We start from the raw sequence: 115,343 nt of genomic DNA on the forward strand, positions 1-115,343 counted from the left end.
GGTCCGCGAGCAGGCGGTGCCGCTGGAGTACGACGTGGAGCAGCTGTCGGACGGAGCCCTGCGGGGCGTGGTGCGGCTGCACCTGCCGGAGAAGCTCGCCCGCACCCTGGTGGAAGAGGAACTGCCGGTGCTCGACCGCTCCCAGCGCTTCAGCGTGGCCCGTGGCCGGCGGGGTGTGCTCCAGGCCCGCTCGCTCCTGGAGCTCCAGGAACTGCTCGACCGACCCTGGATGCCGGACGAAATCGCCGAGGCCACGCGGGAGCGTCGGCCCCAGGTGCAGGACCCGGAGCGTGGGGGCAACCGGGGCCCTCATCATGGCAAGGGCTCAACGTACGGAGGAAGGCGGGGAGGCGGCAGGCGGAGGCGCTGACCTGGTGCACGGGCCCGGGTCGCTCACCACGCGGAGCGGTCCATCCAGGCCTGGAGGGCGCGCACGATGTCCTCCGGCGCGTCTTCCGGCGCATGGTGCCCAGCGCGACGGAGTGGGACGATTTCGAGGGACCGGAGATTGGCTCGCGCCCACTCGATGATGCTCGGAGCGTTGAGCCCCGTGTCGCCGAACGTCAGCAGGAGCACCGGCTTCACGGACGGCTGCGCGAGCCACGCGTCATAGCGTTCGATGACCGCGGCGACGTCGGCGGGCTCACCATCGATTGGAATCTCCCGAGGCCACTGCAGCACCGGGCGTCGCGAAGCCGCGTCTGGATAGGGGGCCTGGTAGACGGCCCGATCCCCCTCCGCGAGGCCACGCTGGACCCCATTCGCGAAGGACTTCTCGAGGAACGCATTCTGTTCGAGCACGAGCTGCTCACCGACCCCTGGGGTGCGCAGGGCGCGGAACAGTTGCTCGCCCTGGGGAGGCCAGTCGCTCCAGTGCATGGGGCGGAGGAACGTCTCGAACACGGCCACGCCCCGCACGCGGTCCGGATGCCGCCGCGCCCAATCCAGGGCCAGCACACCGCCCCAGTCGTAGCCGACGAGCACGACGTCCCGCAGACCGAGCGCGTCGAACCACGCATCGAGGTACCTTGCGTGGTTCTCGAACCGGTACGGGATGTCCGGCTTGCCCGAATCCCCCATGCCGATGAGGTCGGGCGCGAGGCAACGGCCCCGGCCGGCGAGCGGCGGAATGACGTTTCGCCACACGTGTGAGGACGTGGGGTTGCCGTGAAGGAACACGATGGGCGAGCCCGTCCCGGCCTCGCGGTAGGAGATGAACGAATCCAGGACCTGGACCTGATGAACCATGGGCATGGGCGTGCTCCGGGAAGGAAGCGGCGGAGAGGTGTGGCATGCGATGAGCACGCCCGCGACGAGACAGCCGAGCAGTCTGTGCATGCACCCATGATGGGGAAGGGGACACCTCCCTGGTAGTGATGGTTCGTGAGGTCTAGGCTCACCAACCGTGAGCATTTCGATCGCCGCCCTCGACCTCAACCTCCTCCTGGTGCTCCACACCGTCCTCACCGAGCGCAGCGTGGTGCGCGCGGCCGAGCGGCTCCACGTCACTCCCTCCGCCATCAGCAACAGTCTGGCGCGCCTCAGGTCCGTGTTGGGCGACCCGCTGGTCACGCGCAAGGGCCGTGGCATCGTCCCCACTCCCCGCGCGCTCGCGCTGGCTCCCGCCATCGCCCGAGGCCTGCGCGAACTGGAGTCCGGGCTGCAAGAGGCCCCCTTCGAGCCGGTCCGCTGCGCGCGCACCTTCACGCTCGCCGTCGCCGATGCGGGGCAGGTCACATGGGGACCGCGAATCGCCGCCCGGATGGCTGGAGAGATGCCGAACGCGCGCCTCTCCGTGGTCGGCATCGCTTCGCTCGTGGCGCTCGGGGACCTGACCTCGTCGCAGGTCGACCTGCACATTGGCCTCGCCGGACGGGGCGCGGGCCTGCACGTCGAACCGCTGCTGGACGAACGCACCGTCCTCGTGGCCCGCGATGATCACCCTGGACTCACGAAGCGTCTGTCCGCGCGTGCGCTCGGCTCGCTCCGTCACGTGGGCGTGGAGATGGTCCCGGGCAAGGGCTTCCGGGACCTCGTTGGCGCCGCGTACGCACGCGCGGGCATCCGCCGCGAGGTCGCCATGACGGTGCCCTCGTTCCTGACGGCGGCGGCGATCGTGGCCGCGACGGACCTCGTCGCGACGTTGCCGGAGTCACTCGTCGCGGCGCAGGGAGCGCGCCTGGGCGTTCGCTGCGTCAACGCGCCGGTCCCCGCGCACACCGTCAAGATGGCCCTGTGCTGGCACGACCGCACGCATGCGGACCCGGCGGCGCGGTACTTCCGCCAGTTGGTCCGGCGTGCGGTCCTGGACGCGTGAGCATCAGAAGCTGAAGCCCACCCGCAGGATGTCCATGTTGATGTCCACGATGCGCCCGTTCCTGCGCGTATCACCCCACGGCAGGCTGTACTGGCCGCCGAGGTCCAGCTCCTTGCGCTGCTGGTTCCAGCTGTAGCCCACGGCCGCGCCGAACACCGCGGCGAGATAGAAGTTCGTGCGTGCGAACGTCTTCCGGTAGCCCAGGTCCAGGCCCAGGGTGAGCTGGCCTCCCGTCGTGCTCCGATTGGCGGGCTCACCCTTGTCGGCGTCGGGCCGGTCCTTCTCGTTGCTCACCATGCCGCTCAGCTTGGGCTGGAGGAAGAAGCCGTCGCCCCGTGCTCGGGGCCACGGCGTCCAGGCCACGCCCGTGGAGACCGTGAGCGCCCGGCCCGTGCCGCAGTTACCGATGTTATCCGTGCAGCGGCGGCGCGCGTACCGGGGCGTGACTTCAATGACCAGGTCGGTCTGGTCCGACAGCTGGAGGTTCGTGCCGAGAGGGAGCGCCACGTGGAGCGTGCCGCCCACGAGTGGCCCCGTCAGCAGGAGGGAACCCGTCACCAGCGGCGAGATCCAGAGCGCGTGCGCGGGCCGCTCTCCCACGGAGGACCGCGGCTCCGGCGGCTCCACGGCCTGGGCCTGGGTCGCGGTGAGGAGAAGGAGCACCGGAATCAGCATCGCCTTGTTCAACGCATGCCTCCTGCTGCGAGTGGGGACGGACCCTTGCTGGAGCAAGGGTCGTTCCACCCGCGTGGATGAGGCCCGCTCAGAGTGCCTTCGCGCCCGCGCACGACAAGGTTGTCAGAGCTCGCGCCCGCTGATGCCGGACACAGGTGTCACACGTGCCGTTCGGCGATCGCCGCGAGCTGCGCCGTGACGGTGCCCCAGCCTTCGTGGAAGCCCAGGTCATGGTGCATGTTTCTGTCCGCGCTGTTCTTGTGCATCACGTGGGCGCTGTAGTCGGTGCCCTGCGGATGATCCTTCAGCGTGATGATGGCGGTCATGAGCGGCATGCCAGACACGTCCGCGGGCCGCCAGCCAGCGACCATCACGTTCGTGAACACGATGCGCTCGAGCGTGTCGACGGCGAGGAAGCACGCGCTGAGGTGCGGCCCGAAGTCGCTGGTGGCTGTCTCGCTGAAGTGCGTCACCAGCGCGCCGCCGGGCCGCAGGTCCATCTCCAACACCTTGCACCGCGACGGCGCGGGCACCCACCACTGCTCGAAGCTGGCAGGGTCCGTCCAGGCCTTCCAGACGACAGCGCGCGGCGCCTTGATGATGCGCGAGATGCTCAGGTCGAGCTCGGGATTCAGGGCAGGGGACATTCGATTCACTCCTTGGGTGATGCGGCGGTGACGAACTGTTCCAGCCGGTCCGTGCGGGCCTCCCAGAGGGCGCGCTGCGCGGACAGCCACGACTCCACGGCGGCGAAGGGCTTCTTCTCCAGCGCGCACGTCCGCACACGCCCTTCCTTGTGCGTGCGGATGAGCCCGCTGTCCTCCAGGAAGTGGATGTGCTTCATGAAGGACGGCAGGGCCATGTCGAAGGGCTTCGCCAGGTCACTGATGCTGGCGGGGCCCTTTCCCAGACGCGACAGCACAGCCCGACGGGTCGGGTCCGCGAGCGCCTGGAAGATGCCGTTCAGTTGTTCTGGATGCTTTTCCACGAGGCTAAGTAATGCCTTGAGATACTTAGCGCAAGGGCTAAGTAATTCGCCGGGCCAGGGCGCGGTGGCGCCCTTACGGAACTGGGGGAAACGGTGGCTTCTGGAACGTGGGCACGGGCAGCGACACGTTGACGGGGAGGTCCCGCGTGTCCCCTGTCTTCAGGAACGCGATGACCTTCGGAAGGATTTCGGGGTGCTGTTCGAAGACGGGGGCGCGCGTGTGGTGCACGCCCCGGTGGACCAGGAGCGCCCGGCCATTGGGAAAGTACGGCAACAGGCCCAGCGTGTTGTCGATGGGCGTGGAGGTGTCCCAGTCCCCATGGAAGAAGAGCACGGGGGTGGGGTTGGGAGCAGGGAGCCGCAGCGTCGCATCCACTTCCGGAGTGGGCCACGCGTCCGCGGAGGCGATGAGCGCATCGAAGTCCGTCATGCCCAACAGGTCCGTTCCAGAGTCGGTTCGAAGCAGGTGCCCACGCTCGGCGGAGACGCCCAGGCTGCTGTCGATCAACGGGGCGAGGATGCGGACCGGTGAGTCGTCGCCCTGGCGTTCCTGGAGGACCTCCCGCGCCCAGTCGTCGTAGTGGCGGTGATAGAGGGAGAGCACGAAGGCGGGCCAGTCCTCCGGTGGGCGCAGCAACGCGGCCCGGAAGTCCTCCAGGCCCAGCACCACGGTCCGAGGCTTGCCCGCCGCATCCTTCACCTTCACGCGGGTGGGCCCACTCGCCAGACGTGCGTGAACGGCGCGCAGCGCCTGCATGACGCCGCCCCGCGGCAGCCACGGTGCGAGCTCCGGGGCCCGGTCCGCATCCCAGGCAATCCGCTGCAGCACCGCGAAGACGTGCGACGGCATGTCGAAGGCGTTGTCGAGCGGCTCCACACCGGAGAGCCAGGCCCGTGCCACGATCTCCGGGTGGAGCTTCATCACGGCGAAGCTCCACTGCGAGCCGAAGCTCTGTCCGGAGAGGGTGATCTGCGCGTACCCCAGCGCCCGGCGCAGGTCGTTCACGTCCTCGGCGCACTGGACGAGGGTGTAGCCTGCCAGGTCCTTGCCGGGATGGGCGGCCATCGCGTCCCGGGCCAGCTTCACCATCTCCGACGCATCCGCCGCCAGGGTTCGTGGCCGGTCCAGGGGCTGGTGCGGACGGGCCACCAGCAATTCCTCCCCGCGCTTGGAATAGCCGCGCTGGTCCATGACGACCACGTCCCCGGCGGCGGTGAAGGGAAACACGCCGGCCAGCTGCTTCTTCGCGGCGGCGTCCTCGTCCGTGAAGGCGTTGAGGTAGCTGCGTGCGGGGCCGCCCGGAAGGATGAAGATGGGAGGCGCCCCGGTGGGCCGCGCCGCCTTGACCCGAGCGAACCCGACACCGATGAGGCGGCTGTTCGAGACCGCCCGGTTCTCCGGGACGAACAGCGTGCCCAGCTCGTACTGGACCGGCGCTCCTTCGGCTGTCTTCGTGGTGCCGTTTTCCCAGACGATTTCGCCCGCACGGTGAGAATCCGTGCTTGCGGCATGCGCGGGGGTGGTGAGGAGAACGAGGGCGAAAATTCGCGGCAGTCTGAAACGCAAGGGTGGGCGCCTCCCGGGCCGTGCATGTTCCCGGCTTTCCGCCCATCAATCCAGCCTGACAGTCGAGCAAGGGCAGGGCGCTCTGGCATTGCACCCGATCGCTCACCATGTGATAGCCGCGCCCCCCACCCTGGAGGAACGATGCTGAAATGGATTGCCTGGCTGTCGCCGTGTCTGGCCTTGCTGAGCGCGGGATGCATGCCATTGGAGGCGGACGACGTGCGGGAGCCGGAGGCTCAACAGCAAGCGTTGCCGGGCTCGGAGGTCATCGACTTCGCCTCCGCGAGCACGCAGGCGAACACGGACGCGTCGGGCAAGAGCGGCGGCATGGCCGTGCTCAAGACGAACAGCGCGAACTGCACGGTGGGCGCGTACGCGGACTGCTATGCGCAGTACATCGAGTTCAGCCCCAGCTACACGGGCTCTCTGTCCTTCAATCTCTCCAGCCTCACCCAGGCCGCGCCCACCCCGGCCCAGGTCACCCAGCTCAGCCTGCTGACGAAGTTCCAGGGGCCCGGCGTCGCCGCGTCATACTACCAGTGGCAGCTGTACAAGTTCTCCACCTCCAGCTGGGTCAGCATCGCCAACTCGCAGGGGCGCGGTGACTGGGTGTGGACGCCGGCCCTGACGCTCGCGCTCCCCACCACCGAGGTCGCGTCGAACTTCGTGTCGAGCACCGGGGAGATTCGCGCGCGCATCATCAAGGGCGCGGGGACGGACGCGGCGCAGCTGGACAGCCTCCGGCTCCAGGTGGCGTGGGACATCTCCACGACGTGCACCGCGGAAACGGACGCGGCCTTCTGCGCGCGGCAGGGCGCGAGCTGCGGTCAGGTGAGCGGCACCGACAACTGTGGCCAGGCCCGCACGGTCGCGAGCTGTGGCGCCTGCCAGAGCCCGCAGACGTGCGGCGGTGGTGGCACTCCGAACGTCTGTGGTGAGGCTTCCTCCTGCACGGTGGCGGCCTTCCCCAAGGGCACCACGTGGATGTGGGACCTGGAGCACAACGCCATTCCCACCAACCTCAACGCCCAGGTCTACGTCGTGGACCTCTTCAATACGAGCACCGCGAAGATCCAGGAGTACAAGACCGCCGGCAAGAAGGTGGTCTGCTACTTCAGCGCGGGCTCCTATGAGGACTGGCGGGAGGACGCGAACCAGTTCCCGCAGGACACGTACTGCACCCCCGGGGAGAACTGCGCGCAGTCCGTGCACATCATGGGCGACTGGTGCACGGCCGGCGGCGGCTGTGAGTGGTGGCTGGATCACCGCAAGCAGGGAGTGCGGACGGTGATGACGTCGCGCATGCAGCTGGCGAAGAACAAGGGCTGCGACGCGGTGGAGCCGGACAACATCGACGGCTATTCGCACGACGATGAAATCAACTGCACCGACCAGGCCTGCTGGGGCCTGACGGCGGCGAACCAGCTCGACTACAACCGCTGGCTGGCCACCACCGCCCACTCCCTGTGCCTGGGCATCGCGCTCAAGAACGACGTGGACCAGGTTCCCGCGCTCGCGGACTCCTTCGACTTCGCCATCAACGAGGAGTGCCAGCGGTTCAACGAGTGCGGCGCGTACAAGACCTGGTTCACGAACAAGAACAAGGCGGTCTTCAACGCCGAGTACCGCAAGGACTCGAGCGGGGACATCACCAACTGGACGTCGTGCACGGGCACCGGCGCGACCTGTGCCTGCGGTGAGAGCGGCTTCGCCCAGGGGGACATGCGCACCCTGGTCTTCAGCACCGCGTCGGTCCGTTACGACAACCTCCAGTTCACCTGCTGGTAGCGCGGGCGGGCCGGGGCGGTCATCGGGCCCCGGCCCTTCCTGCACTCAGTACGAGACGGTCGCGGTGTAGGCGAAGTGGTCGGAGCCGTACTTCTCCAGGCGCTCGGCGGGACCGGTGCCGATGCCCACGCTGACGTAGATCTGATCAATGGGCACGCCGCTGACGCCCGCGGTGTTCAGGTGGTTCATCCCGGGGATGTCCTGCGACAGCGCGCGGTTGAAGTCTCCCACCAGGACGACAGGCAGCCCCCGGCCGCGCAGCTCCGCGACGACCTCGCGCACCACGGTGTTGTGCGTCCGCCAGCGGTCCTGACGTTCCGGGTGCTCGCCGTTCCAGGCGCCGGAGATGTAGTGGGTGTTGATGAACGCCAGCTTCGCGCCGGTCGCGAGGTTCTTCAGCACGACCCAGTTCACGAAGCGCGACGGCGTCACGTCGGCCTCACCGCCGTGCGTGAGGCGGGAGCCGTCGCCCGTCTTCTCGAACTTGTTCTTGCGCCAGGAGATGGCGATGGAATTGCGCGCGTCCAGCCGGCCGTCACCGGGCCGGAAGTGGGCGTAGGCATCCATCGCATCGAGCTTGGAGTGGCCCTCCGCGGTGTCCACCTCCTGCCAGCCGATGATGTCCGCGAGCGGCCTCGTGTTCGCCTGCCCGTGCCACGTGTTGTGCGTCGCGACCGTGGTCGTCGCGGCGGCGAGCGCCGCCGGTGCTGGCTCCTCGGATGGAGCGGGCACGAGCCCCAGCGACAGCAGCAGGCTGAGGACGGCCGACGACAAGAGCTTGAGCATGGTTCCCTCGGAATGCGCGCCAGGGTCATTCCTGGCGCTTCCGTGGGAAGCTAGCTAAAGCAGTATTCGCTGAAAATACCGTGAAGAATGTTTCCGTCAGCCGAGGACGAAGTCCTTGGGGCGCAGCGGCTCCGGCTGAGGCTCTCCCAGCGACTCCAGCATGTTGATCTCCGCCGTGCGGGACATCGCGAGCAGGGGCAGATCGTTGGGAGCTTCTCCGAAGGGCTCCTCCAGCTCCTCGCTCAGGAGGTCCAGGCCGAAGAACGTGTAGGCGATCATGGCCGTGAGCACCGGCGCGAACCAACCCATCGACTCGGCGAGGCCGAAGGGCAGCAGCAGACAGAAGAGGTAGGCCGTGCGGTGCAGGAGCACCGTGTAGGCGAAGGGCAGGGGCGTGAGGCGGATGCGCTCGCAGGCGGTGAAGATGCTCATCATGGAGTGCACCCGTTCGTTCAAGGCGGCCCAGGTGATGTCGGTGAGCCGGCCCTCACGGAGCAGGCGGGCCAGCTCCAGCTGGTGCTCGCGCAGGAGGGCATTCGGGCGGTTGCCGCTGCCCAGGACGCGCGAACGCTCGGGCTCCTCGAGGTGGCGGCCAATGGCCTCACCGGCGTCTTGCGAGCGGAGGTGCGCGGCGAGCGCGTAGGGGAAGGCGATGGTGCGGTGCACCAGCCTCCGTGCCGCATGCCGTCCCACGTCGGGCAGTTCGGCGCGTCCGTCGTCCAGCAGCGCGATGGTCGCGTGGGTGAAGGCGCGCACCTCGATGATGAGCGCGCCCCACTGCTTCCGTCCCTCCCACCACCGGTCGTAGCAAGCGTTGTTGCGGAAGCCGAGGAAGATGGAGAGCGCGATGCCGAGCAGCGACAGCGGCGCGGGCGAGGTGATGGGAAGCCGGATGTAGCCCTGCTTGAGCGTCAGGACGACCAACGTGGCGAGCGCCGCGACCCCCAACACGTGAGGCAGGACGCGCGGGAGGATGGTGCCGCGCACGACGAACAGGAGCTTGAAGAAGCCAGGGCGAGGACGAACGATCACAGGCGCGTCTCGTGCCCCAAATCCCCGGCTGTCGCAAGCGGTCCGCGCTGTGACGCCGCGAATGACCCTTGTTCATCCCGGGTGCATTGCCGCCCTAGACTGCCTCCCTCCTGGAGGCTGAATGCACCCGAAGAGACTTCACCGGTTCCCCATGTCCACGTTGCGCTCCCTGACCGTGGGGGTCGCGCTGGTGTGCGCCACTGGCTGCTCGGACGATGAGGGCGTGGACGTCCCCAACCCACTGACCAACCCGAAGGACGGTCCCCCGGCCGGCAACCCGAACGCCGAGGCGACGTGCACCGTGCCGGCCGAGGCGGGGCTCGCGGATGTGTCCCGGCCCACCACTGTCGTCGGGACGGGGACGCCGGCGAGCTGTACCTCGGATGCCTTCGTCAATGCCGTGGCGAAGGGTGGGGTCATCACCTTCGACTGCGGCCCGGAGCCTGTCGTCATCACGCTGGACCGGACGGCGAAGGTCTTCAACGACAAGGGGCCGGAGATCGTCATCGACGGCAAGGGGCTGGTGACGCTCAGTGGCGCGGGCAAGCACCGCATCCTCTACATGAACACCTGCGACCAGGCCCAGGTGTGGACGACCTCTCACTGCCAGGACCAGGACCACCCGCGGCTGACGCTCCAGAACCTCACCTTCGTGGACGCCAGCTCCAAGAGTGAGAAGGAGTACGACGGCGGCGGCGCGGTCTGGGTGCGCGGTGGGCGGGTGAAGGTCCTCAACTCCCGCTTCTTCAACAACCTGTGCGCGGACACCGGCCCGGACGTCGGAGGCGCCGCGCTGCGGGTGTTCGACCAGTACGACGACCGGACTGTCTACGTGGTGAACACGACCTTCGGCGGCAAGGAGGGCTACGGCGGGGTCGGCTCCAACGGCGGCGGCATCAGCAGCATTGGCGTGTCGTGGACCCTCATCAACAGCCTCTTCTCCCACAACCGGGCCATCGGAAACGGCGCCAATCCCGCGCAGCCGGGCACGCCCGGCGGTGGCAGCGGCGGGGCCATCTACAACGACGGCAACACGATGACGCTGTCGCTCTGTGGCACGCGAATCGAACACAACGAGGTCAATGCGCACGGCAGCGCCATCTTCTTCGTGACCAATGACCACTCGGGCGACATCCGCATCGACCGTTCGGTCATCCAGAACAACAAGGGCGGCTCCTGGTACGTGACCTATCCGCAGATCTCGAACCACTCGGACACGCCCATCCGGGTGACGAACTCCACCATCGAGTGACGGCCGCCGTGCAGCCAGCGCATCTTCGAGGCATGGCGCCATCTGTTACATTCGGCGCCATGCGTGCATGGCTGTGCTTCGTGGTCCTGTTCTGCGCCCTCGGCACTCCGGCCCTGGGCGTCACGGTGGAAAGGGTGCCCCGGCCCGCCGTGGGCTCCTGGACGGTGGACCTCACTCCGTCGCACGTCCTCAGGCCCGAGGTACGGGCGGAGGTCGACGAGATGGCCCGCTCGCTCAACGACCGCGGGCTGGGCCAGCTCATGGTGGTGATGGTGGACACCACGTCGCCCCAACGCTCGCGTGAATTCGCGATGGAGCTCTTCAACCGCTGGGGCATCGGTCATCCCGGGAGGGACGACGGCGCGCTGCTCTTCATCGCGTACGCGGACCGCAAGGCGGAGATCATCCTTGGAGATGGAGTCGATGAGCCCGACGACCAGGTGGCCAGCGACGTGGTGATGGCGCAGGAGATCGTGCCTGCCTTCAAGCGTGGCGACCCGAACGACGCCGTGCGCGGGGGCGCTCAAGGCCTGAAGGAGCTCATCGAGAACTCGCGGCTCAACAACCCCGTCGCCGTCGCCGACGCCCCGAGCGCCGCCAGTGACGACGTCGAGCTCACGGACTGGGACCGGGAGGCGTTCCTGAGCACTCCGCACATGGAAGTGATCACGGTGGAGGAGTCCTCCTCTTCGCCGAACGTCGGCCTCTTCGCGGGCGCCGCGGGCGTGCTCGGCGCGGCGGGGCTCGCGGGCAGTGCCTGGCTCCGCCGTCGTCCGCGCAAGTGCCGGACGTGCGGCACCACTCGAGTGCGGCTCAGCGAGGCGGAGGATGATGCGCACCTCGACCCGGGCCAGCGGCACGAGGAGAAGCTGGGCTCCGTGGACTACGACGTCTGGTGGTGCGCGCCGTGCGAGGACGCGGCCGTCGAGCGCTATGGCCGGTTCTTCTCTCGCTTCAAGCGCTGCAAGAAGTGCGGCTACGTGACGGGCAAGCAGACCTCGCGGACGCTGCGGAGCGCGACCTACGACCACGGCGGCGAAGTGATGGTGACCGTGCGTTGTGGACACTGCGACCACGTCTCCACCTCGCGCCACAGCACGCCCCGACGCACGCGGTCCTCGTCGTCGAGTTCCTCGAGCTCCTCCCGCTCCTCATCGTCCGGAGGTGGGCGCTCGTCGGGAGGAGGCTCCAGCGGAAGCTGGTAGGACCCCCTGGCCGCTCAGGGCCGCGTCGGCGCCCAGAGGGCGCTGTGGGCCTCCGGCGCGTCCGGGGATTCCTCCGCCGTGTAGAAGTAGGCCGCGACCGTGGCCCGGCCCCGTCCTTCGGGACACGTCAGCGCGGCGGGGTGGCCGTGCCAGTGGGTGTCGCCGTGCGCCATCACGACCAGCCGATCGAGCACCGGCGCAATGCGGGCCTCGCACCGGGAGAGGTCGGCGTTCCACAGCTCCAGGTCGCCGCCCCACTCGGGCTCCCAGCCCGGGTTCAGGTAGTACAAGACCGTGAGCCGGCGTGTGAGCGCACGCATGCGATCGCGGTTGAAGTCCGCGTGGAGCGCCAGATGGCCCCCACGCAGCGTGAGGTGCAGCCCTGCGCCCCGGAAGTGCGGATCCGCGATGAGCCCTTTGATGCCGGTGATCGTCTCCAGGAAGTCGAGGAACGACATGCCCGAGAACTCCGCGAGCAGGTGCCGGAGCGCGCCGTGCACGCCGTCGAAGGCCTTGCGCTGAAGCTGTCCCAGGCGGGCCGCCTGTTCCGGATGATCACGGCGCAGCCAGGGGGCCCCGGTCGCGCCTGGAAAGACGCCGGCCAGCTCCGTCGCCAGCCGCTCTCCCAGGAAGCCGTCGATGACGACGTGCGGATGGGGCCGGGCGGCGCCGTAGGTGTCGCGATGCGCCAACCCGAGCGAACGGAGCGCCGTCCGGCTGAGGAAGAAGCTCGGGCCCAGCAACGGGCCTTCATCGACGGTTGCGACGCTCACGGGATCTCTTCCTCTGGGGGTTGCTGGCCGCCGATGATGCCATGCGCACGAAACGCACGTCTCTTCCTGCCTCACCCGGGGGCGTCGCCTTCGGTCTCGAGGAGTGCCGCGAGGAACAACGCATACGTCAGCTCGGCGACGGGCCGACGCTCCCTCCGGGCCTGGAGGCGCAGCGCCTTGGGCAGGGAGCAGGACTGGCCCCGTTCACCGTCGCGCATCTGGACATAGCCTCGCGGGGAGTAGCCCATCACCTGCCAGCCCATGTGACACAGCGCCCGGCTGAGGTCGTCGGTGAGCTGGTGATGGAGGGCGCGAGCGATGGGGACGGGGCGGAAACGCTCGCTCGACCAGCCTTCCGTGTCCTCGTGCCAGCCGCGTGCGCGCAGGTAGTTCACCTTGCGCGCAAGTGACAGTCCGCCGACGTGGCGCTCGAGCTTCATGGGACCCCTTTGGAGCGGGCGTGGAGCATCGCTCCCATATTCCACACACCCACAGCGTCCCCTACAATCCAAGATTCTCGTTCCACATCGACCGGGACGAAACGCCCCGGAGGCCCGAAGACCATGGCGACGACGACTCGAGTCCCTCAGACGATCGACGCCTACCTGGCGGCCGTATCCGACCCGGCGGCGAAGAAGACCTTGAGCGCCTTGCGCACGCAGCTGCGCAAGCTGCTCCCCAAGGCCACCGAGACCATCAGCTACCAGATGCCCGCCTTCAAGGTGGACGGGAACCTCGTGGTGGGCTTCGCGTTCTTCAAGAACAACTGCGGCTTCTACCCCGGCAGCGGCAGCGTGGTGCCGGCGCTGAAGTCGGAGCTGGAGGGCTACACCACGTCGAAGAGCGGCGTGACCTTTCCTCCGGACGAACCGCTCCCGGCGAAGCTGGTGAAGAATCTGGTGCAGGTGCGGCTCGCGGAGATCGCCACGCGCGCGAAGAAGCCCGCGGCCGCGAAGAAGGCTCCCGCCAAGGGCTTCCAGGTGGGCGTGGTGCGCACGCTGCCCATGAGTGCCCCGGAACTGTGGGAGTGGATCACGACGCAGCCCGAGCGCTGGCTGGGCCCGGGCGCGACGTTGAAGGCCAAGGCGGGAGGCCGGTATGAGGCCCCCAAGCGTCGCGGCGCACCCGGCGTGCGAGGCGAAGTCCGGGTGGTGAAGCCCGGTCAGCGCCTTCGCATGACCTGGGAGACGGACGGCTGGAAGAAGCCGGCGACGTTGCAGCTCACGGTGACGCCGAAGGCGAAGGGTGCCTCCCTCCACGTGCACATGGAGAAGCTTCCAGACGCGGAGGTCCGCGAGGCCATGCGCGAGCGCTGGTCGAAGGTCCTCGCCCGGGTTGCCTAGAGTCCATCAAGGCGGCTCTCCCGCACTTCGTGTGGTTCCCCTCTGGGGAGTAGGCAGACGCGGCAAGCTGCCGGCGGGGCGAATACAGCCTGGGAATGGAAACGCTGTACCTACTTCCTGGGTGTAAGGAGGACCGGGTGGCGCACGGTAGCGCGGCGGGTGTCGTCCTCGGGGTGCGCATGGAGGGCACGGGAGCACGATGTCCCTCCTGCCAGACGCCCAGTACCGCGGTGCATGGCAGCTACGTCCGACGCCCGGCGGACCTGCCCGCCGCAGGACGCGTCGTGCAACTCGAGCTGCGTGTGCGGCGCTTCTGCTGCCGAAACCCGGACTGCTCCCGCCGCACGTTCGCGGAGCGGCCGGTGCGCCTGCTGGCCGCTCAGGCTCGGCGGACACGGCGGCTGGCCACCGCGCAGTGCGCTGTTGCAATCACAGCCGGGGCGGAGGCTGGGGCCAGGCTGCTCAAGCCCCTGGCCATGCCCACCAGTCCCGATACCCTCCTGCGGCTGATTCGTCGCGCTCCGCTGCCTCCGCCCAGCCCTGCTCGCGTCCTGGGCCTCGACGACTGGGCGCTGCGCAAGGGGCGCACCTACGGCTCCATCCTTGTCGACCTGGAAGCGCACCGCGTGCGGGACGTGTTGCCAGACCGCTCGACTCCCACTGTGAGCGCCTGGCTGCACCAGCACCCCGGCGTGGAAGTCATCGCCAGAGACCGGTCGACCGAGTACGCACGAGCGGCGGTGCTGGGCGCTCCAGAGGCACAGCAGGCGGCGGACCGCTTTCACTTGCTGCTTGACTGGACGGCAAATGATGGAGCGCTGGATGACCAGCGCTCACCCCCGCCTTCGAGCGCTACCAGCCGTGTCGAGCGCAGACACTTCTCCTGCACGTCGTCACACCAGCTTCTCGCGAACCCACGCCGAAGCTCGCGCCCGAGGGGAGAGCCGCTCCCGGCGTGTCGCCGCATACGAAGCCGTACGGCGGCGTCACCTGGCCGGGCAGCCTCTGCTGAGAATCAGCCACACACTGGGACTTGCGCGCGGGACGGTACGCAAATACGCAGCCGCCGAAGTCTTCCCCGAGCGCGCGGCGCGCGTGCCCGGACCGAGCATCCTCGACCCTTATCTGGAATACCTGACGCGGCGACACGTCGCGGGGTGTGAGAACGCCCGCGAACTCTGGCGGGAGATTCGGGCCCAGGGTTTCCGTGGCACCTCGAGGCAGGTCCACCGTTGGCTCCAGGTGCGACGGACCGTTCCGCCTCGCTCAGGGGCACGCGGTGACCCCGGCGGCAACTGGTGGTCGAAAGGCACGCGCCCCGATGCTCTCTCCTCCCCGAAGCAGTTGGCATGGTTGGGCGTGAAGAGGCCCTCGGAATTGACCTCCGCTGAGACCGCGACATTGGCGCGCATCGAGCAGGACGAGGAAGCGTCACGTGTCGTCGCATTGACCCGTCGGTTCTGCGAACTCGTGCGCTCGCGGGGCGTTTCACAGCGAGCAAGGCCAACGAGGTCTTGTGGGCCCTTCGAAGCGTGGTTGGACGAGGCTCGTGTGTGCGGGGTACGGGCAGTGGAAACCTTTGCGGAGGGCCTCGAACAGGACGGTGATGCCGTCCGGGCCGCCCTGACCTCTCCCTGGAGCAACGCCCAGGCCGAGGGCCAAATCACGAAGCTCAGGCTTCTCAAACGTCAGATGTATGGCCGCGCCAACTTCGACCTACTGCGTCGTCGAGTGCTGCTCACCGTCTGAACCTACGGTCCACACGAAGTTCGGGAGAGCCACGGAACTGGGCTACTCCCACCTCTCGCCTTGCGAGCTGTATGCCCCGGCCACCGGACAGTGGTCGCTCACCAGCGGCGTATTGACGCCCCGCTCGAACGCCTCGGCCACGCTGCTGCCCCAGGGCAAGGTGCTGGTGGTGGGCGGCCATGGCTACGGCGACCAGGTCCACGGGGAGGCGGAGCTGTTCATGTCATGAGGAGTCCGTCATGGGTTGCCTTGGGCAGACGCGGTGCAATCCCTTGCGGGTGAGCTGGACGCGGAGGGGAGATGCAAATGCTTGCGCCACCTTTATTTCCCGGCGCCCGCTGCGATATGACAGGCGGCGAAAAAGGCTCTCGAAATCCAGGGGGGATGCCGCGTGTCGGATTCATCAGACGACGTGCTGCGCCATGTCGGAAAGGCAGCGCAGGGAGTCCGGGAAGCGGAGACGGCCGCCCGTCAGGTTCGAGCCGGTGAGCCGCCCGTCCAGGCTCTGAAGCCCCTGGAGAATGCCCTGCGGCAGGTGCCAGGGGTTCAGCAGGCGACACAACAGGTCCAGGGCCTCCAGCAGGCCGCGGCCGTGGCGCGGGGGGCCCTGGGCGCCGTGGGCGGGTTGGAGGCCTTGTCCGGGATGGTCCAGGCCCTCGGTGGCCAGGCGCCATTGGACAAGGTGCGCTTCTCCTTCCAATCCAGTGCCGCGCCCGGCGCCGGCTGGCGCGTGGTGGCCCTGCATGCGCGAGAGGGGCTCAGCGAGCTCTACACCTGCGGGGTGGACCTGGCGAACGAGCACCTGAACGCGGATGTGGATGGGCTGCTCGGCGCCTCGGCGGAGGTGCTCATCGCCCATGAGGCGGGCGCGCGCCGCCTGTGCGGCATTGTCCACCAGGTGGAGCATCTGGGCACCCAGGCAGGGCATCTGCTCGCGCGCGCGCACGTGGTGCCCGCGCTCTGGTCGCTGTCGTTGCGCAAGGACCAGCGCATCTTCCAGGGGAAGACCGTCCCGGAGATCCTCGAGGAGGTGCTCATCCAGGCGCTACGGCCCTTCGAGCGGCCCTTCCGGCTGGAGTTCAACCGCGAGTACCTGCCGCGCGAGTACTGCGTGCAGTACCGGGAGTCGGACCTGGACTTCCTCCAGCGCCTTATGGAGGAGGAGGGCATCGTCTTCTACTTCGACCACTCGGGGGAGCAGGAGGAACTGGTCCTCATCGAGGAGAACGAGCAGTCGCCCGCGTGTCAGGCGGTGATGGGGACGCCCATCACGGTTAAGGGCCCGGAGGCGGCGACCGCCTCGGACGAGTGTCTTCGCCACTTCGACTATTCGCAGCAGCTGCGCACCACCAGCACGGTGGTGCGGGACTTCAACTGGACGCACCCGGACTACGATTTGACGCGGGAGTCCCGGAGCAAGGATGAGCTGGGCCGGGAGCGCGAGTCCTACGAGTACCCCGCACCGCTCCTGGGGCCGTATGACGTGGGGGAGAAGAAGTACAAGTACGAGCCGGCCCAGAAGCAGGAGCTGCTGCGCCGTCAGGCCTTCCAGGCCGAGGGCAAGCGGGGCCTGGGCGAGGGCTATGTGACGGGCTTCACGCCGGGGTACATGTTCGAGCTGACGGGACATGGCCACGCCGCGCTGGACGAGTGGTACCTGCTCACCCGGGTGGAGCACCACGGCGACGCGTCCGAGGAGCTGACCCAGGACTCGTTGTCGCTGCGCGCGCCGGGCGAGCGGCGTGAGCGCTATCGCAACACGTTCGAGTGCATCCCGCTGGATGTGCCCTTCAAGCCTGAGCGTCGGCGTCCGCGCGCGAGGATGGCGGGGTTGCAGACGGCGACGGTGGTGGGGCCGTCGAGCGAGGAGATCCACACCGACGAGCACGGCCGCATCAAGGTGCAGTTCCATTGGGACCGGCAGGGGAAGCGGGACGAGAAGAGCTCCTGCTTCCTGCGGGTGGCGCAGGCGTGGGCGGGGCTGGGGTGGGGCTTCTTCTTCCTGCCGCGCATCGGCATGGAGGTGCTGGTGGACTTCCTGGAGGGGGACCCGGACCGGCCGCTGGTGGTGGGCTGCGTCTACAACGGGAAGAACTCGCCCCCATATGCGCTGCCCGAGCACAAGACGCGCAGCACCATCCGCACGTCGAGCTCCAAGGACAGCGACGGGTTCAACGAGCTGCGCTTCGAGGATGCCAAGGACTCCGAGGAGATCTTCCTGCACGCGCAGAAGGACTTCAACGAGGTGGTGTTGCACAACCACACCACGTCGGTGAAGGCGAATCAGACGAACGCGGTGGACGGCTCCCAGACGGAGACGGTGGGCGGTGACCAGTCGATATCGGTGACGGGCAAGCGCACCAAGTCCGTGGACAAGGACGAGACGACCACCGTCAAGGGCAAGCGGACCGAGACGGTGGACAAGGATGAGGACATCACCATCAATGCCACCCGCACGGAGAGGGTCACCGGGAAGGAGACGCTGAGGCTGGATGGCGGGCGGGAGGCGACGGTGAAGACGCAGGAGAAGCTCACCGTCAATGGCAACCGCCAGGAGACCATCAACGGCGATGACGACCTGACCGTCACCGGCTACCGGAAGGACCACGTCACCGGCGTGTACGAGATGAAGGGCGACGCGCAGGTGAAGGCCCTCCAGGGCGAGGTGAGCATCACCCTGGAGGGGAAGATCGACGTCTCGGGTCAGTCGAAGACCATCGAGATCCACAACAGCTCAGGCTCGATGAAGTACGAGGGCTCGAAGATCGACGTGACTGCCAAGAGCGAGCTGAACCTCGTGTGCGGCAACGCGAGCATCTCGCTCAAAAAGGACGGCACCGTCGAAATCACCGGCAGCACCGAGATCACCCTGAGCTCGGGCAGCAGCGTGGTGAAGGTGTCGCCCCAGGGGGTCTCGAGCTCCGGGGCGAAGATCACCTCGTCGGCGGTGGCGATGCACGAAATCTCAGGTGGGGTGGTGAAAATCAACTAGCAGGTCGGGTGTTCCCGGGGGACCAGAGGATGGAATCACTCACCAAGCCACTCGAGAAGGTGATGGAGGCCGCGGAGTTCTTCATGCGGACCTCCTCGCTGCGGCTGCTCTACGTGACGACCACCGATCTGCTTCGCATTCCGGTCCTGGAGCACGTCTTCGCGACGGAGAGCCTGCCGGAGAACTGCTCGGCGTTCCTCTTGCTCGAGGCGCCCACGGAGTCCGCGGACGACGGATGGAGCCTTCGCTCGGACGAACTCCGGATGGATTGGCAGACGCTGCTCGATGAGGCTCCCGGTGGTTTGGAGCCGCTCTGGCCAGAGCAGGCCTCTCGTTCGACGCTCTCACGATTCGGGTTGGAGCTGGGCCGCGCCCTCGCGGGGATGCGGGCCCCGATGACCGGGCTCGTGGTCGTCCTGGCGCCGGTGTGGATCAAGGACGCCGAGCGGTGGCGGCAGGACCTCACCACGCTGCTGGGCGTGAGGCAGCTCGAGCGTGTCCGCTTCATCGTGGTGGAGGTGGACTCCACGCACACGGCCGAGGTCATCGAGAAGCTCGGGGCGCGAGCCGAACGGGTGGACGCGGGCGTCGACCTGGCTGCTCTGCAGGACGAAACGAATGCCAGCCTCGAGGCGCAGCGGACGGCGCCTCCGGGTTCCGCGGGGCCCCGAAGGTCGGGCGCGGCGGGCCCCGGGGTGACACCACCTCCCCGACCGCACAAGGTCGCCGCCGCGAGCGCCGAGGCACTGGCCGCCACCGCGGCGGCACACGGTCTGCCCACGGCGATGCTGGACGTGGATCTGATGCAGAAGCTCAAGGTCCTAGTGCTGACAGCCGCCAGCCACATGCGAGGGGGCGCGACCGCGGAGGCGGTGCGCGTGCAGCGAGAGGCCCGGGACTTCTGCGTGGCGCATGGCCTGCGCCGAGAGGCCGTGGTCAATGAGCTGGTCCTGGCGGGATACGTCCTGCAAGGGGGCAGTCCGGACCGGGCCCTGGAGGTCTATCGGGGGGCGAAGGCGCGGGCGCTGGACGCGGACCTGAACGAGCTGGGAGTGCAGGCGCAGCTCGCCATGGGGTCTTGTCTGCTGCTCCTCAAGAAGACCGACGCCGCCGTGAGTGCCTACTCGGAGGCGGGGCAGCTCGGCGCCCGGACGGGGGCGTCGGTCATGGCGATCGAGGCCTATCGCATGTGCGGCCAGCTCCTGCTCTCTCAAGGACGGAGCAAGGAGGCCGCCACCGCTTTCCAGCGCGCCCTCGGCGTGTCCACTCACGCGGGAGCAGAGGTTCAGCGGGCCTCGACGGCCAAGGAGGCTGCCCAGGCACTCGCGGTGGTCTGTCGCAAGCACGGCCTCCGTCAGCAAGCCGAGTCACTCGAGGCGCAAGCCTTGGTGCTCGAGGCTCTTTCGACGGCGCCGCCGTCGGCTTCGCCGAAGTCGAAGTGAGAGAGGCCGCACGATGCCCATCCAGAGCACTTTCTTCGACCTGGTTCTGGGCCAGGACATCCATCTGGTCGCCATTCCGACCCCCGCCGGGCCGGTTCCGACGCCCATCCCCATGCCCTTCGTGGGGATGGTCTTCGACCCGTTCGGCCTGGCGCTGGGGGCCGCCATTGGCATGGCCACGGGAGGAGGGCCTGGCGTCGTCGCCGTCAATTCGCTTCCCGCCACGAACTGCGGCACGAACGTCACCAACATGCTGACCCTGCCGCACGTCTCGGCGCCCGGCGTGCTGCTGGTGACGGCGGGCAAGCCAGTGGCGGAGGGAGACGCCGAGCTCTACTTCGGATCCAAGGACGTCACGCTGGCCGGGTCGCTGGGGGTGAGGCTCGGGGACATCGCGCTGAGCTGCAGCGACCCGGTCCGTCTTCCGACGAGCGTGGTGCTGGCCGTTCCCAAGGGGATGCCGGTGCTCAATCTCAACCCCATGGTCCCGGACCTGAATGCCATCGCGATGGCGCTCATCATGAAGGGCCTGGGGGCGCTGGCGAGGGCGGGGGCGCGTCTGTTCCGGCGCATCCGCGCGTCGAACTTCATGCGCCGCCTGAGTCAGCGCCTGGGGGGCTGCCATCCACCGGCCAATGCCTCGCGCTGGCGCCAGATGTGGTCTCGAACGGTCCGCTTCGTCACGGGTCACCCGGTCGACGTCGTGACGGGCAATCTTTTCACCGACGTGACGGAGGTCGAGTTGCCGGGCCCGCTCCCGCTGGTGCTGGAGCGGGTCTACGAATCGGCGGGGTCTGCTCAGTCCCGCGCCCTCGGGTTCGGTTGGGCCCACACCCTCGATGAGTCGCTCTGGGCGGAACGCGGTCGAGTCGTCGTGCGGTGTGGGGACGGACGCGAGGTCGAGTTCCTCACGTGGGACCTGCCGACGCGCGTGATGCGGCCGGGGGATGCGTTGGAGCGCGTCATCCACAAGATGACCTTGCGGTGCATCGGGAGGGATCGCTTCGAGGTCGAGCATGCGAACGGACGCATCCACGAATTCGCACCGGTCGAAGGTGATGGAGCCCGCCGCGCGCGGCTGGTGCGCATCCGCTCGCGGGATGGGCACCACCAGATTGGCTTGTCCTATGACCGGCATGGGCGATTGGAGTGGGTCCGGGACAGCGCTGGTCGACTCATCGGCTTCGAGCACGACGGGAATGATCGGCTGACCGCGCTGAAGCTCCCGCTCTCCCGGGAGAAGGGTTGGTACAAGCATCGCGAGTACCGCTATGACGTGCGGGGAGACTTGGTCGAGGTGCGCGACGCGGAGGGGCACGCCTGGCGTTATCAGTATGAGGGCCACCTGCTGGTGCAGGAGACGGACCGGGCGGGGCTGTCCTTCTACTTCCAATACGATGGGCGCGGCTCGCTCTCGCGGTGCATCAGGACGTGGGGAGACGGCGGAATCCACGACCACGAGATCGACTACGACGTCAGGAACAAGAAGACGGTCGTCAGCGACTCGTTGGGCGCCACGACGGTGTATGCCTTCAACCTCCGCAACCAGGTCGAGTCCGTGACGGATGCACACGGAGGGGTGACCCGTCACGACTACGACCCGGACACGGGTGGTGAGACGCTCACCGAGGACCCCTCCGGCGCGAGGACGACGAAGCGCTACGATTCGCGAGGAAACCTCGTCGAGGTCATCAGGCCCGACGGAGGCGCGCTCCGGCTCGAGTACCAAGGAGACCTGCCGGTCCGGGCCCTTGATGCGCGCGGAGGTGAATGGCGTTGGTCCTACAGTCGGGAAGGCCGGCTGGTGGAGTACTCCACGCCTTCGGGCCAGCGCTCCAGGTTTGGGTGGGAGCAGGGGATGCTGAGATGGACCGAGGCGGCGCCCGGGCGCCGTGTCGACATCGACTACGACGCGCAGCGGAACATCGCCGCCGTCCACCTGCCGACGGGCGCGGTGCAGCACTACCAGGCCGACAACCTGGGGCGGCTCGTCCGGGTGAAGAACGTCCGCGAGGGAGTGCTCAGATATCGGCACGACACCGAGGGGCGGGTCGTCGAGGCGCAGAGCGCGACGACGGTGACCCTGCGCATGGTCTACGACGCCGAAGGCAATCTCGTGGAGGTCAAGGACACCACTCGACACGTTCGCATGGGTTATGGCCATTACCATCGAGTGGTCTGGCGGGACGAGGGCGACACGCGCCAGTCCTTCGAGTACGACACGGAGGGTCGGCTGAGCGGGATGGTGAACGAGGCCGGCGAGCGATACGCGTTCATCCTCGATGCGATGGGCCGGGTTCGGGAGGAGGTCGGCTTCGATGGGAGCAGACACGTCTTCCTGCGGGACGCCGCCGGGCGAATCACGAAGACGCTGTCGCCGAACCATCACACTAGCGAGCACCGCTACGACGCCGTCGGGCGACTGGTCGAGGTGACGCACGCGGATGGCACCTTCGCTCGCTATGGCTATGACCTGGGGGGCCTCATGGTCCTCGCCGAGAACGAGTCGACGAAGGTCGAGTTCGAGCGCGACGCCATGGGACGGGTGACGATGGAGCGGGTCGCCGGCCGTGAAGTCCGGTCGACCTACGGACTGGACGGCGCGCGGACCGAGATGACCACCTCGCTCGGCGCGCGTCAGGCCATCGCTCGTGACGCCTCGGGGAGCGTCGAGGCGCTGTTCTTCGGGCACGCCGAGGACTTCGAGGGCGTGGCGGATGTGTGCTTCGCGCGGGATGGGTTCGGTCTTGAGGAGGCGCGGTGCTTCAAGAGCGGCGTTGACGTCGAATGGGAGCGCGACCCGGCGGGCCGGCCGCTGGGCCGAAGGACCGTCCGGCGTGATGGGCCCCCGCGAGCAGGAGGGCCGAAAACGGGGCGAGCGCCGCGAGAGCTTGATGCGCTCACGTATCATTGGCGAGGCGAGGATCAGCTCGCGGAGATCGTCGACGCGAGTCGGGGGGCTCGGGTCCATGACCATGACGCCCGTGGCCGGCTCATTCGCGAGCGTCGCCCCGACGCAGTCGTCGAGCGGGCGATGGACGCGGTCGGCAACGTCTACCGGACCGCTGACCGGGCAGACCGCCACTACGGCAAGGGGGGACGCCTGGAGCAGTCGGGCGCGTACCGGTACACCCACGATGCGGAGGGCAACCAGATCCAGCGTATCGGACCGGATGGCACCTGGTGCTACGAATGGAACGGGCATGGGATGCTCAAGGAGGTCTCGAGGCCAGACCGGACCAAGGTCTCCTTCGAGTATGATCCCCTGGCGCGAAGGACCGCCCGGCGGGTGGTGAGCCCCGAAGGCGTCGTCACGGCGGAGACCACCTTCACCTGGGATGGGCACGTCGTCGTGCACGAGATGGACAGCGGGCAGGGGCTGGTGACGTGGCACTTCGAACCCGACACCTTCCAGCCGATTGCGAAGGAGCAGGGGGGCCGTCGCTGGAACATCGCCTCCGATTTCCTCGGGGTTCCCACGGAGATGTATGACGAAGTCGGCGAGCTCGCGTGGAAGATGCAGCTCGACGTCTTCGGTGTCGCGCGCGTGGAGGTAGGCGAGGCTCGCGACTGCCCCTGGCGTTGGCCGGGGCAATACGAGGATGAGGAGACGGGGCTCTACTACAACCGGTTCCGCATGTTCGACCCCGAGCAGGGCCGGTTTCTGTCCCGAGACCCCATCGGGTTGCTCGGAAACACGAACCTGTTCTCCTATCCCAGCGACCCTGTCACGGGCATGGACCCGCTCGGCTGGATTCCCGCGCCTGCGGGGCTCCCGGATGTGCCGGGCGTCTACATCATCACGAACCAAGCGACGGGCCAGTCGTACGTCGGCAGCGCGGGAATCGGCTCACAGGGGATGGCCACCCGCGTCTCCAGCGTCTCGGGACATCCGAAAGCACAGCAGCTCCTCGGGATGGAGGGCACCGTCGTGCAGTACATGCGCGTCAACATGCCGGAAGGGCTGTCGGCGAGCGAGCGGAACAACATCCTGCGGTACTTCGAAGCCCAGCAGTACCAGCGGCAGGTGGCCGCGGGATTCACGATGCTGAATGGTGACTCCATCCAGGGGGCCAACAAGGTGGCCCATGCGGAAGGCCTCATCGAACGGCACGGCGTGACAGTGAGCAAGCGGCGCGTAACCTGTCGGTAGGAGGAACTGAGCACATGGGGACGTGGGGTTTCGGGAATTTCGAGAACGACACCGCGGGTGAGCATCTGGTCGGCGTCGTCAGGCCGCTGTTGCAGCAGATCGCCGACACCGTGAGGGACGAGGCGCTGATGGCCCCTGACGAGTACGACGGCGTCGCAATGATTTCGAATCTGGAAATCATCGCATGCCTCGCCGAGAGCCTCGGGAAGTCGTCAGAGTCGAAGACCGCGCCGGGGATGGAGTTGCCGCCGCCCGCGACGATAGAGAAGTGGCGGGAAGACTATCTTCGGGTCTGGGATGGCTACATCGACCAGTTGAATCCCAAACCCGATTTCAAGCGGCGTCGACGCAAGGTCATCCAGACGACCTTCGAACGAGTCCTCGCGGCGGCTCAGAGAGAGCACGCCCGATAGCTCGCCCCGACACGCGCCTCACGGTCCCACGTTGCTCTCGATGTGCTTGCGGCGCTTCTCGAGGGCCGTGCGCTCGGTGCCGGGCAGTTCGGGCAGTTCGGGCAGTTGGAGCCAGGCGCAGAGCAGGGCGTACTCGTAGCTCACGTAGTCCTGGGTGCGTTGGTCCAGGGACTGGAGGAGGGCGCGGACCTCGGGCAGCACGTTCCCGCCCGGGACGATGCCCGTCACCGTCACGGCCGAGGACGCTGCGGGCAACCGCGCCACTTGCGATTTCCAGGTGTCGGTGACCGTGAACCCGTCCCCTTTCGATGCGGGGACGGAGCCGGATGCAGGGACGGAGCCGGATGCAGGGACGGAGCCGGATGCAGGGACGGAGCCGGACGCGGGGATGGAGCTCGACGCAGGTGCGGAGCCGGACGCAGGGACGGAGTCGGACGCGGGGACGAAGCCAGACGCGGGTGTCCCGCCCATCCCGGAGCCAGGGGGCACGGGGTGCGGATGCGCGGCGGGCAGTGGTGTGCCCGTGAGCGCTGTCTGGGGGCTGCTGGGGCTCCTCGGCGCGATGGCGGCCCGGCGGCGCTCCATCTCCTGAGCGCCATCCGAGTGGTGCGGACCTGGGATGCCCTGGCCCGTTCCGGCGGGCACCCCGGGTTCACCTACAGGCGGAACTCCTTCTCCAGCAGCTCCGCCGCGCGCGCGGCTCCAGCCTCCGCTCGCAGCTCCTCCCGAAGGGCTGCGAGCCGCGTCGCGACGGCTGGGTCCTCCGTGAGCTGAAGCAGCGCGGAGCGCAACGCATCGGGCGTGGCGTCATCCGTGTCGATCCGCCTCGCGATGCCGAGCGCGACGAGCTGGTCGGCATTGGCGAACTGGTCCGTCGCCTGGGGCACGGCAATCATGGGCACCCCGCAGTACAGGCCCTCCTGCGAGCCTCCCATGCCCGCGTGGGTGATGAACGCATCTGCCTGTTCGAGCACCGCCAGCTGTGGCACCCAGCGGTGGACCTCCACGTTGTCTGGGATTGCTCCCAGATCCTCCAGCACCACGTGCTTGCCGATCTGCAGCACGATGTGCCAGCCGGGAAGCCCACCAAAAGCAGCGAGGCACGCACGGTAGAATCCGGGCTGGCGGGTGAAGGTCGAGCCGAGCGACACCAGCAGCACCTTCCGCGCGCCCGCGGGACGCTGCCACGAGCCCTGTGCCGAGCGATCCCCGAAGCACGGCCCCACGAAGGAGAAGCGCTTTCGGTCCACCCGGTCCGCCTGGGGTTGGAGCGCGCGAGGAATGAGCACCAGCCCGCGCGCAGGCTTCCCGACGAAGAGCATGGCGTCGGTCTCCGCCACGCCGCACTCCTTCAGCCAGGCGGAGTAGCGCTGGTAATGCGCCACGGCGCGCGGCTCGGTGCGCAGCATCTCCACCATCGCGGCCATGTCCTGCTCGTAGCCCTCCCAGGCGACGGAGGAGGGTGAGAGCTGGACCGCGGGAATGCCCCAGTTCTCTCCGAGGATTCGCGCCGTGGAACAGCCGATGTCGTAGAGGAAGAGATCCGGCCGGTCGTGCTCATAGGTCGCGCGCAGCTGCGGAAGCATGGACATGGCGTCATCGAGGAACATGTCCAGCTGTCCCACCAGGTCATCAGGCCAGCGTGTATCCGGTGCTCCTTCGCGGGGGAGCAGGGAGCGGTAGGGGCGAAGCTCGGCGCCCGTGCGGGAGATGGGTTCCGCGAAGGCCGCGTCGTTGGCGTACGTCACCCGGTGGCCTCGGGACACCAGCTCCCGGATGAGCTCCAGGCTCGGGTTGACGTGGCCATGGGCGGGGATGCTGACCATCGCGATGTGGGCACGGCGAGACATGGCTCTCTCCTGACGAAAGTTGGCGAGACGAACCGTCTCGTTTCGACAAGGTCCGCCGGAAGTGGATGAATGTCAAGACGAGACGGTCCGTCTCGTTTGCTGGTAGGCTGGCGGCCGATGGCTGACCCGAAGACCCCGGAACCGTCCCGCCGCAGTGAACGCTCCCGCCAGGCCATCCTCACGGCCGCCGTCGAGCTCGTTGGAGAGGTGGGCTATGCGCGTCTGACGGTCGAGGCGATCGCGGCGCGCGCGGGGGTGGGCAAGCAGACCATCTACCGGTGGTGGCCCTCCAAGGGGGCGGTGGTGCTGGACGCGTTCGTGGAGCTGAGCGGCGGCAACCAGCCCGCGGCGCTGCCAGACACCGGCAACCTCAAGGCCGACCTGAGGGTGGTGCTGCGCGCCACGGTGCAAGAGCTCACGGATCCGCGCTTCGAGCTGCCCTCGCGGGCGCTCACCGCCGAGTCCCAGTCGGACCCCGCGCTGGCCCAGCAGTTCGTGGAGGCCGTGCTGCGGCCCCACTTGAGGGCGATTCAGGAGCGGCTGCGCTCGGCACAGCAAGCAGGCCAGGTCGCGAAGGGGGTGGACCTGGACGTCGCGGTGGAGCTGCTCGTCGGACCGCTCTTCCATCGGTGGTTGCTTCGCACCGCGCCCCTCACGAGCGCGTACGCAGACACCGTGGTGGACCTGGTGATTGCCGCGCTGCGGCCCCTGCCCAAGGGCCGCTAGCGGGGCCTGGGGCCTTCCGGGCGAAGCGCTGACGGTAGTAGCGCCTCCACAGGTTCAGTCCCACCACCGTGGGCCCCAGGAAGCTCGCGAGCTGAAGGCCCTCGACGCCGACGTGCCTGGCGTTCACCACCAGGGCGGCGGTGATGGTGCCGATGCCCGAGGCCACCAGGGCGGCCATGTGCTGGAACCACCAGTGCATGCGGTCCTGGGGCGGCCGCATCCAGATCGAGCGCATCGACGCCCGTCATGCAAAGGCACGAACGTCGATGCAGGAATGGGGGCGCTTCGAAGACGGCTCGTCGATGCGTGTCGCGGGGACCTACTTCAACGAGCTCGTGAACACCGGCGACGGGCGCTGGCGCTTCACGCACCGGCGCTTCGTCGCGCACTACGCGGATACGGAGCCCGTGCCGGGCACGGTCTTCCCCGTGGGCCGCTGAGGTCCCCTGCCGGGTCCCGCGCCCCCGTCAGCGCGTCTTCTGCTGGTACGCCTTCACCAGCGCGTTCATGCGCCGCCCGCTCGGGTCCTCCTTGCGAGGGTCGGCGACGACGAGCACCCACTTGCCCGAGACCACCGTGGAGCCGACGGCGTCGCCGATGAGCGCCCAGCCGGCCTCCTCCGCTTTCCTGGCCTGCTCCGCGCCATTGAAGTGGCACACCGTGGCCTCGAGGCCGCTCACCTTTCCGGCGTGACACCTGCCGCCGGGCAGCTTCTCGCCGACGTCGGTGAAACCGGAGGGCGACTCACCCGCCGCCCTCCATGCGTCCAGCACCTCGTTCACATTGCTGGAGCAACCCGTCAGCAGCATCGCTCCCAGCACGAAGCCCATGCGCCGCATGCTCAGTCCCACCCCTTGTGCTTGTGTTTGTGCTTCTTGTGTTTGCCATGGCCATGGTGGTGGTCATCATCGTCGTCCTCCCGGATGATGATGACCTCGCGAGAGGGCGGAGGCGGCCTGCCTCCGACCTTCACGTCCACGTCCACGTTCACGCCCACCTGGATGATGGGGCCGTGGTACTGGGGCGGCGGCGCGAACGTCACCACCGGACGCGGCACGTTCCAGCCGCGATAGACCGTGTTGACCCGCACCCGCTTCGGGTTCTCCCGCTGGTACGCCTCGGGGTACTCACCGGCGTAGTAGTGGACGTCCTCCTTGTCCACGAACTCCTGGCGCGGCGGTGGCTCGTAGGCGTGGTAGTGCGGCCCGTCGTGATAGCAGTACTCCACCACGTCCACGTCCACCTGGATGTCGACGAGCACGTTGAGCACCACCGGATGGTGCCCGTAGTAGGAGTGCCGGGGGCCCTCGTAGCCAAAGGGCGTGGGGTCGCCGATGAAGACGTAGACGTTGTCGCGCGTGCGGTAGAGCGTGTCCGCGTACAACGGCGCGGCGGAGTGCACGTGCATGGATTCGAGGTGGCACAGCCCGTCCCCGGGCTGCCCGGTGCGCGGGTGCATTCCCGCGTATCTCCACTGCTTCGCCTCGGCCGTGCTGGCGGCCAGGAACAGCAGCGCCGTGGCCAGAGGGGCCAGATTCCTGTGTGACATGGTGAGGGTCTCCCTGGAGACGGGCACGCTCCAGCCACTCCCTGACCCGGACCACCCGAGGGCGATCACATCCAGGCGCGTGGCCCGCCTCCGCTGTGTCCGGAGAGGTACTCCACGCGCATTCCGGCGACAGCGGGCACGAAATTTTTCGGTGCCGCGATATCGCTGTTGATCAAGAGGCTGTCTCGACTTTCGAACCTGCCCTGGCGTGCGCGGCCGGGGCTGGACACTTCGTCTGTCCAATCCCAGACGGCACGATGGAAGGAGGCAAGCGTCCAGGGCACGCGGGGGTCCGATCCTGGATGGGCGGCCATTCCCTGGGGGGCATTGGGAGGGTCCGCTCGCGCCCATACCCTTTCAGGCCACATCGACCTGAAGCGAGGACCCCCCGATGTCAAACCCCCGCTGCTTGTGCCGTTCTCGGTTGCTCCGTCTCCCGGTGTTGATGCTCTCGCTGCTGCTGTGCAGTGCATGTGAGGCCGTGGGCCGGATCGAGTCCCCTGAAGTTCAGGCCCTTCCCATGGAGCCTGCGTCCGCCCCCGAAGAGGAGGCGCTTCCCCCGACGCCCCCCACGCTGCCTCCGACTCCCGCGGGACTTCGCCCCGTCGCGGTCTGGGAGGGGATGTTCGTGGAGGAGTGGGGCCGCGAGCACATGCAGACCTTCCTGCCCTGGAGCAACTCACGCGACAGCTGGGACTTCTACAACCTCGCCTACGGCCTGGACGCCAACACCGCGATGTACCGGGCCACCGGAAAGCGGGCGTACCTGGACCGGGCCCTGCTCTACGTCAACAACCTGGTGGCCTCCGCCCGCGTCTCCTCGGCGCTTCCCCAAAGCCAGTTCAAGGACGGATACCTGGGCTGGACCTCGACCCTGACGTCCCCCTCCGGGCAGGAGGTGCCGCTCTATGAGAGCTATTGCTGGCGCTACGTGACGCGCATGCTGCGCATCATCCGCGAGACGCCGGACCTCTACGGCTCTGGCAACTACCGCAGGCAGTACGACCGGCTGCTGGCGTTCACGGAGCGGAACATCTTCGACAAGTGGTTCCTGCGCGGGGCAAACGACTTCGTCTACCGCAACCGCACGCACATGGCCGCGCACTGGGCCTTCATCGCCATGGACCTGTCGCGGATGACCACCGACCCGCAGCGGAAGGCCCGCTACCTGGAGGTCTTCAGCAACATCAACCACGGCATGCCCAACTTCCCGTCCTCGCTGCGCGACAAGATCGCGCCCAACCCCGACCACCCGGCGGCCTGGTTCTGGAACGACAAGTGGGACACCAACGCCCAGCCCGGCCAGGATGTGGCGCACGCGAACAACGTGCTGGCCTTCATCGTCGAGGCCCACGACGCGGGCATGGAGTGGACGGACGCGGACATCCGCAGGTTCGTCGCGACGCTCAACACCGTCATCTGGCCCTCGCCCAAGGTGTATGCGGAGTTCGTGGATGGCACCGGGCCGGGGGATGGCTGGTTCAACGACGGGCTGATGAAGCTGGGCCGTTACGACGTCAACCTCCAGCGCCGGCTGGAGCAGCATCGCGTGGGCCAGAACAGTCAGTTCTTCGCCAACGGCGCGCTCAACGTGCGGATGCTGTCCGAACAGGCTTTGCAGTAGGTGGGGGAGGGGGGGCCCCGTCCTCGGACAGAGGACGGGGTGCGGTTTCGGCACTGTCAGCGGACCGTGCGGGCCGCGGGGAACATGCGGACCAGCAGGGCCGCCAGCGCGGAAGCCGTCGCCAGCAGCGTCACGCCCACCCAGCCCCAGTGGGACAACACCAGACTGCCGCTCGCCGCGCCCACGGACATGCCGATGAACACGCCGGCGAACAGCAGGGCGTTGAGGCGGCTGCGTGCTGCGGGCTCGATGCCGAAGACGAGCGTCTGATGCGCCACGAGCGTCACCTGTGCGCCCAGGTCGAAGCCAATCGCGCTGGCGCCAATCAGCCACAGCCGGTGATGGGGCTCGAGCCACGGCGCCGCGAACATCGTGGCGAAGGAGAGGACGGTCAGTCCGGCGCCCAGGCGCGTGACGACCTCCGGCCCGTAGCGATCCGCGATGCGGCCCGCCACCGGAGCGCCCAATGCCCCCGCCGCGCCCGCCAGACCGAAGGCCCCCGCGGCCGCGCTCCCCAGGTGGAACGGGGCGCCATGCAGCATCACGGCGAGGGTGGACCAGAACGCGCTGAAGCCAATGGAGATGAGTCCCTGGGCCAGCGCTGCCCTGCGCAGGGCGCCATGCTTGCGCCACAGGCCGGCCAGCGAGCCGAGCAGGGCGCCGTAGGAGAGCGTGTTGGTCGGATGGAAGCGGGGCAGGCCGCGCCAGGCCGCCACGCCGACCAAGGCCACGCTGGCGGCGGCGACCATGAACATGGCGCGCCAGCCGAAGCGCTCGGCCACCACGCCGCTGATGACGCGGGACAGGAGGATGCCGAGCAGCAGGCCCGTCATCACCGTGCCCACCACCTTGCCGCGCTCATGCTCGGAGGCCAGGGTCGCGGCGGCAGGGACGATGTCCTGCGCCACGGTCGCCGTCAGGCCCACGGCGAAGCTCACCACCAGCAGCAGCTGGATGTCCGGGGCCAGGCCGCCCAGCAGCAGGGCCACGCTCAGCAGCGCGGCCTTGAGGAGGATGATGCGGCGCCGGTCGAAGCGGTCACCCAGCGGCGTCAGCAGCAGGATGCCCAACGCGTAGCCCAGCTGCGTGAGCATGGGCACCAGACCCACCGCGGTGTCGGAGGCGCCGAGCGTGGCCCCCATCACCCCCAGCATCGGCTGGCTGTAATAGATCGCCGCCACCGACAGGCCGGCGCTCGCGGCCAGCAGCAGGCGCAGACCGTGCGACAGGGAGTTACTGGCGGCGGAGACCGGTGAGGGGAGGGCGGCGGTTCCATGTACGGCGCGAATGAAGGACATGAGGGTCACCTCGGGTGATGCGCGATGAGGTGACAGTGCGTCAGAGAGAGAGGGGACGGTAGACGCCTGCTCCGTACAGCGGTTATACGCGTTGCGTATCACCATGCCCCTCCCCTCGAAGCCTGCCCGTCGGCGTGGGTCGCCGCCGAAGATTCCCGCGTCCGCCAGCGCCGACCGGCTGGAGCTGATGCAGACGTTCATCCGCATCGTGGACGCCGGGAGCCTGTCCTCCGCCGCCGCGCAGCTGGGCACCACGCAGCCGACGGTGAGCCGCCGGCTCCAGGCGCTGGAGCGTTCACTGGGGCTGCGGCTGCTCCAGCGCTCCACCCACGCGATGAAGCTCACCGAGGACGGGACGCGCTGCTACGAACGGGCGAAGGAGCTGCTGGCCAGCTGGGACATGTTCGAGTCCGACCTGCGCGGCGCGAGCGACGAACCCGAGGGCACCCTGCGCGTCGTGGTGCCTCACGCCTTCGGTCAGGAACTGCTGGTGGACCCGCTGACGGAATACCTGGGCCGCTACACGCGGGTCTCCGTCGAATGGCTGCTGCATGACCGGGCCGTGGACTTCATCGCGGACGGCATCGATTGCGCGCTCCACGTCGGCGAGGTGAAGGACCCCAGCGTGGTGGCGATCCGCGTGGCGGAGGTGCCTCGCATCGTCGTGGCCGCGCCCTCGGTGCTGACAGGGGGACGCGTGCCGGTGCATCCCGACGAGCTCGCGAGGCTGCCCTGGCTGTCCCTGCGCACGTTCTATCGCAACGAAATCTCACTCACCCATGTGGCCACCGGTGAGGTCCAGCCCATCGTCTTCCAGCCGCGCGTGAGCACGGACAGCCTCTACGCCATGCGCAGCGCCGCGGTGAAAGGCCTGGGCGTCTGCGTGGGCTCGTCCTGGGTGCTTCGGGAGGACCTCCAGCGCGGCCGGCTTGTGCACCTGGTGCCGCAATGGCAGGCGGCTCCCCTGCCCATGTACCTGCTCTATCCCGCCGCGCGCTTCCATCCAGCGAGGCTGCGCAGGTTCGTGGAGTGGATGCGGGAACGGATTCCGGCGGCCCTGGCGGTGGCCACTCGCACGGGGTGATGCGGCGTCTATCTGGCGGTGGGCACGAGGCCGTAGAGGGTGGTGACCTCCTGGGAGCGCGCGGCGTGCAGGGGGTCCGCCTTGTCCTTCGCCTTGGAGTGCCGTGCCGGGGTGGACTTCCGCCACGCCACCGTCAGGCCGCAGCGCTCGAACTGCTCCTCGATCCACCCGGCCGGACGCAGGCCCAGCAGCACCGCCAGGTCCGAGAGGATCAGCAATCCCTCTCCCCCTGGGTTCATCGCGGAGGGGAGCCCTTCGAGGAAGCGGCGCAGGAACTGGCTGTCCTCGTCGAACACCGCGCGGTCCACCCGGTTCTTGGGCGGCTCGGGAATCCACGGCGGGTTGCAGACGACGAGGTCCGCCTTTCCTTCCGGGAACAGGTCCGCCTCCGTCACCTGGAAGCGCTGGGCGAGGCCCAGCCGCTCCGCGTTCTCCCGTGCGCACGCCACCGCGCGGGAGTCGCAGTCCGTGGCCTGCGCGGACGCCGCTCCGCGCTGCAGCAGCAGGAAGGACAGCACGCCGGTGCCGGTGCCCACGTCGAACACGCGCTTGCCCTTCACGTCCGACACGGCCGCCAGCAGCTCCACGTAGTCCGTGCGCGTGGGCAGGTAGACGCCGTAATGCGGATGGAGCAACCCCTTCAGCCCCGGGACCTCCAATCCCTTGCGTCGCCACTCCGCGGCCCCGAGCATGCCGAGCAGCTGCTTGAGCGGCACGACGGTGAAGTCCTCCGTGGGCTCGCCCCAGACCTGCCGGCACGCCTCCGCGACGTCCGGCGCGCGCGCGAGGTCCAGGCGGTAGCCTCGGTCCAGCGCGACGACGATGCGCGACAGCGTCGCATGCTCCTGCTGCCGCGCGCGGCGTTCGGCCCGGAATGCCTCCAGCGGTGAGCGGGCCCGCCAGGGCTGTTCGAGCCGCCGGCCCAACGCGCCCAGCAGCTGCTTCGCGTTGTGGAAGTCGCCGGAGTAGCGCAGGAATTCACCCCGGCGGACGCGCTTGAGCGCGGTGTCGGCGCTGAGGCCGTCGTCCACGGGCGACAGGCGAGTGGGCGCGGGCTCGTCACTCTCCGAATGCCAGGTGAACGCGGCTTCGGGCGGAAACTCGAAAGGCGAGGCGGTGGGGCGGCGGGGGCGATCCATGCCCCTGGGGTAGCACGGTCAGGACTCACGGCACAGCCGGTCCACGAACTTCAGCATCGTCGGCAGACGCGAGCCTCCGTGCATCCGCCGGATGTGCTCCGCGGCGGTCGCGGTCTCCATTCCAATGGCCGTGACGAGCAGAGGGCGCAGGCTCCCTCCCCGAACGATGGGCAGCGCTGGCCCGGTGGTGACATAGGGCGTCTTGGCCACGCCGATGACGGGCACCGTGCGACAGAGCGCCTCGTACAGGTGCGCTCCCAGTCCGGGTACGTTCTCCCCGAGCCACACGTAGCCGTCCACGACGATGGCCTCCAGCGGCTCCTGCACGTCGGCGAGCACCCGCAGCAGGTGCGGCAGCTCGCGGCGGTAGAACTGACCGGGCTCGTAGGGGGCCGCGATGGGGCCCCGGTCCACCAGGTGCCCAGCCTCCTTGGCGTCCGTCCACCCTCGGAAGAGGACGCACGCGGCCACGGTGACGTCGGGGCGGTAGTCCACGTCCACGCAGGCGAGCATCCACGTCTCCTTGGGCGCCCCCAAGCTACAGCTGATCCACCGGACACTGGAGTCCTCAAATCAAGGTTGGGTATTTCTTGATTTAGAGCTTTTGCTGTTAATGCAAATTCCTTGCCGGAGGGGTCCAGATGATGAGGCGTGCGGTGGTGTTTCAGGCGGTGTGTCTGTTGGGAGGCGCGGGGACGGCCGGGGCGGTGACGCCCACGAACGTGACGAAGGTGGCGCGGGTGACGGGCGCCACGCCAGCGGGTGAGACGCTGCCCAATCCGAACCAGACGCACACCAACTACGAGGTGTACGGCACGGACCTGGGCATCGTCTGGGACAAGGGCGGTGGTGAGGTGTTCGTCCTGTTCGGGGACACCTTCGGCGCGGGCTGGTGCGGCAACGGCGGGTGTGGCGGCGGCTGGCGCAGCAACGTGCTGGCGCGCTCGACGGACACCACGCTGTCCAACGGCCTGTCCTTCACCACGATGGTGCAGGACCGCACCCGCCACGCGAAGGAGGTGCTGGCGTCCCGGAAGGTGGACAACGACGAGATGACCGTCATCCCCACCGCGGGCGTCAGCGTGGGGACGCGCCACTTCATCCACTACATGTCCGTGAAGCACTGGGGCGATCCGGGGCAGTGGACCACCAGTTACTCGGGCATCGCGTACTCGGACGACAACGGACAGAACTGGGTGAAGCACCCGTCGGCGCGCTGGGTGAACAACGCGTCCTTCACGAATCCCTTCCAGATGGGCGCCTTCGTGAAGAACGGCGGCTTCGTCTACCTGTACGCCACGCCCAACGGACGCTTTGGCAACGTGCACCTGGCGCGTGTGCCGGAGGGCGCGCTGCTGGACATCAACGCGTACCGGTATTGGGACGGCAACGGCTGGTCCGCGTCCCAGGCAGCGGCGCGCCCGGTGGTCATCGGCATCGCGGGGGAGTTGTCCGTCGCCTACAACGCCGCGCTGGGCCGCTTCCTGATGACGTATCTCAACGAGCACCGGCAGGCCGTGGTGATGCGCGACGCGGGCACTCCCACCGGGCCGTGGAGCGGGGAGAAGCTGCTGGCCACCGGCGCCGCCTTCCCCGGGATCTACAACGGCTTCATCCACCCGTGGGGCAACAGCGCCAGCGAGCTGTACTTCATCACCTCGCAGTGGACGCCCTACAACACGTTCCTGATGCGCGCGACGCTCACGGCCGACGCGGAAGGCAACAACCTGCTGTCCGAGCCGGGCTTCGAGACGCAGGCCGCGACGCCGACGATGGCGCCCTGGTACCTGGCTGGCGCGGGCGGCATCGACCGGGCGATGGGCAACGCGCGCACCGGCCAGGACAACGGCTACGTGCGCGGGTCCAGCGGCTGGAACGCGCTCAAGCAGAGCGTCGTGGTGCAGCCGTACACGGACTACACGCTCAAGGGTTGGCTGCGCTCCTCGCCCAACACCACCCGGGGCTACTTCGGCGCTCGCGCCGCGGGCAATGGCCCCATCCTGGGGGAGACGCAGTACGGCTCGCTGCCGTCGTGGGCGGAGCGCACCGTCACCTTCAACTCCGGCGCGAACACCGTGGTGGAGGTGTACAGCGGCGTGTGGGCGGACGCGGGCGACACGTGGGCGCAGTTGGATGACGTGAGCCTCACGCGGGGCGCGAACCTGGTGGCTCAGGCTGGCTTCGAACAGCAGCCGTCCTCCACCGCGACCTCACCTTGGTACGTGCAGGGCAATGGCGGCGTCGACCGGGGCTTGGGCTTCGCGCGCACCGGCGCCAACAACGGCTTCGTGCGCAACAACACCGGCTGGAACGCCCTCAAGCAGGGGGTCGCGGTGACGCCCAACACCGTCTACACGCTGACCGGTTGGGTGAAGACATCCACCAACCAGAATGACGGCTACTTCGGCGCGCGCATGCTCAACGGCGGTCCCGTCCTCAACGAGGTGCACCTGACGCAGCCGTTGGGCGGCTACACGCTCCAGTCCGTCACCTTCAACTCGGGCGCCAACCACAGCGTGGAGGTGTACGCCGGAACCTGGGCGAACTCGGGTGATACCTGGCTGCAGGTGGACGACGTGGCCGTGGTCCGCAACTGAAGCCTCGGGATGCAGGGCACCTCCGTGCCCTGCATCAGCGGGTGTGCTTCCGGACGCTCAACCCTCGGCGGTCTGGGGCTGCTCGCCGTCCGGGCGCCCGTCGCGACACACCTGGGGGGCTTCTTCGGTGGACATCACCGAGGTCGTGGGTTCGGAGCCCACGCCGGCCGTTTCGACGCAGCGGTAGCCCGCCTCACCGCAGTTCGTGTCCTGGCCGTTGGCGCTGCAGGCGCTCTCACAGAGCGGGAACCTCTGCGTGCAGACGATGCTGCACGGGGTCTCCGCGGCGAGGGCCGGCGCGGAGGTGAGCAGGAGGAGGGCAGCGGCGAACGGGGCGGGGATGCGCATGCGGAGCTCCGGGGGAGAAGGGGAGTGTGGATGCTCGCCCCGGACATGCTGCGTGGGGAATCGTGGCAATCCGCTACTCGGCGGAAGCACGGACGAGGGGCGCCTTGCGGCGGCCCCGTCCTCGGCGAAGTGCAGCTGCCGCAGCCGTTGGGCGGCGACACACTTCAATCGGCGTCCAGGGCTCGCAGGCGTTTCGTGAGCTGCTCCGCCAGCGTGGGGACCTGGGGCTCCTCCAGGAGGGTGAGGTGCGTTCCCGGCACGTGGCACACCGAGATGCCTCCCGGGAGCCACGCCTTCCATCCTTCGTCCTCGGCGCGGGTGGGGTCGTTCGCGCGGACCGCGGCGCGGAAGAGTTCGACGGGACCTTCGTAGGGGCCGGCGGGGATGTAGCCGCGGTTGGCTTCGCCGAGCCGTTCGTGGACGGCGAAGAGGCGCTCAATCTGTCCCGGCTCCAGTCCGCCCGCGGCGGGCAGGTTGCGCAGCAGCTGGATCATCCGCGAGAGCAACGCTTCGCCATCGAGGCTTTCCAGTTGCTCGATCTCGGAGGCGGGGACGTCCTGGACGGGGAGCCCGACCATCTTGCCGAACGCGGCCAGGCGGATCATCGGCGGCGGCTCCGGATCCGGCTCGCCCGAGGGCGCGATGCTGTCGAGCAGCGCCAGGAACTCCACCTGTTCGCCCAGGGACTGGAACTGTCGCGCCATCTCGTAGACCACGAGGCCGCCGAACGACCAGCCCGCGAGCCGGTAGGGGCCGTGGGGCTGCACGCCGCGCACCTGCTCCAGGTAGAGCCGGGCCAGCGACTCCATGGAGTTCGGCGGAAGGTCTCCGTCCTCCAGTCCGGGCGCGAACAGGCCATACACGGGCCGCTCGTTGCCCAGGTGGCGCACGAGGTCCGCGTAGCTGAGCACGCCACCGCCACCGCCATGGACGAGGAACAGCGGCCGGCGCTGCGAGTCTCCCGTGTCGAGCCGCGCCAGGTTGGGTCCCAGGACCTGGGCTTCCTCGGCGGGTGACAGCCGTGCGGCGAGCCGCTCGACGGTGGAACTCTGGAAGAGCGCGGATAGGGGCAGTGCCCGGCCCGTGCGCTCCCGTAGGAGGGCCATGAGATGCACGGCGAGCAGGGAGTGGCCGCCCAGGTCGAAGAAGTCCGCGTCGGCGCTGACGTGCTCCAGGCGCAGCACCTCCGCGAAGGCCTGGGCGATGAGCTGCTCCAGGGGCGTGCGCGGCGCGACGTAGCGGCCGTGTGTCGCCGCGACGTCCGGAGCGGGCAGGGCCTTGCGGTCCACCTTGCCGTTGGGTGTGAGGGGCAGGGCCTCCAGGGCGACGAAGGCGGAGGGCACCATGTAGCCGGGCAGCTGTTGCTGGAGCTGGGTTCTCAGCGTCTCCGTCAGCGCTTCGGATACAGGCGCGGACGGGACGACGTAGGCGACGAGGCGCCTGTCGCCGGGCATGTCCTCGCGGAGGAGGACGAGGGCCTCGGAGACGGCGGGGAACCGGCGCAGCGCGGCTTCGATTTCGCCGGGCTCGATGCGGAAGCCGCGCAGCTTCACCTGGAAGTCCGTGCGGCCGAGGAAGTCGAGCGTGCCGTCGGAGCGCCAGCGGGCCTTGTCGCCGGTGCGGTAGAGGCGCTGGCCCGGGAGGGTGGCGAAGGGGTGCGGGATGAAGCGCTCGGCGGTGAGGTCGGAGCGGTGGAGGTAGCCCCAGGCGAGGCCGTCGCCTCCGACGAAGAGTTCGCCGGGGACGCCCACGGGCACTGGACGCAGCCGCGCGTCGAGCACATAGGCCGTGGCATTGGAGATGGGACGGCCAATGGACACGGTGCCTTCCACCCGCGTGTCGGGGCGGAGCGTGAGCGTGGTGGAGAACGTCGTGTTCTCGGTGGGGCCGTAGCCGTTGATGAGGACGGAGCCCGGAGACAGGCGGGAGAGGTGCTGACGCACGCGCTCGGCGGGCAGCACGTCGCCACCGGCGAGGACCTGACGGACCTTCGCGAGGGCTTCGCCTTGATGCAGCGCCATCTGCTCGAAGAGGGCCGCGGTGAGCCACAGCGTCGTCACACGGTGGTCGCGAAGCAGGGCCGCGAGCTCCTCGGTGGAGAGGGCATGCGGCGGCGCGAGGACGAGCGTCGCGCCGTGCAGCAGCGCGCCCCAGATTTCGAGGGTAGAAGCGTCGAAGGCGACAGGGGCGAACTGGAGGAAGACCTCGTCGGCGCCGAAGCGGATGAAGTCGCTGCCGAGCACCAGTCGGGTGATGCCCCGGTGGGGCACGAGGACACCCTTGGGCTGGCCGGTGGAGCCGGACGTGAACAGCACGTAGGCGAGGCTGTCCGCGGACACAGGCACGGCGGGCGCGTGCGTGGGCTGACGCGCGAGCTGTGAGGCCTCGTCGTCCAGCAGGAGCGTGCGTCCAGGGAAGGATGGCAGGCGCTCGGCCAGTGAGGAATGCGAGAGGAGCAGTGGCGCGGCGCAGTCATCCAGCAAGAGGGCGAGGCGCTCGCGGGGATGGGCCAGCTCCAGCGGTACGTAGGCCGCGCCAGCCTTGAGGATGGCGAGGAGCGAGACGATGAGGTCGAAGGAGCGCTCAAGGCCCAGGGCGACAGGTGTGCCCGGAGTGACGCCCAGGCCGATGAGGGCATGGGCGAGTTGGTTGGCGCGCTCATCCAACTGCCGGTACGTGAGGTGGTCGTCTCCGAAGATCAGGGCCACTGCGTCTGGCGTCTCGCGTGCCTGGGACGCGAAGCGCTGGTGGATGGAGGCTTCGTGGGGGAAGGACGCCCGCGTGTCGTTCCAGTCGAGCAGCACCTGACGCTGCTCTTCGTGAGAGAGCATGGAGGCGGAGGCGAGCGGTGCCTCGGGATGGGCGACGAGGGCTTCGACGAGGACGCCGAAATGCCGCGCCATGCGCTGTGCGGTGGCGGGAGCGAAGAGCGCGGTGTTGTAGCCGAGCGAGCCGTCGAAGCCGTCCGGTGTCTCGAAGAGGAACAACTCCAGCTCTGCCTTGACGGTGTGGCCTTCCACCTCCAGCGGGTGCAGGACGAGGCCCGGCAGTTGGACCGCGGTCATGGAGGTGTTCTGCAGCGAGAAGAGGGCCTGGAACAGAGGCGGCCGCGTCAGGTCACGTTGAGGCCTCAGATCCTCGACGAGTCGTTCGAAGGGGACGTCCTGGTGGGCGTAGGCACCGAGGGCGGCCTCGCGCACCTGCTTGAGCAACTGGTGGAAGGACGCACGGAGGGACACGCGGGTGCGCAGCACGAGGGTGTTGACGAAGAAGCCGATGAGGCTCTCGGTCTCCGCGTAGGTGCGGCCCGCGATGGGCGTGCCGACGCTGATGTCCTCCTGGCCCGAGTAGAGCGAGAGGAGCACCTGGAAGGCAGCCAGCAGGAACATGAAGGGGGTGACGCCTTCACGCCGTCCCAGGGCCTTGAGTGCGTTCGCGAGCGGCAGGGGCAGCCGCAGCGGCTGCATGGCACCGTGCGACGACTGCACGGCGGGGCGTGGGAAGTCGGTGGGCAGCTCGAGCGGAGCCGCGTCCGAGAGTCGCTGGCGCCAGTAGTCGAGCTGGGTGTCGAGGACGTCACCTTGCAGCCACGAGCGTTGCCAGAGGGCGTAGTCCGCGTACTGGACGGGCAGGTCTCGAAGGGGCGAAGGCCGGTCTTCGGAGAAGACTGCGTAGAGCGCGGCCACCTCGCGGACGAGGACGCCTCGGGACCAGCCGTCGGAGACGATGTGGTGCAGGGTGAAGACGAGCACGTGCTGGGTTGGCGCGAGCTTTAGCAGCAACGCGCGCACGAGCGGACCGGAGGCCAGGTCGAAGGGACGCTGGGCCTCGGTGGATGCCAGTCGCCGTGCTTCGTCGAGGGCTGCCTCACCCAGGGAGCTGAGGTCCACGATGGGCAGGGGCAGGTCCGTGGGTGAAGCGATGCGCTGGAAGGGCTGACCCTGGTGGGAGGGGAAGCGGGTGCGCAGGGCTTCGTGGCGGCGCACCAGTTCGGTGAGGGCGCGACGCACGGCTTCGAGGTGCAGCTCTCCTTCCAGGTGGAGGATGGACGGGACGTTGTAGGTGGATGCGCCAGGGAGGAGCTGATCGATGAACCACAGGCGCTGCTGGGCGAAGGACAGCGGCAGTTCTCCCGTGCGCGGCGCCGGCACCAGCGGTGGTGCTTGAATGCCGGAGGACTGCTTCCCCGCGTCGTCGATGCGGCGCGCGAGGTCCGCGAGGATCGGGGCTTCGAAGACGGAGCGCAGGGGCAGCTCCACACTGAACGCCGCGCGCACGCGGGCCACGAGCTGTGTGGCCAGGAGGGAGTGGCCACCCAATTCGAAGAAGTGGTCCTGCGCGCCCACGCGAGGCAGGCGCAGCACTTCCGCCCAGAGGGACGCGAGGAGTTCCTCCGTGGGAGTGCGGGGCGCCACGTAATCGGAGTTCGACGCGGAGGCGTCCGGAATGGGCAGTGCCTTGCGGTCCACCTTGCCGTTGGGCGTGAGAGGCAGGGCGTCCAGGAAGACGAAGGCGGAGGGCACCATGTACTCGGGCAGCCTTTGCTTGAGGCTCTCACGGAGAGCGGACACGTCCTGGGTATCCGCGACGACGTAGGCGACGAGGCGGGCCTCACCGAGAGCGTCCTGGCGAGCCACGACGACGACTTCGTGCACATCCGCCAGTCCACGCAGCACGGTGGCGACTTCTCCGGGCTCGACTCGGAAGCCACGCACCTTCACCTGGAAGTCGACGCGGCCGAGGAACTCGACGCGGCCGTCGGCAAGCCAGCGCACGCGGTCGCCGGTGCGGTACATGCGAGCACCCGGGGTAGGGCTGAACGGGTCCGGCACGTAGCGCTCTGCCGTCAAGTCAGGCCGGGCAAGGTAGCCGCGTGTCACCTGGGCGCCGCCGACGAAGAGCTCGCCCGGGACGCCCAGAGGCGTGGGCCGCAGCGAAGCATCCAGGACGTAGAGGCGCGAGTGGGCCAGGGGCCAGCCCAGCGGCACGGAGGTCGAAGCTGAAAGCTGAACGCGGCCAGCGAGGACACCGACAGTCGTCTCAGTGGGCCCGTAGTGGTTGTGTACCTCGCAGTCCGGAGCGAGCGCGTGCACGGTCTGGAGAAGAGCCCAGGTGGAGGACTCACCGCCGAGCACCAGGCGCTTGCGAGGCAGGACGTGACGAGGCTGGGGCGCGGTGAGCAGCGCCGCCAGGTGAGAAGGCACCACCTTCATGCAGTCGATGGGGTGGCGCGCGAAGTAGTCAGCCAGGGCGGCGGGACTGGAGGCGCACTCCTGGGTGAGGACGTGAAGCAGGCCGCCGGTGGTGAGAGCAGGGAAGAGGACGGTGTTGCCCAGGTCCGCGACGAAGGTGGAGACGAGGGCGAAGGAGGAGCACGCCTCCAGGCCCAGGCGCTGCGTCACGGAGGTGACGTAGGTGGAGAGTTGGGAGTGGGCAACGGCGACGCCCTTGGGCCTGCCGGTGGAGCCGGAGGTGAAGAGGACGTAGGCGAGCGAGTCCGGATGCACCACGCCAGGAGGCGCGTCCGTGCGCAGTCGGGACAGTGTCGCAGCGTCCTCATCCAGGCGCACGACGTGCGCGGAAGACGACGCAAACGCGGAGGCATGACGAGCCACCGTGACGACGACGGGCGCGGAGACTTCCTGCACCAACGACTGCAAGCGAAGGGCGGGCTGGGCCGGGTCCAGGGGCACGTAGGCACCACCGGCCTTCCAGACGCCCAGCAGGGCAACGACGGTCTCGACGGAGCGCTCCAGGCACAGGGCGACGCAGGAGTCGGTGCCAACGCCCAGGGAGCGCAGGTGCCAGGCCAGTTGGTTGGCGCGCGCGTCCAACTCTCCGTGGGTGAGCACCTGCCCGTCGCACGCCACTGCGGGCGCATCCGGATGCAAGGCCGCCCGCTGCTCGAAGAGCGAGTGCACGCTGTGATGCGGCGGCAGAGGCGCTTCGGTGGACACGAAGTCTGTGAGGAGCCGCTGCTTCTCGGAGTCAGTCAGCAAGGGCAGCTCGCTGACAGGCATCCCAGGAGATGCGAGCGCGGCCTCCAGCAGGATGCGCAGGTGCTCCACCATCCGAGCAACGGTGGACGGCTCGAACAAGTCGGTGCGGTAACCCAGGGTGCCAGTGAGGCCATGCGGCGACTGGGAGAGAGACAGCGTGAGGTCGGACTTGGTGGCTTCGGAGTCGCGCGCCAGGGGCTGGAAGGACAGGTCCGAAAGGCTCAGTTCCGAAACCGGCGCGTTCTGCAGCACGAGCATCACCTGGAAGAGAGGCGAGTGACTCAGGCTGCGCTGGGGCTGAAGCTCCTCGACGAGCTTTTCGAAGGGCAGGTGCTGGTGCTCGTACGCGGCCAGCGTGGTGTCACGCACCTGGGCCAGGAGCTGACGGAACGAAGCATCCGGCGCGACGTGGGAGCGCAGGACAAGGGTGTTGATGAACAGGCCGATGAGGCCCTCGGTCTCCCCGCGCGTGCGGCCCGCGATGGGCGTGCCGACGGAGACATCCTCCTGGCCGGAGTAGCGCGACAGCAGTACCTGGAAGGCAGCCAGCAGGGCCATGAACGGCGTGACACCTTCGCGCTGGCAGAAGTCCGTGAGCGCCTGGGACAAGGGCAGGTGGACAGGCAGGGACGCACCGCGCTGGGACTGCACCGCGGGACGCGGCTTGTCGGTGGGCAGCTCCAGCAATGCGGGAGCGCCGGAGAGCTGCTGCTTCCAGTAGCCCAGCTGCGCCTCGAGCACGTCGCCTTGCAGCCACGTGCGCTGCCAGACGGCGAAGTCGGCGTACTGCACGGGCAGCTTCGGCAGGGGCGAGGATTTGCCCTGGACGAAGGAGCCGTAGAGCCCCGCCACCTCGCGCACGAGCACGTCCATGGACCAGCCGTCGGAGACGATGTGGTGCATCGTCATCAGCAGCACGTGCTCCCGCGCATCCATCCGGATCAGCGAAGCGCGCAGCAGCGGTCCGCGCGCGAGGTCGAACGGACGCGCGGCTTCGGTGGCGGCTCGTCTCTGCGCTTCCGCCTCGCGTTCGGCCACGGGCAGCGCGCCCAGGTCCACCAGGGGCAGGTGGAAGTCGCCGGCAGGGTGGATCTCCTGGAAGGGCTCCGCGTCACGAACCACGAAGGTGGTGCGCAGGGCCTCGTGACGGTGGAGGAGCGCGTGGAAGGCCTGCTCCAACGCTGGCACATCCAGCGCACCCTGCACGCGCAGCGCGAACGGGATGTTGTACGTGGCGGTGCCGGGCTCCAGTTGATCGATGAACCACAGCCGCTGCTGCGCGAACGACAGCGGCAGCAGGCCCGTGCGCGGCACCGGTACCAGCGGCGGCGGCGCGGGCAGCTCCACCTTCCGCTGCACGACCAGCGCCCGGTACACCTCGCGGGCACGCCGGTGTGCCTCGGCCCAGGTGAGGGACTCTCCGTCCATCTCCACGGCCACGGCCTCCGGCGTGAGCCGGGCCTGGGCCTCGAGGAGCCGGTGCAGGCCGGCGTCCTTCGCGTTCGCGGCGGACGGGTCGCGCCACGAGTGGAACAGCAGTTGCCGCTCCCCGGCCGTGAGCAGGGGCAGGGCGCGGAGCGGATGATCCGGGTTCGCGAGCGCTCCCTCCAGCAGCACTCGCAGATGGCCCACCATGCGCTCCGCCGTGGAGGCGTCGAACAGGTCGGTGCTGTACTCCAGCACGCCTCGCAGGCCCTGGCCCCGGTCGCTGACGGACAGGGAGAGGTCGAACTTCGATGCGCGCTGCTCGATCTTCAGGGGCGCCATCCGCAGCCCGGGCCCGAGCACCTCCGGCGTCGGGGCGTTCTGGTACACGATCAGCACCTGGAAGAGGGGCGCGCGGCCGGCGATGCGCTCGGGCCGCAGGGCTTCCACCAGCTTCTCGAAGGGCACGTCCTGATGGGCGTAGGCACCCAGCGTCACCTCCCGCACCCGGGCGAGCAGCGAGCGGAAGCTCGGGACTCCCGCGAGGTCCGTGCGCAGGACCAGGGTGTTGACGAAGAAGCCGATGAGCCCCTCCAGCTCCGCGTGCGTGCGGCCAGCGATGGGCGAACCCACGCTGATGTCCTCCTGGCCGGAGTAGCGCGACAGCAGCAGCTGGAAGGCGGCCAGCACCACCATGGACGGCGTGACGCCCTCCTCACGGCAGACGGCCTGGATCGCTTCCGTCAGCTCCACGGGGAACTGGAAGGCGTGCGCGCCACCCTGAAGCGTCGGCGTAGCCGGGCGCGGGCGATCCGTGGGCAGCTCCAGCGTCCGGGGCGCACCCTGGAGCCGTGCCCGCCACCAGCCGAGCTGCGCCTCCAGGACCTCGTCGCGCAGCCACTCGCGCTGCCAGAGGGCGAAGTCCGGGTACTGCACGGCGAGCGGCTCCAGGCTCACGGGACGCGACTGCGCGTGGGCCGTGTACAGCGTCGTCAGCTCCTGGACGAGGACGCCCATGGACCAGCCGTCGGAGATGACGTGGTGCAGGGTGACGAGCAGTGCGTGCCGGGCTTCGGTCAGCCGGACGAGCAGCACGCGCCAGAGCGGTCCCGCCGCCAGGTCGAAGGGCCGCCACGCCTCGTGCTCGACGAGGCGCTGGAGCGCGGCCTCGCGTTCGGAGTCGGGAAGGCCGCTGACATCCGCCCAGACCGCGGGCAGTGGGGGCTCCGGGGCGATGACCTGGACGGGCTGGTGTCCCTGCTCCTGGAGCGTGGTGCGAAGGGATTCGTGACGCTGGAGCACGTCGCGCAGGGCTCGCGTGAGCGCGGCCACGTCGAGCGGGCCCTCCAGTCGCACGGCGGTGGGGAGGTTGTAGTTCGCGCTGTCGGGGTCCAGCTTCGAGAGGAACCACAGGCGCTGCTGCGCGAAGGAGAGCGGCGCGGGGTCCTGTGAAGGACGCGCGCGCAGCGGAGGAACGGTGGCTGCCGGCCGGTCCAGGGCCAGCGCGTCGATGCGGCGGGCCACCGCTTCCACGGTGGGGCTCGCGAAGAAGTCGGGAAGCGAGAGCTCGACCCCGAAGTGCTGGCGGATGCGCGCGAGCACCTGGGTGGCGCTCAGCGAGTGGCCGCCCAGGTCGAAGAAGTCGTCCTCGGCGCCCACCTCGTTGATGCGCAGCACGCGGCTCCAGAGCGCCGCCAGATCGCGCTCGGTGTCGGTGCGCGGCGCGCGGGTGGGGACGCGGGCCTGCGAGGTCGCGGGCGCGGGCAGGGCCTTCCGGTCCACCTTGCCACTGGGAGTCAGAGGCAGGGCGTCCATCAGGACGAAGGCGGAGGGCACCATGTACTCGGGCAGCTTCTCGTACAGCCGCGAGCGCAGCGCACTCACCTCCACCGCTTCGCTGCCGCTGCTCCGCACGACGTAGGCGACGAGACGCTTGTCACCCGCGGCGTCCTCGCGGGCCACCACCACGGCCTGACGCACGCCGGGGTGCTGCTCCAGCGCAGCCTCAATCTCGCCCAGCTCGATGCGCAGGCCGCGCACCTTCACCTGGAAGTCCGCACGGCCGACGTACTCGATGGCGCCATCCGGCAGCCAGCGGGCCACGTCGCCGGTGCGGTAGAGGCGAGCGCCGGGTGTGTGACTGAAACCATCCGGGATGAAGCGCTCAGCTGTCAGCTCCGGGCGGCCCAGGTAGCCGCGGCCTACCTGCACACCGCCGATGAAGAGCTCGCCCGGGACGCCGACGGGGACGGGCCGCAGGTGCGCGTCCAATAGACGGATTTGGGTATTGGCCACGGGCCGGCCAATGGGTACGGAGCGGCGGGATTCGCCGGGCAGGCACTGGTGGAAGGTGACGTCGACGGCGGCCTCGGTGGGGCCATAGAGGTTGTGAAGCCCGGCCCAAGGCAGGCGCCGCAGGCAGCGCTCCGCGAGCTCCAGGGGAAGGGCCTCGCCGCTGCACACCACGCGGCGCAGGGCCGTGCAGGACTCCAGCCCCGGCTCCTCCAGGAATACCTGAAGCATGGAGGGCACGAAGTGCAGGGTGGTGACACCGGCCTCTGCGACGAGGCGCGCGAGGTAGGCGGGTTCCTGGTGTCCGCCGGGTTTCGCGAGGACGAGGCGAGCGCCCGTCATGAGGGGCCAGAAGAACTCCCAGACGGAGACGTCGAAGCTGAAGGGAGTCTTCTGAAGGACGACGTCCGCGGGGCCCAGGGCGTAGGCGGACTGCATCCACAGCAGGCGATTCACCACGGGGCCATGGGCATTCATGGCGCCCTTGGGCCTGCCGGTGGAGCCGGAGGTGAAGATGACGTAGGCGAGGGCGTCGGCGGTGGCGCGCGGAGGAGGCGCGTGCCGGGGCAGGAGGGCGACGTCGTCCCACTGCGTGTCCAGGCACAGCACGCGGGCGTCATGGGAGGGCAGGCGCGACAGGAGATGCTCCTGGGCCAGGAGCACGGAGGGGCGCGCGTCCTCCAACATCCAGGAGAGGCGCTGGGCGGGGTAGGCGGGGTCGAAGGGGACGTAGGCGCCGCCGGCCTTCAGCGTGGCGAGCAGGGCGACCACGAGCTCCAGCGAGCGCTCCAGCAGGAGGCCCACGCGGACCTCCGGCCCCACGCCGCGCGCGATGAGGGCGTGCGCCAGTTGATTGGCCCGTGCGTCCAGCTCCCGGTATGTGAGCGTGCGGCCCTCGAACGCGAGCGCCACGGCATCCGGGGTGCGCTCCACCTGCGCCTGGATCAGCTCCGGCAAGGTGGCATCGCGGGGGAAGTCGGTCGCCGTCGCGTTCCAGTCCACCAGCACCTGCTGGCGCTCGGCGTCCGTGAGCGGACGTGCGCCCGAGGAGTCATCGCTCGGTTCCACCGAAGCGGGCCGTACCACTTCGCGCGCCGCGACCTCCTCCAACGGGAGGAGGGGCACGGACAGCGCGGGGCCTTCACGCCGACGCGAAGGGGCCAGTACCCCCCTGCCTTCAAGGGCGGCGTCGATGCGTGTGGACAGCCCCTCGACGGTGGGGGCGTCGAAGAGGGCGCGCAGCGGAAGCTCCACGCCGAACGCCTCCCGGATGCGGCTGATGGCCTGGGTGGCCAATAGCGAGTGTCCGCCCAGATCGAAGAAGCTGTCGGTGGCTCCCACGCGCGTGACTCCCAGGAGCGGGCGCCACAGGCCGGCGAGCCGTTCCTCGGTGTCGGTGCGCGGCGGGACGTGCTCGCGGTCGTCACCGGTGAAGTCCGGTGCGGGCAGGGCCTTCCTGTCCACCTTGCCGTTGGCGGTGAGGGGCAGGGCGGGCAGCGCGACGAAGGCCGCGGGCACCATGTACTCGGGCAGGTGCTGCTTCAGATGCTCCCGGAGCGCGGACACATCCAGCGCATCCGCGACGACGTACGCCACGAGGCGCCGGTCACCCGGCACGTCCTCGCGCACCAACACCACCGCGTCCTTCACGGTGGGGGCCGCGCGAAGCACCGCCTCCACCTCTCCCAGTTCGATGCGGAAGCCGCGCACCTTCACCTGCGCATCGCCTCGGCCCACGAACTCCAGTGTGCCGTCCTCGCGCCAGCGGACCACGTCGCCGGTGCGGTACAGCCGGGCTCCGGCTTCGTCTGAGAACGCATCCGGCACGAAGCGCTCGGCTGTCAGCGCGGGCCTGCCCGCATAGCCGCGCGCCACGCCCACGCCTCCCAGGTACAGCTCTCCCCGCACGCCCACGGGCACCGGCTCGCCGCGCGCGTCCAACACGTAGGCGCGTACGTTGGCCAGTGGCTTGCCAATGGCGGGCACCCGTTCATCCGCCACGCAGTCCGTGAGCGTGGCCACCACCGTGGCCTCCGTGGGGCCGTAGGTGTTGATCAGCCGCCGCCTGGAGGCCCAGCGCGCCATCACCTCGGAGGGCAGCGCCTCGCCTCCAGAGATGACGGTGCGCAGCGAGGGCAGTCCATCCGCGGGCGTGGCCGCCAGCGCCGCGGGCGTGAGGCTGATGACCGTCAGGGCCTCCTCCCTCAGCAACTGCTGGAGCGGCGCGCCCGGCATCAGCTTCTCCATGGGCGCCAGCACCAGCGTCGCGCCCGCGCACAGCGTGGTGAAGATCTCCTCCACCGACAGGTCGAAGCTCAGGTTGGCGAACTGGAGGACGCGGTCGCCCGGCCCGATGCCGTACGCCATCGCCTCGTGCGTGACGAGGTTCGCCACGCTCCGGTGCTCCACCAGCGTGCCCTTGGGCAGGCCCGTGCTGCCGGACGTGTAGAGCAGGTACGCCAGGTGGCCAGGGGTGACGCCACTGGCCGGTGCATCGGTGGGCTCTCTGGCAAGGGCGTCGCGCTCCGCGTCCAGGCAGAGGGCGGACGTACGGTGGGGCTCGGGGAAGCGGTCCCGCAGGGTCTCCTGCGTCAGCAATACCCGCGCGCCGCTGTCCTCCAGCATGAAGGCGCGGCGTTCGCGCGGCAGGAGCGGATCCACCGGCACCCACGCGCCCCCGGCCTTGAGGATGCCCAGCAGACCAATGACGACGTCCAGCGAGCGCTCCACGCTCAGGGCCACGCGCACCTCGGGCCCGACACCCCGGCGGCGCAGCGCGTGGGCGACCTGATTGGCGCGGGCGTCCAGCTCCGCGTAGGTGAGGTGCGTTCCCTCGAAGGTGGCGGCGCGCGCGGTTGGCGCACGGCGCACCTGGACTTCGAAGAGCGTGTGCACGCAGGCGTCGGGGAAGTCCGCGCGCGTGGCGTTCCAGTCCACCAGCAGCTGGCGGCGCTCGTCCCCGGTCAGCAGTGCGAGCTCGGAGAGCCGGCGCTCGGGAGTGGCCACCAGGGCCTTCACGAGCACGTGCAGGTGACGCATCAGCCGCTCGGCGGTGGAGGCGTCGTAGAAGTCCTTTGCGTACTCCAGGGCCCCCACGAAGCCCCGCGCGGTCCGGCTGAGCGACAGCGTCATGTCGAACTTGGCGGCGCGGCTGCGCGAGGGGAGCGCGCGGAATGTCAGCCCCGGGACGGACAGCTCCGCCGGGGGCGTGTTCTGCAGGATGAACATCACCTGGAACAGCGGCGCCTGATGCAGGTCGCGCATCGGCTGGAGCTGCTCGAAGGGCACATGCTGGTGCGCGAAGGCGTCCAGCGCGGTGGTGCGCACGCGGGCCAGCAGCTCGCGCACGGTGGGGTCGCCGTCCAGGCGGGTGCGCAGCACGAGCGTGTTGAGGAAGAAGCCGATGAGCCCCTCCAACTCGGCGCGGTTTCGGCCCGCGACGGGCGAACCCACGCTGATGTCGTCCTGGCCGGAGTACCGCGCCAGGAGCAGCTGGAAGGCCGCGAGCAGGAACATGAAGGGCGTGATGCCCTCGCGGCGGCAGAGCGCCTCCACGGCTTCGCTCAGCGCCAGAGGGAACTCGACGGGGAGCACCTCCGCGCGGAGCGAGGTGTGGGGTGCTCGGGGCCGGTCGGTGGGCAGCTCCAACGCCCTCGGTGCGCCGTCCAGCTGACGCTGCCACCAGCTGAGCTGCGCCTCCAGCACGTCTCCTTGCAGCCACTGGCGTTGCCAGGCGGCGTAGTCGCCGAACTGGAGGGGCAGGGGCGCCAGGGCCGCGGGTGTCTGGGTGGCAAAGGCGCGGTAGAGCTCCACCACCTCGCGCACCATCACGGACATGGACCAGCCGTCGCTGATGATGTGGTGCAGCGTGAGGAGCAGGACGTGCTCCCCGGCGTCCAGCGCCAGCAGCGCCACCCGCAGCAGGGGACCCGTGGCCAGGTCGAACGGGCGCTGGGCCTCCGCGTCGGAGCGCCGCTGGGCCTCGGCCTCGCGCGCGTCCGCGGGCAGCGAGCTCAGGTCGATGGGCGCAAGTGCGAGAGGGCCGGGCGGTGCGATGACCTGGATGGGGCCCTCGCTGGTCGCGCGGAACGTGGTGCGCAGGGCTTCATGCCGGTGCACCAGGGCTTCCAGGGCGCGACGCAGGGCCTCGACGTCCAGCGCTCCGGACAGGCGCAGGGCCAGGGGCATGTTGAACGCCGCTCCACCGGGGGCCAGTTGGTCGAGCAGCCATACCCGGTGCTGCGAGTACGAGGCGGGCAGCGGCTGGTCGGACGGAGCGCGCTGGAGCGGAGGGGCCGCCGCGAGCTGGCCGGACTGGAGCGCGGCGTCGATGCGTGCCGCGACCTCCGCCACGGTCGGTGCTTCGAACAGCGCCTGGAGGGGCAGCTCGACGTCGAAGGCGACGCGCACGCGCGACACGAGCTGCGTGGCCAGCAGGGAGTGTCCACCCAGCTCGAAGAAGTGGTCGGTGGCACCCACGCGCGCCACGCGAAGCACCTGGGCGAAGAGGGCCGCGAGCTTCTCCTCGGTAGGGGTGCGCGGCGCGACGTATCCAGCGGTGGAGGCCGGTGCGTCCGGTATGGGCAGGGCCTTCCTGTCCACCTTGCCGTTGGGGGTCAGGGGGAGGGTGTCCAAGGCCATGAAGAGCGAGGGCACCAGGTGCTCGGGCAGGTGCTGGCGGGCGAAGTCGCGCAGCGCGGCGGGCTCCAACGCCTGTCCGTCGCTCGGCACCACCCACGCCACGAGCCTGCCGTCGCCGGATGCGTCGGGCCGGGCTCCGGCCACCGCCTGGAGCACGCTCGGGTGACGCACGAGGACCGCCTCCACCTCGCCAGGCTCGATGCGGAAGCCACGCACCTTCAGTTGGAAGTCGGTGCGGCCCAGGAAGTCGAGCGTCCCGTCGGAGCGCCAGCGCGCGAGGTCGCCCGTGCGGTACATGCGCGAGCCGGGGAGTCCAGAGAAGGCATCCGGCACGAAGCGCTCGGCGGTCAGCTCCGGGCGCGCCAGGTAGCCGCGCACCACTCCGTCGCCCGCGATGTGGAGCTCACCGGGAACGCCCACGGGCACAGGCTGGCCGCGAGCGTCCAGCACGTACAGGCGCGTGTTCGCGATGGGCGCGCCAATGGAGACGGTGGCACGCGGTGCGTCGACGGTGACGGCGTGCGTGGAGGACCAGACGGTGGTCTCCGTGGGCCCGTACATGTTGCGCAGCACGGCGGCGGGCAGGGCCTCGCGCAGTTGGACGGCGAGTGCTCCGGGCAGGGCTTCGCCGCCGACGAGCAGGTGCCGCAACGTCCCCAACGACGAGACGGCGTCGGGCGCCAGCACGAGCGAACGCGCGAAGGCGGGCGTGCACTGCAGGTGGGTGATGGCGTGCTGGCGCAGCAACCGCGCGAGTGGAAGCGCGGCGCCCCGGGCCGCGGCCTTTTCGTCGTGGAGGACGACCTGGAAGCCGCGCGTCAGCGTCCAGAGGAGCTCCAGGACGTGGATGTCGAAGGAGATGCTGGTGACGGCGAGCCAGGTGCCCGGAGTGGACGTCCCCAGCACCGCGTCCATCGCCTCCAGGAAATTGGAGAGCGTGTGGTGAGGCACCATGACGCCCTTGGGGCGGCCCGTGCTTCCCGACGTGTAGATGACGTAGGCCCGCGTCCCGGGCAGGGCGGCGCCCGGAGCGTGCGCGGCCTCGCCGTCGCCGGTCTCCTCCATGAAGACGACGTCGAGCCCGTCCGACGGCACCGCATCCCGCAGCGACTGCTGGGTGACGAGCACGCGGGCTTGCGAATCGCGGAGCATCCAGGCGAGGCGGTCCGCGGGGTAGTCCGGATCCAACGGGAGGTAGGCGCCCCCGGCGTGGAGGATGGCGAGCATCGCGACGACCATGTCCGGTGCGCGGCGGGCGCACAGGGCCACGGGCTCGTCCGGGCGCACGCCCCGCGCCTGGATCCTGCGCGAGAGGCGCAGGACGCGCTGGTGGAGTTCCCGGTAGGTGAGGCGGTCTTCCCCGGAGACGAGCGCGACCCCGTCCGGCGTGCGGAGGGCCTGGGCTTCGAAGCGGGCGTGGGCACTCGTGGCGTCGAAGGGACGGGCCGTGTCGTTCCACGCAAGGAGCACCTGCTGGCGCTCCTCGGGCGGGAGCAGGGGCAGATCATGCACGCGCGTGTCTGGCGCGAGGACGACGGCCTCCAGCAGCACGCGCAGGTGGCCCACGAGCCGGCGGATGGACTCCTCGCGGAAGAGGGCGGTGCTGTACGTGATGGAACCGACCAGGCCCTGGGGCGAGTGCGTGAAGACGAAGGTGAGGTCGAACTTCGCGGACGTGCCCGAGTCCTGGGCGACGGGACGCAGGGTCAGGGTGTCGGGTCGCGCGCCTTCCGCCGCGCGGGGCGCGTTCTGGACCATGAGCATCACCTGGAAGAGAGGTGAGCGGCTCAGGTCGCGCTGGGGTTGGAGCTCCTCGACGAGCTTCTCGAAGGGAATGTCCTGGTGCGCATAGGCGCCGAGGGTGGCTTCGCGCATGCGGCCGAGCAACTGCACGAAGGTGGGTGCGTCATCCAGACGGGAGCGCAGCGCGAGCGTGTTGATGAAGAAGCCGATGAGGCTTTCGAGCTCCGCGAAGCGGCGGCCAGCGATGGGCGAGCCGATGACGACGTCGTCCTGGCCGGAGTGGCGCGCGAGCAGCGTCTGGGTGGAGGCCAGCAACGCCATGAAGAGCGTGGCGCCGTGCTGCTGCGCCAGGGTCTGGAGGGCGTGCGAGAGCTCCGGGGGAAGCAGGAAGGGGACGGAGGCGCCGCGGAAGGACTGGACGGCGGGACGGGGGAAGTCGGTGGACAGCTCCAGCGCACGCGGCGCACCGGCCAGGTGCTGGCGCCACCAGGCGCGCTGACGCTCGAGGGCGTCCCCCTGCAACCAGTCGCGCTGCCAGAGCGCGTAGTCGGCGTACTGCAGGGGCAGCGCGGCCAGGGGGGAGCCAAGGCCCTGGCGGAAGGCGCGGTAGAGGGCGTCCAGCTCGCGCACGAGGATGCTCATGGACCAGCCGTCGGAGACGATGTGGTGCATCGTCACGAGCAGCATGTGCCGGTGCTCGGCGAGTCGCAGCAGCGAGGCTCGCAGCAGTGGGCCACGGGCGAGGTCGAAGGGGCGCAGGCCTTCGGCGCCAGCAAGACGCCGGGCCTCGGCTTCACGCGCGTCCGGAGCCAGGTACTCCAGGTCCTGCACGTCCAGGGTGAATTCGGCGGTGGCGTGGAAGCGTTGGACGGGTTCGCCCGCGTGCGCATGGAACGTCGTGCGCAGGGACTCGTGACGTTGGACGAGCTCGCGGAAGGCGCGCTCCAGGGCCGCGAGGTCCAGCGGCCCGTCCAGGTGCAGGGCGCTCGGGATGTTGTACGTGGCCGTCCCCGGCTGGAGTTGCTCCAGGAACCACAGCCGCTGCTGAGCGAACGACAACGGCGCTTCGTCGCCCCGGTCGAGCGCGCGGGGCGGCGGCAGGGCGGAGCCCTCGGTGGCTTGCAGCGCCTCCTCCACGCGGAGTGCGAGCCGGGTGAGCGTGGTGGCTTCGAAGAGGGCGCGAAGGGGCAGCTCGATGCCGAACGTGGTGCGGATCCGCGAGACGAGCTGGGTGCCCAGCAGCGAGTGGCCGCCCACCTCGAAGAAGTCGTCGTCTCGTCCGATGCGGTCCACCCGGAGCAACTCGCTCCAGAGGCTGGCGAGCAACTCTTCGGTGGGGGTGCTCGGAGGCGCGTACCGTCCCCGCTCCTGCACGGAAGCATCGGGAACGGGGAGGGCCTTGCGGTCGACCTTGCCGTTGGGGGTGAGGGGCAGTGCCTCCATCACGACGAAGGAGGAGGGCACCATGTGACCGGGCAGTTGCTGCTGGAGGTGGGCACGCAGCGCCGCGGCGTCGAGCGCCAAGCCACCGGTGGCGACATAGGCGACGAGGCGCTTGTCGCCGGGCACGTCCTCGCGAGCCATCACGAGCGTCTCTGCGACACCGGGCAGCCGCTGCAGCGCGGACTCCACCTCGCCGGGCTCGATGCGGAAGCCACGCACCTTCACCTGGAAGTCGGTGCGGCCCAGGAACTCCAAGGTGCCGTCCGCGCGCCAGCGGGCCCTGTCGCCCGTACGGTAGAGGCGCTCGCCGGGCGAAGAGGTGAAGGCGTTGGGAACGAAGCGCTCTGCGGTGAGGTCAGGCCGGCGCAGGTAGCCCCATGCGAGGCCGGCGCCACCGACGAACATCTCACCAGCCACGCCCACGGGGACGGGGCGCAGGGTGGCATCCAGCACGTACACGGTGGACTGGCCGATGGGCTTTCCGATGGGCACCGAGTGCCCGACGGGTGACGCCGGGCCCATGATGTGGGCGGTGGAGGCGGTGGTGTTCTCGGTCGGGCCGTAGCCGTTGATGAGGACGGAGCCGGGAGCCAGCTTCGCCAGGTGCTGACGGGCGCGCTCGGCGGGCATCACGTCGCCGCCAATCATGAGCTGGGAAACGCGCGCGAGGGTGTCTCCCTGGTGGAGAGCCATCTGCTCGAAGAGGGCGGTGGTGAGAACGACGCTCGTCGGAGAGTGACGGCGGAAGAAGGCGGCGAGCTCCTCCAACGAAAGCGAATGCGGAGGCGCGAGCACCAACTGGGCGCCGTGAAGCAGGGCGCTCCAGATTTCCATCGTGGAGGCGTCGAAGGCAGTGGGCGCCAGCTGGGAGTAGCGGTGCTCCGGACCGAAGCGGAAGTAGGACGCGCCACACACCAGCCGCACGACGCCGCGGTGGGGCACCATGACGCCCTTGGGCCGGCCGGTGGAGCCGGAGGTGAACATGACGTAGGCGAGGCTGTCCGCGGACGCAGGCACGGTGGGCGCGTGCGTGGGCTTGCGAGCAAGCAGCGCGGCGTCGTCGTCCATCAGGAGGGAGGCGCCGAAGAAGGACGGCAGGCTCTGCTCCCAGTCGGAGCGAGTCACGAGCACGGGAGCGCCGGAGTCCTCCAGGAGCATGGCGAGGCGCTCGTGGGGATAACTCATCTCCAACGGGACGTAGGCGGCGCCGGCCTTGAGGACACCGAGGATGGCGATGATGAGGTCGAGCGAGCGCCCCAGGCCCAGGGCCACGAGAGTGCCCGGACGAACCCCCAGGCCGATGAGGGCGTGGGCGAGCTGGTTGGCGCGCTCATCCAACTGCCGGTACGTGAGGCAGTCGTCACCGAAGAGGACGGCCGCCGCGTCCGGCGCCTCGCGAGCCTGATCCGCGAAGCGCTGGTGGATGGAGGTCTCGTGGGGGAAGGGGGACCGCGTGTCGTTCCAGTCGATGAGCAGCTGGTGCAACTCGTCCTGGGAGAGCATGTCCGCGGAGGCGAGCGGTGCCTCGGGATGGGAGACGAGCGCTTCGACGAGGGCGACGAAGTGCCGCGCCATGCGCTGTGCAGTGGCGGGAGCGAAGAGGGCGGTGTTGAAGGAGAGAGAACCTCCGAAGCCGTCTGAAGACTCGGAAAAGTGCATCTCCAGCTCGGCCTTGACGTTGTGGCCCCCCAGATCCAGTCCCCGCAGGGAGAGCCCGGGGAGCTGGAGCGAAGGCATGGACGTGTTCTGCAGGGCGAAGAGTGCCTGGAAGAGCGGCGGTCGCGTCAGGTCACGCTGGGGACGCAGCTCCTCCACGAGGCGCTCGAAGGGGACGTCCTGGTGGGCGTAGGCGCCCAGGGCGGCCTCGCGCACCTGCTGGAGCAACTGTCGGAACGAAGCACCCGACGCGACATGGGAGCGAAGGACGAGCGTGTTGACGAAGAAGCCGATGAGGTCTTCGGTCTCCGCGTGCGTGCGGCCCGCGATGGGTGAGCCGACGCTGATGTCCTCCTGGCCTGAATACCGGGCCAGGAGCACCTGGAAGGCCGCCATCAGGATCATGAACGGAGTGACCGCTTCACGCTGGGCGAACGCCTTGAGCGCCTCCGCGAGCGGCAGGGGCAGCCGCAGCGGCTGCACGCCTCCCTGCGACGACTGCACGGCGGGGCGCGGGAAGTCGATGGGCAGCTCCAACGGAGCGGCGTCCGCGAGGCGCTGGCGCCAGTAGTCGAGCTGAACGTCGAGCACTTCGCCCTGAAGCCAGGAGCGCTGCCACACGGCGTAGTCGGCGTACTGGACAGGCAACTCGGGCAGGGGCGAAGGCCGGCCTTCGGAGAAGGCTGCGTAGAGCGCGGCCACCTCGCGGACGAGGACTCCGAGAGACCAACCGTCGGAGACGATGTGGTGCAGGGTGAAGACGAGCACGTGCTCGGTGGGCGCGAGCTTCAGCAGCAACGCGCGCACAAGCGGACCGGAGGCCAGGTCGAAGGGACGCTGGGCCTCGGTGGACGCCAGTCGCCGCGCTTCGTCCAGGGCCGCTTCGCCCAGGTGGCGGAGGTCCACCATGGGCAAGGGCACGTCCGTGGGCGAGGCGATGCGCTGGAAGGGTTGACCCTGGATTTCGGAGAAGGAGGTGCGCAGGGCTTCGTGGCGACGAACCAGCTCCGTGAGGCTGTGGCGCAGGGCTTCGAGGTGCAGCTCCCCTTCCAGTCGCAGGACGGACGGGACGTTGTAGAGGGTCGAGCCGGGGGCGAGCTGATCCATGAACCACAGGCGCTGCTGGGCGAAGGACAGCGGCAGCGCCTCCGTGCGCGGTGCAGGCACCAGCGGAGGCGCTTGAATGCCGGAGGCCTGCTTCCCCGCATCGTCGATGCGGCGCGCGAGGTCCGCGAGGCTCGGGGCTTCGAAGACGGAGCGAAGGGGCAGTTCCACGCTGAACGCGGCGCGCACGCGGGCCACGAGCTGCGTGGCCAGGAGGGAGTGGCCTCCCAATTCGAAGAAGTGGTCCTGCGCGCCCACGCGAGGCACGTTCAGCACCTCGGCCCAGAGGGACGCGAGCAGCTCCTCGGTGGGAGTGCGAGGCGCCACGTAGCTGGAGTTCGGAGCGGAAGCGTCGGGAACGGGCAAAGCCTTGCGGTCGACCTTGCCGTTGGGAGTGAGGGGCAGTGCCTCCAGCACGACGAAGGAGGAGGGCACCATGTGAGCGGGCAGTACCTGCTGAAGGTGTTCCCGCAGCACCGCGGCGTCCAGCGCCAAGCCACCGGTGGCGACATAGGCGACGAGGCGCTTGTCACCGGGCACATCCTCGCGGGCCATCACCAGCGTCTCGGCGACACCGGGCAGCCGCCGCAGAGCGGACTCCACTTCGCCGGGCTCGATGCGGAAGCCACGCACCTTCACCTGGAAGTCGGTGCGGCCGAGGAACTCCAGCGTGCCGTCCGCGCGCCAGCGGGCCCTGTCACCCGTGCGGTAGAGGCGCTCGCCGGGCGAAGAGGTAAAGGCGTTGGGAACGAAGCGCTCGGCGGTGAGGTCAGGCCGGCGCAGGTAGCCCCACGCGAGGCCGGCGCCCCCGACGAACAACTCACCGGCCACGCCCACGGGCACGGGCCGCAGGACGGCATCCAGCACATACACGGTGGACTGGCCGATGGGCTTGCCGATGGGCACCGCAGGCCCGACGGGCGACGCCGGGCCCATGCTGTGCGCGGTGGAGACGGTGGAGTTCTCGGTGGGACCGTAGCCATTGACGAGGACGGAGCCGGGAGCCAGCTTCGCCAGGTGCTGCCGGGCGCGCTCGGTGGGCATCACGTCGCCACCGACCATGAGCTGGGAGACTCGCGCCAGGGTGTCTCCCTGGTGGAGCGCCATCTGCTCGAAGAGCGCCGCGGTGAGGAGGACGCTCGTGGGGGCGTGGCGGCGGATGAAGGCGGCGAGCTCCTCCAACGAAAGCGAATGCGGCGGCGCGAGCACCAACTGGGCGCCGTGAAGCAGGGCGCCCCAGATTTCCAAGGTGGACGCGTCGAAGGCGGTGGGCGCGAGCTGGGAGTAGCGGTGCTCCGGGCCGAAGCGGAAGTAGGACGCGCCGCACACCAGCCGCACGACGCCGCGGTGGGGCACCATGACGCCCTTGGGCCGGCCGGTGGAGCCGGAGGTGAACATGACGTAGGCGAGGCTGTCCGCGGCCGCAGGCACGGCGGGCGCGTGCGTGGGCTTGCGAGCAAGCAGCGCTGCGTCGTCGTCCATCAGGAGGGAGGCGCCGAAGAAGGACGGCAGGCTCTGCTCCCAGTCGGAGCGAGTCACCAGCACGGGAGCGCCGGAGTCCTCCAGGAGCATGGCGAGACGCTCGTGCGGATAACTCATATCCAGCGGGACGTAGGCGGCGCCGGCCTTGAGGACACCGAGGATGGCGATGATGAGGTCGAGCGAACGCCCCAGGCCCAGGGCCACGGGAGTGCCCGGACGCACGCCCAGACCGACGAGGGCGTGGGCGAGCTGGTTGGCGCGCTCATCCAACTGCCGGTACGTGAGGGTGTCGTCACCGAAGAGGACGGCCACCGCGTCCGGCGCCGCGCGAGCCTGGTCCGCGAAGCGCTGGTGGATGGAGGTCTCGGAGGAGTAGGGCGACCGCGTGTCGTTCCAGTCGATGAGCAACTGGTGCAGCTCGTCCTGGGAGAGCATGTCCGCGGAGGCGAGCGGTGCCTCGGGATGGGAGACGAGCGTTTCGACGAGGGAGACGAAGTGCCGCGCCATTCGCTGCGCGGTGGCGGGAGCGAAGAGGGCGGTGTTGAAGCAGAGAGCGCCATCGAAGCCGTCTGGGGTTTCGAAGACGAACAGCTCCAACTCGGCCTTGACGTTGTGTCCCTCCAGATCCAGTCCCCGCAGGGTGAGCCCGGGGAGCTGAAGCGAGGGCATGGACGTGTTCTGCAAGGAGAAGCTCGCCTGGAAGAGCGGCGGCCGCGTCAGGTCACGCTGGGGACGTAGTTCCTCCACGAGGCGCTCGAAGGGGACGTCCTGGTGGGCGTAGGCGCCCAGGGATTCCTCGCGCACCTGCTGGAGCAACTGGCGGAACGAAGCACTCGATGCGACGTGGGAGCGAAGGACGAGCGTATTGACGAAGAAGCCGATGAGGCCTTCGGTCTCCGCGTGCGTGCGACCCGCGATGGGTGAGCCAACGCTGATGTCCTCCTGGCCGGAGTAGCGAGCCAGGAGCACCTGGAAGGCCGCCATGAGGAGCATGAAGGGGGTGACCGCTTCACGTTGGGCGAGCGCCTTGAGCGACTCCGCGAGCGGCAGGGACAGCCCCAGCGGTTGCACGCCTCCCTGCGACGACTGCACGGCGGGGCGCGGGAAATCGATGGGCAGCTCCAACGGAGCGGCGTCCGCGAGGCGCTGGCGCCAGTAGTCGAGCTGGGCGTCGAGGACGTCGCCCTGAAGCCAGGAGCGCTGCCACACGGCGTAGTCGGCGTACTGGACGGGCAACTCGGGCAGGGGCGAAGGCCGGCCTTCGGAGAAGGCTGCGTAGAGGGCGGCCACCTCGCGGACGAGGACGCCTCGGGACCATCCGTCGGAGACGATGTGGTGCAGGGTGAAGACGAGCACGTGCTGGGTTGGCGCGAGCTTCAGCAACAACGCGCGCACGAGGGGGCCGTTGGCCAGGTCGAAGGGACGCTGGGCCTCGGTGGACGCCAGTCGCCGCGCTTCGTCGAGAGCGGCCTCGCCCAGGGGGCTGAGGTCCACCATGGGCAGGGGCAGGTCCGTGGGTGAAGCGATGCTCTGGAAGGGCTGACCTTGGTGGGAGGAGAAGCGGGTGCGCAGGGCTTCGTGGCGCCGCACCAGTTCGGTGAGGCTGTGGCGCAGGGCTTCGAGGTGCAGCTCACCTTCCAGCCGTAGGATGGAAGGGATGTTGTAGGTGGACGAGCCAGGGACGAGCTGATCCATGAACCACAGGCGCTGCTGGGCGAAGGACAGCGGCAGTGCGTCCGTGCGCGGCGCAGGCACCAGCGGAGGTGCTTGAATGCCGGACGCCTGCTTCCCCGCCTCGTCGATGTGGCGCGCGAGGTCCGCGAGGCTCGGAGCTTCGAAGACGGAGCGCAGGGGCAGGTCCACGCCGAACGCCGCGCGCACGCGGGCCACAAGCTGCGTGGCCAGGAGCGAGTGGCCACCCAAATCGAAGAAGTGGTCCTGTGCGCCCACGCGAGGCACACGCAGCACTTCCGCCCAGAGAGACGCGAGCAGTTCCTCCGTGGGAGTGCGAGGCGCCACGTAGTCGGAGGTTGGCGCGGAAGTTTCGGGAACGGGCAGGGCCTTGCGGTCGACCTTGCCGTTGGGCGTGAGAGGCAGGGCGTCCAGGAAGACGAAAGCGGAGGGCACCATGTACTCGGGCAGCCGCTGCTTCAGGTCATGCCGCAGCGCGGATGCCTCCGAGGTATCCGCGACGACGTAGGCGACAAGGCGTGCCTCACCGGGGATGTCCTGGCGAGCCACGACGATGGCCTCGTGCACAGAGGGAAGAGTCCGCAGCACGGTGGCGACTTCGCCGGGCTCGACGCGGAAGCCACGCACCTTCACCTGGAAGTCGACGCGGCCGAGGAACTCGACGCGTCCGTCGGAGAGCCAGCGCACGCGGTCGCCCGTGCGGTACATGCGAGCACCTGTGGTGGGGCTGAACGGGTCCGGCACGTAGCGCTCGGACGTCAGGTCCGGGCGGCCCAGGTAGCCACGAGTCACCTGGGCGCCGCCGACGAAGAGCTCGCCCGGGACGCCAAGAGGAGTGGGCCGCAGCGAAGCATCCAGGACGTAGAGGCGCGAGTGGGCCAGGGGCCAGCCCAGCGGCACGGAAGTCGAAGCTGAAAGCTGAACGCGGCCAGCGAGGACACCGACAGTCGTCTCAGTGGGCCCGTAGTGGTTGTGTACCTCGCAGTCCGGAGCGAGCGCGTGCACGGTCTGGAGGAGAGCCCAGGTGGAGGACTCACCTCCCAGCACCAGGCGCTTGCGAGGCAGGACGTGACGAGGCTCTGGCGCGGTGAGCAGCGCCGCCAGGTGAGAAGGCACCACCTTCATGCAGTCGATGGGGTGGCGCGCGAAGTAGTCCGCGAGGGCGGCGGGACTGGAGGCGCATTCCTGGGTGAGGACGTGAAGCAGGCCACCGGTGGTGAGCGCAGGGAAGAGGACGGTGTTGCCGAGGTCGGCGACGAAGGTGGAGACAAGGGCGAAGCTTGAGCACGCCTCAAGGCCCAGGCGCTGCGTCACGGAGGCGACGTAGGTGGAGAGCTGGGAGTGAGCGACGGCAACGCCCTTGGGTCTGCCGGTGGAGCCGGAGGTGAAGAGGACGTATGCGAGAGAGTCCGGATGCACCACGCCCGGAGGCGCGTCCGTGTGCAGTCGGGACAGTGTCGCAGCGTCCTCATCCAGGCGGACGACGTGGGCATTGGACACGGCAAACGCGGAGGCATGACGAGCCATCGTGACAACGACGGGCGCGCCGACTTCCTGCACCAGCGACTGCAGACGCAGCGCGGGCTGGGCCGGGTCCAGCGGCACGTAGGCACCACCGGCCTTCCAGACACCCAGCAGGGCGACGACGGTCTCGACGGAGCGCTCCAGGCATAGGGCCACGCACGAGTCGGTGCCAACGCCCAGGGAGCGCAGGTGCCAGGCCAGTTGGTTGGCGCGCGCGTCCAACTCTCCGTAGGTGAGCACCTGTTCATCGCTCGCCACTGCGGGCGCATCCGGGTGCAGGGCGGCCCGCTGCTCGAAGAGGGCATGCACGCTGCGCGGCGATGGAAGAGGCGCCTGGGTGGACACGAAGTCCGTGAGGAGCAGCTGCTTCTCGGCTTCCGTCAGCAGGGGCAGCTCGCTGACAGGCATCGCAGGCGATGCGAGCGCGGCCTCCAGCAGCACGCGCAGGTGCTCGACCATGCGAGCGACGGTGGACGGCTCGAAGAGGTCAGTGCGGTAGCCCAGGGCTCCCGTGAGCCCATGGGGCGTCTGCGTCAGTGAGAGCCGTAGATCGAACTTGGTGGACTCTAGGTCCTGCTCCAGGGGCCGGAAGGACAAGCCAGAGAGGTTCAGCTCCGAAGCTGGCATGTTCTGCAGCACGAGCATCACCTGGAAGAGAGGCGAGTGGCTCAGGCTGCGCTGGGGCTGCAACTCCTCGACGAGTTTCTCGAACGGCAGGTGCTGGTGCTCGTACGCGGCCAGGGTGGTGTCACGCACCTGGGCCAGCAGTTGTCGGAACGAAGCCCCGGGCTGCACGTTCGATCGCAGCACGAGGGTGTTGACGAAGAATCCGATGATCCCTTCGGTCTCCGCGCGAGTGCGGCCGGCGATGGGCGTGCCGACGGAGACATCCTCCTGGCCGGAGTAGCGCGACAGCAGCACCTGGAAGGCAGCCAGCAGGGCCATGAAGGGCGTGACGCCTTCGCGCTGGCAGAAGTCCTTGAGTGCCTCGGACAGGGCCAAAGGCAGGTGCACGGGCAGGGACGCACCGCGCTGGGACTGCACGGCGGGACGAGGCTTGTCGGTGGGCAGCTCCAGCAGTGCAGGAGCGCCGGAGAGCTGCTGCTTCCAGTAGCCCAGCTGCGCGTCGAGCACTTCCCCCTGCAACCACATGCGCTGCCAGACGGCGAAGTCGGCGTACTGCACGGGCAGTTCGGGAAGCGGCGAAGGCCTGTCCTGAACGAAGGCTGAATAGAGGGTGTCCACCTCGCGCACCAGCACACCGCGGGACCAACCATCGGACACGATGTGGTGCAGCGTCATGAGCAGCACGTGTTGCTGCTCGGTGAGCGTCAGGATCGAGGCGCGCAACAGCGGGCCACGGGTAAGGTCGAAGGGGCGCAGCGCTTCCTCGGCGGCGAGCCGCTGCACTTCGGCCTGACGTGCATCCTCAGTGAGATGTTCCAGGCCCACCCGGTCCAGGACGAAGTCCACGGTGGAGTGGATGCGCTGGACGGGTTCGCCCTCGTGCGCGTGGAAGGTGGTGCGCAGGGACTCGTGGCGGCGGATGAGTTCGCCGAAGGCGCGCTCCAGCGCGGAGACGTTGGCCGGACCCTCCAGCCGCAGGGCGTACGGCATGTTGTACGTGGCCGTTCCGGGCTGGAGCTGATCCAGGAACCACAGCCGCTGCTGGGCGAAGGACAGCGGCAGCGCCTCCGTGCGCGGAACCGCGACGAGGGGCGGAGCCTGAAGTCCGGACGCCCGCTCCCTGGCGTCATCGATGCGGCGCGCGAGCCCGGTCAGGCTCGGGGATTCGAAGACGGAGCGCAGAGGCAGTTCCACGCTGAACGCGGCGCGAACGCGGGCCACGAGCTGCGTGGCCAGGAGCGAGTGGCCACCCAGTTCGAAGAAGTGGTCCTGTGCGCCCACGCGAGGCAGGCGCAGGACTTCCGCCCAGAGGGATGCAAGCACCTCCTCCGTGGGCGTGCGAGGCGCGACGTATTCGGAGTTCGACGCGGAGACGTCAGGAATGGGCAGTGCGTTGCGGTCGACCTTGCCGTTGGGAGTCAGGGGTAGGGCGTCCAGGAAGACGAAGGCCGAGGGCACCATGTACTCGGGCAGCCGCTGCTTGAGGCTCTCCCGAAGCACGGACGCGTCTTGGATGTCCGCGACGACGTAGGCGACGAGGCGTGCCTCACCGGGGATGTCCTGGCGAGCCACGACGATGGCCTCGTGCACGGAGGGAAGAGTCCGCAGCACGGTGGAGACTTCGCCGGGCTCGACGCGGAAGCCACGCACCTTCACCTGGAAGTCGACGCGGCCGAGGAACTCGACGCGGCCGTCGGAGAGCCAGCGCACGCGGTCACCCGTGCGGTACATGCGAGCCCCCGCAGTAGGGCTGAAGGGGTCGGGCACGTAGCGCTCGGCCGTCAAATCGGGACGGCCGAGGTAGCCACGCGTCACCTGTGCGCCGCCGACGAAGAGTTCGCCCGGGACACCCAAAGGCGTGGGCCGCAGCGAAGCATCCAGGACGTAGAGGCGGGAGTGGGCCAGGGGCCAGCCCAGCGGCACGGAGGTCGAGGCTGAAAGCTGAACGCGGCCAGCGAGGACACCGACAGTCGTCTCAGTGGGCCCGTAGTGGTTGTGTACCTCGCAGTCCGGAGCGAGCGCGTGCACGGTCTGGAGAAGAGCCCAGGTGGAGGACTCACCGCCGAGCACCAGGCGCTTGCGAGGCAGGACGTGGCGAGGCTCGGGCGCGGTGAGGAGGGCCGCCAGGTGAGAAGGCACCACCTTCATGCAGTCGATGGGGTGGCGCGCGAAGTAGTCGGCCAACGCGGCGGGACTGGAGGCGCACTCCTGGGAGAGGACGTGAAGCAGCCCGCCGGTGGTGAGCGCAGGGAAGAGGACGGTGTTGCCCAGGTCAGCGACGAAGGTGGAGACAAGGGCGAAGCTTGCGCACGCCTCCAGGCCCAAGCGCTGGGTAACGGAAGAGACGTAGGTGGAGAGCTGGGAGTGCGCGACGGCGACGCCCTTGGGCCTGCCGGTGGAGCCGGAGGTGAAGAGGACGTAGGCGAGCGAGTCCAAATGCTCCGCACGCGGAGGCGCATGGAGGCTCAGGCGCGAAAGCACCGAAGCGTCCTCATCCAGGCAAACGACGTGCGCGGAAGACGACGCAAACGCGGAGGCGTGACGAGCCACCGTGACGACAACGGTCGCGGCGACTTCTTGCACCAGCGACTGCAAGCGAAGGGCGGGCTGGGCCGGGTCCAGCGGCACGTAGGCACCACCGGCCTTCCAAACGCCCAGCAGGGCAACGACGGTTTCGATGGAGCGTTCCAGGCACAGGGCCACGCACGCGTCGGTACCGACACCCAGGGAGCGCAGGTGCCAGGCCAGTTGATTGGCGCGCGCGTCCAGCTCCCCGTAGGTGAGCACCTGTCCGTCGCTCGCCACGGCGGGAGCATCCGGATGCAAGGCGGCCCGCTGCTCGAAGAGCGAGTGCACGCTGTGTGGCGTGGGGAGAGGCGCCTGGGTGGACACGAAGTCCGTGAGGAGCCGCTGCTTCTCCGCGTCCGTCAGCAAAGGCAACTCACTGAGACGCGACTCTGGCGAAGCGAGCGCGGACTCCAGCAGGACGCGCAGGTGCTCCACCATGCGAGTGACGGTGGAAGGCTCGAACAAGTCAGTGCGGTAACCCAGGGTGCCGGTGAGGCCATGCGGCGACTGGGAGAGAGACAGCGTGAGGTCGGACTTGGTGGCCTCGGCGTCGCGCTCCAGGGGCTGGAAGGACAGGCCCGAAAGGCTCAGCTCTGAATCAGGCGCGTTCTGCAGCACGAGCATCACCTGGAAGAGAGGTGAGTGACTCAGGCTGCGCTGGGGCTGCAACTCCTCGACGAGCTTCTCGAACGGCAGGTGCTGGTGCTCGTACGCGGCCAGGGTGGTGTCACGCACCTGCGCCAGGAGTTGACGGAACGAAGCGTCCGGCGCGACGTGGGAGCGCAGGACAAGGGTGTTGATGAAGAGGCCGATGAGGCCCTCGGTCTCCCCGCGCGTGCGGCCCGCGATGGGCGTGCCGACGGAGACATCCTCCTGGCCGGAGTAGCGCGACAGCAGCACCTGGAAGGCAGCCAGCAGAGCCATGAAGGGAGTGACGCCTTCGCGCTGGCAGAAATCCGTGAGTGCCTGGGACAAGGGCAGGTGGACAGGCAGGGACGCACCGCGCTGGGACTGCACGGCGGGACGGGGCTTGTCGGTGGGCAACTCCAGCAAGGCAGGCGCACCGGAGAGCTGCTGCTTCCAGTATCCCAGCTGCGCGTCGAGCACCTCCCCCTGCAACCACGAACGCTGCCACACCGCGTAGTCCGCGTACTGCACGGGCAGCGGGGCCACGGACGGCGAACGTCCCTCGCGGAACGCCTCGTAGAAGGCCACGAGCTCGCGCACGAGCACGCCCATGGACCAGCCGTCGGAGACGATGTGGTGCATCGTCAAGAGCAGCACGTGCTCGGTGGGCGCGAGCCTCAGCAACTGGGCGCGGAGCAGCGGTCCTCGAGTGAGGTCGAACGGACGCACGGCCTCGGCGGATGCCAGTCGCCGCGACTCTTCCAGCGCCGCCTCCCCCAAGGCGCTCAGATCCACCACGGGCAGGGAGAAGTCGACGGTCGTGTGGATGACCTGGACGGGCTCGGGCTGACGCGGCGCGAAGGTGGTGCGGAGGGGTTCGTGCCGCTCGATGAGGGCGCGGAAGGCCTGCTCCAGCGCGGCGACGTCGACGGTCCCCTGCATCCGCAAGGCGGTGGGGATGTTGTAGGCGAGGCTTCCGGGCTCCAGCTGATCAATCAGCCACAGCCGCTGCTGCGCGAAGGACAGCGGCAGATCCTCCGTGCGAGGCACCGGCGCCAACGCAGGTCCCTCCGCCACCGGAGCCCGCGGCCCGGCCTCGTCGATGCGCCGGGCGAGCCCCGCCAGAGTGGGTGCCTCGAAGAAGGTGCGCAGCGGCAGCTCCACGCCGAAAGCCCCGAGCACGCGCGAGACGACCTGGGTGGCCAGCAGTGAGTGCCCACCCACGTCGAAGAAGTCGTCCTCCGCGCCGATCCGCTCGACGCGGAGCACCTCGGTCCAGAGGGCCGCGAGCTTCTGCTCGGTGGGGGTCGTCGGGGGCACGTACCGTCCCCGCTCCAATGGGGCCACGGTGGGGACGGGAAGAGCCTCCCGGTCCACCTTGCCGTTGGGGGTGAGCGGCAGGGCTTCCATCACGACGAAGGCGGTCGGCACCATGTGCCCGGGCAGTTGCTGCTGGAGGTGGGCCCGCAGCGCCGCAGCGTCCAGCATGGGCCCACCGCTGCCTGAAGGAATGGCGACGTAGGCGACCAGGCGCTTGTCGCCGGGCACGTCCTCGCGGGCCATGACCAGCGTCTCGGCGACACCGGGCAGCCGCTGCAGCGCGGACTCCACCTCGCCGGGCTCGATGCGGAAGCCACGCACCTTCACCTGGAAGTCGGTGCGGCCCAGGAACTCCAAGTTGCCATCCGCGCGCCAGCGGGCCTTATCGCCCGTGCGGTAGAGGCGCTCGCCGGGCGAAGAGGTGAAGGCGTTGGGAACGAAGCGCTCGGCGGTGAGGTCAGGCCGGCGCAGGTAGCCCCATGCGAGGCCGGCGCCCCCGACGAACAGCTCACCGGCCACGCCCACGGGCACGGGCCGCAGGGTGGCATCCAGCACGTACACGGTGGACTGGCCAATGGGCTTGCCGATGGGCACCGCATGCCCGACGGACGAAGCCGGGCCCATGATGTGGGCGGTGGAGGCGGTGGTGTTCTCGGTGGGGCCGTAGCCGTTGATGAGGACGGAGCCGGGAGCCAGCTTCGCCAGGTGCTGACGGGCGCGCTCGGCGGGCATCACGTCGCCGCCGATCATGAGCTGGGAGACGCGCGCGAGGGTGTCCCCCTGGTGGAGTGCCATCTGCTCGAAGAGGGCGGTGGTGAGAACGACGCTCGTCGGAGAGTGACGGCGGAAGAAGGCGGCGAGCTCCTCCAACGAAAGCGAATGCGGAGGCGCGAGCACCAACTGGGCGCCATGCAGCAGGGCGCTCCAGATTTCCATTGTGGAGGCGTCGAAGGCGGTGGGCGCGAGCTGGAAGTAGCGGTGCTCCGGACCGAAGTGGAAGTAGGAGGCGCCGCACACCAGCCGCATGACGCCGCGGTGGGGCACCATGACGCCCTTGGGCCGGCCGGTGGAGCCGGAGGTGAACATGACGTAGGCGAGACTGTCCGCGGCTGCAGGCACGGCGGGCGCGTGCGTGGGTTTGCGAGCGAGCAGCGCGGCGTCGTCGTCCATCAGCAGGGAGGCACCGAAGAAGGACGGCAGGCTCTGCTCCCAGTCGGAGCGAGTCACGAGCACGGGAGCGCCGGAGTCCTCCAGGAGCATGGCGAGGCGCTCGTGGGGATAGCTCATCTCCAGGGGGACGTAGGCGGCGCCGGCCTTGAGGACGCCGAGGATGGCGATGATGAGGTCGAGCGAGCGCCCCAGACCCAGGGCCACGGGAGTGCCCGGACGCACGCCCAGACCGATGAGGGCGTGGGCGAGCTGGTTGGCGCGCTCATCCAGTTGCCGGTACGTGAGGCAGTCGTCACCGAAGAGGACGGCCACCGCGTCCGGCGCCGCGCGAGCCTGATCCGCGAAGCGCTGGTGGATGGAGGTCTCGGAGGAGTAGGGCGACCGCGTGTCGTTCCAGTCGATGAGCAGCTGGCGCTGCTCGGCCTCGTCCATGAGGGGCATCGCGGACAGGGTCAGCCGCACGTCCCGGACGACGGCCTGGAGCAGCACCCGCAGGTGTCCGAGCATGCGGGCGATGGTGGCCTCGTCGAAGAGGGCCGTGCGGTACTCGGCGGAGAGCCGCAGGCCGCGAGCGTCTTCGGACGCCACCAGCGTCAGGTCGAAGCGCGACACGCCACCGTCCACCGGCAACGTGTCCATGCGCAGGCCGGGAAGCGGAACGAGCGACAGCGGCGCGTTCTGCAGGACGAACATCACCTGGAACAGCGGGGAGACGTTCAGCCAGCGCGAAGGCTGGAGCACCTCCACCAGCTTCTCGAACGGCACGTCCTGGTGGGCGAAGGCGCCAAGGGCGGAGTCATGCACCTGGCCCAGCAGCTCGCGGAAGGACGGATCCCCGGAGAGGTCCGAGCGCAGGACGAGCGTGTTGACGAAGAGGCCGATGAGGCCTTCGAGCTCGGAGCGGGAGCGGCCGGCGACGGGAGTGCCGACGGCGAGGTCATCCTGACCGGAGTAGCGCTGGAGCAGGACGTTGAAGGCCGCGAGCAGCACGGAGAACAGCGTGCGGCCTTCGCGCAGTGCCACGAGCTTGAGGCGCTGGACGAGGGGGAGGGGCAACAGCAACTCGTAGCGAGCCCCCCGGCCGTCGGGCTGCGCCTGTCGAGGCCGATCCGAGGGCAGCTCCAGCACCGCATGCGGATCCAACCGCTGGCGCCAGTACGACAACTGCGCGTCGAGCGCGTCCCCCCGCATCCACTGCCGCTGCCAGGCAGCGTAGTCCGCGTACTGCAAGCGCAGCGGTGTCAGGGATGAGGCCTGTCCGGACGCGAACGCCCGGTACAGCTCCGCCACCTCTCGGACCAACACGCCCAGGGACCAGCCGTCGGACACGATGTGGTGGAGGGTCAAGAGCAGCAGGTGCTCCTGCTCCTCCAGCACCAGGAGGGTCGCGCGCAGCAGCGGACCGGTGGTGAGCGCGAAGGGAAGAAGGGCCTCGGCGGTGGCGCGGCGGCGAGCCTCGGACTGGCGCTCCTCTGCGGGCAGGGAGCGCAGGTCCGTGAGGTCCAACGTCAGGACGGAGGGCTGCGCGATGACCTGGACGGGGCCCTCGGGCGTGTCGCGGAACGTGGTGCGCAGGGACTCGTGCCGGTGCACCAGCGCTTCGAGTCCGCGCCGCAGAGACTCGACGTCGAGCGCCCCGGACAACCGCAAGGCCACGGGCATGTTGTAGGTGGCCGTCCCGGGCTCCAGCTGATCAATCAACCACAGCCGCTGCTGCGCGAAGGACAGCGGCGGAGCGGACCCGCGCGGCACGGGAATCAGTGGCGGCAAGCCGGGCGTCGGCTCCTCCGTGCCAACCGCATCCAGGTGACGTGCGAGCGCCTCCACTGTGGGGGCCTCGAAGACGGTGCGCAGGGCCAGTTCCACGCCGAAGGCCGAGCGCACGCGCGAGACGAGCTGCGTGGCCAGGAGAGAGTGCCCACCCAGTTCGAAGAAGTGGTCGGTGGCGCCCACGCGGGGCACGTGCAGGACCTGGGCCCAGAGTGCCGCGAGCTTCTCCTCGGTGGGAGTGCGCGGGGCGAGGTACTCGGCAGTGGAGGCCGGAGCCTCCGGCGCGGGCAGGGTCTTCCTGTCCACCTTGCCACTGGGAGTCAGGGGCAGGGCGTCCAGCAGGACAAAGGCGGAGGGCACCATGTACTCGGGCAGCTTCTCGTGCAGCCGCGAGCGCAGAGAGGGGACGTCCAACGCCCCGTCACTGCGGCATGCCACGTAGGCGACGAGACGCTTGTCACCCGCGATGTCCTCGCGGGCCACCACCACGGACTGACGCACGCCGGGGTGCTGCTCCAGCGCGGCCTCAATCTCCCCCAGCTCGATGCGCAGGCCGCGCACCTTCACCTGGAAGTCGGCACGGCCGACGTACTCGATGGCGCCATCCGGCAGCCAGCGGGCAACGTCGCCGGTGCGGTACAGGCGAGCGCCGGGCGTGTCGCTGAAACCATCCGGGATGAAGCGCTCGGCCGTCAGCTCCGGGCGGCCCAGGTAGCCGCGCCCCACCTGGACACCGCCGATGAAGAGCTCGCCCGGGACGCCCACAGGGACGGGTTGCAGGTGCGCGTCGAGGATGCGGATTTGGGTATTGGCCACGGGCCGGCCAATGGGCACGGAGCGGCGGGACTCGCCGGGCAGGCACTGGTGGAAGGTGACGTCGACGGCGGCCTCGGTGGGACCGTAAAGGTTGTGAAGCCCGGCCCAGGGCAGGCGCCGCAGGCAGCGCTCCGCGAGCTCCAGGGGGAGGGCCTCGCCGCTGCACACCACTCGGCGCAGGGATGTGCAGGACTCCAGCCCCGGCTCCTCCAGGAATACCTGAAGCATGGAGGGCACGAAGTGCAGGGTGGTGACACCGGCCTCTGCGACGAGGCGCGCGAGGTAGGCGGGGTCCTGGTGTCCGCCGGGTTTCGCGAGGACGAGGCGAGCGCCCGTCATGAGGGGCCAGAAGAACTCCCAGACGGAGACGTCGAAGCTGAAGGGAGTCTTCTGAAGGACGACGTCCGCGGGGCCCAGGGCGTAGGCGGACTGCATCCACAGCAGGCGATTCACCACGGGGCCATGGGCATTCATGGCGCCCTTGGGCCTGCCGGTGGAGCCGGAGGTGAAGATGACGTAGGCGAGGGCGTCGGCGGTGGCGCGCGGAGGAGGCGCGTGCCGGGGCAGGAGGGCGACGTCGTCCCACTGCGTGTCCAGGCACAGCACGCGAGCGTCATGGGCGGGCAGACGCGACAGGAGATGCTCCTGGGCCAGGAGCACGGCGGGGCGCGCGTCCTCCAGCATCCAGGAGAGGCGCTGGGCGGGGTATGCGGGGTCGAAGGGGACGTAGGCGCCGCCAGCCTTCAACGTGGCGAGCAGGGCGACGACGAGCTCCAGCGAGCGCTCCAGCAGGAGGCCCACGCGGACCTCCGGCCCCACGCCGCGCGCGATGAGGGCGTGCGCCATTTGATTGGCTCGCGCATCCAGCTCCCGGTAGGTGAGCGTGCGGCCCTCGAACGCGAGCGCCACGGCATCCGGGGTGCGCTCCACCTGCGCCTGGATCAGCTCCGGCAGGGTGGCCGTGCTCGAAAGGTCAACGCGGGTGTCGTTCCAGTCGAGCAGCACCTGCCGCTGCTCGGCCTCGTCCATGAGGGGCAGCACGGACACGCGCTGTCCGGCGTCCAGGACAACGGCCTGGAGCAGCGAACGCAGGTGTCCAAGCATGCGCGCGACGGTGGCCTCGTCGAAGAGGGCCGTGCGGTACTCGGCGATGAGGCGCAGGCCGCGAGCCTCTTCGGACGCCACCAGCGTCAGGTCGAAGCGGGCCGCGCCCACATCCACCGGATGTGCCTCCATGCGCACGCCGGGAACAGGCGGCAGGGCCACGGGCGCGTTCTGCAGGACGAACATCACCTGGAACAACGGTGAGACGTTCAGCCGGCGCGAAGGCTGGAGCACCTCCACCAGCTTCTCGAAAGGCACGTCCTGGTGGGCGAAGGCGCCAAGGGCGGAGTCATGCACCTGGCCCAGAAGCTCGCGGAAGGACGGATCGCCGGACAGGTCGGAGCGAAGGACGAGCGTGTTGACGAAGAGGCCGATGAGGCCTTCGAGCTCGGAGCGGGAGCGGCCGGCGACGGGAGTACCGACGGCGAGGTCGTCCTGACCGGAGTAGCGCTGGAGCAGGACGTTGAAGGCCGCAAGCAGCACGGAGAAGAGCGTGCGGCCCTCACGCAGGCCCAGCTCCTTGAGCGCCTGGGTGAGCGCGGGTGGCAGGACGATGGAGTAGCGGGCCCCCTGGACGTCCAGGCTCGCGAGCCGGGGCCGGTCCGAGGGCAGCTCCAGCACTGCATGCGGATCCAACCGCTGGCGCCAGTACGCCAACTGCGCGTCGAGCGCGTCGCCCTGTGCCCCCTGTCGCTGCCAGGCGGCGAAGTCCGCGTACTGCAGGGGCAGGGGCTTCAGGGTGGGGGCCTGGCCGGAGGTGAAGGCCTGATACAGCTCCGCCACCTCGCGGACCAGCACGCCCATGGACCAACCATCGGACACGATGTGGTGGATGGTCAGGAGCAGCAGGTGTTCGTCCGCGGCGAGCCGGTAGCGCACCGCGCGGAGCAGCGGACCCCGCTCCAGGTCGAACGGCACGCGCACGTCTTCCCGCACATGGCGCAAGGCCTCGGGTTCACGCAGCGGCTCGGGCAGGTTCCCCAGGTCCACTTCCGAGATGGACAGCTTGAGGTCCGGAGCGACGTGTTGGAGCGGCCGGCCCTCGTGCTCCGGAAAGGTGGTGCGAAGCGCATCGTGGCGATCCACGACGGCCTGGAAGGCACGGGCCAGCGCCACGGGATCCAGCTGTCCGGAGATGCGGACGGTGACGGCCATGTGGAGCGCCGCGTTGCCGGGCGACAGCCGCTCCTGGAGCCACATCCGTTCCTGCCCGGACGAGGCGGCCACGCGAAGCGACGGACGGGTCTTTCCACGCAGCAATTCGGCCAGCCGCGAGCGCTTGTCATCAGAGGGGGAGGTCATGTTGGCGCCAGCTCCTGCGTGTCGCGCGGACGGGCGCCGACTCCTCATGCGGAGCGGCGTCTTCCTGAAATGCGCGACGACGGTGAACTGGCGTCAGCTATCGCACCGAATCAATACCTTGTCCAAACACGAGGCGGGAACGGATCCGCCGCCTCGTCCCGGAGGCCGCGTGGGAGGTGGATACGCGGCACAATGTTTCCGGTTGTTACGACCCCGGATCCGCTCAACCGTCGAGTGCAATGACACACGGTGTTGGCGACGCCGCTCGATAGGACATCGTGGCAATCCGCTACTCGGCGGAAGCGCGGACGAAGAGCGCCTTGCCCGTTCGAATCGTGCACTTCACGTCCGCGAACCGCCGGACATCCGTGGAGGGATCTCCGTTGAGCACCACGAGGTCGGCGTCGAAGCCCGGCTTGACGCGGCCCCTGCGCTCGGTGGCGCTCCAGCGCGCAGCGGGGGCGGAGGTCAACGATGCGAGGATCTGCATCGGGGTCAGCCCCGCGTGGGCCATGAGGACGTACTCCTGCGTCGGATCCAGGTCCGTCATGTACCCGACGTCGGTGCCGAACAGGACCTGTCCACCCGCGCTGGAGAACGCCGCGAGCTGCCGTTCGGCGCCCCCCACGAGGCGGTCGCGCACGTCCGTGGGCACGTCCGCCTTGGCGAGCTCGTACCCCCAGAGCTGCAATGTCGGCACCAGGGAGACATGGCGCGCGACCATCTGGCCGACGAGCTCCTCGCTCCACCCGGTCTTCGGTGAATCGATGGTCGTATGCACGACGACGTCGACGCCAGCCTGCACGGCGGCGCTCACGCCTTCGGGGTCGGTGGGATGCACCATGACCAGGCCCCCGCGCTGGTGGGTTTCATCCGCCGCGGCGCGAGCGATTTCCGCCGCCATGCGCCGGATCTCCCCACCGCCCTGGGGCGTGGCGACGAACAGCTTGGTCCCCTTCGCGCCGCCCTCGGCATTCGTGCGGACGACGGCGCGGGCCTCCTCCACCGACGCGGGTTGCGGAAGCTGCGCCAGCAGCTCGGGCGGCAGGTCTCGCAGGTAGAAGGGAATGCCGTTCTGCGGATACATCGGGGAGCCAACTGTGAGGATTGCAGGCCCCTGCAGCTCGCCTCGCTCGATGCGCTGGCGAAGGGCCTCGGTGTTCGCGGGGTCGGAGCCGGTATCGACGACCGTCGTGAAGCCGAAGCGGGTGGTCATCCCACTGAGCGGTGGCTGAAGCTCGTCGCGCGGACGGCTGACGGCTCCGGCGAACGCGGCATCCGTGAAGTGGACATGGCTGTTCTGGAACCCCGCGGTGATCACCCCACCGCTGCAGGTGTCCTCGAGCCGCACTCCGGGAGGCGGAGCAACCGGCGCGGAGCCCATGGCTTCGATTTTCCCGCCGCTCACGGCCACCCAGGCGTTGTCCAACGGGGGCGCGTCTGGAGCCACATAGAGCCGCGTGCCCGTCAGGAGATAGCGATCCGTGGGAGCCGGATGTTGGCTGGACGCGCAGCCCGCGGTGGCCAGGGAGAGAATCAGAGTGACCCGTTTCATGTTGTTCACCTCGCTGATCCGAACCGTGCTCCCAAGCGAGGAGCCCGTCAAACGGTCAATGGATTGGACCGGCGCCTGATATGACTTCAGCCATGTCCTTGAAGCACGTCGCGCCCCTCGTCGCGCTCCTGCTGTCTGTGCCTGGCGACGCACCCCAGGCGGCGGCTCCGGTGGCCTCCAGCTGCGCCCAGGCGCCCCTGTTCCAGCGCTACGCGCGCAACGGCATGGTGGAGTCCCTGCCTGGAAACAAGGTGCGCCTGACGGTGGTGGCGGACGTCCACAGCGCGGACTGCGGCACCCCCGACTGCTACTTCACGAAGGTGCGGGCGGTGTTCCACTTCGCGGAAGGCAAGGGCTGCCGCGTGCGCGAGGTGGAGGTCTCCACGGAGGATGGCGGCTGCATCCCGGAGGGCGACCGTGCTCCGCCGAAGCGGGAGGCCTTCTTCCCGAAGGGGCCCGCGGACGTGGCCGACCCGGCGTTGGCGCAACTCACCCTGCGCACGCGCAAGGCGGATCGCGCGCTCGTCCTCCTCCCGAAGAACCTCTTCTACTTCGAGGACGTGAAGGCAGGCGCTCCGCTCCGCACGACGCTGCCCACCGGCGAGGAGGGAGAGGACGCCTGTTGCTGGGGTGCCTCCATCGCGGAGTCGCACTTCCGCGCCGAGTGATGCTTTCAGTATATTCCAGTTTGTCTGAATAGAATTGACTTGCTGGTTTGCGTGCTCGCAATCTCTCCCCGTCGCCAACGATGGCGACGGGGGAGCACACCATGCCGAAGTCGAAGCAACTCGCGTCCTGCCTTGCCCTCGCGCTGGCCACGGTCTCGCCAGTGGCCCTTGCCGACTCCGCGATCTACGGCGGCGGCCCGTTCTATTCCGGCGGCACCGCGGTGATGAACGACCTGCGTGGCTCGGGCTTCACCACTGTGATCCTCTGGAGCTTCCACATCGAGGACAACGGCGACCTCGTCTACAACGACATCCCGGTGGTCCGGAACGGTGCCTATATCGGCGATCCGGCCTGGCCCACGCGGCTGGCCACGCTCAAGACGGCGCCGACCTCGGTCAATCGCATCGAGGTGTCCATTGGCGCCTGGAGCGTCCCCGACTTCGAGCGCATGGCCCGGCTGGTCAACGGCACCGCCGCCGGCTGCGGCAGCACGCTCGTCTGCGGCACCGGTACCACCAGCATCCTGTACCGCAACTTCCAGGCGCTGAAGGCCGCCACAGGCGCCAACGCGGTCAACTTCGACGACGAGAGTGCCTACGACCTCGCTCCCACCACCCAGTTCGGGCAGATGCTCATTGGCCAGGGCTTCAAGATCACCTTCGCGCCCTACACCCAGCAGACCTTCTGGCGGAACCTCAAGGACAACCTCGGCAGCGCGGTCGACGGCATCTATCTGCAGGTCTACGACGGCGGCGCTGGCAACAACCCCGCGAGCTGGAACACCGCGATGGGCATGACCGTCGACCCGGGCCTGTGGTCTCGCCACGGCACCAACTGCGCCAGCGGCGACAGTCCGGCCTCGGTGCAGAGCCGGATGAGCGCCTGGAAGAGCAGCGCCGGCATCAACGGCGGCTTCATGTGGCTGTACGACGACATCCAGAAGTGCGTGGCGCAGGGCACGAGCGCGCAGTACGCGGCGGCCATCAACACGGCGGTCAGCGGCAACACCCCGCCCGTGGCCAACTTCGGCGTCACCGTGAGCGGACTCACCGCCACCTTCAGCGATGCCTCCACCGACAGCGACGGCACCATCACCTCGCGCAACTGGAGCTTCGGCGACGGCAGCGGCTCGACCGCGACGAATCCCAGCCGTGTCTACGCCAGCGCCGGCAATTACAACGTCAGCCTGACCGTGACGGACAACGGTGGTGCCAGCAATACCAAGACCCAGACGGTCTCGGTCGGCTCGGGCTATGCGAACCTGGCGCTCAACAAACCTACGACCGGCTCCACCGCCTGCAACAGCAGCGAAACGCCCGCCAAGGCGGTCAACGGGAGCGTCTCCGGTGGCACCACCGACAAGTTCTGCTCGTTGGTGTCGGGCGCCTGGATGCAGGTGGATCTCGGCTCGGCGCAGACGGTCAGCAGCTTCACGGTCCAGCATGCCGGCGCGGGCGGCGAAGCGAGCACCTGGAACACCCGGGCCTTCACCCTCCAGACCTCCACCAACGGCACCAGCTGGAGCACCCCGGTGACGGTGACCAACAACACCGCCAACACCTCCACCCACGCCATCAGCGCCACGTCCGCGCGCTACGTCCGGCTCAACATCACCACCCCCAGCCAGAACGGTGACCCGGCGACGCGCATCTACGAACTCGAGGTTCGCTGACCGACCCTTCCCATGCCCGGGACAGGACGGAATCTCGACAACAAGTAAAAGCTGATAAATAGGACTTCCGAGTCTTCGCAAACTCGGAGGTCCATCGATGAAGAACCCCTCGTTGTTTTCCGCTGTCGTCCTCGCCGCGCTCGCGGCGGGTTGTGGTGGAGAGCGTTCCGACGCCCCCCTCGTGGACGAGGCCCCGGTGGGCACGTCCAGCGGGGCGCTCGCGTGCACCACGCGCATCACCTACGGGGACCGGTGGATCCACCCCGGGCACCCGGAGCAGCACGACACCGCGAGCGGCCTGGTGACCTGGGACGGCAGCTGCGTCAATGAAGGCAGCAACTCCTACGCCGTGTTGTCGAACGGCTGGAAGCCGTACTTCACGGGGCCCAACGCCTGTGTGCTGGCGCTCGACACGGACTGTTCCGGCGCCACGACCTGCGCGACGCGCGTCACCTACGGTCCGGCGTGGTTGCACCCCGCGGGACACCCGGCCCAGTACGACGACGTGGGCGGCCGCGTGACGTGGGACCGGGGCTGCACCAATGCCTCTCCCAATTCGTACGCGGTGCTGTCGAACGACTGGTCGCCGTACTTCAGCGGTACCAACGCGTGCGGCATCTCACTGCGCTACACGGGCTGTGGAGGGCTCTACCAGAACCCCGTGGTGCCCGTGGACTGCGCGGACCCGGGCGTCATCCATGACGGCACGCAGTACGTCGCGGCCTGTACGTCGGGGGGCGCGGCCAACGCGTTCCCGCTGCGTACGTCCAAGGACCTGGTCACCTGGACGGCCGCGGGCAACATCTTCCCCTCCGCGCGCCGGCCGACGTGGGCCACGGGTGACTACTGGGCGCCGGAGCTCCACAAGGTGGGCACGCGGTACATCGCGTACTTCACCGCGCGCCACCAGGACGGGAAGCTGTCCATCGGCGCCGCGACGGCCACCAGCGCGCTGGGGCCCTTCACGGACCTGGGCCATCCCCTGGTGCATGACGCGGGCATGGGGATGATTGACGCCACGTTCTTCTACGACACCGCGGGCGTGCCGTACCTGGTGTGGAAGGCGGACGGGAACGCGGTGGGGCAGCCCACGCCCATCTATGGCCAGACGCTGTCGGCGGATGGGCTGTCGCTCACCGGCACGCGCCGCACGCTGATGAGCAACACGCTCGGCTGGGAGGGCGGCGTCGTCGAGGCGCCGTGGGTCGTCGCGCGGGGCGGCTACTACTACCTCTTCTACAGCGGCAACTCGTACGCCAACAGCACCTACGCCGTGGGCGTGGCCCGGGCCACGAGTCCGCTGGGTCCCTATACGAAGCTGGGCAACCCCATCCTCAAGACGGGCGGCGGTTGGGTGGGGCCCGGCCACAACTCGGTGGTCACCGGACCCGGCGGGGACACGGTCATGGTCTACCACGCGTGGAACAGCGCCCACACGGCCCGGGTGATGCTCGTGGATGCGATGACGTGGCCCAATGGCTGGCCCGCGGTTCCGGAAGCTCCGTCCTCCGGTTCGCGGCCCATGCCGTAGCGAATCCTTCCAGGTGGGGGACCGGCGGCTTCCGGCCCCTACCTGACGGCGCGCGCTGTCACCCGGCATCCGTGATGCGCGCCAGCAGTTCGCTCAACAGCGCGCTTTCACCTGGGGTCAGGACGGTGAGCCGGTCCAGGGAGGCTCGCAGCGTGGTGGCCGCTGAACGGACCTCCGTGTTCGCCGGGGGCGCCGTGTCGCTGGAGATGGCTGCCATGACCGTCTCGCGCGCGGCCTCGGACAGGCCGAGGTCGCGTTGCCCTTCAGGCTGGCGCAGGAGCGTGAGCACGGCGCCGTTGCACATCGACGACACGAGGCCGAGCGCCCGCTCTTCACTGACCCGCAGGCGGCCCGCGAGCGCGATGTTCCGGATGCGGCGCCGCAGGACGTCGTTGCCGGTGCTGACCACGGAGGATTGGGGGGCCGGCTCCAGGTCGCTGCACATGAGCGCGAACAGCCCGGGATGGCTGAGTCCGAACGCGACGTGCATGTCCCAGCCCATCCTCAGGTCCTGAAGCGGATCCGGGTGCGGCTTGCGCGCGGCCTTCTTCGCTACGTAGCTCGTCAGCTCGTGCTCGACCACGGCGGACAAGAGCCCGTGCTTGTCGCCGAAGAGCCGGTAGAGCGTGGGGGCCTGCACGCCCGCCGCAGCGGCGACCGCGCGTGTGGTCGCGGCGTCGGGTCCTCCAGAGGCGATGAGCTCCGCGGCGGCCGTCAGGATGCGCGCACGCGTATCGGGGCCCTCGGCGTCTTCGGCGGTGACCTTCTCCCGGTCCTTCATGCGCCTGACTTAACACGCGACTTCCGGAACGGCGGTAACGAACACTTGATAACGGCGATAGCGGCCGCTACGTTATCGCCGGTATCTAGATTTAGTTTCCATCGATACGGAAGAGGGACGCTCGATGATCGTCGTGACCGGAGCAACGGGGCAGCTTGGCCGCCTCATCGTGGAGAAGCTCATCGCCCGCGTCCCGGTGGACCGGGTCGCCGTCAGCGTCCGGGACGTCCAGAAGGCCCAGGACCTGGCGGCACGTGGCGTCCGGGTGCGGAGCGGGGACTTCGCGGAGCCGAAGAGCCTCGCGCATGCCTTCGAGGGCGCGACCCAGGTGCTGATGGTCTCGTCGAACGCGGCCGCGCATGGGGGCGACCCCCTGGCCCAGCATCGCTCCGCCATCGACGCCGCGCGGTCCGCCGGCGCGCGGCGCATCGTCTACACGAGCCACATGGGCGCGAGCCGTACGTCGGCGTTTCCACCGATGCTCGACCACGCGGCGACGGAGCAGATGCTTGCGGAGTCCGGCATGGCGTGGACCTCGCTTCGCAATGGCTTCTACGCCTCGAGCGCGGCGTTCCTGCTGGAGCGGGCCCTGTCATCGGGCGTGTTCGAGGCCCCCGCGGACGGGAAGGTCTCCTGGACCACGCACGCGGACCTCGCGGAGGCGGCGGCGGTCATTCTGACGAGCGAGGGTCGGTTCGACGGACCGACGCCGCCGCTCACCGCGTCGCAGGCGCTCGACTTCGGAGAGTTGTGTGACATCGCGTCCGGCATCCTCGGACGTCCCCTCCGTCGAAGCACCGTGTCCGAGGACGAGATGCGCGCGAAGCTCGTGGCGAGCGGCATGCCCGCGCCCGTGGTCGGCATCTCGCTCGGCCTCTACCGCGCGAGCCGCGACGGCGAGTTCGCGGCGGTCGACCCCACGCTGCGGCAGCTGCTCGGGCGTGAACCGGTGAGCATGCGCGAGCTGCTCGCCGGCAAGCTGCGCTGAGGTTCAGGGCTCGGGGATGAACCGGAGCTCTCCGGGACGCAGCGGCCCCAGGTACTTCAGCCACTTTTCGTACTCGCTGTCGTACGACGCCCGGCGCACGTAGACGTCTCCGAAGTTCCCCGAGGTGGGCGTGGCGCGCAGCCACAGGTCCAGCGCGCCCGTGTCGTCCATCCGCGCCACGCCGATGGCTCCCGGCGAGGGCGTTCCCGGCAACGGGGGCAGCGGCTCCACGCCGTCGTCAGGCTTCGTCTGGAGGCTCTGGATGCGGTCTCGAATCGCGTCCAGCACCCAGGGGTCCATGCCCGGCAGGGCGCGCAGGCGGGCATCCTGTGCCTCCAGCCGCGCGCTCAGCGTGGGGAGCACCTGGGTGCGGAGGGTCTCCACGGCCCGGGCATCCCAGCCCAGGTAGCGGGTGCTGCTCTGGAGCGCCAGCTGCAACCCGCCCAGGTCTTCCAGGGTCGGCAGGTCCTGTATCCGGGCCAGCCACGTTTCATAGAACGTGCGGAGGAACCACTCCTGGTCATACCGGATGACCGGCACCGTCCTGCCCCATTCCCAGTCCGGCGCGAGCCCCGTCTGCCCCAGGTGCCAGGAGTTGAAGCCGCCCCGCGAGTCGGCGAACTTCGCGAACTCCGTCCAGCGGGCCTCGGCGTCGGGGCGGGACTCGATGAACTCTCGGCACCGGCGCATGTCCTCGGCCGAGGCGCGCGGATCCGCGGCCACCAGGTCGCACGCCTTGTCCACCGCGCCCCCTTCGACCGCCGCGCGCAGTGCGAGCCGCGATTCCAGCTCCTGTCGTGCGCGGTGACGCGACGTCGACCACTCGCCTCCCATGATGGCCAGGGCGGCGGTGACGGCGCACGCGACCAGCGCCACCATGGGCAGGCCCATCCCCAGCGGGAGCGAGTCGAACGGGCGGTCCGACAGGAAGCGCCGCCAGCCGACCCAGAGGGTGAGGAGCAGGGGGAGCACCGCGAGCACGAAGGCCAGCCCGTTCAGCGCCTGATGCAGCGGCGTGGCGGAGTGCCGGTACGACTCGCTGCTGAAAGCGAGGGTGAAGAAGGTGCCGACCAGCAGCGCCACGCCCAGCCCCAGCTCCACCAGCAGACACACTCCCGCAGCAACCGCGCTCATCCTCGATGCCCCTGTCCGATCGCGGTCAGGGCCCCATGCTCCCAGCCGCATGTTTCAGCGTAGTCGAATCGGCGCTCGAACTCGGGTCACCCGCGACGAAATAACGTGTGAGGGCGGTGAGACACCGGCCCGTTTCCCTACCGGGAGTGGACCCATGAGCTGCATTCACTGGCGCTGGCGTGTTGCCACCACACAGCGGGATCTCGATGACGTGGCTCGCATCCGCTGGGCCGTCTTTGGCGGAGAGATGGGACTGCTGCACGAGCAGTGGTCGGTGTCGCGGCGGGAGATGACCTGCATCGACACGCTCGACACCACGGTGCACCTGCTCGTCCATGCCGGCTCGGAAGCCGTGGCGACCATGCGGGTGGCGCTGCCCAACGCGGAGGTGGCGGCGAACCTGGGCGGGACGGTGGGGCTGGAGATGGCGCAGCGGGTGGACCTCTCCAGGGTCATCCAGCCGGGCATGGCGTTCGCGGAGCCGTCGCGCTTCTGCGTGCTGCCGAAGTGGCGCCGCACGGAGGCCGTCACGTGGCTGCAGACGGCCATGTACACGGAGAGCCGGCGGCGCGGGGTGACGCACTGGATTGCGTCCGCGAACCTGGAGACGGACTCGCCCGAGGACGCGCTCCTGTCGTGGCAGGTGGCGGCCAGCCGCGGATGGCTCAGCCCTCGGTGGCGGGTGGACGTGCCCGACCCGTGGCAGGCCCCGGTGCATCCCCGCAACCGCTTCTATACGCCCGAGGAGCGGGCCAGGGCGGAGCAGGGGCAGCTGGACGGACTGCGGCTGCCCCGGTCGCCCTCGCTCTTCGCCAGCACGATGGGGGCTCGCTTCATCTCGGAGCCGCTCTACGACGCGTACTTCCAGTGGTTCACGCTGCCGCTCGTCATGGCGCTGGATGAAATCCCCGCGGACAGCCTGGCGCGCTTCAACGCGCTGGACCTCGGTGTGAGCCCCGCCGCCTAGGCCGGGGCCGTTCCTTTCTTCCCTTCACCTTCCACACGCAACAACCGGGAGCCCGAAAGGCCCCGGACAGGAGACGTACATGCAAACCCAGACGGAGCAGCAGACGGCAACGAATTGGCTGGCGGCGCTGGACGAAGAGGCGCGGGGGCTGGTGGCGGCGGTGGATGCGCACCCCGACGCCCGCGGCCTCCTCGACGGCACCCTCGACGTGGAGGGCTACATCCACTACCTCGTCCAGACGTATCACTACGCCCGCTGGAGCACCCCCATCCTCGCCGAGGCGGGTCACCGGCTGAACCGGCTGGGCCGGCACCCGGAGCTGGCGAAGCTGTTGATCCAGAAGGGGGAGGAGGAGCGGGGACACGACATCTGGTTGCTGACGGACCTGAAGAACCTGGGCGTCCCGGAGGCGCAGGTGGAGGCGGCGGCGCACAACCCCGCGGTGGATGCCTACACGGGGTGGAACTTCTTCACGTCGCTCTCGGGCGTGCCGACGGCGGTGCTGGGGACCGCGTACGCGCTGGAGTACCTGTCGCAGACGCGGGCGGGCGTGTGGGCGGAGCGGCTGCTGGAGGTGTCCACCATCCCCAACATCCGCAAGTCCGTCACGTTCCTGCGCAGCCACGGCGCGCTGGACGGGGGCCACGTGGCGGAGATGCAGAAGATCCTGACGCCGCTGACGGATCCGGAGGACCAGGAGGCCATCCTCTTCTCCGCCCGGGTCGCCCGGAGCGTCTACCCGCGCATCTTCCGTGAGGACGCCACCGCCGGCCACCCCCACACGAGGTAGAGACAAACACACGCAAGCTGGGAGAGCCTCCCGTTCAAGCCCTGGCCCTACGGGAGGCGTCTTTCCTTGCGTTCGAATTTCTCAGACAGGCTTGTTGAGGCGCGCGGCCTGGTAGATGAGGTCCGCGCGGCCGTCGATGCCCAGCTTGTCGAAGATGTTTCGCACGTGGGTCTTCACGGTCAGGACGGAGAGGTCGAGCTCATCCGCGATCTGCTCGTTGTTCCGATTGCGCAGCAGGCACTTCGCGACGGTGACTTCGCGCGTGGTGAGCTCGCACTCCATCTCCACGGGGAGCGGGATGGAGTGGGGCGTCTCGTTCAGCAAGAGGGCCCATCGCCGGGGGCCTTCCTCGGTGGGCAGTTCGACGAACCGGCACGTGCGGTTGCCATCCTGATGGTTGGAGACCCAGCGGGTGTTCCCGAGCCGGGCGTCCGCGCCCATGGAGACCAGGGCGTCCAGCTGCTCCTTCAGGGCACGCGGGAGTCCGGAGGAGTCGAGGTCCGACCGGGTGAACCAGCGATCCAGGAGGGCGGCGGCGTGCTCGGAGCGCATCGCCTCCTTGGAGGAGTTCTCCACGACGAGGAAGGCGGAGTCGTTGCGGCGGTAGAGCTCTTCAAGGAGGCTGGCTCCGGTCATGAGCGTCTGGACGTCACTGCAGTTGCGCACCGCGTTCACCAGGTGCGGGTTGAGGCTGGAGAGGACGGCGGCGTGCTCGGTGGTGAAGGCGCGTCGCCGGTTCCGGTAGAGCGCGAGCGCGGCGACGAGACCGGGGCGGATGTGGAGGAGCACGGCCATGATGTGCTCGAAGCGCGGGTCCAGCTCCTGGCTGCGTTGATAGATGAGCGTTCGCTCATACTCCCCGCGGGTGAGGAGCTGCGTGTCGCGGACGGGCACGTTGGGCCGGGCGAAGATGGGGGCCCGGAGGAAGTCATGGTCAATCAGGCTGGCATACTCATCGAGGATGCGGAGCGGGTGGCCCGGGACGAACCACCGGAAGTCCGCCTTGGGCGCGACGTGCATGAGGCATAGCGCCATCGCGTCGGCCTGAACGAGCTCGAGGAAGGGGGCGCGTGCGGCCTCGAGGGCCTGGGGGAGGAACAGGGAGCTGTTGAGGGCCACGATGGCCCGGTCCTTGATCCCGTCGGCAGTGCGATTCATGGGACTGAACATCCACCCTCCTGGGGCAACCCTGCGGGTTTGTACGTCGCGACCGCTCATCCATAGCTACGTGCTGAAAACCTGTCCCTCACCCTCAAGAGGTATTGCCCGGCCCCTTCGGTTCGGGCAGGCGCCGCCCTCGCCACAGCCACCACCCCAGCCCCGCGAGCCACATCCAGCCGCCGGTGCCCGGCGTCGCGCCGCAGCCACAGCCCGACTCCAACTCCGTCACCTTGACCTTGAACGAGCAGGTACCCGCGTTGCCCGCCGCGTCCGTCGCGGTGACCTTCACGAGGGTGTCGCCCAGGTTGAACTGACTGCCTGATTCGTGGCTGTAGGTGAGGGTCGGCTCGGCGGTGACGGCATCCGTCGCGGTGGCCGCGAAAGTATACGGGAGGCTCTTTCCGCCCTCAGCCACCTGCGTCTCGATGTCCGCCGGGCACTGGAGCGTGGGCGCCGTGGTGTCCTGAAGACCAGCCTGTCGCGCAGGGGGTGCATCCAACGGATGGTGGCCCACGGCGAGCCGTCCTCAGCGGTCCACACGCGCTGGGTGCTCTCCGGCGTGCCGTTCGTCTTCCACACCTCCTGGCCGCGCGCTGCGTTGATGGCGGTGAGGTAGGCGGTGTTGCCCAGACCGGTGAAGTGGTCGGGCGAGTCCAGGGGCGTTCCCGGATCCAATTGCACCGGCGCGGTGCCCTCCGTGCTCCAGAGGCCGTACACGCCCAGGCTGAAATAGGCGCGTCCACCCACGGCGGGGCCCAGTGGGAGACATCCGGAGTCGGCAAGCCCCGCGACCTTCCGGCCTTGCAATCCTTCCACGCGCCACAGCTCGACCTGGCCATTGCCTTCCAGGCAATAGAGCAGCCCATCGCCAAGCACGACACCGCGCGTGTTGGACCAGGAAACCTGCGGGCTCGAATCCTCCGCCACGACCGCTGTGCTGGCGGACGTCCCGTCCATGCGCACCAGGTCATGGAGGTTGTTGGCGACGAAGTAGAGGGCATTCCCCACCACGAGGCCGCGACCCCCAGGCTCCTGGCCCGTGGTGGCTGACGGTGGATGGGACACGCTCACGGTGCCCAGGGTCGTGCCATCCGACCTCCAGACGTCGATGCGGCCGTGGGTGTTCGCGAAGAAGAACCGGGTGTTCCCCAGGGCCGTGAAGGTCGAGGGAGAACCCGACTGCGTCCCGGGAGTCAGGTCGCGGACGAGTGCCGCCAGCTCCTTCGCTTGCGCCTGCTGGAATGACGGGAGGACACACAACAACGGCAGCAGGGCTATGACAGCTCGGCGCATGTCTTCTCTGGGGCGAGGACCCAGCGAACCTTGCCACGGCCGGCTGGATCATCTCCAGAGCTGTCATTGCGCGCCAGGATGTCGCGATTGACCCTGCACCGCCCGAGGCCTCCTGCAACGGCCCCGGGCGGCGTGACGCTCACGTCACTGCATGATGGTGACGATCTGCGCCTGGCAGGTGTTCACGTCGATGAAGGAGTTGATGGTGTCGACGGCACAGACGGCGCCGCCGTAGGTGCCGTAATAGATCGTCGCGGTGCAGGTCCCGGCGTTGTCCGCGATGTCCACGCGCCAGACACACGTCTTCGACGTGGACGGGGCCGACGGGTTGACCGTCCAGTAGTACTGCTGGGAGAACGACGGGGCCGGCGCGGGGGCGTTGATCTGGAACCCGCCCAGGGTGGCGGTGGGCACGGGATAGGGCGTGAACACGCCGTTGAACGTGCCGTTCACGGTCTGGAGGCCCAGGGAGATGGTGGCGCCGCTCTGGTTGGAGACGAAGAAGTTCTCCAGCGCCGGGCCAATGGAGGCGCCGCTCCGCACCTGGGGAAGTTCGACAGCGCCCTCGCGAACGCTGACGTACTCGTCGCGCTGGGACAGGTAGTCGGGGAACCCGAGATCGGCCGGAGCGGCAAAGGCAACCGACGGCGCGAGGGACAACAGGGAGGCGGCCAGGAAACGCTTCACGTTCCTCGTCATGGACTACTCCTGAGTTGATTGTGTGGGGTTGGCCGAAGCCGAGGACTTCCTAACACTGGTCTTGATTTAACTGCAAATCAGAACGAGCAAATCAGGTGATTCCTGTGGGCGCGGACGATTGCGTCCGGACGGTGTTGCACATTGCGTTGGAGTCCCGGCTAGGGGTTTTCCACGGGTCTGCCCATACACGCCACCTGGGTTCGGCGTACCCCTGCTCGCCGGGTAGGCAGGCGAGTGGGGGGAGACGCAATGGGCACAATCAGCCGCAGGCTTCCGTCAGGTTCCCGATGTCGTCGAGCGACTGAGAGCAAAACAAATACGTGTTGTACTCGTAGTCAAACAACATCATACACTGGTGAGGCAGTTCTTCTCAGACGGAGCACACATGCGCACGCTGCAGAAGTCCCTCCTGGCTGCCCTGGCTGTTGTTTCTCTTTCGCCCGCGGCGGCCCTGGCCGCGAAGCCCCAGTGCGAAGACATCTGTTATGAACGGCCCTGCAGCATGGTCTGTGATGTCTGGGGACGCACGACCACGTGCGCCGAGAACGCGATGTTCTGGGGCTGCGTGGATGGCATTGGCGGCTCCAGCGACTCCTCCGCCCCGGCGACTCCGGAAGCGGTCCAGCAGGCCGATGCCTCCTCGCGGGTGTGCAGCGAGCAGAACCCGGCCGCTGAGCAGTCCGCCGCCGTCGAGAGCTGAGTCGCGAGCGTGAACCGGGGCGCCTGGCGATCGCGATGGATCGCCGGGCCTCCCATCAAGGCGCGCCCAGGGCCGGTGGAGTCTCGGGCCGCCGGGTGCGCCGGCGCCAGAACAAGAACACGGGCACGCCCGCGCCAAACAGCAACGTGCCCTTGAGCGCGTTGAGCGGGTTGGAGGCCGTGGAGCCCAGCAGGACGTACAGCGCCGCCGCGATGAAGAGGAGCGGGGTGATGGGATATCCGGGCACCCGGTACGCGGCGCGAGGCACCAGCCCCTGCCGTTCGCGTGCGCGGTAGACGAACAGCGTCGCGGCCGTGGCGCCGAAGATGAGCCAGTCGGCGAAGACGACGTAATCAAGCAGCTCGCCGTACGTGCCCGTGCCCGTGAGGAGGATGGCCCAGACCGCCTGGAAGAGGATGGCGTTGGAGGGCGTGCGGTAGCGCGGGTGCAGCCGGGCCATCCACGGGAAGAACAGTCCATCCGCGGCCATGGCCTGGTACACGCGCGGCGACACGAGGATGACCAGGTTGAGGAACCCGAAGGTGGAGAGGGCGACGCCCAGGGTGATGAACGTGCGGCCCGCGGGCCCGATGAGCTGGCCGAGCGCGTCCGCCGCCGGGGCGCTGCTCGCCGCGAGCCCCGTCGCGCCGAGCGTGCGCAGGTAGGTGAGGTTCGCGAGCAGGTACACCGTCACCACGCCGATGACGCCGAGCAGCAGGGCGCGCGGCAGGTTGCGCTCGGGGTTGACCATCTCCTCGGCCACGAAGTTCGTCTGCTGCCAGCCGCCGTAGCTGAACAGCACCGGGACGAGCGCCGCCCCCAGCGCGAGCACGAGGGAGTCGGGCGCCACCGGAGCGGCGACGACTTCCACCGCTGCGGGATGGGCGCTTTCGAGCAGGAGCCCCGCGCCCACGAGCACCGCGAGCGCCAGCAGCTTGAGCACGGTGAAGATGTTCTGCGTGAGCGTCCCGGACCGCACGCCGAAGTAGTTCACCCCGGAGAGCAGGAGGATGGCGCCGACGGCGAGGGGGAAGCGGAACCCGGGCCCCAGGCCGGTGAGCGCGAGGGTGTAGTTGGCGAAGGTGACGGCCACCGCGGCGATGGCGCCGGTGGCGATCATCAGCATCAAACCCCACGCATTGAGGAACGCGGGCAGGGGACCAAAGGCATCGCGCAGATAGACATAGCTGCCGCCCGCCTTGGGGATGCGCTGTCCCAATTCCCCGTAGATGAAGGCGCCAATGAGCGCCACGACTCCGCCGAGCAGCCACACGGCCAGGGTGAGCGCGGGTGTGTGCACGCGCTGCGCGACGATGGCCGGGTTGAGGAAGATGCCCGAACCGATGATGCCGCCAATGACGAGCATCACCCCCGAGAACAATCCGACGCGCCGGGCGTAGCCGTCGCGGTGGGCTCCAGCTTCATCCTGTGGGGGGGAGGGACTCATGGGCCCCCAGCATATCGGCTAGCATGGCTGCTCCCGAACATGTCCATGTTGGAAGGAGGGGCCCCTTGGCGACTTCGGATGGCATCGACCCGGCGCTGGATGCCCTGGCGGTAGAAGGCCCCCTGTCAGGCGTGGAGAGTGCCCTGCGCGCGCTCCCTGCGGCCCAGCAGGCCCGTCGCTTCAAGCACCGCCTGCTGTCCGGGGCGCGGTCCCTGGCGCCGCTAGGGGTCGTCATCCTGTGCATCGGGATTGCTGGCACTGTCGAAGGCCCGCTGTCCGTCGTGGCGGGAGTCCTGGGGCTCGGGCTTGCGGCCGCATTGGGGATTCGCGGGCTGTTCTTCACCCGCATTCGCGTGCCTGGGCACGCTGGCGACGATCCGGGCCGCCGGCCGGAGCTGGTGGTCCGGGTGCTCCAGCGCCTCAAGGCGGACCTCGCGCCGGATACGCCCGTGCGCCTGCGGCTTCGTCCCGACCCCCGTCCCCTGGGGCCTGGTTCGAGCCTGTATGTCCTCAAGCGCATCAAGACGGCTCCGCCGGATGTGTTGGACCCGTGGCTCACGTTGGAAACGCGGCTGGCGGATGGCTCGCACCTGCGGCTGAGCGCGGTGGAGCGACGCCGTGTCCGGGTCAGCGACCGTGGACCCAACGGGCCCCGGCGGCGCACGCGGATCAAGGAACACGATGCGCTGTTCCTGGAGGCCCGGCTGCGAGTGAAGGAGAAGCGGCACCCGCGGCTCGTGGCGCTGTCACTCGACCGGGCCCGGGCGGCCGTGCGCCTTCCTCCCGGCGCGAAGCTCCAGCGGCTGCGCATCACCGGAGAGCACCTGCGGCTCCGGATCCAGCTGGAGGAGACCTGGCGTCCCTTTGTCCCGAAGGACACGGGGGAGGAGAAGTCCTCCACCCCGGATGCATCCCGCGCGGTGACGATGATGCTGCTGAGCCTCTACCAGATGCTCCACCTCGCCCGGACGCCTCTGGCTTCCAAGGCCGTCAAGCCGCCGCGCGAGAAGCCTCCACACCCGCGCGCCAGGTCGCGGCGCCGCCGCTCCGGGTGACCCCTGAAGCGGGAAGCGGCTCAGCCCACGATGGCCGTGGCTTCGATCTCCACAAGGACGCCCGGCTCGTAAAGCGCCGAGACCCCGATCAGCGAGGCCGGCGCTGGCGAGATCCGCAGCTCCCTGGCGGCCTGCTCGATGCCGGCGAGGAAGTCAGGCATCGCTTCGCGCTTCCAGTCGACTACGTAGAACGTCAGCCGGACGACGTCGTCGAACGTCGCCCCGGCGGCCGCGAGGGCGATGGCGACGTTGCGGTAGGCCTGCGCAACCTGTCCGGCCAGGTCGCCGCGAGCGACCAACTGCCCCTCCGCGTCGTACGCGACCTGTCCCGCGATGTGCACCTGCCGGGTGCCGGTGGCGATGGCCACCTGCCGGTACACGTCGGGCTTCATGATTCCGTCGGGGTTGAGCAGGGTCACGGGCATGGGTGATCTCCAGGGAGAGGTGAGTGCCGGACTCGTATACCGGGGCCATTGACGAACAGCGTTCCCCTCTCCAGCGACGCGGTCGCTACAATCGAGCGCCCTCGATGAAACGCGCCCACCTGGATGAGATCTTCGCCTTCATGTCCGTCGTGGACGCGGGCAGCTTCGTGGGCGGCGGAGAGGCGCTCGGCCTGACGCGCTCGGCGGCGGGCAAGGCCTTGGCCCGGTTGGAGTCCCGCCTGGGGGTGCGCCTGCTCAATCGCACCACACGCCAGCTGAGCCTCACCGACGAGGGCCGTGTCTTTCATGAGCACTGCCTGCAGGTCCTCGCGGCCCTGGACGACGCGGAGGCCAGTGTCGGGCAGCGCACGGGGACTCCCCGAGGGTTGCTGCGGCTCACGCTGCCCGCCGCGTTCGGCAGACTGCATGTCCTTCCCTTGCTGCGGGACTATCTGCGGACCTGGCCCGAGGTGCAGGCGGAGGTGAGCTTCTCCGACCGCGTCTCGGACATCATCGAGGAGGGCTACGACCTGGCAGTGCGCATCAATGCCTCCAGCACCGATACGCGCCTGGTTTCGCGGACCGTGGCCCGATACCCGGTGTTCGTCTGCGCGGCGCCCGCCTACCTGGAGGCGCGCGGCGAACCTGGCACGCCGGAGGATCTGGCGGAGCATGAGTGTCTGGTCTTCAGCAGCCGGACGCGACGGCAGCATTGGCACCTGCGCCAGAAGGACGGCGCCACGGTGAAGGTGGAAGGACGAAGCCGCCTGCGGCTCGACAGTGGCGAGGCGCTCCGGGACGCAGCCGTCGCGGGGCTGGGCATCGCCTATCTTCCCGGCTTCCTGGTCAACGAAGACCTGGCGAGCGGGCGGCTCAAGGCGCTGCTTCCGTCCTGTGAGACGGAGCATGTCCCGATCATGGCGCTCTACCCGAGCAAACGTCACCTGCCGGCGAAGGTGCGGCGCTTCATCGACCTGATGGTCGATCAATGGAACCCGAAGGCGCGCTGAGCCAGCCATCCCGCATCGTCACGGCTCGATGAGGAAGGGATTGCTGATCACCTGCTCCTGGAGGGTCCGCCCCTCTGAGTCGGTCCGCAGGGTGTCCACGTCGTGCACGATGCGGTACTCGCCGGCAGGGAACTCCGCGGGGAGCCTCAGCGTGCCATGGGCCCGGGCGCCGGCCTTCAGTGTGTGCTGGATGAGCGGACACGCCTCGCCCTCGTCCAGGTGCGGTGTGGTGCTCCACGCGGTGTCCTGACTGCGCTCGACTCGGACGGTGCAGAGGTTGTAGCCCACCTCGCGAGTGCCCTCGTTGCGCAGTTCGAACTGGACGGTGTCGCCGGGCCGATACTCCGTGGCGTCCGTGGAGAGAGAGACCTCTACCTCCCCACACGCCACCAGCAGCGTGGTGAGGGCCATCAACGGAAGTGTGAGTCGCATCTGCATCCTCCTGGGATTGGGCTCTGGCGCTGATGCAGCTGTCAGGCCATGGTCATCCCATCGTTTTCCGGGGGACCGTGCCGACAGGCCTCTCAGTTATTTGAGAGCCCCGGCCAGCGGACACGAAAAAGCCCCACCTCCCCGGGGGCACCGGAGAGGCGGGGAGGGGGCCATCCACGTCAGTCCGTCACTGACCGTCGAGCCTGCCGTCCAGGTTCCGGTCGAGCGCGATGCGCGTGCCGGAGCCCGGAGGCACCGCGGTGAAGGTCACCTCCTGGCCCAGGGTGTTCGCCAGCGCGCGCAGGGCCGTGGTGGTGAGGTTGGCGGTGCCGTCGTCTGGCCTCCACGTGCCGGCCACGCGGTCGAAGAGGAAGCCCTTCACGCGGGTTCCGATGGCGGCCTTCGCCACCAGGTCGGCCTCATACGTGGAGCCGCCGAGGATCTTCGACACGAACGGCGCCTTCGCCCGGGCGATGAGCAGGTCGATGCGCGCTCCCACCGCGGAGGCGTTCGTCGACGTGAGCGTCACCTGCTGTCCGACGATGGGCGCCAGGTCGGAGTCCACCGCCATCATGTAGGCCTCCACCTCGCGGCGATCGGTGTCGCCGCGGAAGCCCACCAGCGGCCCGCCGATGCTGGTGTTGGAGAAGACGATGGCGCTGAAGAAGCGGAACAGCGTGTCCACCGCGCCGTCGTGCGTGTAGCCGAAGCCGCGGATCTGGTCGCCCGTGGGCCCCGTCTCCGAGTGCTGGAAGAAGCTGCTGTCCGGGAAGCCGAACATGCCGACCTTCGTATACATGTTGCGCACGTGGGGAATCTTCATGATCTGGCTGATTCCCTCGAAGCTGGCCTGACCGTCGGTGCCAAAATGTCCCTGGGCGGCGTCGATGGTGTGACAGCCATTGCAGTTGAAGCCGGTGTTGGTGCCAATCGCCAGGCCGTCCACGCGGCGGCTGCCGAAGTAGAAGTCGCGGCCGGATGCCTGGGTGGACGTGAGCGAGTTGTCCAGCTTGCGGATGGGGTTGGGCGGCAGCTGCACCTGGAGCTGGTAGTTCGTGAACTGGTTCATCTCCGCCTCAGTGGGCTGATCCACGCGGCCGAGCAACCCCGGGAAGGCGACGACGAAGTTCTTGAACGACAGGGCTTCGTCATACGAACCCGAGCCGAAGAAGCCCGTCGACCGGTCCCCGCGCCAGTGCATGGCGCCCGAGGTGGACATGCCGCGCAGGGTCTGCGTCGTCATGGGCCCCTTCATCGGGTGGAAGGAGTTCTGGTTGCCGGTGCCGTTGACGTCCGAGCTCGGATGTCCGGTGAGCAAGCGGAACGCGCCAATCTCCAGGCTGCTCGCGAGCCGCTTGTCGATGGCGTTGGTCGTCACCGGGTCATCCGGGTTGCCCAGGTCCCAGGCGAGCTCGTCCTTGTCGCCAAAGATGTGGCAACTGGCGCAGGAGGCCTCTCCGTTGGCCGAGGAGAAGTTCGCGTCGTAGAGGAACGGGCGGCCCTGCACGACGGAGGCGGGCTCGGGGTTGAAGAGGGCCGCGGAGCCCACCTGGCTCTTCGTGGCCAGGTCGATGACCTTCACCGCGTTGTCGAAGCGGGTCATCACGTAGAGGCGGTTGCGCGCCTCGTCCAGCACCAGGCCGCTGGGGCCGCCGCCGCTCACGGGGATGTAGTTGGCGCTCGCCGTCCGGGGGTTGAAGGTGTCCGCCTCCAGCGCCGCGGTGTCGAACACGCCGACCTTGCTGGAGCTGAACGCGGCCACGTACAGCTTCGCGCCGTCGCTGGAGATGGCCATCTCCGTGGGCGTGGAGAGGCTGTGGTTCTTCGCCGTGGAGTCAAAGCCGGGGGCGCCGGCCAGCTTCGAATAGTCGATGTGCTTGTTCAGGTGGCGCGGAGACACCGTCGTCCCCTTGATGACGGTGATGCGCATCTTCGCGATGTTGCCCTGCACCGTGCTGCCGCCGAAGGTGCCGGGGCCCTCGAAGCGGGTGTGGTTGTTGGCGTCGCTGTTGGTCGCGTACAGCGCGCCCGTCCGCGGGTTGGTGGCCAGGTTGAAGACGGTGGTGCCCACGCCCGTGTAGAACGCCTTCTGCTGCAGGCCGTCCGCGTCGATGGCGAAGACGTCCTTGTCCGGCAGGTTGAAGCGCACGCCGTTGTTCCAGTTGCGGCCGAGCGTGTCCTCCCAGCGGCTGAGGGCGCTGTTCCATTTGACGATGAGGCCCGTCTCCGGCGCCTTCGCACCCTGGGCGTTCGTGGACGGGCCGGGCAGGCCGCCCAGGAAGAGGTTGTTGCCCCACGGGAACGAGTCCGGCTGGACCAGGCACACGCCCGCGCTGCCAAAGCCGTTGCACACGCTGTCCATGTTGATGGTCGTCGTCCGGTTGCCGGACTGCGCGATGGCCGCGTAGACCGTCTTCTTGTCCGGGCTGACGGCGAGGCCTCGCGGCGTGTCGCCGAAGAGCGTCAGGATGCGGACGGGCGTGCCTCCCAGCGTCGTCCCCAGGGACGCGGGGTTGAAGACCCAGATGTCCGCGCGGCCCACGCCCGGCGTGGTGAGCTGCGGGTCCCCCGCGCCGGGCACGGAGGCGATGGACGGATCCGTGCGCTGCTGGCCCCGGTGCGCGGTGGTGATGAACGCATTGCCGTTGGCGCCGGCGAACACGATGTCGCGCGGCTCGTCACCCACGAGCAGCGTGCGCACCACGTGCGGAGTGCCGCTCACGCTCACCACGCTGATGCTGTCGGACAGGTGGTTGACCACCCAGACCTCGGTGTTGTTGCGCACGGCGACGGACACGGGCTCCAGGCCCACCGGCACTTCCGCCGCGAGCGACAGGCCCTCGCTGGTGACATTGAAGACCTCCAGGCGGTTGTCCGGCGTGTTGACGGCGAACAGCTTCGTCCCGTCCGGAGAGAGGGCCAACGGACGCACGTGCGCGCTCTCGAACTCGATGAACGAGGGCGCCTGGGCTGCGGCGGGGGATGCGGCGAACAGCGATGCGGCGGCGCACAGCAGACCGGCTCGGGTGCGCCACCGGTTCTTGCTCGGGCCCACTTGCGGGGTACGGACCATGGGGATCTCCTGGGTGAGCGGGTAAGAGCTGCGCACTCGGGATTACCAGTGAGGCCCGCGACATCGCCCCCTCCGAAGGGAGGGGGTGGGGGAGGGCATTGCAGGCATTGGGAGTGTGGGGATGGGACGCACTTCGGTGTTCGCTGGTTGACGTTGGAGGCGTCCCGGCCCCGGTCCCCGCGCGAGTGGCGCGTGGTCTACTTGGGCAATCAATCGGTCACAGGGGGAACGTGCCCATGGGCGATCCGCTCTCGCACCTGCTGCCGACGAAGCTCACGCCGCCGCGAACGGCGTCGGTGCTCGTGTCGCGGAGCGCGGCGCTCCAGAAGATTGAACGGGGTGTCGGCGGCACGCTCGTGCTGGTGACCGCGCCGCTGGGCTCGGGCAAGACGACGCTGCTGACGCAGTGGTACCGCGAGGTGGGCGGATCGCGGTTGCTCGCGTGGCTGTCGTTGGATGAGCGGGACAACGCGCCCGAGCGCTTCTTCTCCTATCTCGTCGGCGCCATCCGCCGCGCGGCCCCGGAGTTCGACGCGTACATCGCGAGCCAGCTGGACGCGCAGGTGGCGCCCCCGCTCGACCATGCGACGACGGTGGTGTTGCGAAGCCTGTGGAACCTGGGGCGCGAGCTCGTCGTGGTGATTGACGACTTCCACGTGCTGCGTGAGCGCTCGCTGGTGCGGGCCTTCTCGTACCTGCTGGACCACGCTCCGCCGCATGTCCATTGGATCGTCTCGTCGCGCAGCCCGCCGGAGCTGGACCTGGCGAAGCTGAAGCTCACCGAGCAGCTGGTGACGCTCGACGGCCGCGACCTGGGCCTGGACGGGGAGGCCATCCACGAGCTGGGCCAGCGCCTGTGCGGCGCTGCGCTCAATCCGGAGGACGTGGAGTACCTGCGCGCGCGCACCGAGGGCTGGGTGGCGGGCGTGAAGCTGGCCCTGCTGACGGCGGGCGAGCACGCCAGCGTGAGCGACGCGCTCCGCAAGGCCGTCGGCTCCAACCACGACGTCGCGAGGTACCTGGCGGACGTGGTGCTGCGGGAGCAGACGGAGGAGGTGCACGCGTTCCTGGTGTTGAGTTCGGTGGTGGACCGGCTCAACGGGGAGCTGTGCAATGCGCTCCTGGGCATCACCCAGGGGCCGGCGCTGCTGGCGGAGCTGGAGCGGGCGCAGTTGTTCATCCAGTCGCTCGACACGCAGCAGCAGTGGTACCGCTACCACCCGCTGTTCCTCGACTTCCTGCGCACGCAGCTCGCGTGCACGTACGGCGACCGCATCCCCCGGCTGCACCGCGAGGCGAGCGCGTGGTTCGCCGCGCACGCGCTGCCGGACGAAGCCCTGACGCACGCGTTCGCCTCGGGGGACCGGAGCTGGTGCCTGGAGCTCACGGCCCGGTGCGCGGAGGAGTGGATGCGCGAGGGAGAGATTGCCTCCGTGCTCCATTGGACGGCGAAGCTGACGGCGGAGGAGACCTTCCACGCGCCGGCCATCTGCGTGGCGCGCATCGCGTGCCTCATCCTGTCCCGAGGCTTCGCGCCCGCCTCCCTGGCCCTGCAGGACGCGCAGCGCCGGCTCCAGACGGCTGCGGCGGACCCGGAGCGCGAGCGGCTGTCGCGACAACTCTCCAGGCTCGCGCTGCTGCACGCCGTCCTGTCGGACTCGGCCCCGGCGTCTGGCATCGAGCTGGAGGCATCACCGGGGGACGAGGACCCGGACGTCTTCATGGCGGGAGCGGTGCTGGCGGCGAAGGCCTACCAGGCGCTCCGGCAGAACCGGTTCGATTCGATGCGCAGGCTCGCGTCGGTCGCGCGAGAGACGCTGCAGGGACTGAACAACCCCTACATGGTGGGCTACACGGACGTCCTCATCGTGCTGGCGGACCGGGCGCAGGGGCACATGAAGGACGCGTCGGACCGGTGCGAGGCGGCGTTCGAGCGCGCGAGCCGGGGACGGCGCAACCCGGTGTGGGTGAACGCGGCGACGGCGCTGGCGAACACCCGATACGACCAGAATCGGTTGGACGAGGCCGAGGCGCTCTGCATCGAAGTCCTCCCACTCATGTCACAGGCCGCGGTGTTCGAGACCTTCGCGGTGGCCTACCTGGTGCTGGCTCGCATCAAGGCGATTCGAGGCAAGTACGCGGAGGCCTGGCAGCTGCTGGACTACCTGCACAGCGTGCTCGAATGCGGGCACCAGACGCGCTTCCTGGCCCATGTCTGCGGAGAGAAGATCCGCCTCGCGCTGGTGGAGCAATCCCCTGCCAAGATGAAGGCGGTGGCGCGGGAGTTCGACCTGGGCGAGCGCATGCGCCGGGGCGAATGGAGCGAGCGGCGCTTCTACGACGAGACCTGGGAGCAGCTGGGGGTGGCGCAGGCGTGGGTGTTGATGGCGAAAGGGCGGCACGACCGGGCGCACGGGCTCTTGGAGACGCTGAGGGCCAGCGCGCATGACGCGGGCTGCGTGGCCCGGGAGACGGCGCTGCTGGCCGCGCTGGCGGTGTGTCACTGGCGAGCGGGAGACCCCGCTGCGGCATTCGCCGCGGTGAACCGGGGGTTCGCGCTGGTGCCCCGGTTCGGCTTCAGCCGGGGCGTGTTCGACGAGACGCCAGGGTTGCAGGAGGTCATTGTCGCGGCGGCCACGCAGCGCAAGCTGAGCCACGTGCTGCCGGCCCGCTACACCGAGCGGTACCAGGACCTGCTGTCCCTGGGACCCAGCGGGCCGGCCACAATCGCGCCCCTGCCCAGCGCGCCGCTGGAGCCGCTGACCGAGCGGGAGCTCCAGATGCTCAAGCTGCTGGCGCAGGGCTTGAGCAACCAGGAGATCAGCGAGCGCTCCAACGTGGCGCTCTCCACCACGAAGTGGCACCTGCGCAACGTGTTCTCGAAGCTGGAGGTGACGACGCGCACCGCGGCCATCGTGAAGGCGCGGGAGCGGCTGGCGCGGAACCTCTAACCGCGCTCATCCTTGACCGTCGCGGCGTTCAAGAGCCGGGTGGCATCCGTGTTGGCGAGCGACACCAGGCCGGCAATCTCCTCGACATGTCCCTCCCTGGCGCAGAAGACAATGGCGCCCAGCAATCGGTCGGTGGGGTTCGAGACCTGGCTCAACTGCGCGAGCACGGGCTCCACCTGGTCGCGTCCGAACTTCCGCTCGATTTCCGCGACGCGGTCCGCGTGACTGAGACCGTACTCCTGCTTGTTGCGTGGCATCCTTCCCTCCTTACGCCGCGCGGGAGAGTCCCCGCCGCTCGATGAAGGCTTGCAGTTCGGGCCACCGGGCGGAGAGGAGCTCGAAGTCGCCGGGGCGCACGGGCTGCATGGACGCGAGGCTCGCGTCGATGGCCGTTGCGTGGCTCACCGGGTCCAGAGCGTCCAGGGCGAAGGCCCGGAGGAGCTTGAGCCGGCGTGCGTCCCGCCCCACCAGTGAATCCGCCTCGCCCGCCCGTGCATCCAGCGTGGACACGGCGACGGCGGGGTTGCCTTCGCGGCAGAGGAGCGCGACCTCCGGCAGTAGCGCGTAGATGGGGGGCAGGTCGCTGTTGCGCTTGCGTCCCTCTTCCAGCCAGGCGCGCGCGGAGGCCAGGTCCCCTTCCGCGAAGCGCACGATGGCGATCAGGTTGGGCATCCACTTGTACATCGCCGGTACGGAGCCCCGGAGCTTCCCGGAGCGCTCCGCCGAGCCGAAGAGCTCCAGCGCGCGCCCGGTGTTCCCCTGCGCCAACTCGCACTGACCCATCATGGCGACCGACACCGTCCGCTGCGCCCCCTGGGTGGCGCGGCGGGCGGCCTCCTCGAAGCGGCGGGAGGCTTCCTGCTCGTCCCCCGCGCTGAAGAAGGCGATCGCCTGATTGTAGGTCGTCAACCAGCGACGGATCCGCCAGTAGAAGAAGGCGAACAGCGTCAGGAAGACCGTGACGACAAACGGGATGAAGAACCGCGGCTCCCCCAGGGCCTCCCGAGCCGCACCACCGCCACGGCTGAAATAGTTATAGGCGACGAGGAAGATGCCGACCCAGACCCCCCACGCGAGGACCCGGTGCGGCGCGACGAATGGAAAGGGTTTGAGGTGGGACTCTTTGGGCAGGGGCAGTTCGTTCACGGGACCTTCCACCCTAACACCCCCTGGTCCTCCGTTCAGTCACCCGACTTTCTCGCGAAGGGGGGTGAGGGAAATTCCGCCCGGATTTCGTTGAGGGTCCATCACCGACACCCCAGACGGGGAGAAAGACGGACCATGAGACTCCGGATGCAGACCCACCAGTGGACGGGCGCGGCGCTCGCGCTGCTCCTGCCCGCGGCGGCGCTGGCGAACGAAACCCATGTCTACGGCATCGCCAACTTCGGCGGTGCGGGGCAGTGCAATGCCGACACGCACTCCGTGCATACGAAGACGGCGGCGGCGTTCGCCAACTACTTCAACACGCTGATCAGCTCCGGGCTCTGGACGGACGTCCGCACGATCAACAACTCAAGTGCGCGCACGGACCTCTGGACCGACGCTTCGAAGGGGGCCGCGGCCGACGCGAAGGACACCCAGCTCAATGCCGGAGTGGACGACGCGGACGTCCTCTTCGTGCACACCCACGGCGGCCACAGCGAGGCGAACCTTCGCAGCTGGCTCGTGATGGGGACCAACGCGGATGCGTGCTCCGCCGTCACGGACACCCACATGAGCCTGGGCAACGGCAAGCTGAACATCGCCGTCGTGAAGGCCTGCCAGTCTGGCGACTACCAGGTCTGGAAGCAGGGCGGGTACCGGACGTCGCTCGTGACGCCCACCAGCGGCTTCAGCATGTGGAATGCCTTTCACGGCAACTCGTCGTGCGGCAACTTCGTGACGGACTACGTGAAGCGCTACGTGGCGAACTCGCGGGGCGATGGCGCGGGCGAGAACTGGATCGACGAGGCCTACGACTGGGACGACGGCTCGGACAACGTCGCGGACAACGACGACTGCCCGGTGTCCATCGTCTTCGGTGAAACCAAGGCGCAGCGCGTGGCGATGTTCGAGGCCGGCGGCTGGCGGGACCGCAAGAGCACCGGGCGCAAGGTCGCCTCCACCATCTTCTACGTGGGGGGCTGCGACCCCTCCGGCGGGCAGATTCTGCCCGAGTGATCACCGCCCCCCTCGACTTCGAACAGAAAGAACGAACCGCCATGAAAAGCCATCTCCTCATCCGATTCCTGACCGCCCTGCCGCTCGCCGCCGTGTCTGGCTGCGACGACGGTGCCTTCATGGATCCCGCCGCCGTCACCACGCAGTCCGCCCGTGCGACCGTGGGCTTCATCTTCGACTCCACGGCGATCGCCACGCCGCCCACCGGAGGAATTCCCACCGCGCTGCTTCCCAGCACCGCGTTTGGTGACGCCGCGTTGCAGGGTTCCCTGGTGGGGACGACCGAGCCCTTCACCCAGACGGACACGCTGGGCTCCCGCGCGGATCTGGAGTCCCAGTCCTGGAAGCTGGAGCGCGACCCGTCCGAAGGCCAGGTGCTGGTGCTGAACAAGGTCGCCAGTGGCCCGGAGACACCGCAGGAGCCCGCGATCCTGCAGCGCACCGCCCTGGCCCGCCTGCAGCGCTGGGGCATCCCCACGTCTGAGATTGGGGCGGTGCGGCAGGTGAAGTCGTTCACCCAGAGCGAGGACCCCGCGGGCCTCGAAGTGCCCGCGCTCCACCGCCACAAGACGTTCGTGATGCGCGCCATCAATGGCATTCGCGTGGAGGGCCACCGCGCGGTGGTCTCCCACGGGCCGGACGGCAGCTTCCAGCGCGCGCTCATCGCCTGGCCGGCCCTGGGTCGCTCGGGCCACCTGCTCCGGACGCGGCTGACGACGGCGCAGATCGAGGAGCGGGCGCGCACGGCGCTTCAGGCCGAGGGCGAGACCACGGGGCCCGTGCACCTCTCCTGGAAGTACGTGCCCACCCAGCTCGCCACGGGCGGATGGGCGCTGACGCTCAAGGTGGCCGCCAAGATGCCCTCGGTTACCAGCACGACGAGCACCGAGGAGCCCCGCGTCGTCGACGTGGACGTGAGCGCCGTCCCCTGATGCCACCCAAGCAAGCGTCCGCATTCGTCTGGCAAACGATGGCGCGTGCTCTACCGGGGTGATGTCCAGCGCCGCCTCCCATTGCCAATACTCCGCGCCACGTCAGCCAGTCAGCTGACTGCAAGGAATTGGAAAATGGGAGGCGGCCGCATGAAGAAGGCATTCACTCCGTTGGTGCTCGCGCTCGCAGTGTCGTTGTTGGCGGGCTGCTCGGATTCCTCGAAGGACACGGGCTCGGTCCGCTTCGCTGTCTCTGCAAACCAGGCGCTCGCCCCAGACATCCTTTACGTCCTGGTCACCTCGAGCGGCCCGGACATCCCGCCGGTGACAGTGGAGCTGACTGCGACCCACGGCGTGTGGGGAGGAATCATTGGCAACATCCCCGCAGGCCCTGATCGCACCTTCGTGGCCCAGGCCTTCAACTTCTCCGGCGACCTGAGCTTCGAAGGGGTCGTTACGGGAGTCACCATCAACGCGAACCAGAGCACCCTGGTCGCCATCACCCTTCAGCAGCTCAACCCTCCGCCTCCCTTCGACAATGAGGCGCCCGTCATTGACTCCCTGGTGGCTTCCTCCACCTCCGTGGCGGTGGGCGGCACCATCGCTCTGACCGCCACCGCGCATGATCCCAATCCGGGCGATACGCTCTCCTACGCCTGGAATGCGACCGCGGGTTCTTTCTCCGATACCTCGGCTGCCGCCACTTCGTGGACCGCGCCTGGCTTTACGGGCATTGCAACCCTGATCCTGACCGTGACGGACTCGCGCGGCCTGGCTTCCAGCGTCACGCTGGCGGTCAACGTCACCGCGGACGGGGAGGGGGAGGCGGAGCTGTCCCTCTCCTTCAACAGTTCGCCCGGGGTGACCGCTCTCAGTGCCAGCCCCACGTCCCTGGCCGTCGGGGAGACGACGTCTGTCTCCGCCTCGGCTTCCGACCCGGACGGTGACAGCCTCGCCTATGCCTGGAGCGCATCCTGTGCCGGGACCTGGGCCCAGGCCTCCTCCAGTTCTGCTCAATTCACGCCTTCGGCCCTGCCCGGGGGGACCTGTAACAACTGCAGTCTGACCGTCGCCGTCACGGATGGGCGCGGCGGACAGAACACCGGCACCGTCGCGCTGTGCGTCCGCGACACGCCTCCGGCCAATCACTTTCCCCCCGTCATCATCCGCTCCTACCGCTCCGCGGACACGGCCACCTCGGGCCAGGAGTTCGCCTACGAGGTGAATGCCATCGATCCGGAGGGTTCCGCGCTCACCTTCTCCTGGGAGGCCACCGCCGGCTGGCTGGAACTGCCGCTCAGTGACCCCTTCCGCAGCCGCGTCACCTGGACGGCTCCTTCCTGTGCCAGCGCTCCTCCTTCCATCACCGTGACTGTCACCAATGCGTTCAACCTGACCGACACCCAAACCTTCACCGCGACAGGGCTGCCGGCCTGTTCGGGGAGTTGGGCCCTGACGGACTTCCTGGCGGGGCCTCGCGCCGACCAAAGGGCAGCGCTGCTGCCCAACGGCAAGGTGCTCGTCGTGGGAGGGCTCGCCTCGGATGTCGACTACCTCGCGACGGCGGAGCTGTACGACCCGGCCCTGGGGACCTGGAGCAACACAGGCTCCATGGCGGAAGGGCGTTGGCAGTTCACGGCGACATTGCTGCCCGATGGCAGGGTGCTCGCCGTCGGGGGACTCAACTCCAGCGGCTTCCTCGCGACGGCGGAGCTGTACGACCCGGCCACGGGCACCTGGAGCCCCACCGGCACCATGGCCGAACCTCGCTCCAGCCAGACGGCGACGCTGCTCCCTGATGGCAGGGTGCTCGTCGCGGGAGGCAGTGACGTTCCCGGCGCGCCCCCGACGGCGGAGCTGTACGACCCGGCCACGGGCACGTGGAGCTACACCGGCTCCATGGCGGAGTGGCGTCGGAACCACACGGCGACGCTGCTCCCTGATGGCAGGGTGCTCGTCGCTGGGGGATTCACTACTTCAATTGGCAGCACCAGGACGGCGGAGCTGTATGACCCGGCCACGGGCACCTGGAGCAACACCGGCTCCATGACTGAAGCCCGCGCCCTCCAAACGGCGACGTTGCTGCCCGATGGCAGGGTGCTCGTCACGGGAGGCGTGGACGAGTTTGATTCCAGTCTCGCGACGGCGGAGCTGTACGACCCGGCCACGGGCACCTGGAGCCCCATTGCCCCCATGCTCGAACGTCGCGCCCTCCACACCGCGACGCTGATGCCCGGTGGCAGGGTGCTCGTCGTCGGGGGCCGGTTTCCGCAATTGTACGACCCGGCCACGAGCACCTGGATCCCTGCCGGAACCATGGTCGTACCGCGCTCGGACCAGTCCGCGACGCTGCTGCCCGACGGGCAGGTCCTCATCGCGGGAGGATGGGGGGGCTCCCTCGGTTACCTGTCCTCGGCGGAGCTGTACACACCCTGAGTGATGAACAGGCCCGTCACGCGGCCACGAAGCCGTGGCCGCGAACCTTGTCCGGCGTGGTGCCCGTCATCCGCCGGAACATCGCGATGAAGGCGGAAGCGCTGCTGTAGCCCAGGTCGAGCGCGATGGCCTCCACCGCGTGTCCCTGCTCCAGCATCGCGAGCGCCTTCACCACGCGCAGCCGCTGGCGCCATTCGCTGAACGACAGCCCCAGGCGCTGCTGGCAGCGGCGCTCCAGCGTGCGCTCGGTGGTGTGCAGTGCCTTGGCCCATTCCGTCAGGGAGCGCTCATCCTCCGGGTGTTGCTCGAGCGCCGTGAGGACCGGGCGCAGGAGCGGATCATCGGACATGGGCAGGTAGCTCCCATGGGCGGGGGCCAGCGCCAACTGGTCGATGAGCACCCGGAACAACCTGCGCTCGGCGCTGGTGCGTGGCTGCGCCAGTTCATGGGTGCGCAGGTGTTCCATCAGGGACTTCATCAGCGGGCTGACCGCCATCGCGCACGCCGTCTTGGGCAAGCCCCGGCACCACGCGGGGTCGAGGTAGAGCGAGCAGTGGCTCGCCTCGAAGCGGTTCATGCCCCGGTGCTCCAGGTCGGGCGGCAGCCAGATGCCGTACTGCGGGGGGGCGAGGTAGTGGCTGCCCGCCAGCTTGAGCTCCATCACCCCGCTGTACGCGTAGACGAACTCACCCCAGGGATGGCGGTGCCGCGGATAGGCCGCCTCCGCGGGCAGGATCGCCGCCCGGAAATACACGGGGTGTGGAAGCTTTGAGGTGAAGGGAACCTGCAGCTGCTTCGCCATGGCGGCTTCTCGGGATGGGTTGTCGGAATCTCGCTATATCCATCCGCCCCGTCAGCCGCAGGATGAAGTCATGAGCTCCCAACGAAAACCCGCGGATGGCTTCGCGCTCGCGACCATGGTCGTGCTGTGCGCCATCTGGGGCTTCCAGCAGGTGGCCGTCAAGATGGCCGCTCCCTACGTCCCCAACCTCATGCAGATGGCGCTGCGCTCGGGCGTGGCCGCGCTGCTCGTGGCGCTGCTGTGCTGGGTGCGGGGCGAGCGAGGACTGCTGCGCCGCGGGCCGTGGCGCGCCGGCATGCTCGTGGGCGTGCTCTTCTCCCTGGAGTTCCTCTTCGTGGCGGAGGGGCTGCGACACACGAACGCCTCGCACATGGGCGTCTTCCTCTACACCGCGCCCGTCTTCTCCGCGCTGGGCCTGCACTGGTTCGTGCCCTCCGAGCGGCTGAAGCGGACGCAGTGGCTGGGGATTGGCGTGGCCTTCGCGGGCATTGCGCTGGCCTTTGGCGGCGGATGGCTGCGAGGCGGACTCAGCCCGGGCGTGCTCCGCGGAGATGCGATGGGCCTGCTCGCGGGCCTGTCCTGGGGTGCCACCACGGTGGTGATTCGCGTCTCGTCGCTGTCCGACGCACCGCCCACGCAGACCCTGCTGTATCAGCTGGTGGGCGGCGCCGCGCTGCTGCTGCCCGTGGCCTTTCTCACGGGCCAGGCCGGCCCGATCACCATGGTCCCCGTGGCCTGGGCGAGCCTGTTCTTCCAGTGCGTCATCGTCTGCTTCGCCACCTACCTCGTGTGGTTCTGGCTCCTGCGCAACTACCTCGCCTCCAACCTGTCGGTGTTCTCGTTCATGACGCCCCTGTTCGGCATCAGCGCGGGCATCCTCGTGCTGAACGAACAGGCGGACATCTCCTTCGCGGTGGGCGCGGTGCTGGTCCTCACCGGGATCCTCATCGTGAGCGGCGCGGGCCTGCTGCGCTCCGCGTCCGCGTGGAAGCCGGGCGCGACCTGAGACGAGGGACGCCGCGGGTGTGAGCATGCGTTCACTTTCCGCGAGGGTCCCTGTTGTGTATGCAGTTGTCTCATGACCGCTCGACGCGTTTACGGCGCTGCCCCCTTCAACGTCCCCGGCGAGTTCATCGGCATCGACTTCTCGCCGGACTCGAAGCACCTGTGGGCCGCCCTCTCCACGGGGGAGTACTCCCACTCTCACGTGGTGTCTTTCGACGTGGCGAGCGGGAACGCGGTCAAGCAGCACAAGGCCAACGGTCACCTTCGGGTGGTGCACGCGCTGCCAGGGAATGAGGTCCTCGTGGGAGGGTGGGGGATCATCCACCGCCTCTCCGCGAAGGGCTCGGTGGTCTGGACGTTGGAGGACGGGCAGCACCTCCGCCTGGCCGGCATGAGCGCGGACCGGTCCCGGTTCGTCACCATTGAAGACAACGTGGCCCAGGTCCGTGACGTGGAGGGCCACGCCGTCGTCCACAAGCTCAAGGAGATGGAGGGAGACCTGTATGCCGTCGCCTTCAGCGCGGACGGCGCGTGGCTTGCGACCGGGTCGTCGAAAGGCGTGGTCCGCTTGTTCGACGCGCGGACTGGCAAGGCGCAGGCGAAGCGCAAGAGCACCAGGGTCCTGGCCCTGGCCTTCTCGCCCTCGGGTGGGCACCTGCTCGTGGGCCACGGCAACGGCAAGGTGGAACTCTGGGACCTGCCGACGCTGAAGCCGGTGAAGCCCTTCGTGGGACGGCACGAGTTCGGCAAGGGGCGCGGCCCTGCGGGCTGCCGGTGGGTGGGCTTCTCCGCCGACGGCACGCGCGCATACTCGCTGGGCAACGAGGGCCAGGTGCGGACCTGGAGCGTTCCGGACGGCGACGATGGGCCGACCCTCAAGGTGCCTTCTCGCCACCTGCAGGGCCCGGTGACGGTCCTGTCTCCGGATGGGCGGTGGCTCGCCAGCGGATCCACCCAGGGCGCCCTCAGCGTGTGGTCCATGGAGGACCTTGCGCCCATCGCCGGTGCGGCCGCGCCGTCGCCCATCCTGGGGCTGGCGCTGACGCCAGACACCGTCGTCGCCGCGTCGAACAAAGCGTTTGTCTCATGGGACCTGGGCTCTGGCGCGCGCAATGAGGTTGAAGCCAACTTCCCTCCCACGGACGTGAAGGCCCTGTCGTCTGGGACGCTGGTGCGGCTCGACCATTCATCCATCTACGTCGAGAAGTCGCTCAGCGAGAGCTCCCCCGAGGCCTTCGAACTGGTCAGCTACGCCTCGGGGCCACTCGCCCTCTCCCGGGATGAGACGCGCATCGCCGCGCCCGCGCAGGAGCGGGCCCAGGTCTGGGTGCTGAAGCGGTCCCTGCTCCATGCGGACCTGGTGCACAAGGAACGGGTCCAGGCCTGCGCCTTCGGGCCCGAGGACGCGTGGCTGGCCACCGCGGACGACGCCCTGCACCTGTGGCGGCTGGGAAAGAAGCCGGAGCTCATCCGGGACATCGCGCTGGATGGCGGCGGACACGTCGAGGGGCTGGCGGTCTCCCCCCGCGGATGGATCGCGGTGAGCATGATCGAAATCGACCGCGATGACGCGGACAGCTGGTTGCTGCTCGTGGATCCGCGAAGCGGTGAGACGCTGTGCAGGCTCGACCGGCCCGACGCGGTCCTGGGGCAGGTGTTCTTCGCGGGCGACACGCGCGTCGTGGTGGCGGATTCACTGGGGCGGCTGCTCCACGTGGACGCAACGGACCCGGCGAACGCGCGCTGGCTGGAGCCCGTCCCGGAGGACGCCAGCGCCACCTCGCTGGTGAAGAAGGCGAGGCCCATCGCGCGTCTCGGCGACACGGTGGCCCATGTAGGGCCGGACGGCAGCGTGGTGGTGGAGACGTTGAAGGACGGGCCGCGCGACAAGGGGGCCCCGTTCCTCCTGGATGCTGCGCCAAAGCAAAGGAGCGGCAAGAACGTCCTGGCCCAGAAGCCCGAAGGCCTGTTCGAGAAGCGCCTGGAAGGGGCCCGGTTCCTCTTCGGAGGCCGCTTCAGGGACGCGACGCCCGCGTTTCGTGAGGGCTTGCTGAAGGAACTGGGCGCCTCGGTCGCTGCCAGACCCGATGCGCAGGTCACCCATCTGGTGCTGGGAAATGGTGCCGCCGCCAGCGTCGCCTCGGGGCTGAAGGCCAAGGGCGCGACGTTCGCGGAGCTCTCCGAGAGACACTTCATGGAGCTGCTGCTGCCGACCACGGCAGAGGCACTGGCGATGCTGCGGAACGAGGTGAAGGACGGCCGGGCGCGCTGGAACTCATGGCGCAAGCGCTACCTGGACGCCCAGGGGGAGCGGTTCCCGGTTCCGTTGCAGGGCGTGGACCTGGCGGGGCTCAAGCTGGGCGCGTACCGGCTCCAGGTGTTGGACTTCACCGAGGCTCGACTCCAGGGGGTGGACTTCACGAAGGCGGACCTCACCGACACCGTCTTCCGGGGCGCGGACCTGCGCGAAGCGAAATTCACCCGGGCCTCATGCTACCGGGCTGTCTTCTCCGGGGCGAAGCTCCGTGGCGCCCGCTTCGACGGCGCGGATGTGACGTGGAACCGCTTCGACGGAGCGGACCTGCGAGACGTGGACTTCTCGGGCGCCAAGATGCTCTCCGTGGACTTCCGGGGCGCGGACCTGACCGGCGCGAAGATGCCTGGCAACGCGAAGGAGTCGAAGTACGACGAGAAGACCCGCTGGCCCAAGGGTTACAAGCCCTAGCCCCGCTCCCGCGCACGGTCGATGCGGATGCGCAGCTCAGGGTCGTCGAGCCGGTTCGCGATGGCGGCGGCCCGGGCCAAGGTGCGCGCCTGGTCCGGAGCGCCCTGGATGCGTGCGACCATCAGCAGGCCCATCACCCGCAGGCGCACATAGCCGCCATCGCCTGCATGCTCACAGGCGGTTTGCGCGAGCCGGAGGGCTTCCTCACGCTCGCCCATGCGGTGGAGGCCAAACGCGAGCCCTGCGTCGCGGCGATAGCTGGCGAAGGGATGCACGTCCTCGGTGGGAAGGGAGCGGTACAACGCGAGCGCCGCGGCGGAGTCTCCCCGGCGGTTGGCGTCGAAGGCTTCGTGGTCCACCAGTCGGGCCTGGAAGCAGGCTGCATCCGTGGGGTCCAGCTCCGCCCGTGATGCATCGAGGATGCTCCGGGCGCTCTCCAGGTGGGGACGCGCGGCGGCCTCCGCGCGTTTCACGTCCGAATCGAGACGCGTCAGCAGATAGCTCGTCGCCAGGTGATGTTCGATTCGCGCCGCCGGGGCGTCCGCGAGCGCCGCGGCCCCTTCGAGCAGGGTGCGCGCATCGTCGAAGGCCCGCTGGCGCAACGCCACGCCCGCCAGCCCCAGGAGGATCCAGACGCGCGCCCTGGACTCGGAGAGCGGCGGGCGTTCCCAGAGGCGAAGTTGATCCAGACAGAGCCGGACGGGCAGGTCGCCGAAGGGGCTGTGGTACGTGCCCATCCATCGGGCCTGGGCCTCGACGGTGGCGGGCACGCCGAAGACGCGCAGGAGCCGCTGTCCAATGAGTCCGCCGTCCCGTTGTCCCCGGCCCCGCAGCCGCCGGAGGGCTCGCTCCACGGAGGTGGTGTCTTCCGCCAGGCCCCGTTCGACGAGCTTCCAGGCGACCGCGGCCAGGGTGCCGTGCTCCTTCACCAGGGCATCGAGGTAGTCAGACCACGTGTAGCCGGCGGGGACCTGGGCCGCGGCCTCGCGGTGTCCGGTTTTCTGTCCGTTCCGGCGCGGGGGCCCTGATGCCATCGTGGTTTCCTCGAAAGGACGCACGTCATGCGCTTGCTGCTCATCTCCGACACCCACGGCCACCTGGACATCATCGAGCGGCTCGCGAAGGACGCTCGCGCCGACGCAGTCTTGCACGCAGGAGACTTTGGCTTCTACGACCACGGGAGCGCGGACCGCATCGAGTCCCGCGAGCTCTTCCTGCGCGTGGTTCACTCGAACCTGCCCGCGGATGTGAAGCAGCGGGCCAAGAAGCTGAAGGGGGATGCCCTCCGTGCATTCATCCGCCAGGAGCTGCCCCTGTCGGACCTGGCGGAGTGGCTGCGGGCGGGGAGGGGATTCTCGCTGCCCACGTTCGGCATCTGGGGGAACCACGAGGATGGCGCCGTCGTGGCCTCGCTCCTGGCGGGGCGCGAGCGCGTCCCCAACCTGACGCTGCTCGGAACCGCGACGCATGGACCGTTCCGCTTCTTCGGGCTCGGGGGGAACCTGCTCCCCAATCTGCTGGGAGATGACGCGCCCATCGACGGAGGCCGCGGGAAGATTCACGCGACGGCTCGCGACCTCACCGCGCTGCTGGACTCGGCGCGGCCGAGGGTACCTGGAGAGGTCCGGGTGCTCGTGACGCACGTGAGCCCTGGAAAGGCGCCACTGGTGTCATTGCTCGCGGAGGCCCTGGATGTGGACCTCACGGTGTCAGGGCATATGGGGTCGCCCTATGGCTGTGTATGGGATGACTTCGCGGTACGCGAACCCGCCGAAGCGGAGGCCCGCCTCGCCGACGCCGCGTCCGCGCTTCCGGAGGAGCTGAGGCAGCGGCTTCCGGCGCCCGCGGTGGGGGAGGGGAGGGCCCGTTGGTTCCGGGGCACCTTCCACGTCAACCTCCCGGATGCACCGGATGGCCACGCCGTGGCGGAGTTCCGGGAAGGGCGCTTGCGATTGGAGACGGTCTCCGCCGGGTTGCCATTGCGTGGCTGAAGGGGCAGGGTGCCGGTCAGATGCTCCCCCTGCAACGTTGGCTGCCAGCGGACGAAGCCGCTTCCTACCTGCGTCCATACGACGCGTTCCGAGGCACCGGTGTCCGCATCGGCATGGATGTCGATGCCTCGGTGCTCGCCCACGGCTTCTCCAACAGCAGCGCCGGGCTGTTCGCGGGAGGGCGGGTCGCGTCGCTCGTCCTCGAGAACGCCCGGGGCTCGACCTTCGTGGATGGCGACCTGGTCGTCGACGGATGGCTGGAGAACCCGGGTGGGCTCGTCTTCGTGCGTGGCAATCTCATCGCGCAGACGCTCTTCACCAGCGGCTACCTCATCGTGCTCGGAGACCTCCGGGTCCGGCGCCTGTTTGGCGAGGACGAGCCGGATGGCACCTACGTCTTCGGCGACGCCCACGTCGAGAGCGCGGTCTTCTCCCACAACCATCTCTTCGACGTGTGGGGGACGGCGACGCTCGCGGAAGAGGTCCACGACGAAACGCACGGGCGCGCGGCGATGCGGCAGAGGCTCGTCGACTGGGGCGTGCTCTCCGACCCGCGCGTCGACTCCTACCTCGATGAGGTCCAGCGAGGCCTGCGCGTTCTGGCCGAACAGTGGGGCCCGCTGACCGAGGACGAGGCCGCGCGGCGGTACACGCCGAAGCACGGCTGACGGCCCGGCATCGCGGTGCACACCGTGCAGCCCGCTGCACACGGAACGGCATGGCTCCCGAAGGACGCGGCCTCGGGCATGCCGGTTGCTAACCGTGCGTGGCATGTTCAAACACCTCCTGATTCTTCTCTGCGTCCTCACCGCGTCCGTGGCCCGGGCGGATCCCTCGTTCCCCAAAGGCGAGACGTGGCTCATGATCGGCCCCCTGTTCAGCAGCTCTGCGCGGGGATCGGGGCTGGGGCTGGAGGCGTCCCTCAACATCGCGGACGAGATCCATGCCCTGGGCGTGTTCGGTCAGGCGCAGCGGATCGAGGATTCACATACCCGGCTGAGCGCGGGCATCCAGGGCAATTTCTTGCTGCTGGGTCTGGAGCTGGGCGTGATGCACGAAACGGAGTCCCGGACACACGTGGCCACCACGGGGCTCCAGATCGCGCCCTACTTCTCCTTCATCTACGGCTCGTTGGGCCTGCGCCTGGGCATCCCACTTTTCGCAACGGAGGACCACCGGCCCCGGTATGGCTTCGAAGGGGCCGTCGTCCTGAGCTTGAAGCTTCCCGTACTGTTGGGCGGCAGCAGCGTCGCCCCCTTCCCCCATCTGTGAGCCTGATGTAGCCGGCTCCGCGCTACTCCAACTCCTCGAGTCTGGCCTCACCCAGAAGTGCAGGATCAGGGCTCTACCAGCGCATCCCCCCAGGCCAATCGGTCTGGGCCTACGCCCTCCGCGGTGACCTGACGCAACTCTGCGAGCCTGGCGCGCGCAGCCTCGGCGTTCAGTCCGAGCTGTCGCAAGAGCGCATAGCCGAACATGCCCGTGCGGTGAATCCCCGCCGAGCAGTGGATGACCACCTTGCCGCCCCCCTCGACGATGGCGCTCAGTTGGCGCAACACCTGCCTGAGCTCCTGGGTCCGCTCGGGGGCCGGGACTGCTCCGCCGTGAAACGGGACCCAAATCCAACCGAGGCCCGCTCGGGTCGCGGCCTCGCCAAGCTGGCGTGCGCCCTCGGTCTCTGCAAGCAGGGTGACGACGTGAGTCACCCCTTCGGCACGCAGCGTGGAGAAGTCCTTGAGCTTGGGGCGATGTGTCAGCGAGATCGCACCGCCGCCAATGGAGACAAGGTGGACATCACTCATGGGGCAGTCCTCGTCACCGGGTGCCGGAGAAGGGCCTTCGCGCTACTCCAGCTCCGAATATGCCTCGTCTAGACCCTCAAGGCTTTCGGCCACATCCTTCGCAGGGCATTTGGGGAGGTGGTCCACCAGCTTGATGACCAGCTCGTCCACCACCTCAAGGCTGACCTCACCCAGCTCGGTTTCACCCGCCTCAACGAATTTCGTAGGCGCCCAGTCCAGGTAGATTCGAACCCGCTCGCCGTCGGCCTTCTCCAGCACGAGCCGCGCGGCATCGTCAGGATGCTGATAGACCCACTTCTTCTCGGAGGATTCGAGCCAGGGAAACACACTGGACCACGCCATCGCGAAGTCGACTCCTGGCACGACGAACAAGGACTTGCTGAAGTCACCCGACTCCGCAGCCGTCACATCCCCAAAGGCATTGGGATGGGAATTCGTACCGAAGAAGATGGCTGTCTGGAAAAGATGGTACCCCACCAGCAAGTCGTCGGCTTCGGACGAGGTGCTTCGCTTGAGCTCCTCGTCAGACAGTACGCACTTCATCCACATGGTGTCCTCACGGAGGAGCAGGGAAGGAGGTGATTATAGCGCCGTCATCGCTAATGGCGACCAGAATGGAGTGAACGGGTTGGCCATTGGGGGTGAATCCCACGGAGTAGGGATACGTCTTCTGCACGCAAAACGAACCGTCAAGACGGACTTTCGTGCCCCACTTGTAGTTGGGACCTATTGTTCCCGTGCGGGCTGAGTCGATGATGGCTTCGAAGATGTCGAATGATGCCTTGAATTTGCTTTTGCCAGGTTTCGGCGAGTTCGGTCCATGTCCGCCGCCCCACTTGTCGCCATGGATGATGTGATGCAAGCGCTTTCGCGACATTGCCGGAAACCTCCGGAGTCTGTTCGCACGACGTATGTCGACGGGGTTGGCTTGTGTCAGTCTCGAAAGACGAGCCTTCTTATTCGCCTGATGTTCCTGGAGGCGAGCCTTCCCTAATTGGACGCGAGTGTCCTTTAGTTTCGTACGCAGTAATGCTCGGCGTGTCCGAGCCTGAGCCAGCTTCGAGGGATGAAGCCGTGACCAGAAGGATTTCACCTTCCCCTGTGCCTTCACCGCGGAACGGACCCCTGACTTCTTAGCCGCCTGGATCGCCTTGTCCAGGGGCTTCGTGATGTCTTTCGCCTTCTCCGCGAGCTTCACGAACCTGGGGAATTTCGAGAGGAGCTTGCCAAGCTTTCCAGCCTTGCCTGCCCACTTCACAATGGCGGCTCCTGCAGTGGCAACCGCCATCACGATCTCGACGATGACGTACCCGATCAGCCAGCCCCGGAAGTGCTCACGGCGAAGGAGATTTGGATCGTTCCAGCGGTTGGCGAGAGCCTGGATGCCTGCCTCGGTCAGCGTCTTCAGGTTCAACGATGCCGCCAGATCCCACAGTCCCTTCAAGTCCGATACGATCTCGCCGCTCAGCAAGCTGTAGACGAGCTTCCATACCAACTCCAGCAGATCAATGAGCCCTGTGAGCAGGTCCCAGACGGATTCGAGCGCGCCGTGAATCAGGCCCGCGGAAAAGGCCAGATTCCCCAGGTAGGCGTTTCCAACGTTCGTGGCGACAGCTTTGACGTCCTGCCACAGTTCATACGTGATGGAACCTGAGCCCACCTTGCCGCGCAGGCTCTTGGCGAACTCTACGCTCGGAATCCAGATGAGGTAGCCTTCACGCGTCTGGGTCGTATCCCAGGCCGCGTCCTCGGTCGGCTTGTAGATGCCTCGGAGCCCAGGACCCCGATTCGCCTCGACAAGGACATTGGCATAATAGCGCTCGTCCTGGCCCCATTGGATGGCGGACCCTTTGTAGTGCTGCTTGACGATGGCCAGTGCGCCTTCGTTCTTCTTGATTCGATGAAGGACTGCTCCGGGGTCGGGCAGATTGATGCTGATGTACTTTTTGTAGACGAAGCCGGAGTTTCCATCCTCGAGCGTCACGAAATACCAGTCGCCCGAGAACTCACGGCAGACGAAGACGCGAGTGTTGAATGAGAGCTTCTTCTTGAACGTGCCGGAAAGGTGAGGTTGCTCTCGAAGGTTCACGCCGTCGCCGTTGGACACCCGGCCAACATTGTAGACTCCTCTTCCCGTCTCGAACGGGAAGCCCCTTGGGCTGTTGGCGTTGCCAACTGTCGAGGCAGGAGTGGAGATGGTGCTCAGGGCCGCCCAGGTCGAGGGGCCCACGATCCCGTCCGGGCTCAGCTTCCTGTCGAACTGGAACTGTCTGACGGCATAGGCTGTGTCTGTCCCAAAGCAACCATCGATGGGGCTTTTATAGAGTCCAGCCAACCGGAGATGATTCTGGAGGTTTGCTACCGCAGACCCCGAAGAGCCCAAGCGAAGCAATTCTTCAGAGACCTCGAAACTTCCTGTTGGTTGGCCCATCTCCCACCCCTGACCTGAAGTCGCGGTGCGTGTGGGCTTGAACTGTATGAAGACGCATCAATGCGAACGAAGAGCCCGGGGAGAGGGATTGGGTCTTGTCGCGCAGTGCCCTGGCGCGTTGGGTGAGGCAGGACCTCCGATGAGTCTTTTCAGAGAGCCTTGACGTAACCGGAGATCTTCGGATTGCAGGCGCCGACCTTCTTTAGCGCGGCCTCGGCTGCTTTCTTCTCCGGGTGGATGCTCGTCACGATGAACAGCCCCGGCGTCAGGCGCTTGTGCGGCGTGCTTTCGAGGATCAGGAAGCTGCTCGTACAGGCCTGATCCAACTGCGCGCTGTCGCGCGATGCGATGGCCTCCTGGACCGTCTTGAAGCTTCCGATGATGGCCGCGTAGCGCGCGGGCCGGTTCCGGAGTTCCTTCACTACTTTGTGGCCAGCGGCATCCCAGCGGTAGGCCTCAAGCTTCCACTGGTCGGGCTCGGCGGAAAGAAACGCATACTCCCTGAAGAAGCCTTCGACCGGTGAGCCCAGGGTCAGCGGATACGGGCCAATGTGGGAACTCTCCGGACCCGCGAAGTTCTCATCCCCGTTCCAGGCTTCCGCCACCCCGCCGTCCTTGACCACGTAGAGACGGTGGTGGCGATGGACGTGTTCGAACCCGCCCTGCTGGGTGACGAGGAGTCCCCACTGCCCGGCCTCCAGTCGTACCGGTTGGACGGAGGTCGTGACGTTCTGTTCCTCCTCGCCGGAGGTCCAGCTCTCGGAGGACTCGGCTTGAATCCCGTACGCCATGCCGGCGGGCAGCTTCGCCTTTCGCTTCCCGCCAGCCGCGTCACTCAACTCGAGATCAAGCTGGCAGGTGTCGCCCGTCTTGTGGCAGCTCGTCGCGCGCAGGACGAACATCGCCCCGGTCGTTTCGATCGCCTTGAAGCGTTTGAGCTCCTGCGCCGCAGGCTCGGCGCTGACCGCCCGCGGAACGCTCGCGCCCAGAAGCATGATGAACACCGAACCCAGCGCGGACCGACTTCCAAAGCCCATCTCTCCTGCCTCCCTGATTGCGACCTCAGTGTCCTCCGCCAGAGAGTTTCACGCCGCCGGTCGGGCCTCCAGGGGGCACCCAAGGAGTACAGTGCCGCCCTTTCGCGAGCGGGAGGGGAGCGCATGGGCGGCTACGTGTTGGGTCTCCAGGAGATCGACCAGACGCAGGTTGCGGTCGTGGGCGGCAAGGGCGCGCATCTGGGGGAGCTTTCGCGGATCGAGGGCATCCGCGTGCCGGCTGGCTTCTGTGTGACGACGGACGCCTTCCAGCGGATCCTGGCGGAAGCGCCGTCCATCGACGAGCAGCTCCAGCGGTTGTCGTGCCTGAAGCCGGACGACCGGGAGCAGATCCGCGCGCTCAGCGCCGAGATTCGCCAGACCCTCGAAGGGACCACCATCCCTGACGACGTGGCGGCGGCGATCACCCATGCGCTCGCCCGGCTCGGCGAGCATGCCGCCTATGCCGTCCGTTCGAGCGCGACGGCGGAGGACTTGCCCACGGCCTCGTTCGCGGGCCAGCAGGACACGTACCTGAACATCGTGGGGACGGCGGCGATCCTCCAGCACGTCAGCCGGTGCTGGGCCTCGCTCTTCACCGAGCGGGCTGTCATCTACCGCCTGCGGAACGGCTTCGACCACCGCAAGGTCCGCATGGCGGTGGTCGTGCAACAGATGGTCTTCCCGCAGGCAG

Annotated in this window: 74 protein-coding genes (2 of these 74 running past the window's edge); 38 read left to right on the forward strand and 36 right to left on the reverse strand. The window is 68.7% G+C overall.

The annotated features are described in order from the left end of the window. A protein-coding gene (locus D7Y04_RS11635) for a DEAD/DEAH box helicase (RefSeq protein ID WP_233601380.1) crosses the window boundary here: on the forward strand, positions 1-370 show its 3' end. It extends 2,231 nt beyond the left edge of the window; the window shows 370 of its 2,601 coding nt (coding positions 2,232-2,601); its start codon lies beyond the left edge, outside the window; the stop codon is at positions 368-370. A 23-nt stretch (positions 371-393) separates the two neighbouring features. Here the strand turns inward: D7Y04_RS11635 and D7Y04_RS11640 are convergent, their stop codons facing one another. Next, positions 394-1,254, reverse strand: a complete 861-nt coding sequence (locus D7Y04_RS11640; RefSeq protein ID WP_121759359.1) for a haloalkane dehalogenase — start codon at positions 1,252-1,254, stop codon at positions 394-396. Positions 1,255-1,405: 151 nt separating this feature from the next. On the opposite strand from D7Y04_RS11640, the gene D7Y04_RS11645 reads away from it, so the two are divergent. Then, the gene (locus tag D7Y04_RS11645) at positions 1,406-2,317 is read left to right on the forward strand and encodes a LysR family transcriptional regulator (RefSeq protein ID WP_121759360.1); all 912 of its coding nucleotides are present in this window, start codon (positions 1,406-1,408) and stop codon (positions 2,315-2,317) included. A gap of 3 nt (positions 2,318-2,320) precedes the next feature. On the opposite strand, the gene D7Y04_RS11650 is transcribed toward D7Y04_RS11645, so the two are convergent. From D7Y04_RS11650 to D7Y04_RS11665, 4 genes are all read right to left on the reverse strand, one after another. Beyond that, positions 2,321-3,004 carry a hypothetical protein gene (locus tag D7Y04_RS11650; RefSeq protein ID WP_121759361.1) on the reverse strand — a complete coding sequence of 228 codons (684 nt, stop codon included), beginning with the start codon at positions 3,002-3,004 and terminating at the stop codon, positions 2,321-2,323. 146 nt (positions 3,005-3,150) lie between these two features. Further along, positions 3,151-3,639, reverse strand: coding sequence for an SRPBCC family protein (locus tag D7Y04_RS11655; protein WP_121759362.1), 489 nt, complete (start codon positions 3,637-3,639; stop codon positions 3,151-3,153). 5 nt (positions 3,640-3,644) lie between these two features. After that, a complete protein-coding gene (locus D7Y04_RS11660; protein ID WP_120593971.1) occupies positions 3,645-3,980 on the reverse strand; it encodes a helix-turn-helix transcriptional regulator in 336 nt (111 codons plus the stop codon). Between the two features lie 73 nt (positions 3,981-4,053). Beyond that, positions 4,054-5,547: an alpha/beta fold hydrolase gene (locus D7Y04_RS11665; protein ID WP_121759363.1), complete on the reverse strand. Its 1,494-nt coding sequence runs from the start codon at positions 5,545-5,547 to the stop codon at positions 4,054-4,056. Positions 5,548-5,688: 141 nt separating this feature from the next. On the opposite strand from D7Y04_RS11665, the gene D7Y04_RS11670 reads away from it, so the two are divergent. Beyond that, positions 5,689-7,335, forward strand: a complete 1,647-nt coding sequence (locus D7Y04_RS11670; protein ID WP_158627492.1) for an endo alpha-1,4 polygalactosaminidase — start codon at positions 5,689-5,691, stop codon at positions 7,333-7,335. Positions 7,336-7,380: 45 nt separating this feature from the next. Here D7Y04_RS11670 and D7Y04_RS11675 read toward each other — a convergent pair whose 3' ends face one another. Beyond that, positions 7,381-8,121: an endonuclease/exonuclease/phosphatase family protein gene (locus D7Y04_RS11675; protein ID WP_121759365.1), complete on the reverse strand. Its 741-nt coding sequence runs from the start codon at positions 8,119-8,121 to the stop codon at positions 7,381-7,383. A 96-nt stretch (positions 8,122-8,217) separates the two neighbouring features. Further along, positions 8,218-9,153, reverse strand: a complete 936-nt coding sequence (locus D7Y04_RS11680) for a bestrophin family protein (protein WP_120593967.1) — start codon at positions 9,151-9,153, stop codon at positions 8,218-8,220. Between the two features lie 121 nt (positions 9,154-9,274). Here D7Y04_RS11680 and D7Y04_RS11685 point away from each other — a divergent pair, with 121 nt between their 5' ends. Together D7Y04_RS11685 and D7Y04_RS11690 are read left to right on the forward strand one after the other, a co-directional pair. Beyond that, positions 9,275-10,405, forward strand: coding sequence for a hypothetical protein (locus tag D7Y04_RS11685; RefSeq protein ID WP_121759366.1), 1,131 nt, complete (start codon positions 9,275-9,277; stop codon positions 10,403-10,405). 59 nt (positions 10,406-10,464) lie between these two features. Next, positions 10,465-11,610, forward strand: a complete 1,146-nt coding sequence (locus tag D7Y04_RS11690) for a YgcG family protein (protein ID WP_121759367.1) — start codon at positions 10,465-10,467, stop codon at positions 11,608-11,610. Positions 11,611-11,624: 14 nt separating this feature from the next. Here the strand turns inward: D7Y04_RS11690 and D7Y04_RS11695 are convergent, their stop codons facing one another. Together D7Y04_RS11695 and D7Y04_RS11700 are read right to left on the reverse strand one after the other, a co-directional pair. Beyond that, the gene (locus D7Y04_RS11695) at positions 11,625-12,383 is read right to left on the reverse strand and encodes a 2OG-Fe(II) oxygenase (protein ID WP_120593964.1); all 759 of its coding nucleotides are present in this window, start codon (positions 12,381-12,383) and stop codon (positions 11,625-11,627) included. 71 nt (positions 12,384-12,454) lie between these two features. Further along, entirely contained in the window at positions 12,455-12,823 is a 369-nt protein-coding gene (locus D7Y04_RS11700) for a hypothetical protein (RefSeq protein WP_120593963.1), read from the reverse strand. 123 nt (positions 12,824-12,946) lie between these two features. Here D7Y04_RS11700 and D7Y04_RS11705 point away from each other — a divergent pair, with 123 nt between their 5' ends. The 8 genes from D7Y04_RS11705 (at position 12,947) to D7Y04_RS11730 (ending at position 24,475) form a co-directional block, all read left to right on the forward strand. Next, positions 12,947-13,726: a DUF1801 domain-containing protein gene (locus D7Y04_RS11705; protein ID WP_121759368.1), complete on the forward strand. Its 780-nt coding sequence runs from the start codon at positions 12,947-12,949 to the stop codon at positions 13,724-13,726. A gap of 179 nt (positions 13,727-13,905) precedes the next feature. Then, complete coding sequence (locus D7Y04_RS46730) at positions 13,906-14,889, forward strand: ISL3 family transposase (RefSeq protein WP_366928048.1); 984 nt, start codon at positions 13,906-13,908, stop codon at positions 14,887-14,889. Between the two features lie 196 nt (positions 14,890-15,085). Beyond that, entirely contained in the window at positions 15,086-15,475 is a 390-nt protein-coding gene (locus D7Y04_RS46735; protein WP_366928047.1) for a transposase, read from the forward strand. Then, on the forward strand, positions 15,423-15,704 hold the full coding sequence (locus D7Y04_RS45095) for a hypothetical protein (protein ID WP_171806262.1): 282 nt from the start codon (positions 15,423-15,425) through the stop codon (positions 15,702-15,704). Before D7Y04_RS46735 ends, D7Y04_RS45095 begins: the two co-directional genes overlap by 53 nt. A 162-nt stretch (positions 15,705-15,866) precedes the next feature. After that, positions 15,867-18,467, forward strand: coding sequence for a type VI secretion system Vgr family protein (locus tag D7Y04_RS11715; RefSeq protein WP_147477088.1), 2,601 nt, complete (start codon positions 15,867-15,869; stop codon positions 18,465-18,467). Positions 18,468-18,496: 29 nt separating this feature from the next. Then, a complete protein-coding gene (locus D7Y04_RS11720; RefSeq protein WP_147477089.1) occupies positions 18,497-19,909 on the forward strand; it encodes a tetratricopeptide repeat protein in 1,413 nt (470 codons plus the stop codon). Positions 19,910-19,922: 13 nt separating this feature from the next. Then, complete coding sequence (locus D7Y04_RS11725) at positions 19,923-24,062, forward strand: DUF6531 domain-containing protein (protein ID WP_121759371.1); 4,140 nt, start codon at positions 19,923-19,925, stop codon at positions 24,060-24,062. 14 nt (positions 24,063-24,076) lie between these two features. Continuing rightward, positions 24,077-24,475: a DUF4259 domain-containing protein gene (locus D7Y04_RS11730; RefSeq protein WP_121759372.1), complete on the forward strand. Its 399-nt coding sequence runs from the start codon at positions 24,077-24,079 to the stop codon at positions 24,473-24,475. An 18-nt stretch (positions 24,476-24,493) separates the two neighbouring features. Here D7Y04_RS11730 and D7Y04_RS44410 read toward each other — a convergent pair whose 3' ends face one another. Further along, a complete protein-coding gene (locus tag D7Y04_RS44410) occupies positions 24,494-24,739 on the reverse strand; it encodes a hypothetical protein (protein WP_171806263.1) in 246 nt (81 codons plus the stop codon). Here D7Y04_RS44410 and D7Y04_RS11735 point away from each other — a divergent pair. Then, the gene (locus tag D7Y04_RS11735; protein WP_158627494.1) at positions 24,693-25,067 is read left to right on the forward strand and encodes an MYXO-CTERM sorting domain-containing protein; all 375 of its coding nucleotides are present in this window, start codon (positions 24,693-24,695) and stop codon (positions 25,065-25,067) included. The two genes, D7Y04_RS44410 and D7Y04_RS11735, sit on opposite strands and share 47 nt — an antisense overlap. Positions 25,068-25,131: 64 nt before the next feature. Here the strand turns inward: D7Y04_RS11735 and D7Y04_RS11740 are convergent, their stop codons facing one another. Next, the gene (locus tag D7Y04_RS11740; RefSeq protein ID WP_121759374.1) at positions 25,132-26,325 is read right to left on the reverse strand and encodes a macrolide family glycosyltransferase; all 1,194 of its coding nucleotides are present in this window, start codon (positions 26,323-26,325) and stop codon (positions 25,132-25,134) included. 117 nt (positions 26,326-26,442) lie between these two features. Between D7Y04_RS11740 and D7Y04_RS11745 the strand changes: the two genes are divergently transcribed. Together D7Y04_RS11745 and D7Y04_RS11750 are read left to right on the forward strand one after the other, a co-directional pair. Further along, on the forward strand, positions 26,443-27,051 hold the full coding sequence (locus D7Y04_RS11745; protein ID WP_121759375.1) for a TetR/AcrR family transcriptional regulator: 609 nt from the start codon (positions 26,443-26,445) through the stop codon (positions 27,049-27,051). Between the two features lie 197 nt (positions 27,052-27,248). Continuing rightward, complete coding sequence (locus D7Y04_RS11750) at positions 27,249-27,491, forward strand: nuclear transport factor 2 family protein (RefSeq protein WP_158627495.1); 243 nt, start codon at positions 27,249-27,251, stop codon at positions 27,489-27,491. Between the two features lie 27 nt (positions 27,492-27,518). Here D7Y04_RS11750 and D7Y04_RS11755 read toward each other — a convergent pair whose 3' ends face one another. Further along, positions 27,519-27,890 (reverse strand): hypothetical protein, encoded by a 372-nt coding sequence (locus D7Y04_RS11755; protein ID WP_120597669.1) that lies wholly within the window; start codon positions 27,888-27,890, stop codon positions 27,519-27,521. Between the two features lie 2 nt (positions 27,891-27,892). Next, complete coding sequence (locus D7Y04_RS11760; protein WP_121759377.1) at positions 27,893-28,600, reverse strand: hypothetical protein; 708 nt, start codon at positions 28,598-28,600, stop codon at positions 27,893-27,895. Positions 28,601-29,120: 520 nt separating this feature from the next. Between D7Y04_RS11760 and D7Y04_RS11765 the strand changes: the two genes are divergently transcribed. After that, entirely contained in the window at positions 29,121-30,224 is a 1,104-nt protein-coding gene (locus tag D7Y04_RS11765) for a hypothetical protein (RefSeq protein WP_233601382.1), read from the forward strand. Positions 30,225-30,280: 56 nt separating this feature from the next. Here D7Y04_RS11765 and D7Y04_RS11770 read toward each other — a convergent pair whose 3' ends face one another. Further along, the gene (locus D7Y04_RS11770; protein ID WP_121759379.1) at positions 30,281-31,522 is read right to left on the reverse strand and encodes an MFS transporter; all 1,242 of its coding nucleotides are present in this window, start codon (positions 31,520-31,522) and stop codon (positions 30,281-30,283) included. Positions 31,523-31,625: 103 nt separating this feature from the next. Here D7Y04_RS11770 and D7Y04_RS11775 point away from each other — a divergent pair, with 103 nt between their 5' ends. Next, positions 31,626-32,606, forward strand: coding sequence for a LysR family transcriptional regulator (locus D7Y04_RS11775; RefSeq protein ID WP_233601383.1), 981 nt, complete (start codon positions 31,626-31,628; stop codon positions 32,604-32,606). Positions 32,607-32,614: 8 nt separating this feature from the next. Here D7Y04_RS11775 and D7Y04_RS11780 read toward each other — a convergent pair whose 3' ends face one another. Together D7Y04_RS11780 and D7Y04_RS11785 are read right to left on the reverse strand one after the other, a co-directional pair. After that, positions 32,615-33,745 (reverse strand): class I SAM-dependent methyltransferase, encoded by a 1,131-nt coding sequence (locus D7Y04_RS11780; RefSeq protein WP_121759381.1) that lies wholly within the window; start codon positions 33,743-33,745, stop codon positions 32,615-32,617. Positions 33,746-33,763: 18 nt separating this feature from the next. After that, the gene (locus tag D7Y04_RS11785; protein WP_121759382.1) at positions 33,764-34,258 is read right to left on the reverse strand and encodes an endonuclease V; all 495 of its coding nucleotides are present in this window, start codon (positions 34,256-34,258) and stop codon (positions 33,764-33,766) included. Between the two features lie 128 nt (positions 34,259-34,386). Here D7Y04_RS11785 and D7Y04_RS11790 point away from each other — a divergent pair, with 128 nt between their 5' ends. Next, the gene (locus tag D7Y04_RS11790) at positions 34,387-36,342 is read left to right on the forward strand and encodes a DUF4185 domain-containing protein (RefSeq protein WP_121759383.1); all 1,956 of its coding nucleotides are present in this window, start codon (positions 34,387-34,389) and stop codon (positions 36,340-36,342) included. 57 nt (positions 36,343-36,399) lie between these two features. Here D7Y04_RS11790 and D7Y04_RS11795 read toward each other — a convergent pair whose 3' ends face one another. From D7Y04_RS11795 to D7Y04_RS11805, 3 genes are all read right to left on the reverse strand, one after another. Next, the gene (locus D7Y04_RS11795) at positions 36,400-36,690 is read right to left on the reverse strand and encodes a hypothetical protein (RefSeq protein WP_121759384.1); all 291 of its coding nucleotides are present in this window, start codon (positions 36,688-36,690) and stop codon (positions 36,400-36,402) included. Positions 36,691-36,854: 164 nt separating this feature from the next. Continuing rightward, positions 36,855-72,995 carry a non-ribosomal peptide synthase/polyketide synthase gene (locus D7Y04_RS11800; RefSeq protein ID WP_121759385.1) on the reverse strand — a complete coding sequence of 12,047 codons (36,141 nt, stop codon included), beginning with the start codon at positions 72,993-72,995 and terminating at the stop codon, positions 36,855-36,857. A gap of 289 nt (positions 72,996-73,284) precedes the next feature. After that, entirely contained in the window at positions 73,285-74,550 is a 1,266-nt protein-coding gene (locus D7Y04_RS11805) for an amidohydrolase family protein (protein WP_147477090.1), read from the reverse strand. A gap of 92 nt (positions 74,551-74,642) precedes the next feature. Here D7Y04_RS11805 and D7Y04_RS11810 point away from each other — a divergent pair, with 92 nt between their 5' ends. The 3 genes from D7Y04_RS11810 (at position 74,643) to D7Y04_RS11820 (ending at position 78,422) form a co-directional block, all read left to right on the forward strand. Continuing rightward, positions 74,643-75,218: a hypothetical protein gene (locus D7Y04_RS11810; protein ID WP_121759387.1), complete on the forward strand. Its 576-nt coding sequence runs from the start codon at positions 74,643-74,645 to the stop codon at positions 75,216-75,218. A 101-nt stretch (positions 75,219-75,319) separates the two neighbouring features. Further along, positions 75,320-76,891 carry a PKD domain-containing protein gene (locus D7Y04_RS11815; protein ID WP_121759388.1) on the forward strand — a complete coding sequence of 524 codons (1,572 nt, stop codon included), beginning with the start codon at positions 75,320-75,322 and terminating at the stop codon, positions 76,889-76,891. Positions 76,892-76,988: 97 nt separating this feature from the next. Further along, positions 76,989-78,422, forward strand: coding sequence for a glycoside hydrolase family 43 protein (locus D7Y04_RS11820; protein ID WP_121759389.1), 1,434 nt, complete (start codon positions 76,989-76,991; stop codon positions 78,420-78,422). Between the two features lie 58 nt (positions 78,423-78,480). Here the strand turns inward: D7Y04_RS11820 and D7Y04_RS11825 are convergent, their stop codons facing one another. Then, positions 78,481-79,203: a TetR/AcrR family transcriptional regulator gene (locus D7Y04_RS11825; protein WP_121759390.1), complete on the reverse strand. Its 723-nt coding sequence runs from the start codon at positions 79,201-79,203 to the stop codon at positions 78,481-78,483. 124 nt (positions 79,204-79,327) lie between these two features. On the opposite strand from D7Y04_RS11825, the gene D7Y04_RS11830 reads away from it, so the two are divergent. Then, the gene (locus D7Y04_RS11830; protein WP_121759391.1) at positions 79,328-80,191 is read left to right on the forward strand and encodes an SDR family oxidoreductase; all 864 of its coding nucleotides are present in this window, start codon (positions 79,328-79,330) and stop codon (positions 80,189-80,191) included. 3 nt (positions 80,192-80,194) lie between these two features. Here D7Y04_RS11830 and D7Y04_RS11835 read toward each other — a convergent pair whose 3' ends face one another. Then, the gene (locus D7Y04_RS11835) at positions 80,195-81,325 is read right to left on the reverse strand and encodes a hypothetical protein (RefSeq protein ID WP_147477091.1); all 1,131 of its coding nucleotides are present in this window, start codon (positions 81,323-81,325) and stop codon (positions 80,195-80,197) included. Positions 81,326-81,479: 154 nt separating this feature from the next. On the opposite strand from D7Y04_RS11835, the gene D7Y04_RS11840 reads away from it, so the two are divergent. Further along, a complete protein-coding gene (locus D7Y04_RS11840; RefSeq protein ID WP_121759393.1) occupies positions 81,480-82,292 on the forward strand; it encodes a GNAT family N-acyltransferase in 813 nt (270 codons plus the stop codon). A gap of 79 nt (positions 82,293-82,371) precedes the next feature. Further along, positions 82,372-83,082: an iron-containing redox enzyme family protein gene (locus D7Y04_RS11845; RefSeq protein WP_120597637.1), complete on the forward strand. Its 711-nt coding sequence runs from the start codon at positions 82,372-82,374 to the stop codon at positions 83,080-83,082. A gap of 81 nt (positions 83,083-83,163) precedes the next feature. Here D7Y04_RS11845 and D7Y04_RS11850 read toward each other — a convergent pair whose 3' ends face one another. From D7Y04_RS11850 to D7Y04_RS11865, 3 genes are all read right to left on the reverse strand, one after another. Further along, positions 83,164-84,240, reverse strand: a complete 1,077-nt coding sequence (locus D7Y04_RS11850; RefSeq protein ID WP_233601384.1) for a LuxR C-terminal-related transcriptional regulator — start codon at positions 84,238-84,240, stop codon at positions 83,164-83,166. Positions 84,241-84,334: 94 nt separating this feature from the next. Next, on the reverse strand, positions 84,335-84,757 hold the full coding sequence (locus D7Y04_RS45560) for an HYR domain-containing protein (RefSeq protein WP_121759395.1): 423 nt from the start codon (positions 84,755-84,757) through the stop codon (positions 84,335-84,337). Between the two features lie 923 nt (positions 84,758-85,680). Continuing rightward, a complete protein-coding gene (locus tag D7Y04_RS11865) occupies positions 85,681-86,235 on the reverse strand; it encodes a hypothetical protein (protein WP_121759397.1) in 555 nt (184 codons plus the stop codon). Positions 86,236-86,620: 385 nt separating this feature from the next. Here D7Y04_RS11865 and D7Y04_RS11870 point away from each other — a divergent pair, with 385 nt between their 5' ends. Next, positions 86,621-86,935, forward strand: coding sequence for a hypothetical protein (locus D7Y04_RS11870; RefSeq protein ID WP_121759398.1), 315 nt, complete (start codon positions 86,621-86,623; stop codon positions 86,933-86,935). Positions 86,936-86,990: 55 nt separating this feature from the next. Here D7Y04_RS11870 and D7Y04_RS11875 read toward each other — a convergent pair whose 3' ends face one another. Continuing rightward, positions 86,991-88,382: an APC family permease gene (locus tag D7Y04_RS11875; RefSeq protein WP_121759399.1), complete on the reverse strand. Its 1,392-nt coding sequence runs from the start codon at positions 88,380-88,382 to the stop codon at positions 86,991-86,993. A 65-nt stretch (positions 88,383-88,447) separates the two neighbouring features. Between D7Y04_RS11875 and D7Y04_RS11880 the strand changes: the two genes are divergently transcribed. Next, complete coding sequence (locus tag D7Y04_RS11880; RefSeq protein WP_121759400.1) at positions 88,448-89,437, forward strand: hypothetical protein; 990 nt, start codon at positions 88,448-88,450, stop codon at positions 89,435-89,437. Between the two features lie 20 nt (positions 89,438-89,457). Here D7Y04_RS11880 and D7Y04_RS11885 read toward each other — a convergent pair whose 3' ends face one another. Continuing rightward, positions 89,458-89,862 (reverse strand): RidA family protein, encoded by a 405-nt coding sequence (locus D7Y04_RS11885; protein ID WP_121759401.1) that lies wholly within the window; start codon positions 89,860-89,862, stop codon positions 89,458-89,460. Between the two features lie 104 nt (positions 89,863-89,966). On the opposite strand from D7Y04_RS11885, the gene D7Y04_RS11890 reads away from it, so the two are divergent. Then, positions 89,967-90,872: a LysR family transcriptional regulator gene (locus D7Y04_RS11890; protein ID WP_121759402.1), complete on the forward strand. Its 906-nt coding sequence runs from the start codon at positions 89,967-89,969 to the stop codon at positions 90,870-90,872. 18 nt (positions 90,873-90,890) lie between these two features. On the opposite strand, the gene D7Y04_RS11895 is transcribed toward D7Y04_RS11890, so the two are convergent. Together D7Y04_RS11895 and D7Y04_RS11900 are read right to left on the reverse strand one after the other, a co-directional pair. After that, a complete protein-coding gene (locus tag D7Y04_RS11895) occupies positions 90,891-91,304 on the reverse strand; it encodes an immunoglobulin-like domain-containing protein (RefSeq protein ID WP_147477092.1) in 414 nt (137 codons plus the stop codon). A 187-nt stretch (positions 91,305-91,491) separates the two neighbouring features. Continuing rightward, positions 91,492-94,377: a YncE family protein gene (locus D7Y04_RS11900; RefSeq protein WP_121759404.1), complete on the reverse strand. Its 2,886-nt coding sequence runs from the start codon at positions 94,375-94,377 to the stop codon at positions 91,492-91,494. Between the two features lie 236 nt (positions 94,378-94,613). On the opposite strand from D7Y04_RS11900, the gene D7Y04_RS11905 reads away from it, so the two are divergent. Beyond that, entirely contained in the window at positions 94,614-97,328 is a 2,715-nt protein-coding gene (locus D7Y04_RS11905; RefSeq protein ID WP_121759405.1) for a LuxR C-terminal-related transcriptional regulator, read from the forward strand. Here the strand turns inward: D7Y04_RS11905 and D7Y04_RS11910 are convergent. Next, positions 97,325-97,585 carry a hypothetical protein gene (locus tag D7Y04_RS11910; protein WP_121759406.1) on the reverse strand — a complete coding sequence of 87 codons (261 nt, stop codon included), beginning with the start codon at positions 97,583-97,585 and terminating at the stop codon, positions 97,325-97,327. The two genes, D7Y04_RS11905 and D7Y04_RS11910, sit on opposite strands and share 4 nt — an antisense overlap. Before the next feature lie 10 nt (positions 97,586-97,595). Then, the gene (locus D7Y04_RS11915; protein WP_121759407.1) at positions 97,596-98,474 is read right to left on the reverse strand and encodes a hypothetical protein; all 879 of its coding nucleotides are present in this window, start codon (positions 98,472-98,474) and stop codon (positions 97,596-97,598) included. A 135-nt stretch (positions 98,475-98,609) separates the two neighbouring features. Here D7Y04_RS11915 and D7Y04_RS11920 point away from each other — a divergent pair, with 135 nt between their 5' ends. The 3 genes from D7Y04_RS11920 to D7Y04_RS11930 all read left to right on the forward strand — a co-directional run bounded on the left by D7Y04_RS11920 (position 98,610) and on the right by D7Y04_RS11930 (position 102,859). After that, positions 98,610-99,491 carry a hypothetical protein gene (locus D7Y04_RS11920; protein ID WP_121759408.1) on the forward strand — a complete coding sequence of 294 codons (882 nt, stop codon included), beginning with the start codon at positions 98,610-98,612 and terminating at the stop codon, positions 99,489-99,491. A gap of 41 nt (positions 99,492-99,532) precedes the next feature. Further along, positions 99,533-100,423 carry a hypothetical protein gene (locus D7Y04_RS11925; protein ID WP_121759409.1) on the forward strand — a complete coding sequence of 297 codons (891 nt, stop codon included), beginning with the start codon at positions 99,533-99,535 and terminating at the stop codon, positions 100,421-100,423. A gap of 150 nt (positions 100,424-100,573) precedes the next feature. Then, positions 100,574-102,859, forward strand: coding sequence for a kelch repeat-containing protein (locus tag D7Y04_RS11930; protein WP_121759884.1), 2,286 nt, complete (start codon positions 100,574-100,576; stop codon positions 102,857-102,859). A 16-nt stretch (positions 102,860-102,875) separates the two neighbouring features. Here the strand turns inward: D7Y04_RS11930 and D7Y04_RS11935 are convergent, their stop codons facing one another. Then, positions 102,876-103,661, reverse strand: a complete 786-nt coding sequence (locus D7Y04_RS11935) for a helix-turn-helix transcriptional regulator (RefSeq protein ID WP_121759410.1) — start codon at positions 103,659-103,661, stop codon at positions 102,876-102,878. Positions 103,662-103,731: 70 nt separating this feature from the next. Between D7Y04_RS11935 and D7Y04_RS11940 the strand changes: the two genes are divergently transcribed. Next, positions 103,732-104,667, forward strand: a complete 936-nt coding sequence (locus D7Y04_RS11940) for a DMT family transporter (protein WP_120598848.1) — start codon at positions 103,732-103,734, stop codon at positions 104,665-104,667. Between the two features lie 72 nt (positions 104,668-104,739). Further along, positions 104,740-107,391 (forward strand): pentapeptide repeat-containing protein, encoded by a 2,652-nt coding sequence (locus D7Y04_RS11945; RefSeq protein WP_121759411.1) that lies wholly within the window; start codon positions 104,740-104,742, stop codon positions 107,389-107,391. Here D7Y04_RS11945 and D7Y04_RS11950 read toward each other — a convergent pair. Beyond that, positions 107,388-108,425, reverse strand: a complete 1,038-nt coding sequence (locus D7Y04_RS11950; protein WP_121759412.1) for a hypothetical protein — start codon at positions 108,423-108,425, stop codon at positions 107,388-107,390. The genes D7Y04_RS11945 and D7Y04_RS11950 overlap by 4 nt on opposite strands. A gap of 27 nt (positions 108,426-108,452) precedes the next feature. Here D7Y04_RS11950 and D7Y04_RS11955 point away from each other — a divergent pair, with 27 nt between their 5' ends. The 3 genes from D7Y04_RS11955 (at position 108,453) to D7Y04_RS11965 (ending at position 110,654) form a co-directional block, all read left to right on the forward strand. Continuing rightward, the gene (locus D7Y04_RS11955; protein ID WP_121759413.1) at positions 108,453-109,382 is read left to right on the forward strand and encodes a metallophosphoesterase; all 930 of its coding nucleotides are present in this window, start codon (positions 108,453-108,455) and stop codon (positions 109,380-109,382) included. A gap of 20 nt (positions 109,383-109,402) precedes the next feature. Beyond that, positions 109,403-110,050, forward strand: coding sequence for a hypothetical protein (locus D7Y04_RS11960; RefSeq protein ID WP_121759414.1), 648 nt, complete (start codon positions 109,403-109,405; stop codon positions 110,048-110,050). 193 nt (positions 110,051-110,243) lie between these two features. Further along, the gene (locus D7Y04_RS11965) at positions 110,244-110,654 is read left to right on the forward strand and encodes a hypothetical protein (RefSeq protein ID WP_147477093.1); all 411 of its coding nucleotides are present in this window, start codon (positions 110,244-110,246) and stop codon (positions 110,652-110,654) included. 65 nt (positions 110,655-110,719) lie between these two features. Here the strand turns inward: D7Y04_RS11965 and D7Y04_RS11970 are convergent, their stop codons facing one another. The 4 genes from D7Y04_RS11970 to D7Y04_RS11985 all read right to left on the reverse strand — a co-directional run bounded on the left by D7Y04_RS11970 (position 110,720) and on the right by D7Y04_RS11985 (position 114,652). Continuing rightward, entirely contained in the window at positions 110,720-111,184 is a 465-nt protein-coding gene (locus D7Y04_RS11970) for a tyrosine-protein phosphatase (protein ID WP_120598851.1), read from the reverse strand. Positions 111,185-111,226: 42 nt separating this feature from the next. After that, complete coding sequence (locus D7Y04_RS11975; RefSeq protein WP_139919297.1) at positions 111,227-111,727, reverse strand: hypothetical protein; 501 nt, start codon at positions 111,725-111,727, stop codon at positions 111,227-111,229. 13 nt (positions 111,728-111,740) lie between these two features. Beyond that, on the reverse strand, positions 111,741-113,615 hold the full coding sequence (locus D7Y04_RS11980; RefSeq protein WP_121759416.1) for a peptidoglycan-binding protein: 1,875 nt from the start codon (positions 113,613-113,615) through the stop codon (positions 111,741-111,743). A 149-nt stretch (positions 113,616-113,764) separates the two neighbouring features. After that, entirely contained in the window at positions 113,765-114,652 is an 888-nt protein-coding gene (locus D7Y04_RS11985; RefSeq protein WP_147477094.1) for a hypothetical protein, read from the reverse strand. 123 nt (positions 114,653-114,775) lie between these two features. Here D7Y04_RS11985 and rph point away from each other — a divergent pair, with 123 nt between their 5' ends. Beyond that, positions 114,776-115,343: the 5' portion of a rifamycin-inactivating phosphotransferase gene (gene rph / locus D7Y04_RS11990; RefSeq protein ID WP_121759418.1), read on the forward strand. 2,027 nt of this gene lie beyond the right edge of the window; only the first 568 of its 2,595 coding nucleotides appear in the window; the start codon lies at positions 114,776-114,778; its stop codon lies beyond the right edge, outside the window.

Source organism: Corallococcus sp. AB038B (assembly GCF_003668955.1).
Classification (GTDB): domain Bacteria; phylum Myxococcota; class Myxococcia; order Myxococcales; family Myxococcaceae; genus Corallococcus; species Corallococcus exiguus.

Excerpts from the sequence above, each read along its gene's own strand:
- D7Y04_RS11985 (WP_147477094.1), bottom strand. The coding sequence starts at position 114,652 with ATGGGCTTTGGAAGTCGGTCCGCGCTGGGTTCGGTGTTCATCATGCTT.
- D7Y04_RS11910 (WP_121759406.1), bottom strand. The coding sequence starts at position 97,585 with ATGCCACGCAACAAGCAGGAGTACGGTCTCAGTCACGCGGACCGCGTC.
- D7Y04_RS11785 (WP_121759382.1), bottom strand. The coding sequence starts at position 34,258 with ATGCTCGCCTGCGTGGACGTGGACTACCGCCCCGACGTCACCGTGGCC.
- D7Y04_RS11865 (WP_121759397.1), bottom strand. The coding sequence starts at position 86,235 with ATGACGAGGAACGTGAAGCGTTTCCTGGCCGCCTCCCTGTTGTCCCTC.
- D7Y04_RS11685 (WP_121759366.1), top strand. The coding sequence starts at position 9,275 with ATGCACCCGAAGAGACTTCACCGGTTCCCCATGTCCACGTTGCGCTCC.
- D7Y04_RS11670 (WP_158627492.1), top strand. The coding sequence starts at position 5,689 with ATGCTGAAATGGATTGCCTGGCTGTCGCCGTGTCTGGCCTTGCTGAGC.
- D7Y04_RS11965 (WP_147477093.1), top strand. The coding sequence starts at position 110,244 with ATGATCGGCCCCCTGTTCAGCAGCTCTGCGCGGGGATCGGGGCTGGGG.
- D7Y04_RS11800 (WP_121759385.1), bottom strand. The coding sequence starts at position 72,995 with ATGACCTCCCCCTCTGATGACAAGCGCTCGCGGCTGGCCGAATTGCTG.
- D7Y04_RS46730 (WP_366928048.1), top strand. The coding sequence starts at position 13,906 with ATGGAGGGCACGGGAGCACGATGTCCCTCCTGCCAGACGCCCAGTACC.
- D7Y04_RS11945 (WP_121759411.1), top strand. The coding sequence starts at position 104,740 with ATGACCGCTCGACGCGTTTACGGCGCTGCCCCCTTCAACGTCCCCGGC.
- D7Y04_RS11955 (WP_121759413.1), top strand. The coding sequence starts at position 108,453 with ATGCGCTTGCTGCTCATCTCCGACACCCACGGCCACCTGGACATCATC.
- D7Y04_RS11790 (WP_121759383.1), top strand. The coding sequence starts at position 34,387 with ATGATGAGGCGTGCGGTGGTGTTTCAGGCGGTGTGTCTGTTGGGAGGC.
- D7Y04_RS11655 (WP_121759362.1), bottom strand. The coding sequence starts at position 3,639 with ATGTCCCCTGCCCTGAATCCCGAGCTCGACCTGAGCATCTCGCGCATC.
- D7Y04_RS11975 (WP_139919297.1), bottom strand. The coding sequence starts at position 111,727 with ATGAAGTGCGTACTGTCTGACGAGGAGCTCAAGCGAAGCACCTCGTCC.
- D7Y04_RS11750 (WP_158627495.1), top strand. The coding sequence starts at position 27,249 with ATGCGGTCCTGGGGCGGCCGCATCCAGATCGAGCGCATCGACGCCCGT.
- D7Y04_RS11895 (WP_147477092.1), bottom strand. The coding sequence starts at position 91,304 with ATGCGACTCACACTTCCGTTGATGGCCCTCACCACGCTGCTGGTGGCG.
- D7Y04_RS11890 (WP_121759402.1), top strand. The coding sequence starts at position 89,967 with ATGAAACGCGCCCACCTGGATGAGATCTTCGCCTTCATGTCCGTCGTG.
- D7Y04_RS11870 (WP_121759398.1), top strand. The coding sequence starts at position 86,621 with ATGCGCACGCTGCAGAAGTCCCTCCTGGCTGCCCTGGCTGTTGTTTCT.
- D7Y04_RS11755 (WP_120597669.1), bottom strand. The coding sequence starts at position 27,890 with ATGCGGCGCATGGGCTTCGTGCTGGGAGCGATGCTGCTGACGGGTTGC.
- D7Y04_RS11675 (WP_121759365.1), bottom strand. The coding sequence starts at position 8,121 with ATGCTCAAGCTCTTGTCGTCGGCCGTCCTCAGCCTGCTGCTGTCGCTG.
- D7Y04_RS11720 (WP_147477089.1), top strand. The coding sequence starts at position 18,497 with ATGGAATCACTCACCAAGCCACTCGAGAAGGTGATGGAGGCCGCGGAG.
- D7Y04_RS11760 (WP_121759377.1), bottom strand. The coding sequence starts at position 28,600 with ATGTCACACAGGAATCTGGCCCCTCTGGCCACGGCGCTGCTGTTCCTG.
- D7Y04_RS11735 (WP_158627494.1), top strand. The coding sequence starts at position 24,693 with ATGCCCGTCACCGTCACGGCCGAGGACGCTGCGGGCAACCGCGCCACT.
- D7Y04_RS11725 (WP_121759371.1), top strand. The coding sequence starts at position 19,923 with ATGCCCATCCAGAGCACTTTCTTCGACCTGGTTCTGGGCCAGGACATC.
- D7Y04_RS11770 (WP_121759379.1), bottom strand. The coding sequence starts at position 31,522 with ATGTCCTTCATTCGCGCCGTACATGGAACCGCCGCCCTCCCCTCACCG.
- D7Y04_RS11960 (WP_121759414.1), top strand. The coding sequence starts at position 109,403 with ATGCTCCCCCTGCAACGTTGGCTGCCAGCGGACGAAGCCGCTTCCTAC.
- D7Y04_RS11810 (WP_121759387.1), top strand. The coding sequence starts at position 74,643 with ATGTCCTTGAAGCACGTCGCGCCCCTCGTCGCGCTCCTGCTGTCTGTG.
- D7Y04_RS11805 (WP_147477090.1), bottom strand. The coding sequence starts at position 74,550 with ATGAAACGGGTCACTCTGATTCTCTCCCTGGCCACCGCGGGCTGCGCG.
- D7Y04_RS11845 (WP_120597637.1), top strand. The coding sequence starts at position 82,372 with ATGCAAACCCAGACGGAGCAGCAGACGGCAACGAATTGGCTGGCGGCG.
- D7Y04_RS11840 (WP_121759393.1), top strand. The coding sequence starts at position 81,480 with ATGAGCTGCATTCACTGGCGCTGGCGTGTTGCCACCACACAGCGGGAT.
- D7Y04_RS11795 (WP_121759384.1), bottom strand. The coding sequence starts at position 36,690 with ATGCGCATCCCCGCCCCGTTCGCCGCTGCCCTCCTCCTGCTCACCTCC.
- D7Y04_RS11885 (WP_121759401.1), bottom strand. The coding sequence starts at position 89,862 with ATGCCCGTGACCCTGCTCAACCCCGACGGAATCATGAAGCCCGACGTG.
- D7Y04_RS11775 (WP_233601383.1), top strand. The coding sequence starts at position 31,626 with ATGCCCCTCCCCTCGAAGCCTGCCCGTCGGCGTGGGTCGCCGCCGAAG.
- D7Y04_RS11820 (WP_121759389.1), top strand. The coding sequence starts at position 76,989 with ATGAAGAACCCCTCGTTGTTTTCCGCTGTCGTCCTCGCCGCGCTCGCG.
- D7Y04_RS11815 (WP_121759388.1), top strand. The coding sequence starts at position 75,320 with ATGCCGAAGTCGAAGCAACTCGCGTCCTGCCTTGCCCTCGCGCTGGCC.
- D7Y04_RS11745 (WP_121759375.1), top strand. The coding sequence starts at position 26,443 with ATGGCTGACCCGAAGACCCCGGAACCGTCCCGCCGCAGTGAACGCTCC.
- D7Y04_RS11925 (WP_121759409.1), top strand. The coding sequence starts at position 99,533 with ATGAAAAGCCATCTCCTCATCCGATTCCTGACCGCCCTGCCGCTCGCC.
- D7Y04_RS11980 (WP_121759416.1), bottom strand. The coding sequence starts at position 113,615 with ATGGGCCAACCAACAGGAAGTTTCGAGGTCTCTGAAGAATTGCTTCGC.
- D7Y04_RS11700 (WP_120593963.1), bottom strand. The coding sequence starts at position 12,823 with ATGAAGCTCGAGCGCCACGTCGGCGGACTGTCACTTGCGCGCAAGGTG.
- D7Y04_RS11765 (WP_233601382.1), top strand. The coding sequence starts at position 29,121 with ATGGAGCCTGCGTCCGCCCCCGAAGAGGAGGCGCTTCCCCCGACGCCC.
- D7Y04_RS11705 (WP_121759368.1), top strand. The coding sequence starts at position 12,947 with ATGGCGACGACGACTCGAGTCCCTCAGACGATCGACGCCTACCTGGCG.
- D7Y04_RS11690 (WP_121759367.1), top strand. The coding sequence starts at position 10,465 with ATGCGTGCATGGCTGTGCTTCGTGGTCCTGTTCTGCGCCCTCGGCACT.
- D7Y04_RS11730 (WP_121759372.1), top strand. The coding sequence starts at position 24,077 with ATGGGGACGTGGGGTTTCGGGAATTTCGAGAACGACACCGCGGGTGAG.
- D7Y04_RS11930 (WP_121759884.1), top strand. The coding sequence starts at position 100,574 with ATGAAGAAGGCATTCACTCCGTTGGTGCTCGCGCTCGCAGTGTCGTTG.
- D7Y04_RS11950 (WP_121759412.1), bottom strand. The coding sequence starts at position 108,425 with ATGGCATCAGGGCCCCCGCGCCGGAACGGACAGAAAACCGGACACCGC.
- D7Y04_RS11835 (WP_147477091.1), bottom strand. The coding sequence starts at position 81,325 with ATGAGCGCGGTTGCTGCGGGAGTGTGTCTGCTGGTGGAGCTGGGGCTG.
- D7Y04_RS45095 (WP_171806262.1), top strand. The coding sequence starts at position 15,423 with ATGGCCGCGCCAACTTCGACCTACTGCGTCGTCGAGTGCTGCTCACCG.
- D7Y04_RS11935 (WP_121759410.1), bottom strand. The coding sequence starts at position 103,661 with ATGGCGAAGCAGCTGCAGGTTCCCTTCACCTCAAAGCTTCCACACCCC.
- D7Y04_RS11640 (WP_121759359.1), bottom strand. The coding sequence starts at position 1,254 with ATGCCCATGGTTCATCAGGTCCAGGTCCTGGATTCGTTCATCTCCTAC.
- D7Y04_RS11780 (WP_121759381.1), bottom strand. The coding sequence starts at position 33,745 with ATGGATCGCCCCCGCCGCCCCACCGCCTCGCCTTTCGAGTTTCCGCCC.
- D7Y04_RS11905 (WP_121759405.1), top strand. The coding sequence starts at position 94,614 with ATGGGCGATCCGCTCTCGCACCTGCTGCCGACGAAGCTCACGCCGCCG.
- D7Y04_RS11900 (WP_121759404.1), bottom strand. The coding sequence starts at position 94,377 with ATGGTCCGTACCCCGCAAGTGGGCCCGAGCAAGAACCGGTGGCGCACC.
- D7Y04_RS11830 (WP_121759391.1), top strand. The coding sequence starts at position 79,328 with ATGATCGTCGTGACCGGAGCAACGGGGCAGCTTGGCCGCCTCATCGTG.
- D7Y04_RS11740 (WP_121759374.1), bottom strand. The coding sequence starts at position 26,325 with ATGTCTCGCCGTGCCCACATCGCGATGGTCAGCATCCCCGCCCATGGC.
- D7Y04_RS11920 (WP_121759408.1), top strand. The coding sequence starts at position 98,610 with ATGAGACTCCGGATGCAGACCCACCAGTGGACGGGCGCGGCGCTCGCG.
- D7Y04_RS11850 (WP_233601384.1), bottom strand. The coding sequence starts at position 84,240 with ATGAATCGCACTGCCGACGGGATCAAGGACCGGGCCATCGTGGCCCTC.
- D7Y04_RS11825 (WP_121759390.1), bottom strand. The coding sequence starts at position 79,203 with ATGAAGGACCGGGAGAAGGTCACCGCCGAAGACGCCGAGGGCCCCGAT.
- D7Y04_RS11940 (WP_120598848.1), top strand. The coding sequence starts at position 103,732 with ATGAGCTCCCAACGAAAACCCGCGGATGGCTTCGCGCTCGCGACCATG.
- D7Y04_RS11875 (WP_121759399.1), bottom strand. The coding sequence starts at position 88,382 with ATGAGTCCCTCCCCCCCACAGGATGAAGCTGGAGCCCACCGCGACGGC.
- D7Y04_RS11970 (WP_120598851.1), bottom strand. The coding sequence starts at position 111,184 with ATGAGTGATGTCCACCTTGTCTCCATTGGCGGCGGTGCGATCTCGCTG.